Raw genomic sequence first — 115,343 nt, 5'->3', positions numbered from 1 at the left:
GACTCCGTGCCGCATATCGGCCGGCTCGACGACCGCACGCTGGTCGCGCTGGGCTACAACGGCGCCGGCGTTGCGATGTCGAGCCTGATGGGCCGCTATCTCGCCGCCTTCGTGCGCGGCGAGTCGCCCGACGTCGGACTGCTCGATATCAGGCGCATGAAGGCTATCCCGTTCTACCCGCTGCGCGAGCCCGCCGTGCGCATGGTCGCCGGCTGGTACCAGTTTCTCGATGCGATCGGTCGGTGAGATCATTTGGCGATGGAGGAGGCGAGGATGACGATGAAGCGGAATTTTGGATTGGGCTGCGCGCTCTTGGGCGCAATCGGACTGACCAGCGCGGCTGATGCCGCCGAGCAGATCACCTTCGTCTCGCAGGGCGGCGCCTACCAGCAGGCACAGACGGTGGCGATCCTCGATCCCTCCGCCAAGAAGCTCGGCATCACCATCAACCAGGACTCCATTCCCGACGCCTGGCCGGCGATCAAGACGCAGGTCGGTAGCGGCAAGCCGATCTGGGACGTCGTGGACACCCCGACCGGCAATTGTCTGCGTGGCGGGGAGCAGGGGCTGATCGAGAAGCTCGACTTCTCGAAGATTCCAAACGGCGCGGCGATGCCGGAGTCCTATCGCAGTCCTTATTCGGTCTCTTACGAGTTCTATTCCAGCGTACTGTCCTACAGCCAGAAGACCTTCCCGAAGGATGCGCCGAACAGCTGGGCCGATTTCTGGGACGTCAAGAAATTCCCTGGCCGCCGCGCGCTGCGCAACCATCCGTTTGCAACGTTGGAGGCGGCGCTGATGGCCGACGGCGTCGCGCCGGACAAGCTCTATCCGCTCGACGTCGATCGCGCCTTCAAGAAGCTGGAGGAGATCAAGCCGCACATCACGGTGTGGTGGACCTCTGGCGCGCAGTCGGCGCAGCTGCTCAATGACGGCGAGGTCGACATGGAGATGGCCTGGAACGGCCGCGTCAGCGCCGTCGCCAAGGAAGGCGCGAAAGTTGCTTTCACCTACAACCAGGGCATCCTGCAGAGCACCTCGCTCTGCATCCTCAAGGGTGCGCCGAATCTCGACACGGCGATCAAGTTCATCAACGAGGCGGTCGATCCCGTGCACCAGGCCAATCTGCCGCTGCACATCGACTATGGTCCGGGCAATCCCAAGGCGTTCGAGACCAGCGTGATCAAGCCCGAGCGCGCCGCGCAACTGCCGAGCGAGCCGGCCAATGCGGCGAAGCAAGCGCTGATGTCCTACGCCTGGTGGTCCTCGCCGGCCGGCGAGGCCGCCGAGAAGCGCTGGGCGTCGTTCATGCAGAAGTAAGCCAGCCGGTTCGGCGGCCGCCGAACCGGACCCCTCAACCAGCCGAGGCAGCGTTGACGACATCAGTGCCAGATCCATCGCAAAAGCATCAGCGCCGTGAGCACGGCCTGATGCTGGCATTGGTGTCGCCGGCGCTGCTAGTGATCTTGGCCCTGATCGTGCTGCCCGTCGGCTGGCTCGCATGGCAGTCGATCTATCATGACGGCTTCACGCTGGAGAATTATCGCCGGGTCTTCACCGAGGACGTCTACTGGCGCAGCTTTGCGCTGACTTTCGAGATCAGTCTCGCGGTCACCTTGATCGCGCTGCTGCTCGGCTATCCCGTCGCGTATCTTGCCAATTCCGTGCCGAAAGGGTGGAGCATCCTCATCCTGTCGCTGGTCGTGTTGCCGTTTTGGACCAGCGTTCTGGTCCGCGCCTATGCCTGGCTGGCGCTGCTCCAGCGCACCGGCGTGATCAACCAGTTTTTGCGCTATCTCGATGTCATCGCCGAACCGCTCGCGCTGGTCCACAACACCTTCGGCACGGTGGTTGCGACCGTGCACATCCTGCTGCCCTTCATGGTGCTGCCGCTCTATGCTACCATGCAGAAGATCCCAAACGATCTGATGCAGGCCGGCGCCAGCCTTGGTGCGAGCCCGTCGCTCACCTTCATGCGCGTGTTCCTGCCGTTGTCGCTGCCGGGTGTGCTCGCCGGCTGCACCATGGTGTTCGTGCTCTGCCTCGGCTTCTACATCACGCCCGAGCTGCTCGGCGGCGGCCGCACCGTGATGGTGTCGATGCTGGTGAGCCGCAATGTGGAGCTCTACAACCAGTTCGGCGCGGCAAGCGCGGTCGCCGTCGTGCTGCTCCTGAGCGTGCTTGCGATCTTCTTCGTCGTCAGCCGCTTCATCTCTCTCGATCGCGTGTTGGGGCAAAAATGATGCGCGCCTCGCCCGCACGGATTGTCTTGTATGTGATCTGCGCGCTGGTACTCGTCTACCTGATCCTGCCGGTCCTGATCATTGCGCCGATCTCGTTCTCCAGCGCACGCTTCCTGACCTTCCCGCCGCCATCCTTCTCGCTGCGCTGGTACCAGCAATATTTCTCAAATCCCGCCTGGATGCAGGCGACGCGGGTGACGCTGACGGTCGCGCTTCTCACCGTGGTGATCGCGACGCCGCTCGGCGTTGCTGCCGCCTACGCCATCAGCCAGTCGAAGCTGCGGATCATGCGCCTCATCCACATGGCGCTGCTGCTGCCGCTGGTGGTGCCGATCATCATCACCGCTGTCGGTATCTTCTTCGTCTATGCCAAGGTCGGGCTGGTCGCGACCATGCCCGGCCTCGTGCTGGCGAATGTGATGCTGGGCCTGCCCTATGTCATCATCTCCGTGCTCGCGGGCCTGCAGAGCTTCGACCCCGCTCAGGAGATGGTGGCGCGCAGCCTCGGCATGAACCGCCTGCGCAGCTTCTTCGCGGTGACGTTGCCGCAGATCAAGTCCAGCGTGATCGCGGGCGGCATCTTCGCCTTCATCTCGGCGATGGACGAGACCATCGTCGCGCTGTTCATCTCCGGCGGCCAATACCAGCCGCTGACCAAGCGCATGTTCACCGCACTCCGCGACGAGATCGATCCCACGATCGCCGCGATCTCGACGCTGATGACGGCGGCGTCCTTCATGCTGGTGCTGCTGGCGAGCACGCGGCAGAAGAGGAGCGGGTGAGGGGGCTGGCGCTAGCGCTAGTCCGTCCCCGTCAGCCTGGGGTGCGCGCCCTGGGGCGCAACGCGCCGCAGGGGAAGCCTCGAAGGGCGGGGGCCCCGCTGCGTCAGCTCGGCCGCGCATCCTTTGACGCTCGCGGCGCGATGCTGTGCGCATCGCGCCACTCGCACCTCCAGCGACAGCGGCTCCGCCGCTGCGCTGGGATCACGGAGCTGCTGATTGTGTCATTGCGCCTGGCTGGCTCCCAGCCACGCCAGGATCATCTCAACGATCTGCGTCCGACTCTTCACCAGCACTTTGGGCTCGCTGAGGTCGCGGTCGAACAGGCGCCGAAGGTGTGGCGGTTGGCGACGCGGAAGAAGCAGTAGGAAGAGATGGCGAGGTGCAGGTCGATGGCGTCGACGTCGTTGCGGAAGACGCCTTCGGCGTGGCCGCGTGCGAGAATGCCGTCGAGGGTCGCGATCACGCTGGCATTGAGCTGGCGCAATTGCAGATTCTGCTTCAGGTGCTTGCCGTGATGGATGTTCTCGATTGAGACGAGGCGGATGAAGTTCGGGTTGCGCTCGTCATGGTCGAAGGTCGCCTCGATCAGCCGGCGCAATCCCTCGCGCGCGTCGCAGCTCTCGATGTCGAGCTGATCCTCCAGCGCGCGGATGCTGCGATAGGCCTCTTCCAGCACCGCGAGATAGAGCTGCTCCTTGCCGCCGAAATAGTAATAGATCATCCGCTTCGACGTGCGCGTGCGCGCCGCGATGGCGTCGACGCGGGCGCCTGAATAGCCCTCCGAGGCGAATTCGGCCATCGCCACTTCGAGGATATCGCGCTTGGTGCGTTCGGGGTCGTTGGTGCGCTTCGATGGGGGCGGCATGCGCTCGAGCATTGCTGTTTCTCCCGCCAGTTTCCACGGATCACCTTGAAGGTGAAGGCAAATTTCACCTGCCGGGGCACTGGTCCAACGCATATTGCATAAACGTACTAGTTCGTACATTATGCGTCGAAACCAAAGCTGCGGCAACAACAACGAGAAAAGCGCGCGAGGCGGACGGCCTGACGCGCACCGCACCGGACATACGGGGAGGAATTTCATGACCTTGACGTCAACCGCACCACTGCACGCGCCATCAGCAGCGGAAGCCACGCAAAACAAGCTGCCCAAGCGCGCCGCGCTCGTCAGCTTCGTCGGTAGCATGCTCGAATACTACGACTTCTTCATCTACGGCACCGCGGCAGCGCTGATCTTTCCAAAAGTGTTTTTTGCCAATGTCGATCCCTCGACCGCGACGCTGCTTGCGCTGCTGTCGTTCGGCATCGGCTATATCGCCCGTCCCGTCGGCGCGGTCATCCTCGGTCATTTCGGCGACCGCATCGGCCGCAAGACGGTGCTGCTGTTCACGCTGGTTTTGATGGGTGGCTCGACGCTGGCGATCGGCCTGTTGCCGGATGCCAAATCGATCGGCAATGCCGCGCCTGTTATCCTGACGTTGCTGCGCTTGTTGCAGGGCCTCTCGGCCGCCGGCGAACAGAGCGGGGCGAACTCGCTGACGCTGGAACATTCCGCCAATTCCAACCGTGCCTTCTTCACCAGCTGGACGTTGAGCGGCACGCAGGCCGGCGCGATCCTGGCGACGCTGGTGTTCATTCCGGTCTCGAGCCTGCCGGAAGATCAGCTGCTGAGCTGGGGTTGGCGGATTCCGTTCCTGCTCTCGTTCTTCGTGCTGGTCGTCGCCTATCTGGTGCGGCGGACCATGCCGGAAACGCCCGTGTTCGAGGACATCAAGGACAAGGCGCAAGTCGCGCGCTTCCCGCTGATCGCGCTGCTGCGCGACTACTGGCCCGACGTGCTGCGCGTCATCGTCTGCGCGCTGATCGCCACCGTCAGCACCATGACCGCCGTGTTCGCGCTCGGCTATGCGACGTCCAAGTTCGGTGTCGCGCGTCCGACCATGCTCTGGGCCGGCGTGCTCGGCAACGTCACCGCGCTGATCACCCAGCCGCTGTGGGCGCTGCTCGCCGACAAGATCGGCCGCAAGCCGGTGTTCATCGGCGGCGTGCTCGGCTGCGCGGTGCTGCTGTTCCCGTACTTCATGCTGGTGACATCAGGCAACACGATCGGGATCTTCGCCGCCGCGATGATCCTCTCCGGGATCGTCTACGCCGCGCCGAACGCGATCTGGCCGTCGTTCTATGCCGAGATGTTCGAGGCGCGCGTGCGCTATTCCGGCACGGCGATCGGCACCCAGCTCGGCTTCCTCGCCGCCGGCTTCACGCCGCTTGTGAGCGCGAGCCTGGTGGGTGAGGGGCCGAACGGCTGGATTCCCGTCGCGATCTTCGTAGCCTGCTGCTGCGTGATCTCGGCCGCCGCGGCGGCGACCGCGCGCGAAACCCACACGGTCGACATCGCCGATCTCGGCAAGCGGCGCAGTTGAGTGAGAGGGGATAGGGATCGCATGCTGACCAACGCAGTCTCGACCACGAGCGGGCCGATCGTCGGCGCCGAGCGGAACGGCATGCGCGCTTTCAAGGGCGTGCCGTTCGCGACCGCGCGGCGTTTTGCCAAGGCGATAGCACCGCGCGCCTGGACGGAGCCGCGCCATTGCATGGACTATGGCGCCTATGCGCCGCAGCCCGGCCATCTCGAGCAGGCCGATGAGGCGTCCTGTCTCAGCCTGAACATCTGGACGCCGGCAGGGGTGGATCGGCCGCTGCCGGTGATGTTCTTCATCCATGGTGGTGCCTTTGTCACCGGCGGCGGCGCCGATTATGACGGCAGCTTCCTCGCCGCGCGCGGTCCTGCGGTGGTCGTGACCATCAACTATCGGCTCGGCCCGCTCGGCTTCCTGCAACTGCATCGCCACGGCCTCGATGCAGCCAACAACCTCGCCATCACGGATGCGCTCGCCGCGCTCGACTGGGTGCATGCCAACATCGCAAATTTCGGCGGCGATCCCGACGTCATCACGCTGTCCGGTCAGTCCGCCGGCGCCTCCATGGTGATCGCGCTCGCGACCCTGCCGGAAGCCAGAGGCAAGTTCATTCGGGCGCTCGCACTGAGCGCTCCCGGACGGACCATCATGACCTCGGATCATGCCGACGAGGTCGCGCAGCGTGTGCTCGACGAGCTCGAGCCGGCGCGCGATCCCGGCGCGATCGCTTCCGCGCCACTGCCAAAACTGTTCGCGGCCGTGGAGCGTGTCGGCCGCATGATCGCGGATGAGACCGCATCAGGCACCGTGTTTGGCCCGGTGCTCGACGGCACCGTGATCCCGCGCGAGCCGCGCGACGTCTTGGCGGGCGGCAGCTTGCGCGACATCCCGCTCTGGCTCGGCTCCTGCCGCGACGAGATGGTGATGTTCCTGAAGAGCACCCCGCCGGCCGCGATGATCCGCACCACCGAGCGTCAGGTGCGTGCCGCCTTTGGCGATGCCGGCTGGGGGCGACTGCTGTCCTACTATCGCGCCACCGCGTGCGCCGACGAGGATCCGTACGAGGCGCTGCTGTCGGATGCGTTCTGGCATCGTCCGATGGCCGATCTCGCGCGACTGCATGCCGCGGCAGGCGGTGCGGTGTGGTTGAGCCGGTTCGACCATCGTCCGGCGCTGGAACCGTTCCTGTCGCAGGGGCCGACCCACGGTGCCGATAATGCCTGCCTCTGGGCGCATCTGCCCAATTTCATCGACCGTCCCATCCTGAAGCGGAAGGGTGGACCGATGACGCCCGCCGATATCGATGTCGCCGCGCGGTTTCAGACAAGCTTGCTGCGCTTCGTCACATCAGGTGTACCCGATGTTGCGGAAGCCTGGCCGCGGTTCGAGTTGCCCCAGGAGCCGCTCGCCATCTTCGGCCAGCCGTTCCATATTGCGCCGCTCAACGAAGGTGTGCGCTCCCGCCTGTGGGCGGAGCTGAGCGCGAGCGACAACGACAAGAGGAAAATCAGGGAGGCAGGATGAGCCTCTCGAACAAGAATGCCGGGCGGCGTGACTTAGCTCCGCCGGCTGGGAGCCGGCTTTCACCAAGCCCGCGCCGTTATTTCCGTTCGTTAGTGCACGACCAACACCGGCACGCTTCCGTCGGCCAAGACCTCCGATGTTTGACTCCCCAGGAATAGCTTCTTGAGACCGCGGCGCCCATGAGAGCCCATGACGATCAGGTCGCAGCCTCCTGACTTTGCTGTTTCGATAATCGCGGTGGCCGGGTGCGCATTCGGAACGTGCAAGAGTTCTGCGGATATCCCGGCTTGCTCTGCCAAAGCTCGCGCGTCGTCGAGGACTTTGCCCGCACGTTCCTTGCAGGCCGCGTCGAAGCTATCAAATTCCTGCTGCGAGGGTATCCATCCCGAGGCGTGTCCGCTCCCGTAGTCGATTGGCAATGATTCCGTCACGGCGATGACTGTCACCTTGGCCTTCAGGGCCTTTGCCAAAGCAATCCCATGCTTAATGCCGTTTCTCGCGACGTCCGATCCGTCCGTGCTTAAGAGGATCCGGGTGTACATCTGGAGGCTCCTTTTCTGGACGACCCTGTCGCCATCTTCCGGTGCGGTGGTTTGACTTCAACAGGGGGCTCACATTCATGGACAGACCAGGACAGGGGTCCGTGCGTGCGTCAGCACCTTGTTTGTCACGCTCCCGATGACAAGCGCGGCAAGTCCGCTGCGCCCATGCGACGACATGACGATGAGATCGCAGTCTTTGTCCGTGGCGGCTGCGATGATGGCCTGATGGGGTTGCCCGCTCTCCGCTTGAATCGTCTCGCAGGAAATGCCGGCCGTCCTGGCCGCATTTGCCGCGCCGTCCAATACGCTCGCGGCCTGTTCCTTGCGCAACTCGGCATATGTTGCGATTGCTTCGAGGAACCGGCCTGACACTTCGGAAAATGGTTCCACAACGAAGATGAAGGATACGGTGGCCCCAAGGGATTTCGCCAGCGCCAATCCGTGCGCGACCCCACGCTCCGCTAGCTCAGACCCATCTGTCGGAATGAGAATGTGCCGGTACATGCTCTACCTCCCGATTGTCCGGACGTATCGCTGCCTTGCGAAGATAAGCTAGCTCGCGTTCCGAATGCAGTCTTGAGATAAATCAACCTATCGGCTCATCGTACCGCGATCCGGATGTCCGCAATTGGCACAACCTCGACGTCTGTCGGGGCGGACGTCACGCCCCGACGCCGCGCGGGTGTCAGGGGATTAGTGCGCAATGAGATTGGTTTTGATGCTGCAAACGAAGGAGGTGCGCTCCCTCTCCTGCTTGCGGGAGAGGGTAGGGAGCCCGCGGCTGGTCGATTCAGCTTAAAGCCAAATCCGCCCTTGCCGGCCGTTCTAGAACTGCACTTCGCTCGGGATGTCCTCGGCGCCGAGGCCGACGGTTTCATAGGCCTTCAAGAGCCATTCGCGGGTCTGGCCCAGCGAACGGTTGTAGTCGGCCCAGGCGCTGAGGAAATCCTTGTAGCGACGATCGGATTCGGCGCGGATGCCGAGATTGGTCGGCAGCGTCAGGAGCGGACGCGGGATGGCGAGGTCGCCAAGCGTCGGATTTTTCTTCAGCGTGAAGATGGACAGCACGGCCAGCGAGACGTTGCAGTCGGCGCGGCCCGTCGACACCGCGAGGATTGCCTCGTCGCGCGTCTTGAAGCCGAGGATGTTCGCCTTCGGGCAGTAGCGACGCGCGATCGTCTCGTGCGTTGAGCCGATGTCGATGGCGATCTTGACCTCGGGCTTGTTGAGTTCGGCCCAGGTCTGCGGCTTGGCAAAACCCTTCTTGGTGATGACGGTGAAGGAGTGCACCAGGATCGGCGTGGAGAAGTCGATCACCAGCGAGCGCTCCGGCGTCGGATTCACGGCGAAGGCGAGGTCGATCTTGTCGGCCTGCAGATCCAGGATCTGGTTGCCCCAGGTCGATTCCAGCGTCTCGACCTTGGCCCCTAACTTGCCGGCGATGTCGTTCGCCATGTCGATGCAGGCGCCCGACCATTGATTGGTGGTGAGGTCCTTGTGGAAGTAGGGGTCCTGGCCGGCGATGACGGCGATACGCAGCACGCCGCTCTTCTTGATCCGTTCGAGCGTCGAGCCGGGCGCGGTGTCGGCCCTGGCCGAACCGGTTGCGGCGATCGCGGCGCCGGCGAGGGCAACGGTGGTGAGTGCGTCCCTGCGATTCATGGCAGTCTCCTGGGCAATCGCTTCTGCTGAACGTTCAAACCCGGCGTCTGGACTATTTCTGTATTCAGTTTAAAATGCAAGTCGGTATTTTGAATTGAATGGGATAGCCAAGCACGTGCGTGCCCTCTTCGTCGACGCCAACGACACCCTTGCCGCGGTGACCGAAAAGCTGCTGCGCGCAGACAATCTTCCGGTCGCCATCAACCGCAATCCCGCGATCTCGCCCGACGACCTGCCGCGCCTGCTCGATGGCGCCGAGATCATGATCGTCGATCATACCGCGGTGCCGACGGCGGTTGCCGCGAAATGTGCCGGGCTGAAGCACGTCGTCTTTCTCGGCACCGGCGCGCGCAGCTACATGAATCCGGAAGAGCTGGCCGGACGCGGCATCTCGGTTCACACCATCAAAGGCTATGGCGATACCGCGGTCGCCGAATGCGCGATCGCGCTGATGTGGGCCTCGGCGAAGAGCTTTGGCGAGATGGATCGCGGCATGCGCGAGGGTAACTGGCTGCGCCGCGATGCGGTCCAGCTCACCGGCAAGACGCTCGGCCTGATCGGCTTTGGCGGCATCGCCGCGGAAGCCGCGCGGATGGCGGCGGGCTGCGGCATGAAGGTGATCGCCTGGAACAGGTCGCCGAAGACCCATCCGGGCGTCGAATTCGTTGCGCTGGAGAAGCTGCTCGCCGAAAGCCATGTCGTCTCGCTGCATCTGCTGCTCAACGACGAGACCAAGGGGTTCCTGTCGCGCGAGCGCATCGCGATGATGCGCCAGGGGAGCATCCTGATCAACACCGCACGCGGCGCCGTGGTCGACGAGGACGCGATGCTGGATGGCTTGCGCTCCGGCCACATCGCCCATGCCGGCCTCGACGTCTTCACCGTCGAGCCGCTGCCGCCGGGCCATCCGCTGACGAAGCTGCCGAACGTGACGCTGTCGGCGCATTCGGCGTTCCGCACCCCCGAGGCGAGCGACAATCTGATCGGCGCGGCGCTCGATCACTGCCGCCGCATCATTGCAGGCGGCCGGTAGTGCAACCATCGAAGCCGGGCATGATGCCTGCGCAGGAGAGGAGAGACCTTTCGATCTTGCGCGCTCTGCCCGCCTGTCCTACCCACCTCCGAACGAGATTTGCGCGCGGCGTCGAGCGCACCGCCAGAGCCAGCAGGGAGCCGTTATGACCATTCGCAACACCCGCACCGGGGGCCAGATCCTGATCGATCAGCTGGTCGCGCAGGGCGTCGGGCGCGTCACCTGCGTGCCGGGCGAGAGCTATCTGGCGGCGCTGGACGCGCTGCATGACAGCCCGATCGACGTCGTGATCTGCCGCGCCGAAGGCGGCGCGGCGATGATGGCGGAGGCCTATGGCAAGCTCACGGGACGGCCCGGCATCTGCTTCGTCACCCGCGGCCCCGGCGCGACCAACGCCAGCCATGGCGTCCACATCGCGATGCAGGATTCGACGCCGATGATCCTGTTCGTCGGCCAGGTCGATACCGGCATGCGCGAGCGCGAGGCGTTCCAGGAGCTCGATTACAAGGCGGTGTTCGGCCCCATGGCGAAATGGGCGGTCGAGATCGATCGGCCCGATCGCATTCCCGAGCTGGTCGCGCGCGCCTTCCGCGTCGCCATGCAGGGCCGTCCCGGTCCCGTCGTGATCGCGCTGCCGGAGAACATGCTGACCGAGACCGCCGCCGTTGCCGACGCCATGCGGATCGAGCCGGCGGTGAGCTGGCCGGCGCCGGATGATATCGAGCGCGTCGGCGCGATGCTCGCCAGCGCCAAGGCGCCGCTCGTCATCCTCGGCGGCTCGCGCTGGACCGATGACGCCACCAAGAGCATCGCGCGCTTTGCCGAGCGGTTCGACCTGCCGGTCGCGACCTCGTTCCGCCGCGCATCGCTGATCGACGCCGATCATTCGCACTATGCCGGCGATCTCGGCATCGGGCCGAGCCCGGGGCTGAAGGCGCGCATCGACAACGCCGACGTCATCCTGCTGATCGGCGGCCGCATGTCGGAGATGCCGTCCTCATCCTACACGCTGCTCGACATTCCCTCGCCGAAGCAAAAGCTGATCCACGTGCATCCGGGCTCGGAAGAGCTCGGCCGCGTCTATCAGCCGGCGCTGGCGATTCAGGCGTCACCGGCCGCATTCGCCGCCGCCGTCGAGACGCTGAAGCCCACTGGGACGGTTGCCTGGAAGGGCGAAGCCGCCAAGGCGCATGCCGATTATCTCGCCTGGACCGACAAGGCGCGCGAGCTGCCGGGCACGTTCCAGTATGGTCAGGTCATGACCTGGCTGCGCGACCGGCTGCCGAAGGACACGATCGTCTGCAACGGCGCCGGCAATTATGCCGGCTGGATCCATCGCCACCACCGCTTCCACAGCTTCGCGGCGCAGCTCGCGCCGACCTCGGGCTCGATGGGCTATGGTGTGCCGGCGGGCGTGCTCGCCAAGCGGCAATATCCTGACCGTGTCGTCGTCGCATTCGCCGGCGACGGCTGCTTCCTGATGAACGGCCAGGAATTCGCGACCGCCGTGCAGTACGACGCGCCGCTGATCGTGATCGTCGTCGACAACTCGCAATACGGCACCATCCGCATGCACCAGGAGCGCGACTATCCCGGCCGCGTCGTCGGCACGCAGTTGAAGAACCCTGATTTTGCGATGTATGCAAAGGCGTTCGGCGGCCATGGCGAGCGCGTCGAGCGCACCGAAGAATTCGCGCCTGCGTTCGAGCGTGCGCTGGCCTCGGGCAAGCCGTCGATCCTTCACTGCATTATCGATCCGCGCGCGATTTCAGTCGGCAAGGATTTTGTGCCGCAGGTGAAGGCGTAGGCGATGCCGGAGGGCCGCCACGTCGCGATTATCGGCGCCGGCGCAGTCGGCGTGATCAGTGCGATCGAGGCGCTGCGCGAGGGCCATCGCGTCACGCTGATCGATCCGGGAGAGCCGGGCGGAGAGCAGGCGGCGAGCTACGGCAATGCCGGCTGGCTGTCCTCGCATTCGGTGATCCCGCCGGCCGAGCCGGGCGTCTGGAAGAAGGTGCCGGGCTATCTGATGGATCCGCTCGGCCCGCTCGCGATCCGCTGGTCGTACTTGCCGAAGGCGCTACCCTGGCTGATCAAATATCTTCTCTCGGGCTGGACCGAGGCGCGGGTCGAGAAGACGGCGTTCGCGCTGCGCGATCTCCTCAAGGACGCGCCGCTGCTGCACCGGAAGCTTGCGGAAGAAGCGGGCGTGCCGGAACTGGTCGAGCGCAACGGCGTGATGCACGTCTTCCCCTCGCGCGGTAATTTCGACAACGACCTCGGCTGGCGCCTGCGCAAGAAGGTCGGCGTCGAATGGCTGGAGCTCAATGCCGACGAGATGCGTCAGCGCGAGCCGGACCTGCATCCGCGATACACCTTTGGCGTGGTGGTGGAGGAAGCCGGCCGCTGTCGCGATCCCGGCGCTTATGTTGCGGCTCTTGCCAATCATGCGATCGCCAGCGGCGCGAAGCACGTGCGGGCCAAGGCGACCGGTCTGAAGCTCTCCGGCAACAAGCTCGTTGCCGTGCTCACCGGGACCGGCGAGATAGCTTGTGACGCTGTCGTCGTCGCCGCCGGTGCGCGGTCAAAACAGCTCACCGCATCGGTCGGCGATCCCTTGCCGCTCGAGACCGAGCGCGGCTATCACGTCATGATCGAGAATCCGGAATCCGGCCCGCGCAGCTCGATGATGGCGTCCGACGCCAAGATGGTCGTGAACTGGACCAACAAGGGCCTGCGCGCCGCCGGTACGGTCGAGATCGCAGGTCTTGAGGCCGCGCCGAACTGGAAGCGTGCCGAGATCTTGCGCGACAACCTCTTCAGCATGTTCCCAAAGCTGCCGAAGGATATTCCGCCCTCGCGCATCAAGACCTGGTTCGGCCATCGCCCGAGCATGCCAGATGGACTGCCGTGCATCGGCCACGCGCGCGCCTCACGCGACATCGTCTACGCTTTCGGCCACGGCCATGTCGGCCTGGTCGGCTCGGCCCGTACGGGGCGTCTCGTCGCCCAGCTCCTGAGCGGCAAGACGCCTGAGATTCCGCTGGCGCCGTTCGCGCCCACTCGCTTCCTCTGAGGTCGCATCATGACCAGTCCAGCCAACGCATCCTCCAGCATCGCCCGTGGCGGCAAGGCGATCTACGGCGCGCCGCTCGGCATTTTGATGCTGGAGGCGCGCTTTCCCCGCATTCCCGGCGACATGGGCAATGGCACGACCTGGCCATTCCCGGTGCTCTATCGCGTGGTGAGCGGGGCGTCGCCTGAGAAGGTGGTGCTGAAGGGCGCTGCGGGCCTGTTGCCTGACTTCATCGATGCTGCGAAGGACCTGGTGCGGCTCGGGGCCGAGGCCATCACCACCAATTGCGGCTTCCTCTCGCTGTTCCAGAAGGAGATCGCGGCGGCCGTCGGCGTGCCGGTCGCGACCTCGTCGCTGATGCAGGTGCCCTGGGTGCAGGCGACCTTGCCGCCGGGCAAGCGCGTCGGCCTCGTCACTGTGTCGGGCTCGACCCTGACGCCGGCCCATCTCGAAGGCGCCGGCGTGCCGCTCGACACGCCGCTGGTCGGCACCGAGCACGGCAAGGAATTCTTCCGCGTCCTGATCAAGGCCGAGAAGGACGACATGGACGTCGCGCAAGCCGAGCGCGACGTGGTCGAGGCGGGCAAGGAGCTCGTCGCCAAAAACCCGATGTCGGCGCGATCGTGCTCGAATGCACCAACATGCCGCCCTATGCGGCCGCGTTGCAGGCCGAGGTCGGGCTGCCGGTCTACGACATCTATTCCATGATCACCTGGTTTCATGCTGGACTGCGCCCGCGCGCCTTTGCCTGATTCCATCCGTCGCAAAGCCTTGAACAGTCTCTGCCAGCTCTGCCGTGTGCATTGCCATTGTCCACAAGGCCCCGGTATATTGTGTTGTGTTCGGTCATGAATGCAGTTGATGATGAGCAACGTGGAACTGGCTTCCGATAGTATCGTCGATCGCGTCTATGAGCAGCTCAAGGCGATGGCCGTGAGCTATGAGTTCAAGCCGGGCGAGCGGCTCAACGAGGGCGAGCTGGCCAAGCGGCTTGGTGTCAGCCGCACGCCACTGCGCGAAGCGCTCAACCGTCTCAACACCGAAGGCTTCCTGCGCTTCACGCCGGGCAAGGGGTTTTTCTGCCGCGAGCTCGATGCGCACGAGATCTTCGATCTCTACGAGCTGCGCAAGTCGATCGAGGTCGCTGCGGTCCGCCTCGCCGTCAAGCGCGCCAAGGACGAGGACATCGACGCGCTGTTGAAATTCCTCGAAGCCACCGGTCCCGATCCCGGCGAGCGCACATCGGTGGAGCTGGTCGAGCTGGACGAGACCTTCCACGAACGGCTGATGGCGATGTCGAACAATGCCGAGATGCTGCGCGTCCTGCGCAACGTCAACGCCCGCATCCGCTTCGTGCGCTGGATCGACATGGACCGCGTCAACCGCTCGAACACCCAGGCCGAGCACCGCGCGGTGGTCGAAGGTTTGAAGGCGCGAAATGAGGAGGCTTGCGTGTCAGTGCTGGAGAAGCACATCGATCGCCGCCTCGACCGCATCACGGCCGCGATCAAGGAAGGCTACGCGCAGATCTATATGCCGACCACGGCAAGAGCTGCGACGAATTGAGGCTCTTCTTTTCACCTCGCCCCGCTTGCGGGGAGAGGTCGGATTGCATCGAAGATGCAATCCGGGTGAGGGGGTACAGGTCTATCGGTGGACTCTTCGTATGGAGGGAGCCCCTCACCCCAACCCTCTCCCCGTAAGAACGGGGCGAGGGAGGAGAGGCGCGGATGCCGCGGCCAACGCCAGCTATACAATCTTTCAATACCTGATCGTGCCAGACGGTCAGAGCCGTCGCGCGCGAACATCGCTAGCGTGCCGCTCGAAAGTCACGGAGACACGCGGTGCACAGCCCCAAGCCCAATCCCGAAACCGACTGGCCGTCCGAGCTCTATCGCATCCTGAAGGCCGCCGACGTCAGGCAGATGTCCTACGTCCCCGACGCCGGCCACAGCCAGCTCATCCGCATGTTCTCGGCCGACCACGACGTCACCACCAATGTGCTGACGACGGAGGAGGAGGGCATCGCCATTGCCGCGGGCGCCTGGCTTGGCGGCCAGCGCAGCGTGCTGCTGATGCAGTCGAGCGGCGTCGGCAATTGCATCAACATGCTGTCGCTGTCGGCGATCGGCCGCTTTCCGCTTCTGATGCTGGTGACGATGCGCGGCGAATGGGCCGAGTTCAATCCCTGGCAAGTGCCGATGAGCCGGGCGACGCAGCCCTCGCTCGAAGCCATCGGCCTGAAGGTGATGCGCGCGGAGACGGCGGAAGACCTGGTCGAGACTGTCGAATCCGCGGCCGCGCTCGCCTATGAATCCGACCAGCAGATCGCGGTCCTGATCGGGCAGCGCTTGATCGGCAAGAAGAAGTGGTGATGTCGATGTCCAATCCTTCCCAACTCGATCGCCGCGTTGCCGTCGCGGCACTCCTGAGGAACCGCAAGGACATGCTGGTTGTCTCTGGCCTGGGCTCGCCGACCTACGATCTGCATGCGACCGGCGACCGTGACGACAATTTTTATCTCTGGGGCGCCATGGGCGGCGCCGCGCTGATCGGGCTTGGGCTCGCGCAGGCGCAGCCGGGAAAGCGCGTTCTCGCCTTGACCGGTGACGGCGAGCAGTTGATGGGCCTCGGCGGCATCGCCACCATCGGCGTCGCGCGCCCGCGCAATCTCGACATCGTCGTGATCGACAACCAGCATTTTGGCGAGACCGGGATGCAGGCGAGCCACACCGGCCGCGGTGTCGATCTCACCGCCATCGCCACGGCCTGCGGCTTTGCCGCGACCGGAACCGTGCGGACGCTTGAGGAAGTGCAACGCCTCGCCGCGCAAATGGCCGAACCGGTCGGTGGCCCGCGGCTTTTTGTCATCAAGGTTCTGGCCGAAAATCCGCCGCGCTCGCTGCCCTCGCGCGATGCCGTCTTTATCAAGAACCGGTTCCGTGCTCATCTCGGGTTTGCGGCGGCCTAGCCCTCGGTCCTCATCCGGCTTAGGCCTGCCGCAAGCAGCTATTCTGGAGTGAGACCATGAAACTATCCGGCAAGGTCGCCGCCATCACCGGTGCGGCGCGCGGCATCGGCAAGGCCTGCGCAAAGAGATTCCTCGACGACGGCGTCAAGGTCGTCATCTCCGACGTCGATGCCGAGGGTCTGGCTGCAACGGCCGCCGAGCTCGGGCGGCCGGACGCATTGCGCACTGTCGTCGGCAATGTCGCCAAGCGCACCGACGTGGATCAGCTCGTCGCAACCGCCGTGAAAGAATTCGGCCGGCTCGACATCATGGTCAACAATGCCGGCGTCGCCCGCAACCGGGACCTCCTTGAGATCTCCGAAGTGGAATTCGACGAGATCATCGGCATCAACCTGAAGGGCGCATTCTTCGGCGTGCAGGCAGCAGCAAGACAGATGATCGCGCAAGGCGGCGGTGGCGTCATCATCAACATGTCCTCGGTGAACGCGCTGCTCGCGATCCCGGCGCTTGCGACCTACGCGATGTCCAAGGGCGGCATGAAGCAGCTGACGTCAGTCGCTGCCGTTGCGCTCGCCCCGCACAACATCCGCGTCGTCGCGGTGGGGCCGGGCACGATTTTGACCGACATGGTGGCGTCATCGATCTACACGTCCGAGGATGCGCGGAAGACCGTGATGTCGCGTACGCCTGCGGGACGCGGCGGCGAGCCGAGCGAGGTGGCATCGGTGGTCGCGTTTCTCGCAAGCGATGATGCGTCGTATATCACCGGGCAGACCATCTATCCCGACGGCGGGCGGCTGATCCTGAACTACACGGTACCGGTGAAGGAGAAGTAGGACGGCTCCATTCTCGGTGTCATCGCCCGGCTTGACCGGGCGATCCAGTATTCCAGAGGCGGGCGTAAGAGCTCGCTCTCGCCACATCCGCCGCGGCGTACTGGATGTCCCGCCTTCGCGGGGCATGACAGCCGTGTTTGTGCTGGGCTGCGAAGCCTCACTCCGCCGCAACCGTCATCCCATAGCCCAGCCGCTTCGAGATCCCGCCAGCGCAATCTCGCAGCGCGTGCGCGATCGGGCTGTCCCAGAGCGCGTCAAACGTGCCTTCCGGGCCCATCGCGGTGATGACCAATGCGACATGGCCGGAATGATCGAACACGGGTGCGGAGAACGCATTGACGCCGGGCAGCGGATCGCCCAGCGCGCGGGCGAGGCCGTGCTTGCGGACCTCGGCCAGCATCTCCGTGACCTTGGCGCCTTTCACGGCGCGCTTCGGATTGTAGCCGACACCGTGGCGATCGAGCCCGCTTTCGAGTGCGGCATTGATGGTCTTCTCCGGCAGGAACGCCGCAAAGGCGCGCCCAGTCGCGGTCTCCAGCAGCGCCATCACCGAGCCCGCGCGCATCACGATGTGCACGGGTTGGCCGGGCTCTTCCAGCTGCACCACCGTCGGGCCGTGCGTGCCCCAGACTGCCAGCGACACCGCGTGGCCGATCTGGCTCGCGAGTGCTGCAATCTTCGGCCGCGCGATGCGCACGCCGGAGAGACGACGCAGGCTGATCAGGCCAAGCTCCAGCGCCAGCGCGCCGATCTCGTAGCGGCCGGTGGTCTCGTCCTGCTCGATCAGGCCGATGCGGGAGAAGCTGGCGAGGTAGGGATGCGCCTTGGCCGGCGTCATGCCGGCTTCGCGGGCGAGATCGCGCAGCATCATCGGCTCGCCGCTCCTGGCGAGCGCGCGGAGCAATTCTCCGCCGACCTCGATCGACTGGATGCCGCGGCTTTCTCTCTTCATGCGCCTCCGATGCGCTTGAGTTCTTGTTTGAGCATGATCTCTTCGGAAAACCGCTGCACACTTTTCCGGATCATGCTCTACGCCGCGTCGCGCTTGGCGGCGCTGTCGGCGAGATGACGGCCGGCAATGTAGCCGAAGGTCAGCGCCGGCCCAAGCGTGATGCCGGCGCCGGGATAATTGCCGCCCATGATGCTCGCCATATCGTTGCCGGCGGCATAGAGGCCGGGAATCACCCGGCCCTCGGCGTCGAGCGCCTGCGCGTTCTCGTCGGTGACGATGCCGGCATAGGTGCCGAGATCGCCGATCACCATCTTGATGGCATAGAACGGGCCGTTCTCGATCGGCGCGATGCAGGGATTGGGACCATGCATGGCGTCGCCCTGGTAGCGGTTATAGGCTTTTGAGCCCTTGCCGAAGGCGGCGTCGTGGCCCAGCGGCGCGGTCGCATTGAACTGCCTGACGGTCTCGGCGAACGCCTCGGCATCGATGCCGGCCTTTGCGGCCAGCGCTTCGAGCGTGTCGCCGCGCATGAGATAACCGGTATCGAGGTGATGACCCAGCGGCATCGGGAACGGCGGCACGCAGCCGAGGCCGTATTTGCGCAGCGTCTGGTGATCGCACACGAGATAGGCTGCGATCTCCTCGCCGGGCTTGGCAGCCTTGATCATGGCTTGGACGAAGTCGTGATAGGAATTGCCTTCGTTGGCGAAGCGCTTGCCGTCGCGCATCACCGCGATCACGCCGGGTTTGGCGCGGTCGATGAAATGCGGCATCACGCCCTTGGATCCGTCCTTGCGCGTGGTCAGCGACACCGGCACCCACGCCGCCGCGTTCGGCAGGCGATCCTCGACATGTCCGCCAGCGCTTTCAGCAAGGCGGAGGCCGTCGCCGGTATTTCCGGTCGGTCCCGGCGAAAAATGCTCAACGCCGGTCGGCGCATGCGGAAACATCTTTTTGCGACGTTCGACGTCATGCGGAAAACCGCCGCAGGCGAGCACGACGCCCTGCCGCGCGCGGACGCGCACGTTGCGGCCCTCACGCGACACGATCGCGCCTGTGACAGCGCCGTTCTCGACCGTCAGCTCGCGCACCGGCGAGGACAGCCACATCGGAATCTTCAAATCCTGCGCCGACTTCGCGAGACGCCCGGCGAGCGCATTGCCGTTGGTCAGCGTCATGCCGCGGCCGTAGCGCATCACGTCCATGAGATGCCGCGAAAGCCGCTTGGCGACATAGACCGCCGACGTCAGCGACTTCGTCACGCGCATGAAGTGGATGATCTCCTTGCCGCTTCCCAGCATCATGCCGAACACGGTGAGCTCGGGTAGGGGCATGCCGAGCGACTTGATCTGGTCGCCGAGCTCGCGGCCGTCGAACGGTCGCGCCACCATGGAGCGGCCGCCCTGCGCGCCGCCGGGCGCTTCGGCGTGATAGTCGGGGAAGACCAGCGGCATGTCGAAACGGAGCGCCGTCTTGCTCGTGAAGAAGTCGACTGCCTCGGGGCCGGCGCTCAGGAACGCATCGACACGCGCCGCGTCGTAATTGTTGCCGGCCTCGTGGCGCAAGTAGGTGCGCGCCTGGTCCGGCGTCTCCGTGATGCCATAAGCCTTTGCCAGCGATGTGCCGGGGATCCACAGCCAGCCGCCGGAGCGGGCGGTGGTGCCGCCGAAGCGCGGCTCTTTCTCGACGATCAGCACGTCGAGGCCACGGTAGCGCGCGGTTATCGCGGCCGACATGCCGGAGCAGCCCGATCCGGCCACGAGCACATCGCACTCGTATGTTTCGCTTGCGTTGCGCTCGTTGCCGGCCATGTCTCACCTCACTTCTTCAGCAGCGGGCATTTGGATTCGGAGACCGGGCGGAAGGCGTCCTCGCCCTTCACGGTCTTGACGATCTCCAGATAGTCCCAGGGCTCCTTGGACTGCTCGGGCGTTTTCACCTTGGCGAGATACATATCGCGGATGACGCGGCCGTCCTCGCGCAACTTGCCGCCATGCACGAAAGTATCCTCGATCGGCAGCTCGCGCATCTTGGCCATGACCTTGGCCGGATCGTCGGTGCCGGCCGCCTTGATGGCCTTGAGATAATGTAGCACCGAGCCATAGACGCCGGTCTGGATCATGGTCGGCATGACATTGGTGCGCTCGTAGAACTTCTTGGACCAGGCACGGGTCGCCTCGTCCATGTTCCAGTAGGAGGCCGTGGTCATGTAGGTGCCCTGTGCGGCCTTCAACCCGATCGCATGCACGTCGGTGTCGAACATGAGCAAGCCCACGAGCTTCTGACCGCCCTGGACGAGGCCGAACTCGCCGGACTGCTTGATCGCGTTGTCGGTATCCTGGCCGGCATTGGCGAAGGCGACGACATCGGATTTCGAGCTCTGCGCCTGCAACGCGAAGGACGAAAAATCCGCGGTGTTGGTCGGATGCTTGACGCCGCCGAGCACCTTGCCGCCCATCTCGTTGATGAAGCGCGTCGCGTCCTTCTCGAGCTGCTGGCCGAAGGCGTAGTCGGCGGTGATGAAGTACCAGGACTTTCCGCCTTCCTTGATCACGGCGGACGCCGTCACCTTCGACAGCGCGTAGGTGTCGTAGGTAAAGTGCACCGTGTTCGGGCTGCACAGCTCGTCGGTCAGCGAGCTCGCGCCGGGGCCGGAAAGCAGGGCGATCTTGTTGCGCTCGCGCACCATATTGTGCACGGCGATGGCGATGCCGGAATTGGGGATGTCGACAACGGCATCGACCTTGCCGTTGTCGAACCAGCCGCGCACGATCTGCACGCCGACGTCGGTCTTCATCTGGTGGTCGGCGCTGATGATCTCGATCGGCTTGCCGAGCACGGTCGGACCGAACTCCTCCACCGCCATTTTTGCGGCCTCGACCGAGCCCGGCCCAGAGTTGTCGCGGCCCCAGCTCGACAGATCCGTCAGTACGCCGATGCGCACGGCGTCGTCGGAGACTTGCGCGGTTGCAGCTGTGATCATGGCAGAAGAAGTCATGGCTGCGAGCATGGCGCAGGCCAAAAGCCCTCTCATCGTCGTTCCCTCTCTTTTATCGGCCGCCTGGCGCGACCAGTTGTTCTGGAGATAAGTTAGATATTGGCGAACGAGTTTGTCAATGGCGAATAACGGCTGGACTGGGTTCCATGGCCACCGGGACGATGGTGCGGAGATGCGTACAAATGTCGCCACGCCCGTCATTGCGAGCCACCGGGTCCGCGCGAAGCGCGGCCCGATGACAGGCTCCGCGAAGCAATCCAGACTTTCTCCGCGGCGGCAGTCTGGATTGCTTCGTCCTCGCAATGACGCTGCGCAGCGTCGGCGGCACGAGAGCGAACAATTGCTCCCGCAGGTTGCAACCATCATCGCGATTGGCCATGATGCTCCCCGGAATCTGTGGGGCGTGGCAATGACGGCAGCAGCGGGGGTCTCTGCTTCGGCGGAGAAATCGACGACGGCGCATGTGGTATGGGCGAGCGCGCTCGGCACCGCGATCGAGTGGTACGACTTCCTGATCTACGGCACGGCGGCCGCGTTGGTGCTCAACAAGCTGTTCTTCCCGAGCTTCGATCCCTTTGTCGGCACGCTCGCGGCATTCTCGACCTACGCGGTCGGTTTCGTGGCGCGGCCGATCGGCGGCGCGATCATCGGGCATTACGGCGACCGGCTCGGGCGCAAGAAGATGCTGGTCGCGACCATGATCGCGATGGGGCTCGGCACCTTCCTGATCGGCTGCCTGCCGACCTATAGCCAGATTGGTGTGTGGGCGCCGATCCTGCTCATCATCCTGCGCTTCATCCAGGGCATCGGGCTCGGGGGTGAATGGAGCGGCGCGGTGGTGATGGTGATCGAGCATGCCGGCAATCGCCGCGGCTTCTATGGCAGCCTGGTCCAGATCGGCTTTCCCGTCGGTGTCGCCGCCTCCACCGGCATCTTCGGCCTGATGACGCAGCTGCCCGAGGCGGACTTTTTGAGCTGGGGCTGGCGCGTGCCGTTCTGGATCAGCATCTTGCTGGTCGGCGTCGGCTTCATCGTGCGGCTCAAGCTCGCGGAGACGCCGCACTTCAAGGAGGTCGTGGAGCGCAAGGAAGTGCTGGCGCAGCCGGTGTGGGAAGTGCTCCGCCGCGACTGGCGCAGCTTTCTGCTCGCGATCGGCATCACGGTGTCGGAGGTGGGCCTTGCCTATCTCCTCACCGTCTTCACAGTCGTTTATGCCACCACGAAGCTCGGCCTGCCGCGGCAGGTGATCCTGAACGCGGTGGTCTATGCCGCGATCGTCGAGTTTGCGACGCTGCCGCTGGCCGGCTGGCTCTCCGACATTTTTGGCCGCAAGGCGCTCTATCTCGCCGGCGGCGTGTTCTCGGTGGCGCTGGCGTTTCCGCTGTTCTGGTTCCTCGACACCAAGGAGCCGGCGCTGATCACGCTCGCACTCGTGGTCACGATGACGCTGACGCATGCGCTGCTTTTCGGGCCGAAGGCCGCCTTCATGCCGGAATTGTTCCGCACCCAGGTTCGCTACAGCGGCGCATCGCTCGGAGCCAATGTGGCAGCCGCCATCAGCGGCGGCTTCTCGCCGCTGATCGCAACGGCGCTGCTGGCATGGGCCGGCTCGTACTGGGCCGTGTCTGTCTACATCATCGCGCTGTCGATCATCACGATCATCGCGACCTTGATGGCGCCGGAGACGGCGCGCGATGCGCTGAAATCCTGAAATCACTCAGCGGCAGGCGGCGGCGTCCCGCATCACCAGAAAGGTGATGCTGGCGGGCGGCAGGCGGATCCGGCCCGCGGGTACAGCTCGCGGCGTAAGGCGGGGCAGATCGTCGCCGTCGGTCAAGGCGAGCGTCGTGCCGTTCAACTGCACGCTCGCGCTCTGGAGGCGGCGCGCCCGAAGCATATAGCGCTCGGCCTGCGCGGCCAGCGTTGCGGCGTGCGGTTCATGTTGCGACGTGTTGATGAGGAGGACGGACGCCGCACCTTTCACCGTGGGATGACAATGCGCATAGGCGTGAACGGTGCGCGTCGAGGTCATGCCTGCGTCGAGTACGGTTGTGCCCATCAGGCGATGCCATAGCAGTGCGGCCCAGTAGTTCGGCCGTGGCCGAAACGTCTTTTCGTCGAGCAAGCCGTAGTCGCTCGCCGCAAGCGTGTTGTGCATCACCACCTGCACGCCGGCTCTGGCCAGGCGACCGAGCTGGTCGAGATAGCGAAAGCCGTCGAGAAAGGTCGCGTCCCACAGATTGCCGCCGCAGGCGGCATCCGCGGTCTCCGTCAGCCAGATCGGTTTGCCCGGCTCGAACTGGTCGCGCAGGCCGCGGTAGACGGCGAGCGCGACGTCGGTTCGCGACAACCAGTCCTCGGATAGCGTCTGGGCCGGATCGTCGTACACGCCGCAGCGGGGCGAGAGCGTGTTGTAATGGTGATAGGAGACGCGATCGAGCCCCGGGCCCGATGCGGCGAGCAGATCGCGCGTGTTGATGCCGGTGGCGGAAGAGGAGGCGGAGTCGCCGACGGAGCCAGGCCCAGCGATCAACGTCTCGGGCGATGCGCGCTTCATCCATGTGTGAAAGATCTTGAAGTCGCGGCCATAGGCATTGGCGTCATATCCCGCCGGCGGGCCATTGTTCGCCGCGAGCGTCGGCTCGTTCATGAACTCGGCGGCAGCAATGCGGCTGCCCAGCGACCGCGTGAAATCGACGAGGCGCTGTGCCTGATCCGGCGTCCAGGCGCCGTCAGTGTCGCGGCTGCCGGGACTGACGCCGAAAGACGTCACGATCTCCGCATCGGCGACGCGCGCGAAGTCGACGACGCCGCGCCATTGCGTGCGGCTGAGCACGGTGTCGAAGCCGGCGGGCGGTGCGACCGGAGGATCGTCGGTGTCGGCGAAAAAGGTCGCATTCGCCCAGGTGCCGCTCACGCGCAAATAGGCCGGCCCGAGTGCTGCGGCGAGCTTGCGCAATCGCGTATTGGCGAGATCGATCGGCGGTCGATAAGCGTAGCGATCGCTGCGACCGCCTCCTTGCGCATAGGGCTTCCAGAACCGTCCGCCGGTCACCTCCACCATCTCGATGTTGTAGGACTGGAAGCGTACGTCGATCTTGCTGATCGCTTTTAGCTCTGCGGGCGCGATCGATATCTCGGCGTGGACCGTGCCCGTCATTGCGGCGAGGAAGCCGACCTGCAGCATTCGCTGCCGAAACAGCTTAACAGTCGACTTGATTAGAGGCGCCGTCACCTTGTCCGCGGCGCGGCCGAGATGGATTTCCCGCCGGGCCGGCCCTTGCGCACCGCGCTCCAGAAGTTCTCGGCCGCCCGGGTCATGCGGGCCCGCGTGCGGAACAGCGAGACGCTGATCGGAATGTCCCATTCAGCGCCGCCGGCGCGCAATAGGCGGCCGCTGTCGAGATCGGCGCGGACGAGGCTCATCGGCGCCCACGTCACGCCGCGTCCTTCGCGTGCCATGTCGACCAGCAGCATCACCGGCGCGGCGAAGCCCGGGACGAGCCAGGCCGCCGGATCCTTCGTCGCCAGGAACGAGGTGACGAGCCGGCCCACGCCCGAGCCGGGGTGGTAGGCGAGATAGGGCAGCGGCGCGCCGGATGCGCCGGGCAGGGCGTAGCGGGCTTGGGCCTTCTTGCCGCTGCGTCCGTTACGGCCAGACTTGGTGGTTCCAGATTTGGCGGCCGGCGCGCTGATCGGGATCAGAATGTCGGTGGTGAGATCGATGCGCTGGAAGCGGTCCATGTCGAGCCGGCTCACCAACGAGGGATGGTAGTGCGCCAGCATGAAATGCGCCTGCGCATCCAGCAGCAGTTTTTCGCAGCCGGCAAAATTGGAAGCGACGAGCTGCACGGCCGAGCCGGCCCGAGCGCCGTCGGAGTTGCGGATCCATTCCGGAAAGAAGGCCTGCGACAGCGAATGCGTGGCCGCGAAGGTGATGGTCTCGGCTTTCAGCCGCGCCACCTCGAGCGCCTCCTCGCGTCCGACCAGAATCCGGCGCAGCACATCCTCCGCGACGGGACGAAAACTCTCGCCGGCGGCGGTGAGCGTGATCGTGTGGGTCGAGCGCTCGAACAGCGGCGTGCCCAGCCACTCCTCGAGCGACCTGATGCGGCGGCTCAGCGCCGGCTGGGTCACATGCCGTCGCTCGGCGGCGCGGGAGAACCCGCCCTCCTCGGCGATGGCAAGGAAGTCCTCCAGCCAGATCAGGTCCATAATAACGTTTTGTCCTCAAATCATACCGATACGGCATTAGCGCCTGCCACGCCGCTGGTCCAATGTAAACGGCATAGCAAGACAAGAACAAAGCGCCATCCCTGCATGGCGCGAAGATGCCGTTGGAGGAAACGAAATTGCAGATTGCCGCAACGCCGCTGTCTGAGCCGCTGTCGACCCCGGTTTCCGAACGCCGCCGCAAGCCGCTCTGGCGCGAGCCATATGTCCTGGTGGTCGCCGGCGCCGCGCTCGGCGCGCTGTTCGGCTTCCTGGCTCCGAGCGTTGCCGTCGACTTCAAGCCGCTCGGCGATGCCTTCATCTCGCTGATCAAGATGACGATCGCGCCGTTGATCTTCCTGGTCGTGGTCACCGGCATCGCGCAGGTCGGCGACATGAAGGCGGTGGGCCGCATCGGGCTCAAGGCCTTCGTCTATTTCGAAGCCGTGACGACCCTGTGCCTGCTGATCAGCTTCGTCGTGGTGCGCTGGGTGCAGCCCGGCGCGGGCGTCGCGCACGCCACCGCGCAGCAGGCCGAGACCGTTGCGCGCTATCAGCAGGCCCATGTTGGATCGCTGTCCGCCTACATCCAGCACATGATCCCGGAAAGCTTCGTCGGCGCGTTCACGGCCGGCGATGTGCTCCAGGTTCTCGTGCTCGCGCTTCTGTGCGGCATCGGCCTCCTGCTGCTCGGCGACAAGGCCGCGCCGCTGCGCACCGGCCTGGAACGCGTGACCGAGCTGGTCTTCAGCGTCGTTCATGTCGTGGTGGCGCTGGCCCCGATCGGCGCGTTCGGCGCCATGGCGTTCACGGTCGCAAAATTCGGCGCCGCCACCCTCTATGCGCTCGCACTGCTGGTCGGCACCGCCTGGGCGATGATGGCGTTCTTCATCTTCGTCATCCTCGGCACCATCTGCCGCCTCGCCGGCATTCGCCTGATGGACCTGCTGCGCCTGCTCCGCACCGAGCTGCTGGTCGTGCTGGGCACCTCGTCGTCAGAAACCGCCATCCCCGGCATGATGGAGAAGCTGCCGAAGGCCGGCGTCGGGCGCGCTGTGGCGGGCCTCGTCATTCCCTCCGGCTATTCCTTCAATCTCGACGGCGTCGCGCTGACGCTGCCGCTCTCGACCATCTTCGTCGCCCAGGTCTACGGCATCGAGCTGACGGCCGCGCAGCAGCTCAGCCTGTTCGTTGTGATGCTGTTCACCAGCAAGGGCGCGGCCGGCGTCACCGGCGGTGCGTTCGCAGCGCTCGCGGCGACCGTGGTCGCGGCTGCTGCTCGGCATCGACCGTTTCATGTCGCTGGCCCGCGCCATCACCAACACGATCGGCAATGCCGTCGCCGCCATCGTGGTCGCGAAATGGGATGGCGAATTCAACCGCGACGACTGGGCTCAGTCCGCCGCTCAAATCCAAACAGTGAAGTAAGGATCCAAGGTCTTCAGTATGGCTACCAACACCAATCAACTGCCCGTCATCGCGCTGACGCCGGGCGACTGCACCGGCATTGGCCCCGAACAGGTCGCGCGCATCCTCTCCGATGACAGGCTTGCGGACGCCGCGCGCCTCGTCGTAGTCGGCGATGCCCGCGTGCTCGAGATGGGCATGGAGCATGCCGGCGTGAAGCTGAAGATCGAGCGGATCTCATCGCCCAAAGCCGCCAATTGGGGCCGCGGCACGGTGCAGCTCGTCGACTTGGGCAATACCGATCCCGCAAAGTTCCTGATCGGCAAGGCCAGCGCCGAATCCGGCCGGCTGACGGGCGAGACGCTGTCGCGCGCGATCGATTTCTCCAAGGACGGCGAGGTCGATGCCATCACCTTTGCGCCGCTCAACAAGCGCGCGATGTTCGACGGCGGCTGGAAGTTCCCCGACGAGCACAAGATGTTCGCGAGCCTGCTCGGTCACACCAGTTACTTCTCCGAGATGAACGTGCTGGACGGCCAGTGGATGTCGCGCGTCACCGGGCATCAGTCCTTGCGCGAGGCGCTCGACGGCATCAACCCGGCCAGCATCACAGATGCGATCGAGCTGGTCGATCGCATGATGAAGAGGGCTGGCGTCGCCAAGCCGCGCATCGCGGTCGCGGCGCTCAATCCGCATGCCGGCGAGAACGGCCTGTTCGGCCGCGACGAGATCGAGATGATCCGTCCCACGGTCGAGGCCGCCGCCAAGACCGGCATCGCCTGCACCGGGCCTTATCCCGCCGACACCGTCTATATCCGCGCCTTCGCCGGTGAGTTCGACAGCGTGGTCGCGATGTATCACGACCAGGGCCAGATCGCGACCAAGCTGCGCGGCTTCAACCGCGGCGTCACCGTCACCGCGGGGCTGGAGACCGTGTTCACCACCCCGTCGCACGGCACCGCGTTCGACATCGTCGGCACGGGTATCGCCAAGACCGGCGCGCTCGAAAGCGCTGTTCGCCTCGCGGCGCAGCTGGTCTCGATCAAGGTCAAGGAGGCTGCCTATGCACACTGATCGCAGGACGCTGCTCCAGGCGGCAGCCGCGCTGCCGCTCGCCGCCGCCGGCACCAATGTCGCTTTCGCTCAGGCTCCGGCCGCTGCGCCCGCGGCCTCCCCGCCCAAGGAGGTGACGCGCGCATTGGCGCATTATCTCGTTACCGCAAGCTATGACGACCTGCCGGCCAATGTTCGAAAAGAAGGCGTGCGCACGCTGCTCAACTGGGTCGGCGTCGCCATCGGCGGCTCGCACCATGAGACGGTCGATATCGCGGTGTCCGCGCTCGGCCCGTTCTCGGGGCCGCAGCAGGCCTCACTGTTCGGCCGGCGGGAGCGGTTCGACATCATGAACGCGGCTTTCATCAACGGCGTGTCGAGCCACATCTTCGACTATGACGACACCCATCTGAAGACGATCATCCATCCCGCAGGCCCCGTGGCGTCGGCCATCCTCGCGCTGTCGGAACTGCAGCCGGTCTCCGGCAGGGAGTTTTTGAACGCGCTGGTGCTCGGCGTCGAGACCGAATGCCGGATCGGCAACTCGGTCTACCCGAACCATTATGACGTCGGCTGGCACATCACCGGCACGGCCGGCGTGTTCGGCTCGGCCGCGGCCGTCGGCAAGCTGCTCAAGCTGAACGAGCAGCAAATGACCTGGGCGCTCGGTCTTGCCGCATCCCAGCCGGTGGGCCTGCGCGAATCCTTCGGCTCGATGAACAAGAGCTTCAATCCGGGCCGCGCCGCCTCCAGCGGCATCTTTGCGGCCATCCTGGCCTCGAAGAACTTTACCTCCTCCGACGCCATGATCGAGGCCAAGCGCGGCTGGGCCAACACCATCAGCACCAAGCAGGACTACAACGAGATTTTGGGCGACCTCGGCAAGCGCTACGAGGCCGCGCTCAACACCTATAAGCCGTTCGCCTGCGGCATCGTCATGCATCCGGCGATCGATGCGGCGATCCAGCTCCGCAACGAGAGCAAGCTGACCGCGGACCAGATCGAGCGCGTCGACCTCAAGGTCCATCCGCTGGTGCTGGAGCTCACCGGCAAGAAGACGCCGAAGCAGGGTCTCGAAGGCAAGTTCAGCATCTATCACGCGGTCGCGGTGGCGATCGTCGAGGGCGCCGGCGGCGAGAAGCAGTTCAGCGACCGTGCGGTGACCGATCCGACCGTCGTCGCGCTGCGGGCTAAGGTCAATCCGGTCATCACACCGGGCATCAAGCCGGAGCAGGTCGATCTCACCATCGTGCTCAAGGACGGCCGCAAGCTGAACCGCTACATTGAGCACGCGATCGGCAGCGTCGAGGTGCCGATGACCGACAAGCAGCTCGAGACCAAGTTCTCCGACCTCGCCGACGGCGTCATTCCCGCTGCCGCGATCCGGCGCGTGATGGACGCATGCTGGAATGTCGAGAACCTGCCGAGCGCGGCGGAGATCGCCAAGATGTCGGTCGCGGTCTGATCGAGGAGAAGCCAATGCCGTCACGCCGTCGTTTCCTGCAATCCGCCGGCTCGGTCGCCGCTCTGGCCGCCGCCGGCGGCCGTGCGGCCTTCGCGGCCGGTCCCGGCGTGACGGAGCAGCTCGCCCGCTACATGGTCGCCGCGCGTGACCAGGAGCTGCCCGAACAGGTGCTGCGCGAATGCAAGCACCGCATTCTCGATACGCTCGGCGCGATGGTGTCGGGCTCGCGGATGAAGCCGGGCGAGATGGCGCTGAAATATGTCCGCACGCTCGGCGGCGACGCGCAGGCTTCCGTGGTCGGCTCGGATTTCCGCACCACGGCGGTCAACGCGGCGCTGGCGAACGCGATGTGCGCCCATGCCGACGAGACCGACGATTTCGAGCCGGTGACCAAGGCGCATCCGGGATGCTCGGTGGTGCCCGCCGCGCTCGCATTCGGCGAGCGGGAGCATCGCAGCGGGCAGGACGTCATTCGTGCGGTCGCGCTCGGCTACGACCTGACATGCCGCCTGCTGATGGCGCTGGGGCCCGATCTCGTGCGCGGCTCGCACCGGAGCGCGGAAGGGACATCCTCGACCTTCGGCGCACTCGGTGCGGCGGCGGCGCTGGCGCAGCTCGACGAGAAGGGAATGCGCTATGCGATCTCCTATTCGTCGCAGCAGGTCTCCGGCCTGTGGAGCTGGGTGAAGGATCACGACCACATCGAGAAGGCGTTCGACTTCGCCGGCATGGGCGCCCGCAACGGTGTGATGGCCGTCGACATGGTCAAGAATGGCCTGACCGGGGTCGACGACGTCCTCGACGGCACCCACAATCTCTTCATCGCGCTCTCGACCGATCCGAAGCCGGAGGAGATGGTGAAGGATCTCGGCAAGCGCTTCTATGTCACGGAGACCGCGATCAAGACCTTCTCGGTCGGCTATCCCATCCAGTCGCCGCTGGATGCGACGCTGACCTTGCGCAAGCAGCACAGCCTCACGCCAGACAACGTCCGTAGCATCCTGGTCAAGCTGCCGACCGATGCGATGGGGATCGTGGGCGACAGCGCGATGCCTGACGTCAATTGCCAGCACCTCGTCGCGGTCGCGCTGGTCAAGGGCGCGGTGTCGTTCAACGACAGCCATGACGTCGCGCTGATGCGTGATGCAAAAATCCTGGAGCAGCGCGCCAAGGTGACGCTGGCCGGCGACAAGGCGCTGATGGATCCTGCCGCCCCGCGCGGCGCTGTCGTCGAGGTGACATTGACCGATGGCAGGAAGGTGGAGCACTTCACGAAATATCCGCCCGGCACCAAGGAGAATCCGCTGAGCACCGAAGCCGTCGCGGTGAAGACGCGGGACCTGATGACGCCGGTGCTGGGCGCCGAGAAGTCCGAGAAGCTGATCGAGCAGATCGGCAGTCTCGAACGGCTTGACGACGTCGCAAAGTTGAGGCCATTGCTGACGGCGTGACGAGACAATCAACAACAAGACAACAATCGAGGAAATGCCCATGCGCGGGGTCATGCGACGCACCTTTCTGGCCGCCTGCGCGGCCGTCCTAGTCTCCGGCCTTGCGGCTGCGCAGGATTATCCCTCCCGCCCCGTCAAGATCATCGTGCCGTTCCCGGCCGGCGGCTCCAACGACATCATCGCCCGCATCGTCGCGCAGAAGCTGACCGAGCGGAACGGCCAGACTTTCCTAGTGGAGAATCGCGGCGGCGCCGGCGGCAATATCGGTGCCGAGGCGGTCGCGAGCGCCGAGCCCGACGGCTACACCCTGCTGCTGACCGCGCCGCCGCCGCTGACGATCAACGGCTCGCTCTACAAGAAGCTGCCGTTCGATCCCGCCAGAGCCTTTGCGCCGGTGGCGCTGATCGCCTCCGTGCCGATCGTGCTGGTGGTCAATCCCTCGGTGCCCGCCAAGAATGTCGGCGAGCTGATCGCATTGGCCAAGGCCAAGCCCGGCGCGCTGAATTTCGGCTCGTCGGGCATCGGCTCGACCAACCATCTCGCCGGCGAGCTGCTCAAGAGCATGGCCGGCATCGACATCGTCCACGTGCCCTATCGTGGCGCGGCGCCGGCGATGAACGATCTGCTCGCAGGGCAGATCCCGTTCATGTTCGACAACATGCCGGCCGTGCTGCCACAGGTTCAGGGCAAGGCCATCAACGCGATCGCGGTCGCAGGTGCCAAGCGGGCGGAAGCGTTGCCCGACGTGCCCACGGTCGCCGATACCGTTCCGGGCTTCGAGGCTTCGTCCTGGTTCGGATTGGTGGCGCCGGCGAAGACGCCTGAGCCTGCGCTCGCCAAGCTGAGCGGCGAGCTCGAGATGATTCTGAAGATGCCTGACGTCAAGAAGCGCCTGGCCGAGCTCGGGGCCGAGCCCGGCACCGTCTTCGGTCCCGCCTTCGGGCAGTTCATGACGGACGAAACCGCGAAATGGGGCAAGCTCGTCAAGGCCTCCGGCGCCACGGTGGATTAGGGTAGCGTCATGGATCTCAATCTGGGCGGCAAGGTTGCCGTCGTGACCGGCGGCAGCATCGGCATCGGCCGTGCCATTGCCGCCGAGCTTTCGCGCGAGCAGGCGCACGTCGTGATCGTCGCGCGCGATGCGGAGCGGCTTGCCGCATCGGCGCAGGGGATATCGCGCGACACCGGCAAGCGTGTCATCGCCTGCGCCGGCGACATGACCAAGCCCGACGATATCGCCCGCGCGATGGACATCGCGCGCGAGGCCTTCGGCCGTATCGACATCCTCGTCAACAATGCCGGCGCCTCTCCGATGGGCCGGATCGCGGAGACGCCGGATGCGACCTGGGCCAAGTCGATCGAGCTGAAACTGCTCGGTTATATGCGTTGCGCGCGTAACGTCCTGCCGGAAATGCGGGACCGGCGCTGGGGCCGGGTGATCAACATCATCGGCCGCAGCGGGCATCAACCCCGCGCGGCCTATATGGCGGGCGGCGCGGTCAACGCGGCGCTGCTCAACTTCACACTGGCGCTCGCCGAGGAATGCGCGCCCGACAATGTGCTGGTCACCGGCGTCAATCCCGGACCGGTGCAGACCGATCGCTGGGACAGCCTGATCTCGCAGGGAGCCGCGATCTCGGGGCAGGATCAGGGCGCGACCAATGCCGCTGCGATCGCCTCGGTGCCGCTCGGCCGAGTCGGGCAGCCGCATGAAGTATCCGGCATCGTCGCGTTCCTCTGTTCAGACCGCGCGTCCTTCATTACTGGTACCTGCATCAATGTCGATGGCGGTGGAACGAGGTGTATCTGATGGCTAGCGAACTCAGGAAGATCGGTGTCGGCGAGGATTGCGAGCTTGCAGTTCGCATCGACGATTATCTGCTGCCCTGGGACACCAAGCCGCCGGTCGTGATGCTGCACGGGCTCGCCGAAAGCGGCGAGGCGTTCCGCCGCTGGGTACCGTACTTCGCGACGCATCATCTGGTGGTGCGGCCTGATCTGCGCGGCTATGGCGATTCGACGCCGATGCAGGGCGATTACGTCTATCGCTTCGCAGGCCTCGGCGACGACATCATCCGGATGCTGGACGCGCTGAAGCTCGATCGCGTCTTCCTGGTGGGGGGCAAGATCGGCGGCACGCTGGCGATGCATCTCACCGCAAAGCACCCGGATCGCGTGATTGCGGTTGCCGCGGTCGGTGCGCCGGCCTCGCTGACTTCGTTCAACGAGCGCGCGCCGACCTGGCGCAAGCAGATCCGCGAGCAGGGCGTGGAGGCCTGGGTGCGCGAGACGACGGCCGGCCGGCTCGGCTCGTCGCTGCCGCCCGCAGCGCTCGACTGGTGGATCAATCTGATGTCGAAGACCAAGGCCTCGACGCTAGAGGCGTTCCTCCAGATGGTGCCGACGGTCGACGTCACCGGCGAGCTTCCGTCGATCACGCGTCCGGCGCTGGTGATCACCACCACCGGCTCGGGTCTGGGCGACGTTGCCTCGGTGAAGGCGTGGCAGGAGACGATTCCGGGCTCGAAGCTGGAAGTGCTGCCCGGCGATTCCTATCACGTCGCGGCCACCGATCCGGACGTCTGCGCGCGAAAAGTTCGGGAGTTCTTCGATCGACTTAAGACGTGAGAAACTGGTCCGAACAGGCCCGCCAAGAGGCCCGGACGAGAATGAGAACGAAAGGGAGGAACGATGAGCTTGAGGCGAACACTTGCCGGCTGCGTCAGTGCGATCGCGCTGCTGCACGCTGGCGCCGCCATGGCGGCAAATGTCGAGATCTCCGCAAATGACATCGGCGGCCAGGTGATGGGCGACAAAGGCGCCGAGGCCGGCGTCTGGGTGATTGCCGAGACAAGAGACCTGCCGACCAAATACGCCAAGGTGGTGGTCACCGACGATCAGGGCCGGTTCGTCATTCCCGATCTTCCCGCCGCCAACTACAAGGTCTGGGTCCGCGGCTACGGCTTGCAGGACACGGCCCAGCAGGAGACCCGGCCGGGCAAGGTGCTGGACTTCAAGGCCGCTGCGGCTTCGCCGAAGCAGGACGCGCAGAACTATCCGGGCATGTATTGGTATTCGATGCTGGACATCCCCAAGCCGGAGGAATTTCCCGGCACCGGCGACAAGGGCAACAAGATGCCGGAGACCATGAAGTCGCAGGCCCAGTGGGTCGATACGGTCAAGAACATGTGTCAGTCCTGCCACGCGCTCGGCACGCGCGGCATCCGCGAAATCCCGAAAATGTTCACCGATGGCTACGATTCCCATACTGCGTGGGCGGTCCGCACCCAGGCCGGCCAGGCCCAGGAATACATGGCGACGGTGCTCGCCAGCATGGGTCCGGAAAAGGTCTATGATCTCTTCTCGAAATGGACCGACCGCATCGCGGCCGGCGAATTGCCGTTCGCCAAGCCCGAGCGACCCAAGGGCATCGAGCGCAACGTCGTGTTCACGATGTGGGACTGGGCCGCGCCGACGCGCTATCAGCACGATGCGATCTCGACCGACAAGCGCGACCCGCGCGTGAACGCAAATGGCCTGATCTACGGATCGTCGGAGGAGAGCTCCGATCTCGTGCCGACGCTAGATCCGGTGAAGAACGTCGCGGGCACCATCAAGCATCCCTATCTCGATCCGAACACGCCGTCCTCGACTGACGCGCCGCGCGGACCGTCCGCCTATTGGGGCGACGAACCGATCTGGGACGGGCACACCAGCATCCATAATGTGATGATGGACGAGCAGGGTAAGGTCTGGTTTACGGCGCGCCTGCGCCCGCCCGCCAATCCCGATTACTGCAAACAGGGCTCGGATTTGCCGTCGGCGAAAGTCGCGCCGCAGACAACCTCGTTGCGCCAGTTGTCACGGTTCGATCCAGCGACTGGCAAATGGGACCTGATCAACACCTGCTTCACCACCCATCATCTTTATTTCGACGATGATGCCAACCAAACGCTGTGGACCAGCTCCGGCGGCCCCGGCCTCGGAGGGGGACTCGTCGGGTGGCTCAACACCAGGCTGTACCGCGAGACTCTCGATGACGTAAAATCGCAGGGCTGGACGCCGCTGATCATCGACACCAACGGCAATGGCAAGCGCGATGCCTATGTCGAGCACAAGGACCCGGTCGATCCGGCCAAGGACAAGCGCATCGCGGCTTCCTTCTACGGCATCATGCCGAGCCCGGTCGACGACGCGATCTGGGGCCAGGCGATGGATCGCGGCTTCTCCCGCATCGACCAGCCCGGCTACATCGTGCGCGTCACGCCCGGGCCGGATCCCGCTAACACCGCATTGTCCGAAGTGTACCAGCCGCCGGAGGGCACGTTCGGTCCGCGCGGTCTCGACATCGGCATCGACGGTGTGGTTTGGACAGTATTGTCCAGCGGACATCTCGCGAGCTTTGATCGCAAGCTCTGCAAGGGTCCGTTGAACGGACCGACGACCGCGGACGGCAAGCAATGTCCGGAAGGTTGGAAGACGTGGCGCATGCCCGGGCCGCAGTTCAAGGGTCTCGATAGCAGCGGCAGCGCCAATCATGCCTATTACGTCTGGGTGGATCGCTACAACACGTTCGGCCTCGGCGCCAACGTGCCGATCGCAAGCGCCAACGGCAGCGAGTCGCTGCTGGCACTGGTCAACGGCGAGCTGGTGAACCTGCGCAATCCCTATCCGCTCGGCTTCTTCACCAAGAACGTCGACGGCCGGATCGATGACCCCAATACCGGCTGGAAGGGCCGCGGCCTCTGGAGCACGACCGGAACGCGCGCGAGCTTCCACGGGGAGGGCGGCAAGGAGTCCTCGCCAAAAGTCTACAAGGTGCAGATGCGGCCCGATCCATTGGCCCATTGAGTGTTTCGCCCTATGAATAGCCACGCAGGAAACGAATGCCCAAGCCAGGAAATATGACGATGACCAAGACCTCACGACGTAACGTGCTCACGGCCGCAGCCGCGATGACCGCGGCGGGCCTCGCTGAGACCGCGCCTGCCGCGGCGCAGGCCGGACCGAAGCCGATGTTCGCGGTGCCGATGGTGACGATCCCGATCGTCGGCGAAACCCAGGTGTTCCAGGTCCGCCGCATCTATTGCATCGGCCGCAACTATGCCGCGCACGCGATCGAGCGCGGCTCCGATCCGAACCGCGAGCCGCCGTTCTTCTTCCAGAAGCCGACCGATGCGATCCAGAACGTCGCGATCGGCGAGGTCGCCGACCACCCCTATCCCTCGCTGACCAAGAACTATCATCACGAGGTCGAGCTGGTCGCCGCGCTGAAATCCGGCGGCACCAACATCCCGGCCGACAAGGCGCTCGAGCATGTCTACGGCTACGCGCTCGGCCTCGACATGACCCGGCGCGATCTCCAGAACGGCATGGCCGCCGAGAAGAAGCCCTGGGAGATCGGCAAGAGCTTCGACCACGCCGCGGTGATCGGCCCGATCCATCCCGCCAGCAAGACCGGCCATTTCGAGAAGGGCGCGATCTCGCTCGCGATCAACGGCACGGTGAAACAGAGCTCGGATCTCAGCAAGATGATCTGGAGCGTCGCCGAGCAGATCGCGAAGCTGTCGGAAGCGTTCGAGCTCAAGGCCGGCGACATCATCTATTCCGGCACGCCGGAGAATGTCGGCCCGGTGGTGAAGGGCGACGTGCTGCTGTGCAAGCTCGAGGGCTTGCCTGATATGTCGATCAAGATCGTCTAATCGATTTAGTCGATCTTTTGCGCCCGGAGGTGCACATGTTGCGACATGCCGTGATCGCCACGTTGAGCCTCGCCTTTGCTGTCGCGATTGCAAAGGCCGAAGGTCCCAGCGACGTCGCACCCACAGGAATGCTGCGCGTGGCGGTGGCCGTCGGTCCCGCCGCCTCTGCGTTCTGGACGACGCGCGATCCTTCGACGGGCAAGCCGCGCGGCGTCACCGTCGAGCTCGCCAAGGCCGCCGCCGACAAGCTGCACGTTCCGCTGCAGCTCGTCGAATACCAAAGCTCCGACGAGATTGCCGCCGCGAGCAGCAAGGACGTCTGGGATCTCTCCTTCATGCCCGCGGACGTCAAGCGCGAGCAGTTCGTGGATCAGGGCCCTGCCTACGTCGCCTATATGAGCGGCTATCTCATTCGCGCCGGATCGGACATCCGCTCCGTCGCGGATGTCGATCGCGCCGGCATGCGGGTCGGCTGCGTCGAGGGGACCTCGACGTCACGCACGGTCGAGAAGTCGCTCAAGCAGGCCAAGCTGACCAAGTTCGTGAAGCCGGAAGAGGCGGCTGAGCTGATCGGCAAGGGCGAGCTCGATGCGCTGGCGATGGGTATGGGCGCGTTGGAGGATCTGTCGCGAAAGCTGCCCGGTACCAAAGTACTGGACGAGGTGATTCAGTCGACCGGTGTTGTCGTCGTTGTTCCCAAGGGCAAGGCCGCAGCAAAAGTCTGGGCCGCGCATTTCCTGGATGAGGCCAAGGCGGATGGCACGGTCCGTCGCGCGCTCGACGGCAACGGATTTACTGGCGACAAGGTAGCGCCCTAGCGTGTGCAGCCTCTGAATTGCCGGAGTTCCATCCGCGATTGCCCCGTATTGGGCCACGGACAAACCTGCTGAGGCCATATTTGCATAAGAGTGATCTCCCGTGAGGGAGGCGCTCCGATGAACAAAGCTTTGATCACTGCCATCGTGCTGCTGGCCGGCGTGCCGGCAAGCGCCGTTGCGCAGGAGCGCGCGGGGTCTGCGGCGATAGGCGCCGTGTCCGGCGCCGTCGTGCTCGGCCCGGTCGGTGCCGTCGCGGGCGCGGTGATCGGCTATACCGCAGGACCTTCGATCGCGCGGTCATGGGGCGTGAAAGGTTCGCGGTCAGCAAGACATCGGCCGCCGTCACGACGCGAGGCGACCCCGGTGGCTGCGACCACCGCTCCGCCGCGCACGCGCCAGGCGATGGAAGCCAGCGGTCAGATGAGAGCTGCAAGCAATCCGCCGGTGCAAGCCGCTCCGGCGGTGCAGCCGGCTCAAGCTGCGCCTGCGGCGCCGGCAGAGACCACGACGCCGCCCGTTCAGGGCTTCGATTAAGGCTGGCGCGGCTTCACCTCTCCCCGCCTGCGGGGAGAGGTCGAATTCGATCGCAGATCGAATTCGGGTGAGGGGGTACAGGTCTTTCGACGATTTCTCGTGTGGAGAGAGGCCCCTGACCCCAAACCTCTCAGCGCGAGCGAAGCTCGTCGCGCCCCCGTAAGAACGGGGCGAGGGGGCGCACTGCCGATGCGGTCGCAGTTTGATTCAATTCAAAAAAAATCTAAGCCGCGGTGGTCTTCGGCCGCAGCCGGTCGACCGTCCGCGCGATCAGCGCGGCAACCTCCGGCACCTTCGGCCCAATCCGAAACTCCGGTCCCGCAACGACGACCGAAAGCCTGCGATCGCCGATCGGCAGCGGGATCGCCGCGCCGGCGAGGTCGCGGCTGTAGTCCGCAAAACTCTGGCAGTAACCGCGCGAGATCGAGTTGCGCAGCTCGGTCTCGACGGCCTCGATGCTGATCGGCGTCGAGGGGCCGTACTGCTTGAACTCGATCTTGCGATAGACGGAGTCGCGCTCTTCCTGCGAATATTGCAGCAGCAGCGCGCGGCCGCTCGCGGTGGCGTGGATCGGCACGCGGTGGCCGATGGTCGCGAAATAGCGGATCGCGGCCTTGGACTCGACGACGTCGATGAACACCGCCATCACGCCAGCCGGCGCCACGATCGAGGCGGTCTCGCCGGTCTCGGCAGAGAGATCGGCAATCAGCTGATGCGTCCACGGCGGCAGCGGCTCGACCTCCGAGATCATCCGCGCCATCGCCAGCCACCGCGGCGTCGGATAGAAGCCGGCGCGCGGCCGCGGCTCGTAGAGATAGCCTTTCTCCGACAGCGTCGCGAGCAGGTTGAAGGTCGACGAGCGCGGCCAGCCGAAATGATCGGCGATCTCGGCAAGCGTCGCCGGCTTCCTCGTTTGCGCGAAGAATTCCATGATCTCCAGGACGTTTGCGGCTTGGCGAACGATCATGGTGGCGCTGCGTCCTGCTAGGGCTGGCCGAGGATCTTCTTCGCGGCGCGAAGATGCGGCTTGTCGATCATCTGGCCGTCGAGCCGCAGCGTGCCGGAGTTGGGATTGCTGGCGAATGCCGCGATCACCTTCTCCGCCCAGCTGCGCTCGGCCTCGGTTGGTTCGAACGCCGCGTTGACGACGTCGACATGCTTGGGATGGATCAGCGCCTTCGCCGAAAACCCGTCGCGCCGCGCCGCGCGCGTTTCCTGCTCGAGGCCCGCGAGGTTGTCGATGTCGGTGTAGACGGTGTCGATCGGTGCGACCTCGGCCGCGGCGGCCGCCATCAGGCAAAGATCGCGCGCGAGGCGATAGGGGCTATGGAACACGCCGCCCGAGGCCTTTTCGGTCGCACCGAGCGAAGCGGAGAGATCTTCCGCGCCCCACATCAAGCCGGCGAGGCGAGAGGAGCAGCCCTTGTAGCTGCCGAGCCCGAAGATCGAACTCGCGGTCTCGGTCGCAACGCAGACGATGCGCGTCGCGCCGACCGTGATGCCGGATGCCGCTTCCAAAGCTTCGAGCCAGGTCGCGATCTGCCGCACGTCGTCGCCGCCTTGCGATTTCGGCAGCACGATGCCGTCGGGTCTGCCCGGCATCACCGCGGCGAGATCGGCAAGCGTCATGCCGGTGTCGAGCGCGTTGACACGGACATAGAGCTGATGCGGGCCGGGACGGCTCTTCAGCATCGCCAGCGTGAGCCCGCGCGCCTCCGGCTTCTTCTCGGTGACGACGGAATCCTCGAGATCGATGATCAGCGCGTCGGCCTTGCCTTCGCTCGCCTTCTCGAATTTGCGCGGGGAATCGCCCGGCACGAACAGCATCGAACGCATCAGACCGGCCTCTTGTGCATCAGCGCCATGCGGCGGCATCTGCCAACGATGTCATCGTTCTGGTTCAGAGCATGGTGCTCGAACTCGACGATGCCGGCCTTGGGCCGCGATTTGGATTCCCGCACCGAGAGCACCTTTGTCGTCGCCCGCAACGTGTCGCCATGGAAGACCGGTTTCGGAAAGGTGACGTCGGTCATGCCGAGATTGGCGACGGTGGTACCCAAGGTCGTATCATAGACCGTCATGCCGATCATGATGCCGAGGGTGTAAAGGCTGTTGAAAATGCGCTGGCCGAATTCGGTCTTTTCGGAGAAATGCGCGTCGATATGCAGCGGCTGCGGGTTGAGCGTCAGCAGGCTGAACATGGTGTTGTCCATCTCCGTGACGGTCCGGGTCAGCGGATGCCTGAACTCCTGGCCCACCGAAAAGTCTTCGAAATAAAGTCCGGCCATCGCGGTTTCCTCCCTGCGTCTTGCGATTTGGCCCGCGCTGCCTTTAGGGCGGCGCGGCCAGGTGAACTGCTTTTTGCTCTGCGAGCTGCTCGATCTCCTCAGTCGAGAAGCCGGCCTCGCGCAAAATGTCGCGGCCGTGCTGGCCGAGCGTCGGCGCGGGACCGGCGGCTTCCGGCTGGGTCACGCTCCAGGTCGAGGGCACCCGCATCTGGCGGATGCGCCCCTCAACGGGGTGATCGACGGTCCTGAAGAAGCCGGTCGCCTTGAGGTGCGGATCGTCCAGGATGGTTTCCAGCGTATGCATCGGCATCACCGGGATATCGGCGCGCTCGAGCAGCTCGCGCCATTCCGCCGTCGTGCGCGTCAAGAAGATCTGGCCGATCTCCTCGTAGATCTCGTCGATATGCTTGGTGCGCGCCGCGTGGTTGGCGAAGCGCGGCTGCTCCAGGAAATGCGGCTGCCCGATCGCCTCGAAGAAGCTGCGCCAGTGCTTGTCGTTGTAGATCAGCACGCAGAGATAGCCGTCGCTGGTCTTGTAGGGGCGGCGATAGCGCGAGAGCAGGCGGGCGTAGCCGCCATGGTCGAGTGGCGGATTGTAGGTGAGACCGCCGAGGTGATCGACCAGCACGAATTCCGCCATGGATTCGAACATCGGCACGTCGATGCGCTGGCCCTGGCCGGTGCGCTGCTGGTGCATCAGCCCGCCCATGATCGCATTGACCATCATCAGCCCGACGATGCGGTCGGCGATGGTGACCGGGACATAGCGCGGCGTGCCGTCGCCGGCGGCAGCTAACAGCGTCGGAATGGTGGCGGCGCCCTGGATCAGATCGTCATAGGCAGGCTTGGCCGCATAGGGGCCGGACTGGCCGTAGCCGAATGCGCCGACATAGACGAGGGCGGGATTGATCGCGGCCAGCGTCTCATAGTCGAGACCGAGCCGCGCCATCGCCTGCGGACGTACATTGTAGACGAGCGCGTTGGCGCTCCTCGCCAGCCGCAGCAGCGTGTCGCGGCCTTTCGCCTTCTTGAGGTCGAGCACGATGCTGCGCTTGCCGCGATTGGCGTTGTGGAACATCCCGCCCATGCCGGGCGTGCGGCCCGGCCCGATCTGGCGAACGATGTCGCCCTCGGGGCTTTCGACCTTGATGACATCAGCGCCCATGTCCGCCAGCACCTGGGTGCCGTAGGGGCCCATCAGCACCGAGGTCAGGTCGAGAATGGTGAAGCCGGCGAGCGGTCCCATAGGTCCCCGTTGAATGAATTCACATATGTGGAGTTAGAATTCATAAATCGTCGGTGTCAATTCGCCGCCGTCCCCGTGCGGCGCATAGCTCTATGCGTAGTTCATATACTTGACAGATAAATTCACGTATATGTACATTTTCCCCAAGCAAGAAATGGAGTGAGGGCCGGACGGTGCCGCAGCAGACCGCTGCCGCCTTCGGCGTGGGGACGCGTCAAGGAGAACCAAATGAAGAAGAACCTGGTCTGGGCTGCAGCCGCGCTCGCGCTTTCGCTGCCGGTCTCGACGATGTCGGCGCAGGCGATCGAGCTGAAGGTCGCCGACTCTTTCCCCGCCGGTCATTACCTCGTTCGCCTGCTGCTCAAGCCCTGGATGGACGACGTCACCAAGCGCACCAATGGCGCGGTGACCTTCACCTATTATCCGAACCAGCAGATCGGCAAGGCCGCCGACATGCTGCGCCTGACACAGTCCGGCGTGGTCGACATCGGCTACATCGGGCCGTCCTATGTTTCCGACAAGATGCCGCTGTCGGAAGTCGCGCAATTGCCAGGCGCGTTCGCGACCAGCTGCCAGGGCACGCTCGCTTACTGGAAGACCGCGCGCGAAGGCATCTTGGCCAAACAGGAATACGCGCCGAACAAGATCAAGCTGCTGATGGCCGTGGTGCTGCCGCCCTATCAGGTGTGGACCGTCAAGTCGAAGGTGGATACCACCAAGGATATGCAGGGCCTGAAGCTGCGCACCACGGGCGGCGCGCAGGATCTGACGCTGCGTGCACTCAATGCCGTGCCGGTGCGCATGGCCGCGCCCGATGCCTATGAGTCGCTGTCGCGCGGCACCATGGATGGTCTCTTGTTCCCGCTCGACAGCGTCGTGTCCTACGGCCTCGACAAGCTGGTCAAGCACGCCACCGAAGGCGTCAGCTTCGGCAGCTTCATCGTCGCTTACTCGATCAACCAGTCGGTCTGGGACAAGCTGCCCGACGACGTGAAGAAGGCGATGAACGAGGCCTCGGAGGCGATCACGCCAAAAGCCTGTGCCGACGTCGACAAGGAAGGCGAAGTCACCAAGAAGCACATGCAGGACGAAGGTGTCAGCTTCGATCCGCTGCCGGAGGCGACGCGCGCCGAGATCAAGGACAAGCTCAAGGGTGTCGGCAAGGAGTGGGCGAGCGGGCTCGACAGCCGCGGCAAGCAGGCTTCTGCCGCGTTGAAGGAGTTCGACGACTTGCTCGCCGCGGGCAGCAAGTAATCCCAAAACGAAGAGGGAGGCGCGAAGTGATCGAACGGGCGGGGCAAGTGCTCGGCGCGCTGGAGCGCGCGCTGACGGTGATCGCGGTGGTGTTCCTGTTCGTGATCATGCTGCTGGTGGTGACCGACGTGTTCATGCGCTATGCGCTGAACAGCCCGTTTGCCTTCACCTACGACCTGATCGGGCTCTATCTGCTCGCCGGCGTGTTCTTCTTCACGCTCTCTGACGGCCTGCGCGAGCATGCCCATGTCGGCGTCGACATCCTGCTGTCGAGGTTCTCGCCGACGGGGCGGCGGCTGTCCGAGATCGTCACGGCGCTCGCCGGCCTGTTCGTGTTCATCCTGATCTGCAAGGTCGGCTTCGAGCGTGCTCTGGAGAATTACGAGCAGCACGACGTGCTCTCGGGTGCGATCCCCTGGCCGACCTGGATCTCGGCGGCGCTGGTGCCGTTCGGCTGCGGCGTGCTGGTGCTGCGGCTGGTGCTTCAGCTCGTCGGCAATGTGCTGAGCCTCGTCAGCGGCCGCGATCTCTATCCGCTGCCGCCGGTGACCGGCGTCGGCGAAGCACGCAGCTTCGAGTAACGGCAGGCCTCCATGACACCTTTCATCGTTCTCGCCCTGCTGTTCGGCCTGCTCGCGCTCGGCACCCCCGTCGGCTTCGCCATGGCCTTTTCCGGCTCGGTCGGCCTCGTCATGGTCGGCGGCTGGTCCACGCTGTTCGGCATCTTGCAGACCGCACCGCTCTCGACCGTCTCGTCCTATGAGCTGATCACCATCCCGATGTTCCTCCTGATGGCGGACCTCGTGCTGCTGTCGGGCGTCGCGGATGATCTGTTCAAGACCGCATCAGCCTGGGTCGGCCGCATCCCCGGCGGCCTCGGCATGGCGACCGCGCTCGCCGGCGCCGGTTTCGGCGCGATCTGCGGCACCTCGACGGCTTCGGCGGCGACGCTGTCCTCGACCAGCCTGCCCGCAATGATCCGCCAGGGCTATGAGCCCAAGATGGCCGCCGGCGTAGTCGCGATCTCGGGCACGCTGTCGATGCTGCTGCCGACCAGCGTCGCGCTCGTCATCTTCGGCCTGCTCGCCGAGGTCAACATCGGCAAGCTGCTGATCAGCGGCATCATCCCGGCGATCCTCGTCACCATCACCATCATGGCCACGATCTATTTCCTGGTCTGGCAGGATCCTTCGCGCGCACCCGCCGCGAAGTCGGTGCCGTGGCGCGAAAAGTTCGCGCTGCTGTGGCAAGTCTCGCCGATGGTGGTGTTGTTCTCGATCGTCACAGGCACGATCTATCTCGGCGTCGCGACGCCGACCGAGGCCTCGGCCTTCGGTGCGTTCGGCGCCTTCCTGCTCGCGATCGTCAAGGGCAAGATCACGCCGACCTCGCTCTACAAGACGCTGCTGCGCGCCTGCCACGGCACCTGCATGATCATCATGATCCTCGTCGGTGCCTCGATCTTCGGCTACTTCTTCACGCTCACCCATGTAACGCAGGATCTCGTCGCCTGGATCGGCAGCTTGCCGACCTCGCGCTGGGTGATCATCACGCTGATCCTGTGCGGCTATATCGTGCTCGGCTCCTTCATGGATCAGATCGCGATCCTGGTGCTGACCGTGCCGATCGTGCTGCCGCTGATCAAGACGCTCGGCTTCGATCCGATCTGGTTCGGCGTCATCAAGATCGTCACCGCCGAGGTCGGCATGATCACGCCGCCGGTCGGGCTGAACTGCTTCATCGTCGCCCGCTACGCCAAGCGGCCGGTGGCCGAGGTGTTCCACGGCACCTTCCCGCATTTCATCGCGCACCTGATTGCAATCGCGATCCTGGTGGCGTTCCCGTCCATCATCCTCTGGCTGCCCTCGCAGATGGGGCGCTAGGATCGGAGCTCGCGGCTCCCAAGAAGGAGATCAAGAACATGGATTTCGCGCTCACCGATCAGCAGGAAGCCATTCGCGATGCCATCGCAAAGATCTGCGAAGGCTTTCCCGATGCCTACTGGCTGAAGAAGGACCACGACGGCGGCTTCCCGCACGATTTTCACAAGGCGCTGGCGGACGCCGGCTGGCTCGGCATCTGCGTGCCGGAGGAATATGGCGGCTCCGGGCTCGGCATCACCGAAGCAGCGATCATGATGCGCACCATCGCGGAGTCAGGCGCCGGCATGTCCGGCGCCTCCGCGGTGCATATCAACGTGTTCGGTCTCAACCCCGTCGTCGTGTTCGGCACCGAGGAGCAGCGCAAGCGCATGCTGCCGCCGATGGTCGAGGGCCGCGAGAAGGCGTGTTTCGCCGTCACCGAGCCCAACACCGGCCTCAACACCACCCAGCTCAAGACGCGTGCCGTCGCCAAGAACGACCGCTACATCGTCAACGGCCAGAAGGTGTGGATCTCGACCGCGCAGGTTGCGCACAAGATCCTGCTGCTGGCACGCACCACGCCGCTGGAGGATGTGCGTTCGCCGACTCACGGGCTCAGCCTGTTCTATACCGATTTCGACCGCAGCAGGATCAAGGTCCATGAGATCGAGAAGATGGGCCGCAAGATCGTCGATTCCAACGAGCTCTTCTTCGAGGACTTTGAAATTCCGATGGAGGACCGCATCGGCGAGGAGGGCAAGGGTTTCCAGTACATCCTCGAAGGCATGAACCCCGAGCGCATCCTGATCGCCGCGGAAGCCGTCGGCCTCGGCAAGCTGGCGCTGTCGCGCGCGACCGAATACGCCAAGACGCGCACGGTGTTCAATCGTCCGATCGGCAAGAACCAGGGCATCCAGCATCCGCTCGCGGTGAACTGGGTCGAGCTGGAGGCAGCCTGGCTGATGGTGATGCAGGCGGCCTGGCAATACGACAAGGGCTTGCCTTGCGGCGCCGGCGCGAACGCCGCGAAATATTTCGCAGGCGAAGCCGGGTATCATGCCTGCGAGCAGGCGGTGATGACTCATGGCGGTTTTGGTTACGCCAAGGAATTCCACGTCGAACGCTATTTGCGCGAGGTGCTGATCCCGCGCATCGCGCCGGTCAGCCCGCAGCTCGCGCTCAGCTTCATCGCGGAAAAGGTGCTGGGGTTGGCGAAGTCGTACTAGGCTGAGGGGCTGGAGGATCGCCATGAACCTCGCTCACCATCTCCTGCGCGCCGCCAGGGCCGACGCATCCGCACCGGCGTTGCTCAAAGGGCTGACGCCGGTCGCCGACTACGGCCGGCTCGCGACGACGGTGGCCTCGCTGGCTGCATCGCTGCAGCAACGCTTTAGCCTCGCCAGAGGCGATCGCGTCGCGCTCTTGATGAAGAACGTGCCTGACTATGTCGCCTGTCTCTATGCCTGCTGGCACGCTGGGCTGGTCGCCGTTCCCATCAACGCAAAGCTGCATCCGCGCGAGGTCGCGTTCATTCTCGACAATTCGGGCGCTGCCGTCGTCTTCGTCACCGAGGACATGGCGAGTGTCGCGTCGGAAGCCCTGGCGCTCGGCGCGGCCAAGCCGCGCATCGTCGAGATCGGCTCGGCGGAGCATCGCGCGCTGGAGAAGGCCGACGGCATTGCCATTGCTGACGTTGCGATCACCGATCCCGCCTGGATCTTCTACACGAGCGGAACTACCGGCCGGCCCAAGGGCGCGGTGCTGAGCCATCGCAATCTGCTGGCGATGTCGCTGAACTATCTCGCCGAGATCAATCCGGTGGTCCCGGGCGAGGCGCTGCTGCATGCCGCGCCGATGTCGCACGGCTCGGGCCTCTACATGGTGCCGCACGTGTTCGGCATGGGCGCGCAGATCATTCCGGAGAGCGGCCGCTTCGAGCCCGACGAGATCCTGGGGCTGACGGCGAAGCGCGAGAACATCTCCTTCTTCGCCGCGCCGACCATGGTGCGGCGCCTGACGGTCGCAGCGGAAGCTGCAGGTGCGACCGCGCCAGGGCTGAAGACCATCATCTACGGCGGTGGCCCCATGTATGTCGCCGATTGCAAGGCGGCACTCGCGGTGTTCGGGCCGAAGCTGGCGCAGATCTACGGTCAGGGCGAGACGCCGATGACCATCACCTATTTGCCGAAGTCCATGCATGTTGGTGCCGGGCATCCGCGCCATGAGGAGCGCCTCGCTTCGGTCGGCATCGCGCAAGGCGTCGTGCAGGTTCGCACCGTGGACGAAGCCGGGCGCGACGTCGCGCCTGACGAGATCGGCGAGATCATCGTGCGCGGCGATACCGTGATGTCTGGCTACTGGCAGAACCCGGATGCGACCGCGAACACGCTGCGCGACGGCTGGCTCTATACCGGCGACATGGGCGCCTTCGACGCCGACGGCTTTCTCACGCTGAAGGACCGCTCCAAGGACGTCATCATTTCCGGCGGCACCAACATCTATCCGCGCGAGGTCGAGGAGGTGCTGTTGCGGCACGAGGCGGTTGCCGAAGTCTCCGTGATCGGCCGACCGCATCCGGAATGGGGCGAGGAGGTCGTGGCCATTGTAGTTCCGGCCGAAGGCAGCGCAGTGACACGGGACGAACTCGATCAGATGTGCAACGCCTGGATCGCGCGCTTCAAGCGGCCGAAGCATTATTACCTCGCCGGTGAGCTACCGAAGAACAGCTACGGCAAGATCGTGAAGACGGAGCTGCGCACGCTGCTGGCCCAGTCCTCCGCGCGCCTCACCCCGATGGACTGAGCAGGGAATGCCTGAGCTCTCCGCGCCGATCGACTTCTCCGGCCTGATCCGTGAGGACGATCTCGTCGCGTGCGGGCAGGCGACGGCCGAGCCCACTACCCTCACCGAAGCGCTGATGGCGCAGGCGGCGGATCTGCCGCCCTTTCGGATGATGGTCGGGCCGGTATTCTCGGAAACGTTTTTCGCGGCAAGCGCGAATGTGTCGTTCCAGAGCTATGGCGTGATAGGCAATGCGCGGCGGCTTGCCAAGGCTGGGCGGCTCGACGTGATCCCGAGCAATTACAGCGCCTTCTGTGCCGACTTCGCCGCGCGCCGCCACAAGGCCGATGTCGTGCTGGTGCAGCTTGCGGAGTCCGTGGGACGGCTCAGTGCCAGCCTCTCCAACGACTATGTCATTGATGCCGCGCGCGGCGCGCGCCTCGTCATCGCCGAGATCAATCCGGATGCGCCCTTCACGCTTGGCGCGGAATGGCCGGCCGACGTGCCGATCCATGTGCGCGTAGCGGCGCGCCGCCCGCCGGTTGAGTTGGCTTCACCGCCTCTGGATGATGTCTCGCGGCGCATCGCCGCCCATGCCGCGAGCCTGATCGCCGACGGCAGCACGCTCCAGTTCGGCGTTGGACGCATCCCGGACGCGATCCTCTCCTCGCTGTCGCATGCGCGCAACATCGGCATCCATTCCGGCCTGATCAACGACGCGGTCGTCGACCTGATCGAGCGCGGCGCGGTGACGAATGCGGAGAAGGGGATCGATCTCGGGATCACGGTCACCAATCAGGTGATTGGTACAAAGCGCCTCTACGGCTTCGTGCACGAGAACAAGGCGGTTTCGGTGCGGCCGACATCCTATACGCACGGCCAGAATGTGCTGGCGCGGATCAACCGGCTGGTCGCGATCAACTCGGCGCTGCAAGTCGGGTTGGATGGCAGCGTCAATTCCGAGACGCTGAACCGCGTTGCGGTCGGCGCAATCGGCGGGCAGCTCGATTTCGTGCGCGGCGCCAATGCGTCGCCCGGAGGCAGGGCGATCATCGCGCTGCCGGCGACGGCCTCGGACGGAAGCAGCCGCATCGTCGCCAATGTCGAGACGGTGACGACGCCGCGCGCCGATGTCGACGCCATCGTCACCGAATGGGGCATCGCGGAGCTGCGCGGCTGCGGGCTTGCCGAGCGCACGCGCCGCATGATTGCGATCGCGGCGCCAGAGCACCGCGATGCGCTGTCGGCGCAGCTCCGTAAGTCTGCGCGCTAGCTCAGTTCATCATCGCGAGCGTCGGACGCGCGCTCTCGCCGGACCCGATGATGGCAGGGAGATCCGTCGCTTCGCCGGCGATCATGTGCGACATTTGCCAGAACAGATGCGCAAGGCGGGAGAACACCAGCCGCTCGCGCTCGGCTGGAACGGTGCCATCAGGAATCGTCACGGTCTCCAGGCCAACCACCTTCTTGAAATCCGGCCAGATCGTCATCGACTGCGCGATCACCGAGTAGCAGCGCGGATCGTCCTCGCTCTCGTCGTGCGCGGTCGGCAGGCCCGGATATTGCGTCGGCGCGGCGTAGAACTTGTAGGCGCCATAGCCGAGCTGGAGCAGGAATTTTTCGGACACCGCGACGTCCGCGGCGAAGGAGACCAGGCGCGCCTCGCTCAGCACGTCCGGATCGATCGCGCTGAGGTCCGATGCGCGCAGCGCCGAGCAGAAGGCGAGGTCGCGATTGTGCTCGCGGAGCAGATTGGCGAGAGGCTGCTGCTGTTGCACGGTATCGGTGAGCAGGATGATGGTCTTGAGCATCGTGTGATGTCCGTCAGGGAAAGAGATGGCGTGCGGTCATGACCGCCTCATTGGCGGCATGGGATGCGAAGAAGTCGTTGGCGATGCGCTGTCCCGGCGCGATCTCCAGGATGCGGTAGCGCGCAAGGGCAGCGGCTTCGCGCGCGGCGCCGACGTCGTCCTGCCAGGCGCAGAGCGACAGCTCCAGGCGGCCATAGCCGCCGCAATCGGCGGCATAGGCACAGGTCACGGCCTCCACCGTTGCGGCGACCGCGCCGGCGTCGCTGGCGGCGACATCGCGCAGGATCACGGCGATACCGGTGCCGGGTCTCGGCCTTCGAGGTCATCACCATGAAGGCGTCGCGGGGACCGGTGCGTCCGGCGCGGCGGGCCGCGCGGGCGATGCCGGCGAAGCCGGGATCGGGGCCGAGGTCCAGCGTCGTGGTCTGCTCGCCGTGCAGGATCGTGGCGCGCGTCGCGCCGAGGTCGCCCTTCAGCGCGTGATAGGATCGCGGCAGCCATACGGTGTCGAGCGGAACCTGCGAGGAGGTCAGGCTCCAGGCCTGATCGAGCAGATAGCCTTCCCAGATCGCAGGGTACGACGCGGCGAGCTGCTGCCAGCTGCGCAGCAGCGTATCGGCACGGTCGGTACGGCCGAGATAGAGCGTGCGCGCCGACATCTCCCAGCGATTCCATTTATGGAGCGCGACGTCGCAGCCGAGGAAGGACGGCAGCAGGGGCGCCTCGCGCAGCACGGCGCCGGCTTCGACGAACAGCAGCGGCTCGCGGTACTTGTTCCACATCCGCACCATGAACTCGGCCTTCTCGAAGCAGAGCACCCGGTCGCCGAACTCGGTCTCGATCGGCTCGATATGGCAGGCGAGGTCGAAGCGCTCGAGCGAGTGCCGCAAGGCGAAGGCCGCGGTCGCGTCGCCGCCGCGTGGATAGCAGGAGACGATCCGCGGACGGACCGTGGACGCATCCGCAGCGGTGAGAAATTTCGACCAGCCGATACCGCCCCACCACAGCTCGTGCGGGCCTTCGGCGCCGCAGGGCCGACGGTGCCGAACTCGGTCAGCTTGGACTTGAGGAAATCGAAACCCGGGTTTTCGCTGGTGGGAATGACGACGGCGCAGCCGGGCGTCAGCGAGCGGTAGAACAACTCGGCCGCGGCGCCGCTCGGCGGTTCCTTCAGGATGATGACGCCGCTGCGCCTGGCCTCGCCGGCGCCGTCGAGCGTCGGGGCGCCGTACTGGTCGACCAGCCAGTCGAGGCGATCGCGCTGGGCCCGGCCGAGCTTGATGCCGCCCGATTGCAGCAGCCGATCAAGGTTTTCGTGCGTCCCGTCCGTCAAGTCCAAGCCCCCTGGTGCCAGCCCTTGGACTTCAACGGTCGGGACGGTGTGATCAGGCGCGCTTTTTGAGGCTGGCGCCGAGCGGAGTGATCGCCACGGAATAGATCGCGACATCCTCGGCCATCGGGGCGACGGGGATCAGCAGGCAGCCGTCTTCGCTTTCGGCGCGATAATGATCGCCGCGCCGCTCGATCCCGGCATAGACTAGGCTGTCGGCCGCGACGCCGATCACGTCCTGGCTCTTGGCGGCGTCGCGGATGTCGTCGGCGGTCTGGATGGTCACGCCGTGCAGCAGGCCTTCGGCGGCGAATTTCGGCAGCGGCAGCGCGATCATGGCAATGCCCATCGCGCGCGAGACCGGAATACGTATGCGCAATTCGCCGAGCCCGGTGCGATGGACGGTCACCGTCTCCAGCGACGCCTCGCCGCCGCCGCGGAACAATCCGACCTGAACCGAGCCGCCGGGGCTCTCTTCAAAGACGTCGGCCGGCAGGCGGTTGGCGCCAAACAGCGTATAGAGATAGGCGTGAGACGGCGACATCAATGCAAAGCTGCCGGCCAGCCACATCGGCGGCGCGGCCGACGTGCAGGCGGCAGAGAGGCCGCGCGCGGTGATCTGCCGGCGAATGAAATCGCCGTCCAGCATCGGCGCCAGCGCATGCGTGCCGAGATTGACGTCGTGCTTCAATCCGCCGAGCAGCGCCAGCTCGTCCTCGTCGGGTAACAGCAACAGGCGCGCCAGCGTCGCCGCGCACCAGCGCGCGGCGATGTCGGGCGTGGCATAGGGGCTGAGACGAAACTCGCGCGCCACCTTTCCGGCGCTGCCGGCGAAGGCGAGGGCGCCGGACTGGATCTCGCCGGCCAGTGCGATCTGGCTCGCGGGCCGCGGATTGATCTCGCGCAGCACCCGGTCGCCGTCATAGTCGCGCACCGAACCGTCGGCCGAGCAGCAGATCTGCTCCAGCAGCGCGACATTGCGGATCAGCATGCGCTTGACGTGAGGGGTGACCACGAGGTCGGAGATGAATCCTGCCGCGCTGTCGTCCTCGGCGATGTCGTCGAAGGCGTCGTCGAGCGACATCAGATAGGCGCCGTGAACGCGGATGCCGAGGCCTTCGATGTCGAAGATACGGCGCAGCGCCTTCTGCACGCTGCCGGAATAGCCGAGATCGGCGAGCACGAGATCGGTACAGTCGTCGAAGCCGGGAATGGCATGGCGGAGATAGGCGAGCAGCCGGGCGCGCAAGCCAGCGGCGAGTTCGACGATCTCCGCCGGATCGATCAGCTCCGGCAGCGCCTCGGCCAGCGCTTCGCCTGTGGCAATTCCATCGGGGAAGCCGGCGAAGAAGAGGGCGACCTTCGGCGGCATCATCTTCATCATGTCCTGGAAGGTCGGTGCGTCGATCTTGAGGACTTTGCTAAGGAGATTGACCAGCGGCTGGATCGTGTCGGCGGAGGCGATCAGGCTGACGCGGCGGTTGATCTCGAGATAGGCCGAACGCGTGTCGTGCAGCTCCTGCCAGATCCGGTGCGGCAGAAAGCCGTCGCGGCCGAGGAAGCCGAGCGCGACCTTGCGGCCCGGACCGGAGACCTCTTCGCAGCGCCTCGCGATGAAGGCGTCGAAGGCCGCCATGACCGGGCCGAGCACGGTCAATCCGAGGCGGAAAGCGGGGGATTTCTCGGCGCTGCGGGCCGCGACCATGCGGCGCAGCGTTCGCGCGCCGTGATCGAGCCGCGACGGTGCGCTAGCGCATAACAGCTCGAACAGCGCGCCCTCGCGCTGAAACCTGGAAGCCAGTTGCGCGGTCGCTTGCGGATAGTAGCGGGGGCGGATGCCGTGGCGCTTCGCGCCCCTGATGTCGGCCTTCTCGTTGTCGCCGACGTGAAAGGAGGAGCCAGCGTCGACACCTTGCTCCGACAGATATGTCGCGAACAGCGTCTCGCTCTTGCTGCTGCCATGATCGCAGGACGCGTAGAGGAAGTCCCATGTCAATCCGGGATGGCAGGCCCGCAGCAAGCGCGCCAGCCGACCGGAATCCCAATAGGTGTCGGAGATGAATCCGACGCAGTGTCCGGCGCGCTTCATGTCCAGATATTGCCGAAGCATGTCCGGATTGGCGCGGCAGAGCTCGAGCTCGGCGGCGAACTCCGATTCGACGAGGTCGTTCAGATCGCTGCGCGCGAGACCGAACAGCCTGAACGGAAAGAAGGAATAGATCTCGCCGATATGGACTTCGCCGCTGCCGCGCTTCTCCCTCGCAGTTCTGCGTGCGCGCGATTCGGCCTGGATTCGGTGCTGAACGAAACTCGCGGAAACATTCGGACAAATTCTTGAAATGCCGGATAGCTCGTAAGTCCTTTCAAATACGCCATCCGGCGTCGCGCAGGCGCGCAATAGAAATGTATCGAAAACATCGAACGACCAAGCAGAAACAATTTTCGCGCGGCGCTCCGCACCGGCCGTTGCGATCGTCATGCCGAAAATCCCCGTCCACCAGGACGATTAACGCGCGCATGTGGGGATTCAGGCGCTCTCGATGCGAAAAAAGTTCACGCGCGATTCAAAATCGCGCTCGTCGCAACTGACAGATTCAAAAAAATCGCTAGGTTCGAAAAAGGTGATTCGGAAAAAATTGCCGGGTGCGGAAGTCGTCTCGCGTTCATTCACACTCGGAAACAATCGCTGCTTCACGCGCTTCGCGCATGCCGCGTTCGATCACCTAGTGCCGCGTAATGTCAGCGTTTTCTCTCCACTGCATCTGTTCAGGATGGATGATCCGCCATGGCGCGAGACGATGTGATGATTGCAGGTGTGACGCGCGAGGTGATCGCGCGCTCGGCAATTATTGCCCGATACTCGGCAAAAACGACCGACTAACATCTTGAAAAATAACAAAAATTCTCCGCCTGGATTGTTTTGTCGCCGCGTTCAACGCCTGGAAGCCGTGTGGCATGTGCGCCGCCGGCATTGCGGGTTGGAGGTTGCGGGATGAGTTACGCTGCTGATGTCTGGGCTCCCGCCGAGGCCGAGATCACGGCGACGGTGCCGGCCGATGCGATCGTGCCGGTGATGCCGTCGGTGCCGCTCGCACCCGACAGCGCGCCCGTGACCGCCGAGATCGTCTTCGATGAAGACAGCGAACTCCTCGACAGGCTCGCTGCCGACGACGAAGCGGCGTTTCGCATGCTGGTCGAGCGTCACATCGACCGTGCCTATGCGATCGCGCTGCGCATCGTCGGCAATGCGGCCGATGCCGAAGACGTGGTGCAGGACACCATGCTCAAGATCTGGAGCCATCGCGGCCGCTGGCAGCACGGCCGCGCCAAATTCTCGACCTGGCTCTACCGCGTCATCTCCAATCGCTGCATCGACCTGCGCCGCAAGCCGCGCAACGAGAATGTCGAGACCGTGCCCGAAGTCGCCGACGGCCAGCCGGGCGCCGTCGAGATCATCGAGCGCAACGAGCTGAACGACATGCTGGAAGTCGCGATGCAGCGCCTGCCCGAGCAGCAGCGCCTCGCCGTCATCTTCTCGTACCACGAGAACATGAGCAACGGCGAGATCGCGCAGGTGATGGACACCACGGTGGCCGCAGTCGAGTCGCTGCTCAAGCGCGGCCGCCAGCAGCTGCGCCAATTGCTGCGCAAGCACGAGCGCGACATCCGCACCGCGTTTACCGACTGCTAACCATAAAATTTGGCCCCGCGAAAATTTTCGCGCCTGATCTCTTTGCGCTCCGCCGTTTGAGCGAACGGACGGGGCTGCGGTCTGCGTCGTCAATCGTCTTCAACGATGCGGCACGCCATGCCCATCAGCACAGGAGCTTGCAATGCCTGCAATCAACACCAACACCGCCGCGAACTCCGCGGTCCGCTACCTCAACATCAACTCCGCACAGGAGAGCAGCTCGCTCTCGAAGCTGTCGAGCGGTTCGCGTATCACGTCGGCCTCCGACGACGCCGCCGGCCTTGCGATTTCCACCCGCATCTCTTCGGACGTCACCACGCTGCAGCAGGCTGCGACCAACGCCTCGCAGGCGACCGCGATCCTCCAGACCGCCGACGGCGGCGCCTCCAACATCTCCGACATCCTGGCGCGCATGAAGTCGCTGGCCTCGGAGTCCGCGTCGGGCACCACGACCGATTCGAGCCGCGCCTACATCAACTCGGAATTCACGCAGCTCACCAGCGAAATCGATTCGATCGCGAGCGGCACGCGTTATTCCAGCCAGAGTCTCCTGGATGGCACGAGCGTGTTCTCCTCGGGCGTCTCCGTGCTGGTCGGCTCGTCCGGCTCCGACACCATCACCATCACCCTGACGAGCCTGACCGCGTCCTCGCTCGGCGTCTCCTCGCTCGACGTCAGCTCGCTGTCGGACGCGACCTCGGCGCTGACCGCGCTCGATACTGCGATCGACACGGTCTCCGCCGCCCGCGCCAGCATCGGTGCGCAGGAATCGCGCTTCAACTTCTCGTCCGACTCGATCTCGACCCAGACCCAGAACCTGCAGGCCGCCAATTCGGCCATCAAGGACGTCGACATCGCGGCCGAGCAGGCCAAGCTGTCGTCCGCCGAGGTGAAGACCCAGGCTGCGGTGTCGGCCGAATCCGCGGCGAACCAGATGCCGCAGTACCTGCTCAAGCTCCTCGGCTGAGGCGTGAGGCGCAAACGACCGTCATGCCGGGCCGGCTTGATGCCGGCCCGGTTCTCCCTGGGATGGAGCGGCCAGCAAAGTGACCAGCGTCAGTTCGAGCACCAGCAGCACGTCGACCACGAGCTCGAGCACGTCGAGCGCGTCCTCGGTGACCACGACCGGCACCAGCACATCGACCAGCATCGACTGGAGCGCGCTGATCACCGCGGCGGTGAATGCCAAGCTCACCCAGGCGACCACGATCTCGACGACGATCACCAACAACGAAGCCAAGATCTCGGCCTATCAGACGCTTCAGACCGATCTCTCGACGCTGTCGAGCGGACTGTCCTCGCTCGCGACCGCCGTCGTCAACTCACTGGCCACCAACGTCTTCGCCACCCGCGCGGCCACGCTGAGCTCCACCGGCGACGTGAGCGCGTCATCCGCGCTGTCCATGTCGGTCAGCAATGGCGCGGCAACCGGCGACCATACATTGACGATCAGCCAGGTCGCGACTGCGCAGAAGGTGGTCGGCACCTCGCAGTCGAGCCAGACGGACGAGCTCGGCTATTCCGGCACGTTCTCGATCGGGCTCGAGGGCGGGACGACAGCCGACATCACCGTCGACAGCACGATGTCGCTTCAGGACATCGTCGACAGCATCAACGCGCAGACCTCCACCACCAACGTCCAGGCGTCGATCGTCCAGGTCTCGAGCGGGTCGTATGAGATGGTGCTGACGGGCACCGAGGATGCCGCCGACATCACCTATTCCAGCACGTCGGGCGACGACATTCTGAACAAACTGGGTGTCACCGACAGCACGGGCGCCTTCGCCGACGTGCTCCAGACCTCGCAGGCGGCCGAATTCACGCTCGACGGGATCTCGATGACCCGCGACACCAACGACATCACCGACGTGCTCACCGGCGTGACGTTCAACCTGCTCCAGGCTACGCCTGATGGTGCCACGGTGAACATCAGCATCGAGCCTGACACCAGCCAGATCGAGTCCGCGGTCGAGACCTTCGTCACCAATTACAACACCTTTCGCGATGCGGTGATCGCGCAACAGGCGACCAGCTCGGACGGCACTGCGGATTCGAGCGCGGTGCTGTTCGGCGACGGCACCATGCGCGACATCATGGATGCGCTCCAGAACGCCCTCAACAGCACGGTGGGCGGCCTCACCATGGCCGATGTCGGCCTGTCCTTCAACGAGAAGAACGAGCTCGAGCTCGACACCTCGACGCTGTCGGAGATCCTCAGCACGAACTTGAGCGGCGTCACGACGCTATTGTCGGCGCAGACCAAGACGTCGTCGAGCCAGCTCACCGTCGTCAACACCGGAACCTCGCCGCAATCCTTCACGCTCGACGTCACGGTTGATGCCGACGGCAATCTGTCCTCGGCATCGGTCGGCGGCGATTCCTCGCTGTTCACGGTCAGCGGCACGACGATCATCGGCGCGGCCGGAACGGCTTATGCCGGCATGGCCTTCACCTATTCGGGATCGACCTCGCAGTCGATCACGGTAACCTCGACCTCGGGCATCGCCACCCAGCTCTATCAGATCTCCAAGAACTACTCGTCGAGCTCGGGCGCATTGCAGACAATGATCACCAACCTGACGGATCGCGACAACGAGCTCCAGCAGAAGGTGGACGACATCGAGAGCGCGGCGTCCGCCTACCAGACGCAGCTCCAGACCCAATATGCAAGCTATCAGGCCGCGATCGAGAGCGCGAACAACACGCTCAACTATCTCAAGGCCCTGCTCAACTCCAGCTCGAGTGATTGATGATGCATAATCCGATGGCGTACATGGCCAACCAGGCCTATCGGGGAGCCGCGACCAGCGTGCCGCCGCTCAAGGCGATCTCGATGCTGCTCGGTGGCGCCGTTACCTTCCTCCAGAAGTCGCTGGCCGCGCAGGAAGCGCGTCGCTTCGAGGAGGGGCATGAGTATCTGATGAAGGCGACCGCGATTTTGCGCGGGCTCAGCCACAATCTGGATTTCACCAGGGGCGGCGCCGTGGCGGAACGGCTGTTCCAGACCTACAATGCAATGATCCTGGCGAGCCTCAAGGCGTTCGGCCGGCCGCATGCGCGCGAGAGCTTTCGGCGCATCATCGCTGGGCTGACCGAGCTGAAGGAGGCCTGGGAGCACGTCGACGCGACGGTGCGGGGCGGCAAGGCCGCGCCGGCCGATTCGGCCCACAAGGGCTGACGAGGCCCGGCTCGCCGATCCCGCATGCGTCCCCGCGATCGACACGACCGCCGTTTTGGCCGCTTTCCGTAGCGCCGCGGGCGTTTTGGCGCGGAAGACCGCTGAAATCCGGTTTCCGCCGCGCCTACAATGCTTTATGACGGGCCTGACCGAGGCGGGATCGGCGGGCGATGGACGTCACCGAGTTTGAGGAACTGATCGATCGGCTGGGCGAGGATCTCGCGCTCTGGCCGGATGATCGACGCCTGCCCGCCCAGGAGCTGCTGGCGCGATCGTCCGCCGCGCAAGCCCTGCTCGAAGAGGCGCGCACCTTGCGCCAGGCGCTCGCTGCGCCCCCGGTCCGCGCGCCCAAGGGCCTCGCCGACCGCATCGTCGCCGCTGCTGCAAAAATGAAGAGCGACCCCGCCGAGCCGCGCAAGGAAGGCGAGACGGCGGAGAGCTGAACGGCTTCCGCTGAATTCTCTTTTGACAACTTCGCGGTTGCGGCAGCAAATAGCTTACTGATCACGAGAGGTCGTCATGCCCGGGCTTGTCCCGGGCATCCACGTTCTTCGTGCCGTGCGGCAAGTCGTGGATGGCCGGGTCAAGCCCGGCCATGACGCTTGTGGAAGGTCAACGTCTCCAACACGCAGCTCAGATCCGGTTGCTTTGCTCTGACCGAGGCGAGAACGTGCGGCTCGATCGCTACAACACATCAAACTGACTTCCCTCGCACGCGGCAGATTTTGCCGTGTCGAAAGCGGCTTTTCGCGCGCGCGAATCCTCGCCTGAAACCGCGCGCCCACGCGTTTCATCAGCACACAGATTTCAAGCGCAGCCAAGCGACACCTGATCGCCGGCGGCGCGAGAAAGTGGAGTTTTCTGATGACCGTTTCCGCCACGAGTTCAGCAACGACCGCGACCACGACGTCGTCGTCATCGAGCACGTCGTCGAGTTCGTCACTCACCTCGAGCGATTTCCTCAGCCTGCTCGTCAGCGAGCTTCAGAACCAGGATCCGTTGAACGCGACGTCGACCACGGACTTCATCAATCAGCTCACCTCCTATGCGAATTTCACCCAGCAGCAGTCGATCAACTCCAACATGTCGTCGCTGGCGAGCTCGTTCTCGAGCCTCGTGACGCTCAACTCGGTGAACTATATCGGCCACACCGTCGAGGCGAAGGGCGACACGTCGACCTTGAGCAACGGCTCGGCGACCTACGGCTACTCGCTGTCCTCGGCCGCCTCCAACGTCTCGATCAGCATCTCGGACTCCTCCGGCAATGTCGTCTACACCGGCACCGGCACGGGCAATTCCGGCTCCAACAGCTTCACCTGGGACGGCAAGGACTCCAGCGGCAATCAGCTCGCGGACGGCGGCCAGTACACCATCTCGGTGACCGCGACGAACTCCGCTGGCACCTCGGTCCTCAACTACACGACCGTCAGCGGAACGGTGACCGGCATCGACACCTCGACTTCCACGCCCTCGCTCACGGTGAGCGGTGTCGCGATCAGCGCCGCCAACATCCTCGGCGTCACGTCCTGATCTCACGTTCTGATTTTCTCGGAGTTTCACCATGAGTCTCACCGGTGCATTGTCCTCGGCGATCTCGGCGCTCAGCGCCCAGAGCCAGTCCCTGTCGATGATCAGCGACAACATCGCCAACTCCGATACGACCGGCTACAAGACGACGTCGGCGATGTTCGACGCACTCGTGACGGCTTCGAGCAACACCACCTCCTACGCATCGGGCGGCGTCACCGTCTCGGGCCGCTCCAACATCACCCAGCAGGGCCTGCTCGCCGCGACCTCCAATGCCACCGACGTCGCGATCCAGGGCTCGGGCTTCTTCGTGGTGACCAGCGCCACGACCGGCGGCATCACGTCCTACACCCGCAACGGCGCCTTCACGATCAACAATGCCGGTTATCTCGAGAACAACGGCAGTTACCTCGAGGGTTGGCGCACCGATGCGGACGGCAATGTCGTCGGCAGCGAGTCCGCCAGCAACCTGGAGGCCATCAACACCCAGGTCGCCTCGACCAGCGGCAGCGCCACGACCAAGACCACGATCGCGGCCAATCTGCCGTCCGATGCCGCCACCGGCGACACCTATACCAGCTCGATGACGGTCTACGATTCGCTGGGCGCCGCGAATACGATGCAGATCACCTGGACCAAGACCGGCACCAACGCCTGGAGCGCGAGCTTCGCCAATCCGACCTCGACCTCGGACACCACGACCGCGACCGGCACGGCCTCGGGCACGATCGACATCACCTTCAACAGCGACGGCTCGCTTGCGAGCACCAGTCCCGATCCGGCGACGGTCTCGATCACGGGCTGGACCGATGGTGCTGCCGACAGCACCGTCACCATGGACCTCGGCACCGCCGGAGGCACCGACGGCCTGACGCAATATGCCTCGGGCGAGACCACGCCCTCCGTCAACGTCACCAGCATCGACTCCGACGGCCTGTCCTACGGCAAGTTGTCCAGTATCTCGATCGGCAAGAACGGCGTGGTCGACGCCACCTATTCCAACGGCGAAACGATCGCGATCTACAAGATCGCCGTAGCGACATTTGCCGATCCCAACGGACTTGCGGCCGCGAGCGACGGTCTTTACTCGGCGACCGTGGCATCGGGCAACGCCGCATTGCAGGCCTCCGGCGAGAACGGTGCGGGCACCATCTACGGCAGCGAGCTGGAATCCTCGACCACCGACACCTCGAGCCAGTTCTCGAGCATGATCTCGGCGCAGCAGGCCTATTCCGCCGCGTCCCAGGTCATCTCCACCGTCAACAAGATGTACGACACCCTGATCTCGGCGATGAGGTGAGCGATGCGCGGCGAAGAAGCCAAGGCTGCGGGAGAGGCGCTGTTGCGCCGACTGCGGCGGCTGTTGGTTCGAGCAGCCAGCGCCAAGGGCAGCGACCGCAAGCAATTGCTCGCGCTGATCGACGACATCGAGACGACCCGTCGCGGCCTGTTGGAAAGGCGCGCCGAAGTCGAAGGCGAGATGCGGCAGGCGACCGTCAGGACCACCGCGATCGGCGCTTATCTGCGCAACTCGCAAGTCCAGCGCGGCAAACGGCACAACTAGAAGAAGGCGACGACCATGAGTGCAGCTCAAGCCAAGATGACGAACGCCGCGAATGGCGATATCAGGATCAAGTCGCTGATCACGCTGATCGAGACGCTCACCGCGCTGGTCGCGGAGGAGAACGCCGAGCTCGCCAAGGGCCTGCCGGCCTCGCGCCTGAAACAGGTCGACGAGAAGAACCGGCTGGCGGAGATCTTTGAGCGGACCGTTGCCGAGTGTGCGGCGGGGACGACCAGCCTGACCGTCAGGGATCGTGTCTTGCGCGAGCAACTGATGGAGCGGATCCTGAAGCTGCGCATGGCAATGGACGAGAATCTGGTGCGGCTGCGCGCGGCGATCGAGGCCAGCAACCGCCGGATCGAGGCCGTCATGCAGGCGATCCGCGAGCAGATCGCGGCGGTGTCGCCCTATGGTGCGTCCGGTCGCGTTGCCGCCGCCCGCGCCGTCTCCAGCGGCACCAGCCGCAGCGCCTGACGGTTCGAGGGGCCCGCCATGTCGCTCGATATCGCACGATCGATCGCCTTCAGCGGGCTGTCGGCAGCGTCCGTGCAGATCAGCGTGACGTCGTCGAACATCTCGAACGCCGACACGACGGGTTACACCAAGAAGACCGCGAGCCAGTCGAGCAGCGTCACCAACGGTGTCGGCACCGGCGTCACGGTGACGGGCATCACCTCGACGGTCGACAAGCTGCTGCTCAAGTCGCTGGTCTCCGCCGATTCCGCTCTCGGCTCGGCTGACACCACCAACACCTATCTGACCTCGCTCGAGAAGCTCTATGGCTCGGTCAGCAGCAGCGACGATTCGTCGTCCGGAACGTCGCTGGCCAACAGCATCGCCTCGCTGGAATCGGCGCTGTCCTCGCTGGCGAGCACGCCGAGCAGTGCCTCGCTGCAATCCAACGTCATCAGCGCGCTCGACGACGTCGCAAGCCAGCTGCGGGAGACCTCGAGCGGGATCCAGAAGCTCCGTTCCGACGCCGACCAGGACATCGCTTCCTCGATCGACGACGTCAACACGGATCTGCAGCAGATCGCGGACCTCAACGCCCAGATCAAGCAGACCGCGGCGACCGGCCAGTCGACCGCGGACCTGGAGGACCAGCGCAACACGGCGCTGCAGGACCTCGCCTCCAAGATGAACATCAACTATTTCACGGCGTCCAACGGCGATCTCCAGATCTACACCACGTCCGGCCAAGCCCTGGTCGACTCGTCCGCGCACACCATCAGCTATACTGCGGCGTCGAACGTGACCGCGTCGACGACCTACACCGCCGGTTCGTCATCGAGCGGTTTCAGCGCGATCACGGTGAACGGGGTCGATATCACGTCGCAGATATCAGGCGGCGACATCGGCGCGCTCATCACGCTCCGCGACGACACGCTGCCGGACGCGCAGTCGCAGCTGGATCAGCTCGCGCAGCAACTGTCCTCCGCGGTGAATAGCGTCTCGAACGGCGCGTCCTCCGTGCCGGCGCCGACCAGCCTGACCGGAACCACCAGCGTCACCAGCAGCACCGCGCTCTCCGCCACCGGAACGGTACGCATCGCCGTCACCGACCAGAGCGGCAATCTGGTCTCCTATGGTGATCTCGACCTGTCGTCCTATTCCACGGTCGGCGATCTCGTCAGCGCCATCAACGGCATCTCCGGCCTATCCGCATCGGTCGACGCCGACGGCCATCTCGCGATCACGGCAACCGGCTCGGGCAATGGCGTCGCCATCAACGAGATGACGAGCTCGGTGGGAAGTGCGAGCGAAGGATTTTCCGAGTATTTCGGCCTCAACGACCTCGTCACCGGAACCAGCGCGTCCGATATCGCGGTCAACAGCAAGATCCTGTCCGGCATCAACGAGCTCCAGCTTGCGACGCTGGACTCCTCGTCGAGCCTCACGGTCGGCAGCTCGGTGCTGTCGTCGGGCTCGGCGACGGTGGTCAACGCTTTCTATGACGCGTTGACGGCGTCCCGGACGTTTTCCGCCACCGGCGGTCTTGCTGCCAGCACTGGCTCTCTTGCCGATTACGCCTCGGCAGTCGTCGCCGACGTCTCGAGCAAGGCCTCGCAGGCATCCACCGACTACACCGCCAAGGAGACCGCGCAGTCGACCTATGCGAACTCGCTGTCGTCGCAGTCCGGCGTCAACCTCGACGAGGAATCGGCCAATCTGAGCACGCTTCAGAACAAATATTCGGCGGCCTCGGCGCTGATCCAGGCCATCAACTCCATGTACTCGGCGCTGCTCACCGCCGTGCAATCGACCTAAGAGGGCACGCCTATGGTCGCGATGCGGGTGGCTACCTTCGCGCAGTCGAACAGGATGATCGCCGACGCGATGCGCGTCGAGTCGGTCATGGCGAGCAAGCAGATACAGGAATCCTCGGGCGTCGTCTCGACCGATTTCGGCGGCTATGGCTCGGATTCGCAGCATGTCGTCAACCTCCAGGTCTCGGTGACGCGCGCGCAGTCCTATATCGATGCCGCGACGCTCGCCGACAGCAAGGTGCAGGTGATGTATTCGGCCGTCGGCTCGGTGACCGACATCCTCACCCAGCTGCGTTCTCAGCTCAGCGCCGCATCGACGGGAAGCTCGACCGAGGTGAATTCGGTGATTAGCTCGGCCCAGCAGATGCTGGAGCAGATGGGCTCGCTGATGAACACGCAATATGACGGCCAGTACGTCTTTGCCGGCGGCAAGACGGAGACGGCGCCGGTCGATCTCACAAGCTTTTCGTCCGGCAGCGGCTCGCTAACCACGACCGATACCAGCTACTACGATGGCGACGACGAGATCGCCTCGGTGCGGGTCGGCTCCGACGAAACCGTGTCATACGGCGTCACGGCCGATAATTCGGCGTTCGAGGAGGTGATGCGCGTGCTGAAATTCGTGGCGAACAGCACCACGCTGTCGTCCTCGGATATCACCAGCGCGCTGGATCTCGCCAGCACGGCGCTCGACGACACCGCTGCTGTGCAGGCCAAGCTGTCGAGCTCGGCGTCCTCGATCGAGACCGCGAGCTCGCGCCAGGCCGACTACAAGAGCTATGCCGAGACGCTGTCGAACGACCTCACCGGCGTCGACGTCGCCGCACTCACGGCGCAACTGTCGACTTACCAGACCCAGCTCACGGCTTCCTATTCCGCACTCGGCAAGATCCTGAGCATCAATCTTGCGAACTATCTGAAGTAGGCCAATACACTCAGTGTCATTCCCCGCGAAGGCGGGGAATCCAGTACGCCGCGGCCTCCTGGTCCTATCAACACTGTCTCTGGAATACTGGATGCCCCGCTTACGCGGGGCATGACAGCGCGTTGTGTGGAGGCTTCTCGCCGGCCTATTCGGCCGCGATCCGCTCCATCGCCATGGCACGAAGCCGCGCACGCTGGATCTTCACGCCATTGGCGCTGTCGGTGACCGGGAAGGCGTCGACAAGATAGATCCGCGCCGGCACCTTGTAGCCGGCGAGCCGCTCGCGCAGGCGCGCCGTCAACGCCTCCTGCTGCGGCGGCTCCGCAGCCGCAATCACGAAGGCGACGCAGCGCGCCTGGCCCTTCAGGTCGACCGCGACCACCTGGGCATCCGCCACGCCTGGACAGGATTTGAGCTCGTCCTCGATCTCGCCGGGGGCAACGAGAAAGCCGCCGAGCCGCATCGCGTCGCCCGCGCGGGTCTCGTAGACGAAGGCGCCATCGCCGCGCAGCCGGCCGATATCGCCGGTGCGGAAGAAGCCGTCGGTGGTGATCGCATCGCCCGTAGCCTCGGGATTGTTGAAATAGCCGAGGAAGCGCGAGGGCGCGCTGATCTCAATCTCGCCGGAGACGCCGTGGGCGGCAAGCTCGCCGGTCTCGGTGTCGCGGACGCGCACTTTTGCGGCAGGCGACATCGGCCAGCCGCCGCCTTCGATGCGGTCGGCGAAGGCGTCGCTGACGCGGGCGATCGAGAACAGCGCCTGCACCTCGCTCGAGCCGTAGAGGCCGAACAGCTTCATGCCGCGCGCCTCGGCCTCCGCGGCCAGCTCGCGCCAGCCGGGCTGGAACGCGGCGAAGCCGCAGATTTCGAGATGCGGGAACGGCTGCGGCGCATCGGTCAGCGCGAGGATGCGGCGGAACATTTCGTCGGACCCGAACGAGTGCGTGATCCGGTGCTCGCTGAGAATCTTCAGCGCCGGTGCCGCTTCGAAGGCATCGAGCACATGGATGGTCGCGCCCGCGGCGATGAAGCCGAGCAGGCTCGTCATGCCAAACGTGCCGCAGAACGGCAGCATGGCCAGCAGCGAATGACGCTGCGGCGAAAGCTGGAGCGCATTGGCAACGGAGACGGCGTGGCTCGTTAGTGTCCGCTGCGAATGCGCAACGAGCTTTGGTCCCTTGGTCGTGCCCGATGTGGTGTAGAGCAGGACCGGCAGATCGACGTCGTCTTGAGCCGGCGGGGTGGGCGGATGGACGGTGTCGAAGGCATCGAAGGGCACGCACGGCCACTGCGCGGGAATCCTGTCTGCGCCGACCACGGCAAGCTGTTGCAGCGCGGGGACATCGTCCTTGGCAATGTCGGCAAGGATGGCGGCGAAATCGATCGAGCGGAACGCGGCCTCGACCACCATCAGCTTCGCGCCGGAGACCTTGAGCAGATGCGCGACCTCCGCGCTGCGGTAGCGCGTATTGACGGCGGCGACGATTGCGCCGAGGCGGGCGGCCGCGAACAGCAGCGCGATCCATTCGACCCGGTTGACCAGCCAGACCGCAACGACATCGCCTTTGCCGATGCCTTGCGCGGCAAGCCAGGCGGCGGCCTGCTCCACCCTCGCAGAGAATTCCGCGTGCGAGACCGGTGTGCCGTGAACACGAAGGCGGGCTCGGCAGCCTCAGGGCGGATCAGCGATCGCAGCGAAAAATCGTTGGCGCTCATGGCAACCGGAGTAACCCGGCAGCGCGCGGCTGTCTACTTGGTGCCGAACATCCGGTCGCCGGCGTCGCCCAGGCCCGGCACGATGTAGCCGTGGTCGTTGAGCCGCTCGTCGATCGCGGCGGTCCAGACCGGCACGTCGGGATGCTCGCTCTGGAATTGCGCGACGCCCTCGGGCGCGGCCAGAAGGCAGACGAAGCGGATGTCGCGGGCGCCGCGCGCCTTGAGCAGGGAGGCGCCGGCGCAGGCCGAGTTGCCTGTCGCCAGCATCGGGTCCATCAGGATCACGGTACGGTCGGACAGGTCCTGCGGCGCCTTGAAGTAATATTCCACGGCCTGCAATGTCTCGGGGTCGCGATAGAGTCCGATATGGGCGATGCGCGCCGAGGGCATCAGCGCCAGCATGCCGTCGAGGAAGCCGACGCCGGCGCGCAGGATCGGCGCCAGCGTGAGCTTCTTGCCGGCGATCTTCGGCGCCTGCATCGGCGCGATCGGCGTCTCGATCTCGACCAGCTCCAGCGGCAGATCCCGCGTCACCTCGTAGCAGAGCAGCATCCCGATCTCGTTCAGGATCTCGCGAAAGCTCTTGGTCGAGCGGTCCTTCTCCCGCATCAGGGAGAGCTTGTGCTGGACCAGGGGGTGGGCGACGACGTGGACGTTGGTGCTGCTCATGAAACCGCTCTACACGGTTCCGTGAAATTGCGCCAGATCGGCCGGGTTTTTTCCGCGGGATACGCGGCCTCAGGCGGGCATCGCAACCGCCGTGCGGGCCCGGCTGCTTGCCTCGTAGGCAGCCATGGTCAATTCACGGTCGATCGCCGCGCGCATGGCGTCCATGGCGGCCTGGCGCAGCCGCTTCTTCGCGATCGCATGCGACGGCTTGTGGATCGCGCGCAGGGCCGCGATGATCTGCTCGAGGGTGCCCTCGATGGCCTCGGGCGCAACCACGCGGTCGAGGAAACCTGCCGCGAGCGCGTCCTCGGGCTCGTACATTTCGCCCAGCGTCGCCGTGCGGCTGAGCCAGGCCGGGTGCACGCGGCTGCGCGCCAGCTCGATCGCAAAGCTGGGCGGCGCAATGCCGATCGCGACCTCGTTGAGCCCCATGCGGTGCGGCCCGTGCGCGCCGAGCCTGACGTCGCAGGCGAGCAGCAGGAACGTTCCCATTGGATAGGCATGGCCCTCCATCAAGCCGATGATCGGATGCGGAAACGACATCAGCCGCAGCGCAAGCTCCGCGCCGGCCCGGACCATCTCGAGGCTTTTGGCGGCATCGCCCGAGGCGAACACCTTCAGATCGAAGCCGGCGGAGAAGATGCCGGGCCGCGCCGAGCGCAACACCACCATCTCCGCCTCTGTCTCGGCCCGGTCGAAGGCGGCGCCGATCTCCGCCAGCATCGCAGTCGACATCACGTTGACCTTGCCGTCGTCGAGCCCGATCCGGGCCACGCCGTCGTTCAGCTCGTAGCTCACTGCCTTGGGCATCTGCCTCTCCTTGTCGTTGGTCGTGCCTTGACTGTCGGAAGCTGATGTAGACCAATCAATATAATTTCCGACCGGAGGAGCGCGCCATGCCGGCCGTGCCGAAACACCGCCAGCCCATCATCAATGCCGCCGTGACGTTATTCCGTCGCCAGGGATTTGCCCGCACCGGCCTTAACGACATCGTCGATGTCAGCGGCGCGCCGAAGGGCTCGCTCTATCATTACTTTCCGGACGGAAAATCCTCGATCGCGGTGGCCGCAGTCGAGGAGGCGGGCCGCCGGGTCGCGGACACCGTGGCCAAGCTCGCGGCCGAGTGTGGCTCGACCGGCGAACTCTTGCGGGCGCATGCGAGATTGCTGGCGGGCTGGATGCAAAGCTCTGGCTTTCGTAACGGCTGCCCGATCACGACCGTGCTGCTGGAGCTGGCGCCGCGCGAGCGTGCTGTATCGGAGGCCGGCCGCAAGGCCTATGCAGCGCGGCTATCGATCCTGCGCGAGAAGCTGAGCGCCGATGGATTTGCCCGGCCGCGCGCGGAGGCGCTCGCCGTGCTCTGCACCTCGGCGCTCCAGGGCGCACTGATCCAGGCACGCGTCGAGCGCAGCGGCCGGCCGATCGAGACCACGGCGGCAGAGCTGGCGCGGCTGATCGAGGCGGAGGCGGAGAGGGGCTAGACCCCGAGCCCGCGGGCCAGAAGCGTGATCACGAGCGTCAGGACCGCGCCCCAGATCAGGCTCAGCGTCATGGTCAGGATCGTCGTCGTGACCGCGTGCTCGAGATTTCCCTTGAGGAGCTGCATGCTAGCGGTCCGGCGCCGCGGTGAGGCGCAGGCCGAGCAGCAACGCACCCATCAGCGCAACCAGGATGGCGATCTTGAGCTCGATCATGTCGGCCGCCTCGTGGTCATGCGCGCCAGGAGCCGCATGGCGCCCTGCGCCAGCACGATCAGCGGATTGCCGCGGTTCTCGACGTCGAGCTCGATCGTCTCGGTGGGAAACACCAGCGCGCAGCGCGCCGGCGCGCTCTGACGGTTGGCGAAGTCCATCGCCGAGCTCTTGAACAGGAACAGACCGCCGATGCGGCCGTTCGCCTCGCGCGCGACCCAGAGGCCGGCGCTGTTGCGCCCGATGAAGAAGGCCGGAATGGCGGCGCTGACGACATCCGGGTCGATCGGTCCAAGCATCGCCTGCACCTGCCGGGGCTCCGGCCGGTGATGGGCGGTTTGAAGAGCGATTGCGGCCATCGCGGCCTCTTCACACATTTGCAAGGTCATGGGGACCTCCTTGCGGCTCAGGCGTGCAGGTGCCAGACATAGATTGCGGTCTTTAGCGCGATCAGCGCGGTGAGCACGCTGCCCATCGAGAGCAGGGTCAGCGCGCCGAGTGCGAGGCGCTTGAGCCGGGCCTTGCGTGCCGTTGACAGCCGCACCGGGCGTTCGACGGGGAAGGGCCGGTCAAGGCCATGCGTCAGGATCGACATGTTGGAAGTCCTTGTCCTTGGTGCGGCGAGACGGCCGCTCCAATCTGCTTGGTAATGATGTCCATCGCTGCGTAGGATTGCGAGATGACCGCCGGGCTGCCGGCATAGGAATCTCATAAAGACGCCGACCGTCGCGCCGGCAGCCCTCTGAAGAGATCGGGGTTCCGCTTCGGCCGCAGCTGCGACGGCGCAGGATCCGAATGCGTCATCCCGATCGCCGCCGCAAAGGCAAGCCGCAGCCGCGGCTCCTCGATCTGCTTGCAGAAGCCGTCCAGGATCGCATCGGCATTCTGGTGCTGCCCGCCGATGGCCGCGCAGAGCTGCGAGCTGGTGCGCCGGAAGAAGTGTAGCGAGTCGTCGGCGTGACGCCGCCCGCCGAGGTGATCGAGCTCGGCCGCGAGCGCCGCGACGTTGAGCCTGTCGGGCTCATCACGTGTCACGGCAAAGCGCAGCAGCGCCAATTGCCAGGCGTGGAGCAGCCTCTGAGTTCCTTCGACCAATGTCGGCATGCGATGCCCGCCCGCGACGCCTCAGGCCCCGACGCCGTCGATCAGTTCCTCGTCGGCGATCGCGGCGAAGGCGCGGATCACCTCCCGCTGCCTGGTCGCCTCCAGCGGCACGATCGGCAGCCGTGTGGCTTCCGACATCAGGCCGAGCACGCTGAGCGCATATTTGAGTGCCGCCGGGCTCTCCTTCGACAGGCAGGCGATCAGGGGAATGAGGCGCTTGTGCAGGTAGCGCGCCGATTGCAGGCGCCCCTGCCTGACATGCGAGAAGATCGTGCGGCAGAGATCCGGCGCGATATTGGCGACCTCCGAGATCGCGCCATCGCCGCCGTCCGTGATGAAGCCGAACGCGGTGGCGTCGTCGCCGGACAGGAAGCGAAACCCCGCCGGCAGATGCCGCGACAGGCGCATGGGGCGGGTGATGTCACCGCTTCCATCGCGCAGGCCCACAAATCGCCGGGATTCGACGAGACGCAGCAGCGTCTCGTCGGCCAGTGGGCGCAGCGTGCGGGAGGGAATGTCGTGCAGGATCACCGGCAGGCCGATCGAACCTGCAAGGCTGCGGAAGTGCGCGAGCATGCCCTCCTGCATCGGTTTGTTGTAGGCCGGAACGACCGACATGATGGCGTCGGCGCCGGCCGCCTCCGCGCGCCGCGCGAGCTCGATGGCATGGCTCGTTGAATTCGAGACGGCGCCGGCAATGACCCGGACGCGGCCGCGGGCGACATCGACCGCAGTGCGGATGACCAGCTCCTGCTCGGCCGGCGAGAGTGTCGATGCCTCGCCGGCCGTCTCGCAGACCACGATCGCGGGAGCACTCGCGGCGATCTGGCGCTCGCAGAGCGCGGCGAACGCGTTGATGTCAACCGCGTCCGCCGTGTCGAACGGTGTCGGCAGGTCCGGAATGAAGCCGGTGAACCAGGCTGAGGGAGGGATGAACATGGTGCCTCGCGGCAAACGCGCTCAGGCGGCGCGCTGTGAGAGGATGCTGTTGGGATTCTTGCCCATGTCGAGCTCGAGCTCGCGTGGCAGCTCGACGATGGTTTCAGGGTGCTGCCCGTTCTCGAACAGCGCATATTTGATGGCCTGGGCGCGGCTGACGAACAGGCCGCCATAGAGGCCGCTCTGCTCCTGCGCGACCCATTGTCCCCTGTGGTTGCGGCCGACGAAGACGATAGTCGAGGGGGAGCTGCACGAGGGCGGTTCGACGAGCTTCATGGACGTAGTCCTTTCCGATTGACAGAGGCGGCGGACGCAAGCCCGCAACCGTCCGATCAATATCTTTTCAAGCGAATATGATTTCGAGTGAGGCGGTGCGGCGATCTCATAGGAAGCGCATAAAGCCGCGTGATCAGCCCAGCTCGCTGGCGAGATGAACCAGCGCGAACAGCGCGCCGAACGCGGCGCATTCGTCCCAGTGATTGAGGACGGCACCGAACAGCGGCTCACGCCTGAGAAGGCCGACGGCCGCACACAGGATGATCGACATCCAGAGCAGGGCGGCCAGGCTGCGTCCGAAGCCGATGCTGCCGAATGCGGCAACGCCGGCGAGGAGAACGACGCGCACGGCAAAGCGCGCGGTCACCCGCGCCGGGCTCAGGGCCCGCGATATGTCTGAGGATTGCGGCAAGGCACGAACGCTGGCTTAGCTGAAGTTCTCGCAGGCAACCGGCTCGTAGAGCGAATCCATGGCGAGCCTCACCGTGGGAACGCTTGGCCGCGACGCCTCCACGGCGAGCGCCTGCACCTCGATGAACGCAGACAAGAGTGCGATCGCAAGATCGGCGTGATGTGCCTCGACTGCCGCGTCCAGCCAGTCAGGCAATTCACGTTCGCGGGAGAGAGCGCAATGCCATTCGCCTTCGTCATAGGCGATGCGGCGGACCTGCCAAAGCGGCAGCTCGATCTCTATCAGCGCCAGCGCGGCATCGGTCCAGGCCTCCGCGTCGATCAGGCGCATGAGGCGGGCCGTGCGCGCGCTCTGGCCGAGCGAGGGAAATCGCCGGCAGGCGTGATCGATGATGTCGAGCATCAACGGTTGCGTCAGTGCATGCGCATTGGCCAAACGCTTGCCGAGCGACGGCGGGTCGTAGTGGCGGAGAGCGGCGGTCATATCAGGCCTCCTGGAATGGGCGTCGGTCAGTCGGCCGGCCTCTCCAAGATGGCGGGAACGGCATTTGAAAACGAGATGAGGAGGAGGCGAGAGAAATAGGGATTTCATAAAGGCACGGGCGCCGCCGGGCAGGGCGCGCGGCTAGCGCCCATGTCCGACCGTCGTTTTTGCGAAACGCCCGCAGCAATTTGTGGCAGGCGTTTATGGAAGACCAGGGCGAGGGTCCGCTATAATTATCGGCAGTGAAGGTGATGCCTGATCGGCATCCCTGCCGTCTCGGGCCAATATCGGGAGTGCCTTGCCGGTGTCATTTCGGCCGCCCTCAACGACGGTCGGTCTTTATGGGATTCCTATAAGGTCGCCATAGGGCTCATCTCGAAAACCTATGCGCGTGATGGCATCTCGGTGCGGTGAAAGCTCCGGCCGTTCGCCGGAGACATGCATTGCATTGGCGCGGAGCCGGGATCCGGAGACAGGCCGGATATTCGTCGCGCAACGAGGAGCAATCCGATGATGGACATTCTGATGCTGGCGCTGGGCTTCGTCTTCTTCGCCCTTGCGATCGGCTACACCTATGCCTGCGAACGGCTGTGAGGGAGCGGGCCATGATCTTCGACTATGCCCTCGCCGGCGCCGTCTCGTTCGGCCTCCTGGTCTATCTCACCTATGCGCTGCTGCGGCCGGAACGGTTCTGAGCCGTGTTGCTGCTTGTCGAATTGCTGCTGGCGGACGTCCTGCTCGTCGCCGGCCTGCTTGTGCTGCTCCTGCCGCTGCTGCGCAGGACGGAAAGCCTGAAAGGTTGATTCCATGACCATGATCGGTTGGCTCCAGATCATACTCTTCTGCCTTATCATCGTCGCGCTTACGAAACCGCTGGGCGGGTACATGACGCGCGTTTTCAACGGCGAGCGGACCTTCCTGTCGCCGGTGCTGCGCCCGATCGAGGCCGGCATCTACTGGATCTCCGGCGTCGACGAGAGGCGCGAGCAGCATTGGCTGACCTACACGGTCGCCATGCTGCTGTTCCATGTCGGCGGCTTCCTCATCATCTACGGCGTGATGCGGCTTCAGGCCATGCTCCCGTTCAATCCGGCAGGGCAGGGCGCGGTCGCGGAGGATCTCTCCTTCAACACCGCGATCTCCTTCATCACCAACACCAACTGGCAGAACTACGGCGGCGAGAGCACGGTGTCCTATCTCGTGCAGATGCTCGGCCTGACGCACCAGAACTTCCTGTCCGCCGCAACCGGCATCGCGCTCGCTGTCGCCCTGATCCGCGGCTTCTCGCGCGCCTCGATGCGCACGGTCGGCAATTTCTGGGTCGACGTCACCCGCACCACGCTCTACGTGCTGCTGCCGATCTGCGTGGTTTACTGCCTGTTCCTGGTCTGGCAGGGCATGCCGCAGACGCTCGGACCGTATGTCGAGGCGACGACGCTCGAAGGCGCCAAGCAGACCATCGCGGTCGGCCCGGTCGCCTCGCAGGTCGCGATCAAGATGCTCGGCACCAATGGCGGCGGCTTCTTCAACGCCAACGCGGCGCATCCTTTCGAGAACCCGACCGCGCTGTCGAACTTGGTGCAGATGCTGTCGATCTTCCTGATCGGCGCCGCCATGACCAACGTGTTCGGCCGCATGGTCGGCAACCAGCGCCAGGGCTGGGCGATTTTGGCCGTGATGGGCGTGCTGTTCATCGCCGGCGTCACCGTCACCTATTGGGCGGAAGCGCACGGCACCGAGACCATGCAGGCGCTGGGTCTGACCGGCGGCAACATGGAGGGCAAGGAGGTCCGCTTCGGCATCGTCGCGTCCTCGCTGTTTGCCGTGGTCACCACAGCCGCCTCCTGTGGCGCAGTCAACGCCATGCATGACAGCTTCACCGCGCTCGGCGGCATGATCCCGCTGATCAACATGCAGCTCGGTGAGATCATCATCGGCGGCGTCGGCGCCGGCCTCTACGGCATGCTGCTGTTCGTCGTGCTCGCAATCTTCGTCGCCGGCCTGATGGTCGGCCGCACGCCGGAATATGTCGGCAAGAAGATCGAGGCGCGCGAGGTCAAGATGGCGATGCTCGCGATCCTGGTGCTGCCGCTGATGTATCTCGGCTGGACCGCGGTCGGCGTGGTCTATCCGGCGGCGGTGGCCTCGATGGCCAATGCCGGCCCGCACGGCTTCACCGAGGTGCTCTACGCCTTCACCTCGGCGACCGGCAACAACGGCTCGGCCTTCGCGGGCCTCACCGGCAACACCCTCTTCTACAACCTCACGCTCGCATCCGCGATGTTCGTCGGCCGCTTCTTCATGATCGTGCCGGCGATGGCGATCGCAGGTTCGCTCGCGGCCAAGAAATCGATCCCGCCCTCGGCAGGCACGTTCCCGACCACCGGCGGACTGTTCGTCGGCCTCGTCGTCGGCGTGATCCTGATCATCGGCGGCCTGACCTTCTTCCCGGCGCTCGCGCTCGGTCCGATCGTCGAGCATCTCGCGATGAACGCCGGCCAAGTGTTCTGAGCCAAATGTTCTGAACCAAGTGTTCTGACAGACTTCTGATTGTTGGAGTGACCTCCATGGAAACGATGAAACTGCAAAAGCGCGCTCCGATGTCGGCCATGCTCGATCCCAAGATCGTGCTGCCCGCGATCAGCGCGTCCTTCACCAAGCTGAACCCGCGGCTGATGGTGAAGAACCCCGTGATGTTCGTGGTCGAGATCGTCGCCGCGCTCACCACCGTGATCTTCCTGCGCGACCTCGTCACGGGCGGCGCCGGCCTCGGCTTCACCTTCCAGATCATCCTCTGGCTCTGGTTCACGGTGCTGTTCGCCAACTTCGCCGAAGCGGTCGCCGAAGGCCGCGGCAAGGCGCAGGCCGACTCCTTGCGCAAGACCCGCACCGAGAGCCAGGCCAAGCTGCTGACCGGTGCAGGCCAGGCCTTCAAGCTGGTGCCGGGCACCAGCCTGAAGGTCGGCGACATCGTGCTGGTCGAAGCCGGCGATACCATCCCCTCGGACGGCGAGGTGATCGAGGGCGTCGCCTCCGTCAACGAGGCCGCCATCACCGGCGAATCCGCACCCGTCATCCGCGAATCCGGTGGCGACCGCTCGGCGGTCACCGGCGGCACTCAGGTGCTGTCCGACTGGATCCGCGTGCGCATCACCGCGGCGCAAGGCTCGACCTTCATCGATCGCATGATCAAGCTGGTCGAAGGCGCCGAGAGGGCGAAGACGCCGAACGAGATCGCGCTCAATATCTTGCTCGCGGGCCTCACCATCATCTTCGTGTTCGCCACCGTCACCATTCCGAGCTATGCCGCCTATGCCGGCGGCTCGATCTCGGTGATCGTGCTGGTCGCATTGTTCGTGACGCTGATCCCGACCACGATCGGCGCGCTGCTCTCGGCGATCGGCATCGCCGGCATGGATCGTCTGGTGCGCTTCAATGTGCTGGCGATGTCGGGCCGTGCGGTCGAGGCCGCCGGTGACGTCGACACGCTGCTGCTCGACAAGACCGGCACCATCACCCTCGGCAACCGCCAGGCCACTGCGTTCCGTCCCGTGCGCGGCGTCACCGAGCAGGAACTCGCCGACGCAGCCCAGCTCGCCTCGCTTGCCGACGAGACGCCGGAAGGCCGTTCAATCGTCGTGCTCGCCAAGGAGAAATACGGCATCCGCGGCCGCGACATGGCCGAGTTAGGGGCCACCTTCATCCCGTTCACGGCACAGACCCGCATGAGCGGCGTCGATGCCGGCGGCTCGTCGGTGCGCAAGGGCGCGGTCGAGGCCATGCTGAATTATGTCGGTGGCGGCACGCCGCTGGCCGTCGCGTCGGGCAATGCCGCGCGGGTCATTCAGCCCGCGCCGCTGTCGGACGTCGGCCGCGAGATCCAGGCCATTGCCGACGAGATATCGAAAGCCGGCGGCACGCCGCTGGCGGTCGCCAAGGACGGCAAGCTGCTCGGCGTCATCCAGCTCAAGGACATCGTCAAGGGCGGCATCCGCGAACGCTTTGCCGAGCTGCGCCGCATGGGCATCCGCACCATCATGATCACCGGCGACAACCCGATGACGGCGGCTGCGATCGCGGCGGAGGCGGGTGTCGACGATTTCCTCGCGCAGGCAACGCCCGAGGACAAGCTCAAGCTGATCCGCGACGAGCAGGCCAAGGGCAAGCTGGTCGCCATGTGCGGCGACGGCACCAACGACGCACCGGCGCTGGCGCAGGCCGACGTCGGGGTCGCCATGAACACCGGCACGCAAGCGGCCCGCGAGGCCGGCAACATGGTCGACCTCGACTCCAACCCGACCAAGCTGATCGAGGTGGTCGAGATCGGCAAGCAGCTCTTGATGACGCGCGGTGCGCTGACGACCTTCTCGATCGCCAACGACGTCGCAAAATACTTTGCGATCATCCCGGCGATGTTCCTGGCGTTCTACCCGCAGCTCAACGTGCTCAACATCATGAACCTGTCGAGCCCGCAGAGCGCCATCCTGTCGGCGATCATCTTCAACGCGCTGATCATCATCGCGCTGATCCCGCTGGCGCTGAAGGGCGTCGCCTATCGCGCCGTCGGTGCCGGCGCGCTGCTCCGCCGCAATCTCCTGATCTACGGCCTCGGCGGCATCGTCATTCCCTTCATCGGCATCAAGGCGATCGATCTCGTCGTGGTCGCCTTGCACCTGGCATAACGCCGTCATGCGAACAGCAAATCTCCCCGTCATTCCGGGGCGCCTCGAAGAGGCGAACCCGGAATCTCGAGGTTCCGGGTTCGATGCTTCGCATCGCCCCGGAACGACGGCAGGGATGCTTCGCTCGCAATGACGGGAGAACTGGAGAAACCACATGCTCAGAGAAATACGCCCCGCCATCGTCCTGTTGCTGGTGCTCACCGCCATCACCGGCCTCGCCTATCCGCTAGCGATGACGGCCATCGCCGGCACGCTTTTCCCGACGCAGGCGCAGGGCAGCCTGATCGAGAAGGACGGCAAGGTGATCGGCTCCGCCCTGATCGGGCAGGAGTTCAAGGACGACAAATATTTCCACGGCCGCCCCTCGGCGACGCTGGCGCCGGACCCCAATGATTCGACCAAGACGGTTTCGGCGCCCTACAACGCCGCCAACTCCGGCGGCTCCAATCTCGGCCCGACCAGCAAGGCGCTGGCCGACCGGATGAAGGAGGATGTCGACAAGCTCAAGGCTGAGAATCCGAACGCCGCCGTGCCGGTCGATCTGGTCACCGCCTCGGCCAGCGGCCTCGATCCCGACATCTCGCCGGAAGCCGCGCAATTCCAGGTGCCGCGCGTGGCCAAGGCGCGGAATATGGCGGAAGACCAGCTCAAGCAGCTCGTGGTCGCCAACACCCAGGGCCGTCTGCTCGGCCTGCTCGGCGAACCCCGGGTTAACGTTCTCGCGCTGAACCTTGCGCTCGATCGCGCGTCGGCAAAGTAGCAGTCTATGCCCGTGGCATCAGGATGATTATATTGCCCTGATGGTCCGAGAGCGCCGCGATCCCGAACAACGTCCGTCGCCCGAGGCGCTGCTGGAAGCAGCGCGGCGGGAGGAGAGCGCGAGCGGCAAGCTGAAGATCTTCGTCGGCGCCGCTCCCGGCGTTGGCAAGACCTATGAGATGCTGCAAAGCGCCCATGCCCGGCGCAAGGCCGGCATCGACGTCGTGGTCGGCTTCGTCGAGACCCATGGCCGCGCCGAGACCGAGGCGCTGGTCCGCGGGCTCGAAGTGGTCCCGCGCAAGCGGCTCGACTATCGCGGCCAGATGGTCGAGGAGATGGACCTCGACGCCGTGATCGCGCGCCGGCCGCAAATCGCGCTGGTCGACGAGCTCGCCCACACCAACGCTGCAGGCAGCCGCCATCCCAAGCGCTATCTCGACGTCGAGGAGCTGCTCTCCCGCGGCATCGACGTCTACACCGCCGTCAACATCCAGCACATCGAGAGCCTGAACGACGTCGTCGCCCAGATCACCCATGTGCGGGTGCGCGAGACCGTGCCGGATTCGATCTTCGACCGCGCCGATGCGATCGAGCTGATCGACCTCACGCCGGACGACCTGATCCAGCGGCTGAAGGAGGGCAAGGTCTACGTCCCCAAGCAGGCCGAGCGGGCGCTGGAGCATTATTTCTCGCCGGGCAACCTGACCGCGCTCCGCGAGCTCGCGTTGCGGCGCACGGCCGAGCGGGTCGACGAGCAGCTGCTCACCCACATGCAGGCCAATGCCATCGCCGGCCCCTGGGCCGCGGGCGAGCGCATCCTCGTCTGCGTCAGCGAGGATCCGCGCGCGGCCGGCCTCGTCCGCTACACCAAGCGGCTGGCCGACCGGCTGCACGCGCCGTTCACCGCGGTCTCCATCGAGACGCGGCGATCCCTGCAATTGTCCGACGAGGAGCGCGATCGGCTCGCCGATACGCTGAGGCTGGCGGAATCGCTCGGCGGCGAGGCGCTGACCATTCCCGCCGTCGGCCGCCGCATCGCCGACGACGTCGTCAATTTCGCGCAAGCCAACAACGTCACCCAGATTGTGATCGGCAAATCCACGCGCTCGCGCTGGTTCGAGATCACGCGCGGCTCCGTCGTGCATGACCTGGTGCGCCGGGCCGGCAACATCAGCGTTCACGTCATTCCCGGCGATGAGCTCGCGAGCGAGCCGCCGCCGAAGACCGCGGTGCAGACCGCTGCGCGGTCGGAGCCGTTCGACGCACGTCCCTATCTGAAGGCGCTCGGGATTACCGCGCTTGGCCTTGCGGCAGCGGTGCTCATCAAGCCGTATTTCGGTGTCGAGAACGTCGACCTGATGTTCCTCACCGCGGTGGTGGCTGTTGCCGTGCGCTACGGGCTGTGGCCGTCGCTGCTTGCGAGCATCGCGGCGTCGCTGGCCTACAATTTCTTTTTCCTGCCGCCGGTCTACACGTTCACTATCACCGATCCGACCAATGTCGCGGCGTTCTTCTTCTTCATGCTGATTGCGTTCGTGGTCTCGAACGTCGCGGGACGCGTGCGTACGCAGGCCGACACCGCGATCGGCCGCATCAGGACCACCGAGCAGCTCTATGCGTTCAGCCGCAAGCTCGCCGGCACAGGCACGCTCGACGACGTGCTGTGGGCGACGGCCTACCAGATCGCGCTGATGCTGAAGGTGCGCGTCGTGCTGTTGCTGCCGGAGGACGGCCTGCTCACGGTGAAATCAGGCTATCCGCCCGAGGACCAGCTCGACCAGGCCGATCTCGCCGCCGCCAACTGGGCCTGGAGCAATGACCGTCCCGCAGGCCGCGGTTCGGATACGCTGCCGGGCGCCAAGCGGCTGTTCCTGCCGATGCGCACCGGACGCGGGCCGATCGGCGTCATCGGCATCGACAACGACCGCACCGGGCCGCTGTTGACGCCGGACCAGCGCCGGCTGCTCGATGCGCTGGTCGACCAGGGCGCGCTCGCGATCGAGCGCGTGCTGCTGGTCGAGGACATGGACCGCGTCCGGCGCACCGTGGAATCCGAGCGCTTACGCTCCGCGCTGCTGACCTCGATCTCGCACGACCTCAAGACGCCGCTCGCCTCCGTGCTGGGCGCGGCCTCGACCATGCGCGATCTCGCCGGCGCGCTGTCGGACACCGAGAAGCGCGACCTGCTCGCCACCGTGATCGACGAATCCGAGCGGCTCAACCGCTTCATCGCCAACCTGCTCGACATGACCAAATTGGAGTCCGGCGCCATCGTGCCGAACACGGCGCTGCACGATCTCGGCGAGATCGTCGGCAGCGCGCTCAGGCGCGCGAGCAAGATCCTCACGGCGCACAAGGTGGAGCTGGTGCTGGCCGCCGATCTCCCGATGCTCCAGCTCGATGCCGTGCTGTTCGAGCAGGTGCTGTTCAATTTGCTCGACAATGCCGCCAAATATTCCCCGCCGGAGACCACAATCTCGATCAAGAGCCGCCGCGAGCGTGATCAAGTGGTGCTTGCTATCGCCGACGAGGGCGGCGGCATTCCGCCCGGCGAGCTCGAGAGCGTGTTCGACAAGTTCTATCGCGTGCAGAAGGGCGACCATGTCCGGCCCGGCACCGGGCTCGGTCTCGCCATCTCGCGCGGCTTCGTCGAGGCGATGCGCGGCACGATCTCGGCCGCCAATCGCAGCGATCGCAGCGGCGCTGTGCTCACCATCCGTCTGCCCGTCCCGGCACAGACCCCAGCATTGGATACCGCCGCATGAGTGCCGCCCCGATCAAGGTCCTTGTCATCGACGACGAGCCGCCGATCCGCAAATTGCTGCGGATGGGGCTCTCGACGCAGGGCTACGAGATCCTGGAGGCGTCGAACGGCAAGATCGCGCTGGAGAAGCTCACTGAGGAGCCTGCGCTGATCATTCTCGATCTCGGCCTGCCCGACATCCAGGGCCATGAGCTCTTGCGCACCATCCGCGCCCGCAACGAGGCCGTGCCGATCGTGGTGCTGTCGAGCCGCGGCGACGAGGCCGGCAAGGTGCAGGCGCTCGATCTCGGTGCCGACGACTATCTGACAAAACCCTTTGGCATGGACGAGCTGCTGGCGCGCCTGCGCGCCGCGCTGCGGCACCAGCTTCAGGTGCAGGGCGAGCGCCCGATCTTCCGCACCGGCGATCTCTCGGTCGATCTCGTCCGCCGCATCGTCAAGGTCGGCGAGCGCGACGTGAAGCTGTCGCCGAAGGAATATGATCTCCTGCGCGTGCTGGTGCAGCACGCCGGCAAGGTGCTGACCCATCGTTTCCTGCTCAAGGAGCTCTGGGACGAGCTCACCGATGCGCAATACTTACGCGTCTATGTCCGCCAGCTCCGCCAGAAGATCGAAGCCGATCCGGAGCGCCCGCAATATGTGCTGACCGAGACCGGGATCGGGTACCGGCTGAAGGCGGGGGATTGATTGGCGGTCGTTCCGGGGCGATGCGAAGCATCGAACTATGGTGCGCACTTGCGCACCTGAGAACCTCGAGATTCCGGGTTCGCCTCTTCGAGGCGCCCCGGAATGACGGTGGGGTTGCTACCCAGCCTTCCGATGCCGTGCGGTCGTCCGATGCGTCTTCCGCGCGCTGCGCTGCCGCCCCGTCGCCCGCCGGGCGTGCGACTTCGCCGCCGTCTTCTTGCCGCCGCGTCCTTTCAGGCTCTGCTTCAGCGCATCCATCAGGCTGACGACGTTGCTCGGGCGCTCTTCGGGCTCCGGCAGCTCGATCTTCTTGCCGCTGGCCTTGCGCTTCACCAGCGCCTTGAGCGCGTTCTCGTACTCGTCCTTGAACTTGCTGGGATCGAAATGCGCTGCCTTGGTGTGGAGGATGTGACCTGCGAGCTCGACCATGTCCTTGGTGATCTTCGGGCTCTTGATGTCAGCGAAATACTCGCCCTCGTCGCGCAGCTCGTAGGGAAAGCGCAGCGTGGTGCCGAGCAGGCCCTTGCCGAGCGGCTCGATGGCGATGATGTGCTCGCGGTTCGTCAGCACGATCTTGGCGAGCGCGACGCGATCCTGGTCCTTCATGGCGTCGCGGATCACGGCAAAGGCGTCGACCGCCGCCTTGCCGTCGGGCGCGATGTAATAGGGGTGGTTGAGATATCGCTGGTCGATTTCCTCGCTCGGCACGAAACTCTCGATATCGATGGTGTGGTTGCTCTCGATCTGGACGGCTTCGAGCTCCTCCGGTTCGATCTCGACATATTTGCCCTTGCGCAGCTCGTAGCCGCGGCCCTTCTGGTCGCTCTCGACGACGTCGCCGGTCTCGGCGTCGATCATCTGCTGCTTGAGCCGGTTCCCGGTCTCGCGGTTGATCAGGTGAAACCGCGTCTTCTCGGCTGCCGTCGTCGCCGGGTAGAGCACGACCGGGCAACTGACCAGCGACAGCTTCAACGTTCCCTTCCAATAGGCGCGCGGAGCCATTCCATTCTCCAGTGATTTCAAGGCGTTTTGGAACCCCAACCACGCCATCGGGTTTTGGTTCCGGGCGGGACTTTTGCCGTGATAGGCTTTGACTCTGACAAGATAAGCGGGACCGGTCGTGCTGCAAAAACTCTCCACTTACCGAAAAAAGCGTGATTTCGGAAAGACGCCGGAGCCGTCGGGCAAGACGGCGGTGACGCCGTCGGAACAGCGACGTTTCGTGATCCAGAAACATGACGCGACGCGGCTGCACTACGACCTCAGGCTCGAATTCGACGGCATCTTCAAGTCTTGGGCGGTGACCAAGGGACCCTCGCTCGATCCCCACGACAAGCGGCTGGCGGTCGAGGTCGAGGACCATCCGCTCGACTATGGCGATTTCGAAGGCACGATTCCGGAAGGCCAGTATGGCGGCGGCACGGTGATGCTATGGGACCGCGGCACCTGGGAATCGGACGATCCGGACGCCGGCTTCAAAAAGGGCGACCTCAAGTTCACCCTGCATGGCGACAAGCTGCACGGCAGCTGGGTGCTGGTGCGCATGCGTAACCGCGGCGGCGAAAAGCGCACCAACTGGCTCCTGATCAAACACCGCGACGACTACGCCAGCGAGAGCGAGGATATCCTCAGCGAGGACAAGTCGGTCGCCTCTGGTCGTGCGATGGACCAGATTGCCGAGGGCAAGGGCCGCGCGCCAAAACCGTTCATGCTGGCGAAGGGCGCCAAGGCCAAAGCGGATGCGGTCTGGCAATCCAACCGTGCCGAGGAGGCGAAGGGGAAGACGGTCAAGCCGGCGCCGCGCACCGCGTTGAAGGCGGGCAAGACTGCAAAGACCGCGAAAAAAAAAGCCACGACCGCGACGAACGCCAAGGAGGTCGCGGAGATGCCGGATTTCGTGGCGCCGCAGCTCTGCACCTCGGTCGAGCGTCCGCCGGCCGGCGATGGCTGGTGCCATGAGATCAAGTTCGACGGCTATCGCGTCCAGCTCCGGGTCGAGGACGGCACGGCGACGCTGAAGACGCGCAAGGGCCTCGACTGGACCGACAAGTTCGCTTCGATCGCGAAGGAGGCAGGCGCGCTGCCGGACGTGATGATCGACGGCGAAATCGTCGCCCTCGATCACAACGGCGCACCGAATTTCTCGTCGCTCCAGGCCGCGTTGTCGGACGGCAAGACCGAAGACCTGATCTTCTTTGCCTTCGACCTCTTGTTCGCCGAAGGCCTCGACTATCGCCGCCTGCCGCTCGGCGAGCGCAAGGCGCGGCTGAAGGAGCTGCTGGAAGCGCGCGAGCGAAAGTCGACGCAGATCCGCTATGTCGAGCATTTCGAGAGCGGCGGCGACGCCGTGCTGCAATCGGCCTGCAAGCTTGAGCTGGAGGGGGTGGTGTCGAAGAAGCTTGACGCGCCCTATCGCTCCGGCCGCACCGAGAGCTGGACCAAGGCCAAATGCCGCGCCGGCCATGAGGTCGTGATCGGCGGCTACAAGACAACTAATGGCAAATTCCGCTCGCTGATGGCGGGCGTGCATCGTGGCGATCATCTCGTCTTCGTCGGCATGGTCGGCACCGGGTTCGGTGCCGACAAGGTCAAGCGCATCATGCCATCGCTGAAGGCGATGGAGGCCAAGGAGAGTCCGTTCGGCGGCAAGAACGCGCCGAAGAAGACGCGGGATGTGCACTGGCTGAAACCCGAGCTCGTCGCCGAGATCGAGTTCGCCGGCTTCACCGCCGACGGCAACATCCGTCAGGCTGCGTTCAAGGGCCTGCGCCAGGACAAACCGGCCGAGGAGGTCGAGGCGGAAACGCCCGTCGATACCGAGCTCGCAAAGCCTTCGACGAGAAAGCGCGCCGTGCCGAAGACAGGCAAGAAGGACGCCAGCGCGGCCGAGGTGATGGGCGTCGTCATCTCAAAGCCGGACAAGGAGCTGTGGCCGGATGTCGGCGACGGCGAGGGTGTCACAAAGCTCGATCTCGCGCGCTATTTCGAGGCGGTCGGCAGCTGGATGATCGAGCATATCAAGGGCCGCCCCTGCTCGATCCTGCGTGCGCCTGACGGCATCGGCGGCGAAAAATTCTTCCAGCGTCATGCCATGCAGGGGACGTCGAACCTGCTCGAGCTCGCAAAGGTCTCCGGTGATCGCAAGCCGTATTTGCAGATCGACCGCGTCGAAGGGCTTGCCGCCGTCGCGCAGATCGGCGGCGTCGAGCTGCATCCCTGGAATTGCGCGCCGGATGCCTATGATACGCCCGGCCGGCTGGTGTTCGATCTCGATCCCGCGCCGGACGTCGAGTTCGCCGATGTCGTGGACGCCGCGAAGGAGATGCGGCAGCGCCTCACTGACGTCGGCATGGAAAGCTTCTGCAAGACCACCGGTGGCAAGGGCCTGCATGTCGTGGTGCCGCTGCTCCACGGTGCGCGCGACAAGGTGAGCTGGAAAGAAGCCAAGGCGTTCGCGCAAGGCGTTTGCCAATGGATGGCCGATGATGATCCCGAGCGCTATCTGCTCAACATGTCCAAGAAGCTGCGCAATGGAAAGATCTTCCTCGATTATCTGCGCAACGATCGGCTGTCCACGGCGGTGGCGCCGCTGTCGCCGCGCGCGCGAGATGGGGCGACGGTGTCGATGCCGGTGACCTGGGCGCAGGTGAAGGGTGATCTCGATCCGAAGCGGTATACGGTGCGGACCGTGCCGGGCCTGCTGGCACGCTCGAAGGCCTGGGATGGCTATGATGATGCGGCCGCCTCGATCAAGGCGGCGATGAAGAAGCTCGCGGGGAAGGTGAAGTAAGTCGGCGCTAGGGGCGCAATTCCCGTAGGGTGGGCAAAGCGTAAGCGTGCCCACGATTTCTCTCGTTAAGATAAAGAAGGTGGGCACGGCGCAAGAGCGCCTCTGCCCACCCTACGAGATCGTACGTGCGGCTAGATCCGCCCCATCAGGAGCAGGATCAGCAGGATGACGATGACGAGCCCGAGGCCGCCGCCGCCGTAATAGCCGGTGCCGTAGAACGGCCCGCCGCCGATGCCGCTGAAGCCGCCGAGCAGGGCGATGACAAGAATGATCAGAATGATCGTACCGATAGACATGCGAGTCTCCTCCAGCCCTTTATTGAAAGGGTCGTTTGCAACCTGTCCCGTTGTGCGAATGGCAACTTGCCGCAGGTTTTATAGTTCCCACATTGAAACACGGCCGGACCATCATCTTGCATGGAACCTTTGGTGGTTCGGCGGCATGACTAAGTGAGATCAGTCAGCACAGGGCAGGGCCATGTCAGCACCGCTTGTCGTTTCCATTCCGCATCGTCTCGGCCGCGAGGAGGCGGTGCGCCGGCTCAAGAGCGGCCTTGGACGTGCGGCCGCGAGCATTCCCGTGATGCAGGTCGAGGAGGAGCGCTGGAGCGGCGACACTATGAATTTCCGCATCCGCGCGCTCGGGCAGATCGCGAGCGGGCAGGTCGACGTCGCCGACGATCATGTGAAGGTCGAGGTGGTGTTGCCGTGGCTGCTGCAGCGCTTCGCCGAGATGGCGCAGACGGCGATCAAGAAGCGCGGGCAGCTGCTGCTGACCAAGGACGGCGGGAACTGAGCTTCAGGCGCGCATGCGCTGCCGCGCCGGCCTGATGGCGCTCGCTGCGCTGGCCACGATGACAGATGCGGGAAAATCGCGGAAAGCCTGCGCGAGTGGCAATTCATTGCCGGCAAGGCCGGGCACTGTGTAGCTGTCAATGTCCACGATTGCGTCAAGCGTTTCGAATGCGGGCCACTCCCGGCCGACCCGCGTGAAGGCAGCGAACTGACGGCCGACCACGACGATCACCGCGGCGCGGCCGTATCGCCGGGCAAACGCGATGACATGATCTGCGTGCGTACCGCGCACCTCCAGCGGCTGATAGTCGCCCTGCGCGAAGACCTCGCCGAACTCGCTGCGCAGCTTGAGCAGGTGCCGCGTCCAGGCCAGCTTGAGCCGACCGTCCGGCCAGCTCTTGATCAGGCCGCGCCAGTCCGGAGTGTCGAGCCCGCCCAGCGCGGCGTGCCGCGCGGAAAAATCCACGGGACGGCGGTTGTCGGGATCGACCAGCGAGAGGTCCCAGAATTCGGTGCCCTGATAGAAGTCGGGCACGCCCGGCAACGTCGCCTTGAGCGTGAGCTGGCTCAGCCCGTTGAGCGCGCCAAGCAGCGCGACGCGGCGGGCGAGGGTTTGCAGCGCCTCCAAAAATTCGCCTGACAGCTCGGGATCGAGGATTTTTGCGATGAAGCTTTGAATGCCGTTCTCATAGGCCTCATGCGGATTGAGCCAGCTGGTCTCCTCCTTGCCCTCGCGCGCGGCCTTCAGCGCGTAGGCCTGGATGCGCTCGATCAAGCCGGCATCGGCCGGTCCTTCGAGCGGCCAGGCGCCGAGCAGGGTCTGGTAGAGCATGTATTCGAACGTCGCCGACGGCGCGCGCAGATTGCCGTGGAGTGCAAGGTGCGGCGCGTTGAGCACCTTCCAGCGCGACACCGCGCTGGTCCATTCGCCCGGGATCTCGCTGAGCGCCGCGATTCGCGCGCGGGCATCCTCGCCGCGCTTGGTATCGTGGGTCGCCGTCGCCGTCATCCCCTGCGGCCACTCCTTGGCTCGGGCCCGCATGGCCTCGTGGAAGGTGGCAATGGTAAGGCCGTGGCTGGCGGGATCGCCGCCAACCTCGTTCAGCGCGAGCAGACGGTGGAACTGGTAGAACGCGGTGTCCTCCAGGGATTTTGCCATCATCGGCCCGGTGAACTGCTGCACCTTCAGCGCGAAGCGGCGCACGCGCGGGGCGCTGTGCGGCGGCCGGCCGGGCTTGAGCAGGTCCATGGTCAGCGCGTCGCGCAGGAAGTCGAAGATGCCCTCGTCGGCGGCGAACCATTCGGCGCGCGCGCGCTCGATGGTGTCGTCGATCAGTTTGCGGTCGAGCGCGGTCGGGCCGCTATGGGTGAGATAGGTGCGGTACACCGGGAAGTGCAGCACATAGAGCTCGAGCGCCTGCCGCAGGCTGTCGGCGGAGAAATCGCGAGTCGAGTAGTGGCCGTTGGCGATGCGCGCGAGCAGGCGCGTCAGCACCGTGAATTCGGAGGTGAGCAACGTCTCCAGCACGCGCCGCTTGGCGTCCTTGACGTAAGGTGCAAGCCGCGGCGGCCGGTTGCTGATCTGCCGCCAGGTCTCGTCCAGCGCCTCCAGCCCCTTGGCATCGACCAGGACATGAGTGATCGCGTTCATCCACTCATAGCCGGTCGTGCCCTGCACGCCGGCGAAGTGCGGCAGCTTCTCGTGCTCGCACAGGATCTTCTCGATCACGGTGTAGAACGGCTTGGTGTTGCCTTGCGCATCGCGCACCAGCCGGCGCAGCCGCTGGCAATATTGCGCGGGATCGCGCAGGCCGTCGATGTGATCGAGGCGGATGCCTTGCAGCTTGCCCTCGGCAACGAGCTGCTTCACCAGCCGGTGCGTGGCGGCGAAGGTGCCGGGATCCTCGACGCGCAGGCCCGCGAGCCCGTTGACGTCGAAGAAGCGGCGATAGTTGATGTCGCTGGAGGCGAGCCGCCAGTGCCCGAGCTTGTAATGCTGGCGCTCCAAAAGGTGGTGCAGCGCCAGCGTCTGCGCAGGACGATCCTTGGCGGCACGATAGGCGGCAAGCCCGCGATGGATGATGTCGCCCGCGCCATCGATCTCCTTCAGCTCCGCCTTGAAGGCCGGCGCTTCCTTGCGGCTCGGCCGGCGCAGCCCGGTGTAGCGCGCGGCGAGCGACAGCAGGCGCGTGCCGGCCTCCGTCTCGGCGGCGTCCGCCTCCTTCACGATGACGCGCAGCATCTCGCCATAGCGCTCCGGCGCGATCGGCAGACGATGCTCGAAATACCAGGCGGAAAAGCTGCCCTCGTCGGGATCGTAGCGCAGCTCGATCTCGCCGCGCTCCAGCGCCTCGCCATAGGACGCGCCGAGGATTGGCAGCAGCACGCCGCCGCGGGCGCGGTAGGCCAATTGATCCCAGTCGATGTCGAAGGACACCGCGTGCGGCGAGGCCTGGCCCCATTCCAGCACGTCCAGCCACCAGGGATTGTCGGCAAAATGCACGCCGACATGGTTGGGCACGAAATCGATGATGAGGCCGAGGTCGTGCTGCTTCAGCGCCTCGCTCAGCCGCGCAAAACCGGCTTCGCCGCCAAGCTCGGGATTGAACTGGCTGTGGTCGACGGTGTCGTAGCCATGGGTGGAGCCCTTGCGTGCCTTCATCACCGGCGAAGCGTAGAGATGCGTGATCCCCAGCGCTTTCAGGTAAGGCACGACAGCGGCGGCCTTGTCGAAGTCGAAATCCGCGGTGAGCTGAAGCCGGTAGGTCGCAAGCGGAATGGCGGGAGGCATGTCAACCTCCGAGGCGCCAGACCACCGACCAGGGCGGGAGCCGGTCGCCGGCAGCATTGCCCCAGATCGGCGTGCCAGCATTGCTATCCGAGTGCGTGATGTCCCGGTCCGACAGATTGGCGACGAGACGCAACGTGGTGCCGTCGCCCATGCGCCAATGCGCGGTGAGCAGGCCGTTGTCGGTCGCTTCGGCGTCGCCAAACGCGGCACCCTTCAGCCGCGGCGCGATCTCCTTGCGGCGTAGGATGAGCAGCTCCCTGACCAGCACGAGCCGCTTGTCCTGCTCCGGGGTGCGGCCGGTCCAGTCAAGCACCGCCGATTGCAGCGTGGCCGGATCGAGCGGGTCCGGCACCTCGTCGCCGTATTTCTCGTAGGCCCAGGCATATTCCTGCCTGCGCCCCTTGCGCACGGCGTCGGCAAGGCCGCCCTTGAATTCGCAGAAGAATGGGAACGGCACGGTCGAGCCCCATTCCTCGCCCTGAAACAGCATCGGCACCATCGGCGCCAGCAAGGTCACCGCGAGCGCGGCTTCGATCTGCTGCGGCGAGGCCAGACTCTCAAGCCGGTCGCCGAACGGACGGTTGCCAATCTGGTCGTGGTTTTGAAGGAAGTTGACGAAGGTTGCGGGCGGCAGTTCGCCGCTCGGCTCGCCGCGCGGCTTCTTGCCCCAGAATTCCGAGATCTCGCCCTGATAGACGAAGCCCGACGCCAGCGCGCGCGCAAGGTCCATGCGCGGGGTCTGGTAGTCGCCATAATAGCCGTTGAGCTCACCGGTCAGCATCACGTGCCAGACGTGGTGATAATCGTCGTTCCACTGCCCGCGATATTTGCCGTTCGGCGGCTCCTGCGCGGCGTCGAGCAGGCTGGCGCGATTGTCGCCGTTCTCCAGCACGAGGTGGATGTGCCGCCCCGTCGCCTTGGCGAGCTCGCCGGCGGCGGCGCTGAGGTCTTGCAGCATCGACTGTTCGCCGGGCACCGCCATGATGTGATTGGCGGCATCCAGCCGCAAGCCGTCAAAACGGTAGTCGCTGAGCCAGGACAGCGCGTTCTCGACCGCGAATGCGCGCACCTGCGGCACGCGATAGTCGATCGCGCTGCCCCAGGGCGTATGCGCGTCGGTGAAGAAGCTAGGTGCATAGCGGCCGAGGTAATTCCCCTCGGGACCGAAATGATTGTAGACGACGTCGAGGAACACCATCAGCCCGCGCAGATGCGCCTCGTCGATCAGCGCCTTCAGATCCTCGGGCCGGCCATAGGCGCTGTCGGGCGCATACCAGAGCACGCCGTCATAGCCCCAGCCGCGGCGGCCGGCGAAATCGGCGAGCGGCATCAGCTCCAGCGCGGTGATGCCGGTGGCGACGAGATGATCGAGCTTGTCGATCATGGCGCGGTAGGTGCCTTCCGCGGTGAAGGTGCCGACATGGGTCTCGATCAGCACCGTCTCTTCCCAGGGACGGCCGCGCCAGTCGCGCGCGCGCCATGTGAAGGCGTCGTGGTCGATCACCTCGCTCGGGCCGAACACATCCTCGGGCTGGAAGGCCGAGGCCGGATCGGGCACGTCGATCTCGTCGTCGATCCTGAACTTGTAGGGAGTGCCGACGGCAAGACCGTCAATGTCCGCGACATACCAGCCGTCCTGCCGTCGCTGCATCGCGTGCCGTCGCTCGAGCAGCAGATCGACCCGGCGCGCACCGGGCGCCCACAGGCGGAACGACACGCCGTCTTTCGTCGGCCTCGCCCCGAAAGATGGCCTCATGGCGCCCCCGCGAAGGCGAGCACGGAGCGCGGCGGCGCCTTGCTGTCGCTACCGGGTAGGAAATCAATGCTGTTCAGCTTGGCATCCGTCGTGTTCAGGATCTGCTGCCAGCTCTTGTATTCGTCGATCTCGGGCAATTTGAATACGATCTCTTCGGGGGCGGCGTTCAGAACGATAAAGATCGCGGCCGCGCCCGGTTCCACGGGGCCCATCACATAAGAGAGGAACCGCCCTTCCGGGAATTTCCAGTCGCTTTCCGTCATCTCGTCGCCGGCGGGCGTCAGCCACAGCGCGCCATAGGAGGCGCCGTCGGCGAGGCGGCCGTCGAGCCAGCGATGGCTGCGAAGCTGCGAGAACCTCTGGCGAATGCCGGCGAGGTGGCCGACGAAATCGACCATGTCCTCGCCGTCCTTGCCGAGATTGTCCCAGCCGACCCAGCCGACCTCATTGTCCTGGCAATAGGCGTTGTTGTTGCCAGATTGCGAATTACCGACCTCGTCGCCGGCCAGCAGCAGCGGAATGCCCTGCGCCAGCATCAGGCAGGCCAGCACGTTCTTGCGCAGCTGCCGCCGCAGGCCGAGGATTTGCGGATCGTCGGTCGGGCCCTCGACACCGCAATTGTTGCTGTGGTTGTCGTTGGAGCCGTCGCGATTGTCCTCGCCATTGGCCTCGTTGTGCTTCTCGTTGTAGCTGAAGAGGTCGGCGAGCGTGAAACCGTCATGCACGGTGATGTGATTGATGCTGGCGCGCGGCCGCCGTCCGTCATGGTTGAACAGGTCGGATGATGCTGTCATGCGGCTGGAGATATCGCCGATCAGGCTGCCTTCGCCGCTCCAGTAGCGGCGCATGGCGCTGCGGTAGCGATCATTCCACTCCGACCATTGCGACGGGAACGCGCCGACCTGATAGCCGCCGAGGCCGAGGTCCCAGGGCTCGGCGACCAGCTTCACGTTCGCCAGCACCGGATCCTGCCGGATCGCGGTCAGGAACGAGCTGCCGCGGTCATAACCGTTCGGCCCGCGCGCGAGCGTGGTGGCGAGGTCGAAGCGGAAGCCGTCGACATGGCAGACCTCGACCCAGTAGCGCAGCGAATCCATCACCATCTGCAGCACGCGCGGATGGGTGAGGTTCACCGACGAGCCGCAGCCGGTGAAGTCGTCGTAATAGCGCGGGTTCTCGCGGTTCAGCCAGTAATAGGAGGCGTTGTCGATGCCGCGATAGCACAGCGTCGGGCCGAGATGATTGCCTTCGGCGGTGTGGTTGTAGACGACGTCGAGCATCACCTCGATGCCGGCATCGTGCAGCCGCGCCACCGTGGTGCGGAAGGAATCGAGCGCGTTGTCCTGAGCGTAGCGCGGTTCCGGCGCGAAGAACGACAGCGTGTTGTAACCCCAGTAATTGGCGAGCTTCTTCTCCACCAAAATGCGGTCGTCGACGAAGCTGTGGATCGGCAAAAGCTCGATCGTGGTGACGCCGAGCTTCTTCAGATGCTCGATCATGGCGGGCGACGACAGCCCGCCATAGGTGCCGCGCAGATTTGGCGGGACGTCGTCGCGCTTCTGCGTCAGGCCCTTGACGTGGGCCTCGTAGATGATGGTGTCTTCCCAGGGGATGTGGGGCCGGATCTCGCGGCGGCCCCAGTTGAAGGTCTCGTCGACCACGACCGCCTTGGGCATGCCGCGCGCATTGTCGCGCCGGTCGAACGAAAGGTCCTCGCGCGGCGAGCCGGTGCGATAGGCGAAATGCGCATCGCTCCAGACCAGCCGCCCCGAGAGCCGCTTGGCATAGGGATCGAGCAGCAGCTTGTTGGCGTTGAATCTGTGGCCGTGCTCGGGCTCATAGGGTCCGTGCACGCGGTAGCCGTAGAGCTGCCCCGGCGAGACGTCGTTGAGATAGGCGTGCCAGACGTCCTCGGTGCGTTCAGGCAATTCGATGCGCTCGAGCTCACGCCGTCCTTGCGTGTCGAACAGGCAGAGCTCGACCTTCTGTGCGTTGGCGGAGAACAGCGCGAAATTGGTGCCACGCCCGTCCCAGCTTGCGCCGAGGCGTGCGGGCGATCCGGCGGTGAGGCGCATGGGTCAGCTTTCCGGAACGAGGAAGATCGCGCCCAATGGCGGAACGGTGAGGCGAAGCTCGCCGTCAACGGCCTGGACCTCGCCGATGTTCCCAACGTCGCCGCCGCCATAATGGGCGGAGTCCGAATTGAACACTTCCTTCCACCTGCCGGCAAAGGGCACGCGCACGCGATAGTTGCGATAGACGTTGGGGGAGAAGTTGACGATGACGAGACAGCGCGCCTGCTCGTCAAAGCCCTTGCGCAGCCAGGCGAACACGTTGCGGTTGGCGTCGTCGGTGATCAGCCATTCGAAGCCGGCCTGGTCGCAATCCATCTGGTGCAGCGCCGGCACGGCGCGATAGAGCCGGTTGAGGTCGCGGATCAGGGCCTGGATGCCGGAATGGTATTTGTATTCGAGCAGGTGCCAGTCGAGCGACTGGTCGTGATTCCATTCGCGGCTCTGCGCGATCTCGGCGCCCATGAACAGCAGCTTCTTGCCGGGATGGCCGAACATGAAGCTGTAATAGGCGCGCAAATTTGCAAAGCGCTGCCATTCGTCGCCGGGCATGCGGCCGAGGATCGAGCGCTTGCCGTGCACGACCTCGTCATGCGACAGCGGCAGGATGAAGTTCTCCGAGAAGGCGTAGTGCAGGCCGAACAGGATCTCGCCGTGATGATGCTTGCGATGGATCGGATCCTTGCTGATGTAGTTCAGCGTGTCGTGCATCCAGCCCATGTTCCACTTGTAGCCGAAGCCGAGCCCGCCGAATTCGACCGGGCGCGAGACCTGCGGCCATGCGGTCGACTCTTCGGCCGCGGTGGTGGCCTGCGGGAAGCGTGCGAACAGCTCGGTGTTGAAGCGGCGCAGGAAGTTGATCGCCTCGATGTTCTCCCGGCCGCCATACTGGTTGGGAATCCAGGCGCCGGGCGGGCGGCTATAGTCGAGATAGAGCATGGAGGCGACGGCGTCGACGCGCAGGCCGTCGATCGCGTAGCGTTCCAGCCAGAACAGCGCGTTCGACACCAGGAAGTTCGTCACTTCGGTGCGGCCGTAATTGTAGATCAGCGTGCCCCAGTCCAAATGGCGGCCCTGGAGCGGATTGGCGTGCTCGTAGAGTGCGGTGCCGTCGAAGCTGCCGAGACCGTGAGGATCATCGGGGAAATGCCCGGGCACCCAGTCGAGCAGCACGCCGATGCCTTCACGGTGGCAGGCATCGACGAGAGCGGCGAAATCGTCCGGCGAGCCGAAGCGGCTGGTCGGCGCATAAAGTCCGGTCGGCTGATAGCCCCACGAGCCGTCGAACGGGTGCTCGCTCACGGGAAGGAATTCGAGATGGGTGAAGCCCATGTCGCGGGCATAGGCCGGCAGCTGCTCGGCGAGCTCGCGATAGGTCAGCCATTCATTGCCGTTCTTGCGCCGCCACGAGCCGAGATGGACCTCGTAGATCGACATCGGCGCCGACAGCGCGTTGATGCCGTCGGGTGCCGGGCGCGGCCGAGGCAGATGCGCCTCGTCGAACACGATCGAGGCCGTCTTTGGCCGCACCTCGCTCGCAAACGCCATCGGATCGGATTTCAGCGGCAGCAGATGGCCGTGGGGGCCGATGATCTCGAACTTGTAGTGATCGCCACTCTTGGCGTGCGGAATGAACAATTCCCAATAGCCGGCGCCGCGCACCCGCATCGGATGGCGACGCCCGTCCCAGAAATTGAAATCGCCGACCACGGACACGCGCCGCGCATTCGGCGCCAGCACGACGAAGCCGATGCCGTCGATGCCTTCGAGCCGCATCGGATGTGCGCCGAGCTTGTCGTAGAGGCGCTGATGGGTGCCTTCGCCGAGCAAATAGAGATCGAAGTCGGTCAGGATCGGCGGAAAGCGGTAAGCGTCCTCGAACTCGACGACGCTGTCGCCGAATTTTGCGCGCAGCTGATAGCGCTTCGAGCCATTGGGCAGCGCGCCGATGAACAGGCCGGCATCGTGGACACGATCGAGGGCTGCGATCTCGCCATGCTCGCCGACCGCCTCGACATTGGAGGCTTCGGGCAGGAACGCGCGCACCACGCTTTTGCCACCCTCGGGATGCAGCCCGAGATAGTGGAAGGGATCGGAGTGACGGCCCTCGATGATGGCGTAGGCTTCGGCAGGCAGCTTAGGCATGGGCTTCGCTCTCGGTACTGGACAGAATGCGAAGCAGTCCGGTCAGCGGCGCATGGAGCCCCTCGGGCCGGTGGGACAGCTCGTACTCTACTTCGTCGAACGCTTCATCAAGCAGGAAAAACCTTAACAGGCCTTCCGAGGCTTGCGCATCGTCTGGCCAGAGCCGGCGATCCGTCATGGCTTCGTCATAGGCAGTGAGGAACGTCGCGGTCGCACGCTCGCGCCATTCGTCGAGCGCAGCGGCGAGCCGGTCCTGCTCGTCGGACGGGCCCGTGCGCGCGCGGCCAAGGGCTGCGTTAACCGAAAGATCGATCGAGCGGATCAGGCCGGCGACGTCGCGCGCGGCAGGCAGCTTGCGCCACTTGTCGGCCAGCGGCAGACGCGGATCGCCGTCGAAATCGATGATGAAGATGTCATCCTTCACGATCAGAATTTGCCCGAGGCGGAAGTCGCCATGATGACGGATGTTCAACCCGCCGATCCCGGAACGCAATAGCGCATTGAGCCGGTCGGGCAGGGTGTTGCGTGCCGCGATGATCCGGTCGATCAGCGGCCGGTCCGCCTCCCGCAGGCCGTCACGGCTCTCAGTGAGGCGCTCGAACACCTGCTCGGCACGCGCCTTGAGATCGGAGACCCAGCGCTTGATCTGTGCGGAGCCGATCGGCTCCGGGGCGAGATCGGGCGGGGTAGCCGCGGCCAGCGCGACATGCAGCTCGCCGAGCCGCCGGCCGATCTGGGCCATGAAGTGCAGATAGGGCGCCTGCTCCTGGGTCTCACGCTGCGTTTCCCCTGGCGGCAGCACGCGCTGCTCGTCGATATAGCGGTCGAGATAGCCCGTGGTCACCGTCCAGCCGTCGCCCTGGTTCTCGACATAAGCATGCAGCACCCCGAGCGCGCTGCGGTGATCGCCCTCGATCAGCTCGACGCTGCCGAGCAGTGCCGGCGCATTGGCGAAGCGAGCCACTTCCGTGAGGTAGTGGCCGATCTCGATCTCGGGACTGGTCCCGCTTTGGAGCCGGCGGTAGATCTTGGCGACATATTGGTTGTCGACCAGCGCAGTGCTGTTCGACTGCTCGATCGTGCGGATGCGCTGGGGTTCCTTGATGGTGTAATCGGCGAACCGGCTGGTGGCCTTGAACTCCAGCCGCAGATTGTTCTCATCCACCACCAGGTTTTGCGACAGACCGCGCAGGAAAAGCCCGATGAAGATCTGCTCAGTCGCAACGTCAAGCAGCGTGCCTTCGCGCGCGCCCTGGCGCACGGCGGCGAGCGCCTTCGGGTTGAAGCGTTCGCGGTCGAAGCGCACCCACTCGATCTGCATCGGCATCACGTAGCGCGTGGTGACGTCGTCCCGCGTCGTCTCGAAGAACGCGATCCAGGGTCTGTTGTCGCCGATGTCGCTGAACGGCACCGCCGAGGTGAGCGTGGCCTTGATCTGCTTGGGATTGTGATCGGGATACCAGCGTGTCCGCGACAGGAAGCCCGGCAGCACGTCGCGCTCGAACACGCCGCGCTCGCGCGCCAGCGACACCCAGTTCGAATTGACCGGCACCACCAGCGTCTCGAACTCCGGCACCGCGCGCGGCGTCACCGGCTCGGACTTGTCACGCTCCTGAAGCTGGAACCAGTAGAAGCCGTACGGCCCCAGCGTGATCATGTAGGGTAATTCGCCGATCGGGGGGAAGCGCGTGCGTCCCAGCATCTCCTGCGGGATGCGGTCCTTCCACGGCGACAGGTCGAGCTCGGTCGCCTGCGCTGCGCGCGACAGATTGGCGACGCAGAGGATCACCTCGTCGCGATATTGCCGGACATAGGCCAGCACCGCGCGGTTGGCCGGGCGGATGAAGGTCATGGTGCCGCGGCCGAAGGCAAGCGTCGACTTGCGCACGGAGATCAGGCGCTTGGTGGCGCTGAGCAGCGAGGACAGGCTGCGCGACTGCGCCTCCACGTTCACCGATTCATAGCCGTATACGGGGTCCATGATCAGCGGGGCGTAGAGCCGGGCGGGATCGCAGCGCGAGAAGCCGCCATTTCGATCCGGGCTCCATTGCATCGGCGTACGCACGCCGTTGCGGTCGCCGAGATAGATGTTGTCGCCCATCCCGATCTCGTCGCCGTAATAGATGATCGGCGTGCCCGGGAAGGACAGCAGCAGTGAGTTCATCAGCTCGATCTTGCGGCGGTCGTTGTCCATCAGCGGCGCAAGGCGGCGGCGGATGCCGACATTGATGCGCGCGCGGGGATCGTTGGCATAGGTGGTCCAGAGATAGTCGCGCTCGACGTCGGTGACCATCTCCAGCGTCAGCTCGTCATGATTGCGCAGGAACAGCGCCCATTGGCAGCTCGCCGGGATATCAGGCGTCTGGCGCAGGATGTCGGTGATCGGGAAGCGGTCCTCCTGCGCGATGGCCATGTAGATGCGCGGCATCAGCGGGAAGTGATAGGCCATGTGGCACTCGTCGCCACGGCCGAAATATTCCTGCACGTCCTCCGGCCATTGATTGGCCTCGGCCAGCAGCAGCTTGCCCTTGGAGTACGCGTCGAGCTCCTGGCGCAGGCGCTTGATGATCTCATGCGTCTCCGGGAGGTTCTCGTTCGAGGTGCCCTCGCGCTCGCAGAGATAGGGAATGGCGTCGAGCCGGAAGCCGTCGACACCGGCGTCCAGCCAGCGCTTCATCACCTGGATGATGGCGCTGACGACGCGCGGATTGTCGAAATTGAGGTCGGGCTGGTGCGAGAAGAAGCGGTGCCAATAGAACGCGCCGGCCTCCGGATCCCAGGTCCAGTTCGACTTCTCGGTGTCGGTGAAGATGATGCGCGTGCCCTGGTATTTCTGGTCGGTATCGCTCCAGACATACCAGTTGCGGGCGCTGGAGCCCGGATGGCTGCGGCGCGCGCGCTTGAACCATTTGTGCTGGTCGGAGGTGTGGTTGACGACGAGCTCGGTGATGACGCGTAGGCCGCGCTTCTGCGCCTCCTGGATGAAGCGCTTGAAATCCTTCATCGTCCCGAAATCGGGATTGACCGAGCCGTAGTCGCCGATGTCGTAGCCGTCGTCGCGGCCGGGCGAGGGGTAGAACGGCAGCAGCCACAGCGCGGTGACGCCGAGGTCCTGCAGATAAGGCAGCTTCTCGGTCAGCCCGGCGAAGTCGCCGATGCCGTCATTGTTGCTGTCGGCAAAGGCCTTGACGTGGAGCTGGTAGATGATGGCGTCCTTGTACCAGAGCTCGTCCACGATCTCGGCAGACTCGGCCTTCTTGGTGTCGACGGAAGACAATACGTTCATGGCGTGACCCCTTACGCCAGGCAGCGGAACAAGAGTGCCGGATCGCGGTCGGGATCGATACGCAATTTGAGCCCACCCCATTCGATGCGGCATTGTTCGCCGGTGAGGAGATTTTCGAGTGCGGTGACGTGGCGGCGTTCGCCGCCGACATCGATGGTGAGGTCGCCGAGCGGCAACCAGAATTCGCGCGCATGGCGCGAGAGAGCGATGACCGCGATCACCGTGTTGGCCGGGTTAGTCGCCTCCTTGGCGAAGGCGATGGTCTCGCCGTCCTCGGCGCCGAGGAAGCGCAGGCTTGCTGTCTGCTGAAGCGCCGCGTTCTCGTTGCGGATGCGGTTGAGCGCGGTGATGTACGGCTTGATGTTGCCCGGCTTGTCCCAGTCGCGCTGCCTGATCTGGTATTTCTCGGAATCCTGATACTCTTCGCGGCCGGGCACGGCCTCGTGCTCGAGCAGCTCGAAACCGCTGTAGATGCCGAAGCTGCCCGACAGCGTCGCTGCCAGCGCGACGCGCGATTTGAAGGCCCAGGTCTCGCCGCTCTGCAGATGATAGGGCAAGAGGTCAGGCGTGTTCACGAACAGGTTCGGGCGATAGAAGTCTCGCTCGGGATAGCGCGTCAGCTCGCCAAGATATTGCTCCAGCTCCCACCTCAAAGTGCGCCACGGGAAATAGGTGAAGGACTGCGCGAAGCCGAGCTTGGCAAGGCCCTTCATCAGCTTCGGCTTCGTATACGTCTTGGAGAACAGGATCACCTCGGGGTGCCGGCGGCGGATGTCGCCGATCAGCCAGTCCCAGAATGGCAGCGGCGCGGTGTCGTGGTTGTCGATGGCGAAGATGGTGACGCCATGGTCGATCCAGAACAGCATGGCGTCGCGGAACGCGTTCCACAGCCCGACCCGATCGACCGAGGCGAAATCGGGGATGACGATGTCCGAATAGGGACCATCGGCCGTCCGCACCGAGCGGTCCGGCCGCCATTTGAACCATTCCGGATGCCGCGTCAGCCAGGGATGGTCCGGCGAGCATTGCACGGCGAAGTCGAGCGCGAGCTCGAGGCCGTATTCGAGGCAAGTGGCGACCAGCGCGCGGAAATCCTCGATGGTGCCGAGCTCGGGATGCAGCGCATCGTGCCCGCCTTCGGCTGAGCCGATCGCATAGGGCGAGCCCGGCTCGCCTTCGGTCGCCACCGGCGAATTGTTGCGGCCCTTGCGGCTTGTGCGCCCGATCGGGTGGATCGGCGTGAGATAGAGCACGTCGAAGCCCATCGCGGCGATATCGGGTACGCGCGAGATGCAGTCGCGCAGCGTGCCGTGCCGGCCGGGGATCTGGCTCTGGCTGCGCGGCATCATCTGGTACCAGGCGCCAAAGCGCGCTCTGTCGCGGTCGATGACAAGCGGGAAGGGCGGCGAGCGGGTCAGGTCGGGTCGCGACTGGCTTTCGGCCATGGCCTTGCCGAGCTCGGCCGCAAGCAGCGGGGCGACGTTGCCGGTCTCAAGATAGTCCTCGCACTGCCTGATGATGACCGCTGCGGCGTCCTGCCCTGCGCCATGCGCCTTGGTCAGCAGGCCAGCGCCCTCGACCGCATCGAGGCTGACATCGGCGCCGGTGCGCTGTTTTCGTGTGACACCGTTTGACCAGGTCGCGAACTCGTCGGTCCAGGTTTCGATCGCATAGGCATATTGACCGGGCTCCAGGGGCGTGAACGCGCCGGACCAGCGGTCATTGCCGTGATGGATCATCGGCTCGCTCCGCCATTCGCGGTCCTGCTCTCCTCGCCAGATCAGCGCGGCTGATATCACGGCATCGCCACCGCGATAGATGTCGGCCCAGACCTCGACGCGCTCGCGCGCAATCCGCTTCACGGCGGAGCGGCCGCCGTCGATCAAGGGGTAGACGTTTTCGATGAGGAAAGCGCTGCCGGCAGCGGCACTCTCGACAGTTTGAATTGTCTTGTTCACGGTGATGCCATTGACAAGAAAGCAGGAGCCCGTTTCCCTTGTCGGGAACCTACGCTTGGTACCACTATAGAAAGCCGCTTGTGTGTCATTGGTTCCCTCGGGAACGGCAAGCGCAGTTTGCGAGTTACCCGTGACTAACCTCTTCCGCGACCTCGTTAAAATCGATGCCACCGGCCAGACGATGGCCTGCAAGCTGCGTGCCGAATGGATCTTTTAGCTCAAGCCCGGATCAAGGGCGTTCAATCTGAATTTATCGATGCCCTCGGCAAGCTGCGGGTCACAGATCCCGTGGCCCTCAAATCCATCCTCGACGCCTTGCCGGAGAAGCGGGTCTACCGCTTCGTCGCCGGGCCGGTCGTGGTCCGTGCCCTGGGCAATCCCCGCACCGAATTGGCGACATCAGGCGCGGCGCCGCTCAGATGGAAAATCACCGGCAAGGACAAAATCATCGCGCAAGGCGAGACGCGCGAGCCCGTGATCGCCTGGCCCGCGGGCCTGCCGCTCGGCTATCACCGGCTGACGCTCACCGATGCCGAAGGCGTGAGCGAAGACGTGCCGATGATCGTGGCGCCCGAGCGCGCCTTCGGCGGCGATTTCGACCGCGGCTGGCTGCTGGCCGTGCAGCTCTACAGTGTCCGCTCGGACCGCAATTGGGGCATCGGCGACTTCACCGATCTGGCCGGGCTCCTCCGGCTGGCAAAGCAGCTCGGAGCCGACGGCGTCGGGCTCAATCCGCTGCACGTGCTGTTTGACGATCATCCCTCAGATTGCAGCCCCTATTCGCCGAACAGCCGGCTGTTCCTCAATCCGCTCTATATCGACGTCGAGGCGATCCCGGAATTTTCCGCCGATCTCGTGCCAGATGCGGCTGCGACCGCTGCGCGGCTCCGCCAGGGCGATCGCGTGCCCTACGCCGATATGGCGGCATTGAAATGGCTGGCCTTGCGCGCCGCGTTCAACAGCTTCGTGACCAGCGCGAGCGAGCCGCGCCGGAAGGCGTTCGACACCTTCCGCGCCGAACGCGCGCCGCTATTGTCGCGCTTTGCCTGTTTCGAGGTGCTGCGCCATCGCTTCACGGGGCCGTGGTGGGAATGGCCGGTGGAATGGCAGCAGCCGGATGAGACGAAGTGCGCGGGCTTGCGCACAGGACCCGACAAACGCGAGGTCGAGTTCGTCGAATTCGTGCAATGGACCGCCGATAGCCAATTGCGTGCCGCAAGGGAGCTGGCGAACCAGCTTGGCATGCGCGTCGGGCTCTATCTCGACGTCGCCGTCGGCGTGCAGTCCAACGGCTTCGATGCCTGGAACGAGCAGATGGCGATCTCGCGCCATCTGGCCGTCGGCGCGCCGCCCGACGTGCTCAACACCGTCGGCCAGGACTGGGGCCTTGCCGGCTTCAACGCCGGCGGCCTGGAGGCCCAATCCTTTGTGCCGTTTGCCGACATGCTGGCGGCGTCGATGCGCCATGCCGGTGCTATCAGGCTCGATCACGTGCTCGGTTTGAAGCGGCTGTATCTCGTGCCGCGCGGCTTCAAGCCCGACAACGGCGCCTATGTGCAGATGCCGTTCGAGGCGCTGCTCGGCGCGGTGGTGCGCGAGAGCGCAGCCCACAAATGCATCGTGATCGGCGAGGATCTCGGCACGGTGCCGGAAGGTTTCCGCGAGACCATGCAGGATTTCGGCATCGGGTCCTACCTCGTCATGATGTTCGAGCGCGACGATTCGGGCCATTTCCGCAACATCGACCACTACCGGCCGAACGCCCTGGTGACGCTGAACACGCATGACCTCTGCACCTATGCGGGCTGGCGCTCGTTCAGCGACCTCAAGATGAAGCGCTCGCTCGGGCTCGATCCCGGCGAGGACGACCAGGCGCGCTGGGACGCGCTCGGCGCGCTCGACGAGATCTTGCGGCAGAACGGCATCAACGCCAACGACCTCTATTCGGTGCTCGCCTTCCTGTCGCGCACGCCGTCGCGGCTGCTCGCGGTGTCCATGGAGGATCTGCTCGGCGTGATCGACCAGCCCAACATTCCGGGCACGATCGACGAGCATCCGAACTGGCGCCAGCGCTTACCCGTTGCGCTCGACGAGATCGCCGCTAAGGTTGATCTCGCGGCTTTGAAGGCCGCAACGCGGGAACGTTCATTGGCCGGCGGGCGTTAACCCGCCGGGATTTCCAGGCTCGAACGACATTGTCTCAGAGGATCGAGGACTATGCGCTGATCGGCGATTGCGAGACCGCTGCGCTGGTTGGGCGCAACGGCTCGATCGACTGGCTGTGCTGGCCGGCCTTCGATTCCGACGCCTGCTTCGCCGCGATCCTCGGGACAAACAAGAACGGCCGCTGGCTGATCACGCCAGCCGATGACGTCGTCAAGACCTCGCGCCGCTATCTCGGCGACACCCTCATCCTCGAGACGCGCTTTGAGACCAAGTCTGGCACCGTCGCGCTGGTCGACTTCATGCCGCCGCGCGGCAAGGCCTCCGACATCGTCCGGCTGGTGCGTGGCATCAGCGGCACGGTGAAGATGCGGATGGAGCTCGTGATCCGCTTCGGCTTCGGTGTCGACATTCCCTGGGTGCGGCGGATCGACCACTCGCTGCTCGCGATCTGCGGCCAGGACATGACGGTGCTGCGCACCCCAGTCGAGACCCGCGGCGAGGATCTCACCACGGTCTCCGATTTCGAGGTGAGGGAAGGCGAGACCGTACCTTTTGTGCTGACCTACGGTCCCTCGCATCTCGAGCCGCCCGGGCCGATCGACCCTGAGCAAGCGCTCGAAGAGACCGAAGCGTTCTGGAAGGACTGGTGCAGCCATTGCACCCGCGACGGGCCCTATCACGACCTCATCTTGCGCTCGCTGATCACGCTGAAGGCGCTGACCTTCGCTCCCACCGGAGGCATCGTCGCCGCGCCGACGACGTCGCTGCCAGAGAAGCTCGGCGGCAGTAGGAACTGGGATTACCGCTTCTGCTGGCTGCGCGATGCCACCTTCACGCTGCTGGCGTTGATGAACTCGGGCTACACCGAGGAAGCCTCGGCCTGGCACAACTGGCTGCTGCGCGCCGCCGCCGGCGCGCCGGCGAACATGCAGATCATGTACGGCATCTGGGGTCAGCGGCGCCTCTTGGAATGGGAGGCGGGCTGGCTCGCCGGCTACGAGGGCGCGCAGCCGGTGCGCGTCGGCAATGCCGCGCATGCACAGCTGCAGCTCGACGTCTATGGCGAGCTGATCGACGCCTTCCACCAGTCGCGCATGGCCAAGCTGAAGCTCGACGACGAGAGCTGGGCATTGGAATGCAACGTGCTCAATCACCTCGCCGAGGTCTGGGACAAGCCCGATCACGGCATCTGGGAGCGGCGCGGCCAGCCGAGGCATTACGTCTTCTCCAAGGTGATGACCTGGGTCGCGTTCGACCGCGGCATTAAGAGCGCCGAGACTTTTGGCTTCAAGGCGCCGCTGCTGCATTGGCGCGCCTTGCGCGAGGCCATTCATCGCGACGTCTGCAACAGGGGTTTCGACGCGGGGGAGAATGCCTTTGTCGAGTCCTATGGCTCGAAGCTGCTCGATGCCAGCGTGCTGCTGCTGCCCGGCGTCGGCTTCCTGCCGGCCGACGACCCGCGCATCCGCGGCACCATCGCCGCGGTCGAACAGCACCTGATGCACGACGGCTTCGTGCTGCGCCACGATCCGCGCGAAGTCTCCGACGAGCATCAGCCGATCGAGGGCGCGTTCCTGGCCTGCAGCCTGTGGCTCGCCGACGCCTATGTGCTGTCGGGCGATCTCGACAAGGCGCAGGTCTTGTTCGATCGCGTCGCCGGGCTCGCGAACGACGTCGGGCTATTGGCCGAGGAATACGATTCCGTCGCGCGCCGCCAGACCGGAAATTTCCCGCAGGCCCTGACCCACATCGCGCTGATCAACACCGCGCACAATCTGTCGGCGGCAAGGCAAAAGAGCGAGAAGCCGGCGATGCAGCGGTCGAAGTAGTGACCGTGCTTTAGTCTTGATTGGTACCAGAGCGGAGGTGCGCTCCCTCCCCCGCTCGCGGGGGAGGGTTGGGGAGAGGGGGTTTCCGCTGGGCGAGAACCCCCAAGAGGAGAGAACCCTCACCCGCCGCTACGCCATAGCCGAGGCTGCGCCTCGGCGTTAAGTGGACGGCCGCCGAAGGCGGCCTATGCCTCTCCCGCAAGCGGGAGAGGTGAACAAGCCGGCAGCCCGCCTCACCCCACCCCGTTCCACTTCAAGACCATCTCCATCGCCTCGGCAAAACCATCCTGCTCATTGGTCGCTGTGACGTGGGTAGCCTGGTCCTTGACGTTGTCGGTGGCGTTGCCCATGGCGATCGAGGTGCCGCTGACGCGGAACATCGCGAGGTCGTTCTGCATGTCGCCGATTGTGGCGACCGCTTCGGTCGAGATGCCGAGGCGCTTGGCCATGGCCTGCACGAACGTGCCCTTGTTGAAGCCGGGCGGGGTGATGTCGAGATAGTAGGTCTGCGAGCGCACCGCGGTCGCCTCGGCTCCGAGCGCCTCCTGCATCGCCTTCTCGCACCGCTCGAGGCCGGCGGCATCGGTGCTGGCGCCGACGATCTTGCAGGCGCTGGCGAGGTACGGCGAGAATTCCGTCACAATAGTGGGATCGGAGCGGATCGTGTGCTGCTCATGCGCGACGTATTTGCCGCCGGGGTTGTCGATCAGCCATTTGTCGTAGGTGAACAGCCAGATGTCGGCGCCGAACTCCCGGAGAATCTGCAAGGCCCGCTCGGCCGCGCTTGCGGGAATCAGGTGCTGCTCGACCGGCCTCATCTCGGGATCGATGATCGAGGAGCCGTTGAACGGGCCGACCGGCAGCCACAGCGCCAGCGGCTCGATCAGGAAGCGCATGCCGATCGCGGGACGGCTGGAGGTGATGGTGAAGCCGATGCCGGCCCGGTGCAGCCGCTGCACCGCGCTCTTTGCGCGCTCGGTCAGCGTCTTGTCCTTGGTCAGCAGCGTGCCGTCGACGTCGGAGACCACGAGTGAGATTTTCGTCATGGCATGACCTTGGGTTATGGCCGCAGCGTCGCGCCGCCCAGTTTCAATTGTCGCACGATGCCGTCCACGATCGCCTCGACGGTCTCGTCGATCGAGACAGTGACGACGTGCTCGCCAGCCTCCGGAGGCTCCAGCGTATCGAACTGGCTGGTCAGCAATCCAGGCGGCATGAAATGGCCCTTGCGCTGCGCGAGCCGCTCAGCGATCAGCTCTTTCGTGCCCCTCAGGAACACGAAGCGGACGTCATCGCGACCGCGCAGCAGCACGTCGCGGTAAGTGTGCTTCAGCGCCGAGCAGGCGATGATGACGTGCCCGCCCTTGCCGCACACCCGCGCGATCTCGTCGGCGATGGCGTTGAGCCAGGGCCAGCGGTCCTCGTCGGTGAGGGGATGGCCGGCCCGCATCTTCTCGACATTGCGGGCGGGGTGAAAGCTGTCGCCGTCCTCGAAGCGCCAGCCGAGCCGCTCGCCGAGCGCCTCCGCCACCGTGCTCTTGCCCGAACCAGACACGCCCATCACGATCAACGCACAAGGTGCTTCAACGCGGCCCACGAATTCCCTCCGGAAGCGCGGCCCTGTCGACCAGCCAGACGGTCTCACGATTCGAGCACGCGCGTACAGCCGGCAAATTCTCGCCATTGAGGAGGCGCGTCAAGATCGGCTGCTTGTCGTGCCCGGCAATCTCGAACAGCATCTCGCGGCAGGATGCCAGCACGGGGAGAGTGAGCGAGACCCGCGGCACGAACGGCGCGACATTGGCCTTGGGCACGCCGACGACCCAGCGTGCGGTCTCCTCGATCTCGGGATAACCGGGAAACAGCGAGGCGGTGTGGCCGTCCGGCCCTGCGCCCATCAGGACCATGTCAAACAGCGGCCGCGCCGGATCGAGCTGGTCCGAGCCGTAGAAGGCCTGCAGCTCGCGCGCATAGGCCGCGGCGCTCGCATCGGGATTTTCCGCGGTGGTCGGGATCGGATGAACATGGCCAGCGGGCGCGTTGCGATCGAGAAAGGTGGCGCGCGCGACCGCCATGTTGTTGAGCGGATCGCTCTCGGGGACAAAACGCTCGTCGCCGATGAACCAGTGCACGCGATCCCACGGAATCCTGCCGCGCCATTCGTCGCTGCCGAGCAGTTGATAGAGCTTCTTCGGGCTGGAGCCGCCGGTGAGGCAGATCGCGATGCGCGAGGGATTGGCTGATATCCGCGCCATCACCCGCTCGGCTGCGGCTTGCGCCAGCGCCTCGGCGTCTAGCGCGACGATCAGCTCCGGCTGGCCGGCCGCCATCACGAATATTTCCGCCAGCTGCGCCCGTCGCGGCGAAGCAGCTCGTCGGCGCATTTCGGGCCGTCGCTGCCAGCCTGATAGGTCTCGATGCCGTTGGTGCCGGCATTTTTCCAGGCATCCAGGAACGGCTGCACCGCCTGCCATCCGGCCTCGACGCCGTCGGCGCGCTGGAACAGGATGTTGTCGCCGATCATGCAGTCGTAGATCAGCGTCTCGTAGCCGGTCGAGGGATCGGCGCGGAAATAGTCGCCGTACTTGAACTTCATCTCGACGCCGTCGATGGTGATGCTCGGTCCCGGAATCTTGGCGTTGAACTGAAGTTCGATGGTTTCGGTCGGCGCGATGCCGATGGTGAGGAAGTTCTGCGACAGGCGGTCGACGTCCGTGCCTGAGAACATCGACAGCGGCGCCTGCTTGAACTTGATCGCGACTTCCGTGCGCTTGTGGCCCAGCGCCTTGCCGGTGCGTAAGTAGAACGGCACGCCGGCCCAGCGCCAATTGTCGATCATCAGTTTCAGCGCGACAAAGGTCTCGGTGGTGCTGCCAGGCTTGACGTCCTCGGTCTTGCGATAGTCCGGAATCTCGTCCTCGCCGATGCGTCCCGCGAGATATTGCGCGCGCACCGAGCTTCTCAGGGCCTCTTCCTCGTCCGGCTGTTGGATCGCGGTGAGCACATCGGCCTTCTCCGAGCGCACGGAATGCGCGTCGAAACGTGCCGGCGGCTCCATCGCGACCAGCGACATCAGCTGGAACAGATGGTTCGGCACCATGTCGCGCAGCGCGCCGGTGGCGTCGTAGAAGCCGCCGCGATGGCCGACGCCGAGCTTCTCCTCCACCGTGATCTGGACGTGGTCGATATGATTGCGATTCCAGATCGGCTCGAACATGCCGTTGGCGAAGCGCAGCACCAGGATGTTCTGCACCGTCTCCTTGCCGAGATAATGATCGATCCGGTAGATCTGGTGTTCGTCCATGATCTTCAGCAGCTCGCCGTTCAGCGCGCGTGCCGAGGCGAGGTCGGTGCCGAACGGCTTTTCGATGACGAGCCGCCGCCAGGCGCCGTTCTCTTTCATCATGCCGGTGCGGCCAAGCTCGCGCGCGGTCGGCGCGAACGCGGCCGGCGGGGTCGCGAGGTAGAACAGCCGGTTGCCGCCGGTGTCCTGCGCGCATTCCAGCGAATCCAGATGCTCGCGCAAACGGTCGAACGAGGGCGGGTCCTTCGGGTCGGCCTCGACGAAGGTCACGCATTCCAGCAGCTTCCGGGCGATGTCGTCGTCCACGGGCCGCGTCGCGAACTTGTGCAGGCCCTGCATCAGGCTGTCGCGCAGCTCGTCATCGGACTGACCCTTGCGGGCGACGCCGACGACACAGAACTTTTCCGGCAGCAGGTGCTCGGCGGCGAGATTGTAGAGCGACGGCATCACCAGGCGATGGGTGAGGTCTCCGGTGACGCCGAAGATGACGAAGGCGCAATTTTCCGGCTTGCGCTTGGCTTTCGGGTCTTTTGTCACGAATTGTTGGCCTTCGCTTTGTTGCTTCTGACCTGAGCTCTTATTTGGGCTTCACGGCGCCCGGCGGCTTCGGCTCCTTGTGGCCGCCGAAACCGGCACGCATCGCGGAGAGAATTTTCTCCGCGAAGGTGTGTTCCTTGCGGGAACGGAAACGTGTGTAGAGCGCCGCAGTCAGTACCTCTGCCGGCACGGCCTCGTCGATCGCCGCATTCACGGTCCAGCGGCCTTCGCCGGAATCTTCCACGAAGCCGGAATATTCCGAGAGCTGCGGGCTGTCGGCGAGCGCGGTGGAGGTGAGGTCGAGCAGCCAGGACGGGATGACGCTGCCGCGCCGCCACACCTCGGCGATGTCGGCGAGATCGAAATCGTAGCGATGATCCGCCGGCAGCGCGTCGATGTTGGCGTTCTTGAGGATGTCGAACCCTTCGGCATAGGCCTGCATCAGGCCGTATTCGATGCCGTTGTGGATCATCTTGACGAAATGGCCCGCGCCGACGGGACCCGCATGGATGTAGCCCTGCTCGATGCGGGGATCGCGACCCTCGCGTCCTTCGGTGCGCGGAATGTCGCCGGCGCCGGGCGCGAGCGCGGCGAAGATCGGATCGAGCCGGTCCACCACGGCCTTCTCGCCGCCGATCATCATGCAATAGCCACGGTCGAGGCCCCAGACTCCGCCGGAGGTCCCGACGTCGACATAATGGATGCCGCGCGCCTTCAGCGCCTTGCCGCGGCGGACGTCGTCCTGCCAGAAGGTGTTGCCACCGTCGATGATGACGTCGCCGTCCTGCATCACGCCGGCGATCGTCTCGATCGTCGTCTCGGTGATGTGGCCGGCCGGCAGCATCACCCAGGCCGTGCGCGGCCGCTCGAGTTTCGAGATGAACTCTTCGAGCGTGGCCGAGCCGACCGCGCCGTCTGCGGCAAGGCCGGCGACGGCCTTGGCGTCCTTGTCATAGACCACGGTCGTATGGCCGTGGCGCATCAGCGGCGAACGATGTTGCCGCCCATCCGGCCGAGGCCGATCATGCCGAGTTGCATGTGAGAGATCTCCTTAATTCAGCGCATCATTGAGCGCCGCATTGAGCGTCGCGAGACCTTTCTTGAGCGGGCCCTTCAGGTGCACCCGAAGCGCGCGCCGGCCGCGCTCGGTGAGCACGTCGAAGTCGCCGCGCGCCTGCGCCGCCTTGATCACGCCGAAGCTCGCCTTCTGGCCTGGCACCGCCAGGTCCTTGGCGTCGTCGGCGGTGATCTGGAGGAACACGCCGCTGTCGGGGCCGCCCTTGTAGGCCTGCCCGGTCGAGTGCAGGAAGCGCGGGCCGAATTCGGCGCAGGTTGCGACATGCCGCTTGTCGCGCACCTCGAGCCGCATGGCCTGGAGCGCGTCGATCGTCGCCTTGTCGCGCGCGATGTAGCCGAGCAGGGCGACATAATCGCCGTCGCCCGAGCGCGACAGATGCGCCTTCAGCCATGAGGTGAGGTCGCCATTGGCACCGGCTGCGCGCAGCGCCGTGGCGTTGGCCTCGTCGGTGTAGAGATCGGCCTCATCCGTGCTGACCACCGGCTCCTCGGCCGGCAGCGACCCGGTCTTCTCGAACGACGCGGTGAGCTCGCGGGTCTTGATCTTGGCCGCTTCCACGTCCGGCTGGTCGAACGGGTTGATGCCGAGGATCGAGCCCGCGACCGCGGTCGCCATCTCGAAGCGGAAGAATTCCTGGCCGAGATGGTCGATCGACTTCATGACGATGCGCACCACGGGATGGCCGGCCGCCTCGATCGCGGCAAGCTTGGAGTCATGGGCGGCATCCGCCTCGCCCTCGGTGCGGATGTCGATGAAGAAGCGGTCGTTGCCGTAAGAAGCGGACTCGCCCAGCGGCTCGCCCTCGATCGGGATCAGGCCCTTGCCTTCCTTGCCGGTCGATTCCGCGATCAGCTGCTCGGCCCAGGCGCCGAAATCGGCGATCTTCTTCGACGCCAGGATCGTCACCTTGTCGCGGCCCTCGAGGCCGGCGAGGCCCATGGCAAGGCCGAGCTGCACGCCCGGATTCTCGCTCGGCGGCACGTCCGGCCCGCAGGAGCGGGCCATCGCCTGCGCATGCTTGATGAAGGTCTTGACGTCGATGCCGGCGGTCGCCGCCGGCACCAGGCCGAACGGCGAGAGCACCGAATAGCGTCCGCCGATCGACGGTTCGCCATGGAAGATGCGGGCGTAGTTCAGCTTCTTCGCCGCCTTCTCCAGCGAGGAGCCGGGATCGGTCACCGCGATGAAGCGGTGGCCGGTCTTCACCTTCGGCCCGACCGCTTGCGCGACGCGCTCATGGAAGTAATCCTTCATCGCGTTCGGCTCGGTGGTGCCGCCGGACTTGCTCGACACGATGAACACGGTGTTGGCGATGTCGATCTTGTCTTCCATCGCCCGCACCTGCGCCGGATCGGTGGAGTCCAACACGTGCAGCTTCGGGAAGCCGGGCTTCTTGCCAAAGGTCTCGGCGAGCACCTCGGGGCCGAGGCTCGATCCGCCCATGCCAAGGACGACGGCATCGGAGAAGTTCTGGCCCTTCACGCGGCCCGCGTAATCCTCGTAATCGGCGACGTTGGCCTTGGCCGCGCTGTCGAGCCAGCCGAGCCATTTGTTCTCGTCCGTGCCGGTCCAGACCGACTTGTCGCGCTGCCACAGCCTGCGGATTTTGGCGGCTGCGCGCCATTCCTCGGTGCTCTTGGCCACTGCCTTGCCGAGCCCGTCGCCGAGCGAAAGCTGCTGACGGTCGATCGCGGGTCCGAGCACGGTGGCGCGCTTGTGGGCGACCGCGCCGTAGAGCTTGTCGGCGGCGTCCGCAAACTGCTTGACGCCGTCCTTGACCAGCTCCTCGGTGATGGCGTCGAGCGACACGCCGGAGCGCTCCAGCTCCTCCAGCACGCGCCTAGCGTCGTCGATGTTTTCTTCCAGGCTGTCGCGCGGCTTGCCGTGATCGCGGAACGCATCCAGCGTCGCCGGCGGCACGGTGTTGATGGTGTCGGGGCCGATCAGCTCCTCGACGTAGAGGACGTCGCTGTAGTCCTTGTTCTTGGTGCCGGTGGAGGCCCACAGCATGCGCTGCGGCTTGGCGCCCTTGGCCGCGAGCTTCTCCCAGCGCGGACCGGAGAACAGGCGCTTGTAATCCTGATAGGCGATCTTGGCGTTGGCGATCGCGACCTTGCCCTTGAGCGCGGCGAGCCGCTCCTTCTCGGATGGGTCGTTGGCGCGGGCGATCTTCTCGTCGAGCTGCTTGTCGACCATGGTGTCGATGCGGCTGACGAAGAAGCTTGCAACGCTCGCTACATGCGAGGGGTCGCCGCCGCCGGCGACGTATTTCTCCAGGCCCGCGAGATAGGCCTCGGCCACCTCGAGATAGACCGCCTTGGAGAACAGCAGCGTGATGTTGATGCTGATGCCTTCGCCGATCAGCGTCTCGATCGCCGGCAGGCCCTCCGGCGTCGCCGGCACCTTCACCATCAGGTTCTTGCGGCTGACGTCCTTCCACAGCCGCCGCGCCTCAGTGACCGTGCCGGCGGTGTCCATCGCCAGATAGGGCGAGACCTCCAGGCTGACATAGCCGTCGCCGCCCTTGAGGCGGTCATAGACCGGGCGCAGCACGTCGGCGGCGTTCTGGATGTCCTCGACGGCGACTGCCTCGAACAGGTCGGCCACGGTGCGGTCGCCGCGCTTCAGCGCCTTGCCGATCGGGGCGTCATACTCGTCCGAGCTGCCGATCGCCTTCTCGAAGATGGAGGGATTGGAGGTGACGCCCTTGACGCCGTCGGTGTCGATCAGCCGCTTCAGGTCGCCGTTGGCGATGAAGCCACGGGCGAGGAAGTCCAGCCAGACGGCTTGTCCGTGCTTTTCCAGTTCTTTGACGGGATTCATGGTGCTTATTTATCTCCAAGCCTGGGGGGCGAGGGGTTTCCGCGCCGATCCTGACGCGCTATCCTCTAGCTTACATGCTCCCGGGAGGGAACCAATCAAGGGTATTTGCGTCATACTCTCAGTGTAACTCCGTCGCGATCATGGCGATCCAGGCGGCAGTGGCTGTGTTGCGTAAAAAATCGTTGGCCGAAAGGTTCGGCCGAGATCTCGTTGCGTAACGCCGGCCACGTCGCCGTAGGCCCGTCGCGAATGGTCATGCTGGGGGACTGCATGCACGCACATACTGACGGTGTTACGTTCGCCGTTGCCAATAGCCCGCAATCGATCGCGCCGGCCGCAAGCGCCGAGGCGTGCGATCTCGAAATCGGTCAATGCGCGACACGCCTGCGACTGCTGGTCGCGGCGGGCTTTGCGCTGACCCTGCTCAGTGCAAGCCTCGCCTTCGACATGTGGGACGGGCTCGGCGACTACGATACGACGGTCGGCTATGCCGGCGTCGCCTTGTTTGGCCTGGTGACCAGCTGGCTGATCTGGCTGCTCCCCGCCGAGCGTGGACCGGTGGTGATCGCCACTCCTTTCGGCATTCGCGATCTGCGCATCGGTAGTGAATTCCTGCTTTGGGACTCCATTGCGGAGATTTCGGCTGAGGAAAGCCGCGGGCACAAGATGATCGTGCTGACGCCGACGCCGGCCTTGCGGCGGCAGCTCAGCACCATCCGCGGCTCGGGCCGCCGGGCGCAGAGCGATCGGATTGTCATCCATTCGGACGGTTTGGCGACCGATTTTGATACACTGCTGCGTGCTTGTCGCGACTATCATGCTGCCGCCGGTCCGCGCACTGCATTGCAGCAGGAAGATGAACGAGCGACGCAAGCGGTGCTCAAGGCTTCGCCGTAGAAGCGTCATAAGATCGCCGCCCGCAGCTCGCTATGCTGCGGCGCCGGATGGACTCATCCCCGGTAATGCCCGGATGTTGCGACCAAGTGACATTTTCTGGAAATGAGCCAATATAGACATAGATTCGCACAAATTACAGGCATGTGCCTGTTCGTAACTCACGGAGTGCCTACGTTGTGCGTTGCGTCGAGTTGGCCCCAGGGTGTCCAATGATCGTCATGTGCTCACGCTGATTCGAAATGGCCTGAGGAACGGTCCGGTAACTGCTTTCGTTTCAGCTTGTAGCGGAACTCACGCGGAGAGGGATCATGTACAACGATTCTCTATTCAACGCTTTCGCTCGGTCGTTCGAGGCGAGAAGCCAGCACGACATGTCGATGGCGGAATATCTGGAATCGTGTCGAAGCGATCCCATGAAATACGCAAATGCGGCCGAGCGACTGCTAGCAGCGATCGGCGATCCGCAGACGATTGACACGGCCAAGGACCCACGCCTTGGCCGTATTTTTTTTGAACCGCACGATCCGCACCTATCCGGCCTTCGCCGGCTTCTACGGTATGGAAGAAACCATCGAGCGCATCGTCGGTTTCTTCCGTCACGCGGCGCAGGGCCTCGAAGAGCGCAAGCAGATCCTCTATCTGCTCGGTCCGGTCGGTGGCGGCAAGTCCTCGCTCGCCGAGCGGCTCAAGTCGCTGATGGAAGTGCAGCCGATCTACGTGCTCAAGGCCGGCGATGAGCTCTCGCCGGTGTTCGAAAGCCCGCTCAGCCTCTTCGATCCCGATCATCTCGGGCCGATGCTGGAGGAGAAATACGGCATTCCGCGCCGGCGTCTCACCGGTCTGATGAGCCCGTGGTGCTACAAGCGGCTGGAAGCCTTCGGCGGCGACATTTCTCAGTTCAGAGTCGCAAAAATCCAGCCGTCGCGGCTGCGCCAGATCGCGGTCTCCAAGACCGAGCCTGGTGACGAGAACAACCAGGACATCTCCTCGCTGGTCGGCAAGGTCGATATCCGCAAGCTCGAGACCTTCGCGCAGAACGATCCTGATGCGTACAGCTATTCCGGCGGCCTCAACCGCGCCAACCAGGGCATCCTTGAATTCGTCGAGATGTTCAAGGCGCCGATCAAGATGCTGCACCCGCTGCTGACCGCGACGCAGGAGGGCAACTACATCGGCACCGAGAACATCGGCGCGATCCCGTTCACCGGCGTCATTCTCGCGCACTCGAACGAAGCGGAGTGGGCGAGCTTCAAGGCCAACAAGAACAACGAGGCCTTCATCGACCGCATCTGCGTGATCAAGGTGCCGTACGTGCTGCGGGTCACCGAAGAGCAGAAGATCTACGAGAAGCTGATCCAGGGTTCGGAGCTGGCGTCTGCGCCGTGCGCGCCGTCGACACTGGAAACGATGGCTCGGTTCTCGGTCATGTCGCGCCTGCGCAAGCACGAGAATTCGACGCTGTTCGGCAAGATGCGGGTCTATGATGGCGAAAGCCTGAAGGAATCCGATCCCAAGGCACGAAGCGTCCAGGAATACCGGGATGCCGCCGGTGTCGACGAAGGCATGGACGGCGTGTCCACGCGCTTTGCCTTCAAGATCCTGGCGGCGACCTTCAACCATGACCCGCAGGAGGTCGCCGCCGATGCCGTGCACTTGATGTATGCGCTGGAGCAGTCGATCCGCCGGGAGCAGCTGCCCGAGGAAACCGAGAAACGTTACTTGGAGTTCATCAAGGCGGAGCTGGCACCGCGCTATGCTGAGTTCATCGGCAACGAGATCCAGAAGGCTTACCTCGAATCCTATTCGGATTACGGCCAGAATCTGTTCGACCGCTACGTGGATTACGCCGATGCCTGGATCGAGGACCAGGATTTCAAGGATCCGGACACCGGCCAGTTGCTCGATCGCGAACTGTTGAACCAGGAGTTGACCAAGATCGAAAAGCCGGCCGGCATTGCCAATCCGAAGGATTTCCGCAACGAGGTGGTCAAGTTCTCGTTACGGGCCAGAGCACAGAATGCCGGCAAGAATCCAACCTGGACCTCCTACGAGAAGATTCGCGACGTGATCGAAAAGCGGATATTCTCCCAGGTCGAGGATCTGCTTCCAGTCATCTCCTTCGGGTCGAAGAAGGACGGCGAGACGGAGAAGAAGCACGGCGAGTTCGTCGCACGCATGGTGGAGCGCGGCTACACCGAGCGTCAGGTTCGCCGGCTCGTCGAATGGTACATGCGCGTGAAGCAGGCCGGTTGAGGCGGATGGGAAAGTGGCCATTCATATTATTGACAGGCGCCTGAATCCAGGCGGCAAGAGCCTTGAGAACCGGCAGCGGTTCTTGCGTCGGGCAAAATCCCTGGTGCAGGGCGCCGTCAAGAAGACCTCGCAGGAACGCGACATCAAGGACGTCCTGGAGGGTGGCGAGGTCACGATCCCGCTCGACGGCATGCACGAGCCGCGTTTCCGCCGCGAAGGCGGAACGCGCGACATGGTGCTGCCCGGCAACAAGAAGTTCATCGAGGGCGACTACCTCCAGCGCTCCGGCCAGGGCAGCGCCAAGGATTCGGGTCCGGGTGAGGGCGACAGCGAGGACGCTTTCCGCTTCGTGCTCTCCCGCGACGAGTTCGTCGATCTCTTCCTCGACGATCTCGAGCTGCCGGATCTGGCCAAGCGCAAGATCGCGCAGACCGAGAGCGAGGGCATCCAGCGCGCCGGCTACACCACGTCGGGCTCGCCCGCCAACATCTCGGTGAGCCGCACCGTGCAGCTCGCGCTCGCCCGCCGCATCGCGCTCCGCCGTCCGCGCAAGGGCGAGATCGAGGAGCTGGAGGCCGAGATCGCCGCCTGCACCGACGAGGATCTGCGCGCCGAGCTGATCGAGAAGCTCGAAAAGCTGAAGGCGAAATCCAAGCGCATTCCCTTCATCGATCCGCTCGACATCCGCTACCGCCGCTACGAGAAGGTGCCGCGCCCGGTCGCGCAGGCGGTGATGTTCTGCCTGATGGACGTGTCGGGCTCGATGTCCGAGCACATGAAGGATCTGGCCAAGCGCTTCTACATGCTGCTCTACGTGTTCCTGAAGCGGCGCTACAAGCATGTCGAGATCGTCTTCATCCGCCACACCGATCGCGCCGAGCAGGTCGACGAGCAGACCTTCTTCTACGGCCCGGCCTCCGGCGGCACGCTGGTCTCCAGCGCGCTGCAGGCGATGCACGAGATCGTGCGCGAGCGTTTCAATCCGGCGGACTGGAACATCTACGCAGCCCAGGCCTCCGACGGCGACAATTCCTATTCCGACGGCGAGCTCACCGGCATGCTGCTGACCGACAAGATTCTGCCGGTCTGCCAGTTCTTCGCCTATCTCGAGGTCGGGGAATCCGGCGGCAGCGCCTTCGATCTCTCCGACTCCTCGCTCTGGACCCTCTATGACCGCCTGCGCAACAGCGGTGCACCGCTCTCGATGCGCAAGGTCTCGGAGCGCAGCGAGATCTTCCCGGTGTTCCACGATCTGTTCCAGCGCCGCGATACTGCACAGGAGAAAGCCGCTCCATGACGGAACGCTTGTTCGAAGGCGCGGATTGGGACTTCCGCACCTTGCAGCGCATCACCGATGCTTGTGAGGAGGTGGCGTTGAAGGATCTCGGTCTCGACGTCTATCCGAACCAGATCGAGGTCATCACCGCCGAGCAGATGCTGGATGCCTATTCGTCGGTCGGCATGCCGCTGTTCTACAAGCACTGGTCGTTCGGCAAGCATTTCGCGTTTCACGAGGCGTCCTACCGCAAGGGCCTGATGGGGCTCGCCTATGAGATCGTGATCAACTCCTCGCCCTGCATCTCCTACCTCATGGAGGAGAACACGGCGACGATGCAGACGCTGGTGATCGCGCACGCCGCCTTCGGCCACAACCACTTCTTCAAGAACAATTATCTGTTCAAGCAGTGGACTGATGCGGAAGGCATCCTCGACTATCTCGACTTCGCCAAGAACTATGTCGCGACCTGCGAGGAGCGCTACGGCCGCATCGAGGTCGAGCGCACGCTGGACGCAGCGCATGCGCTGATGTCGCACGGCATCGACCGCTATCCCGGCAAGAAGAAGCTGGATCTGCGCGCCGAGGAGAAGCGGGCAGGGCGCCGCCGCCAGCACGAGGAAGAGGTCTTCAACGATCTCTGGCGCACCGTGCCCAAGGGCGCCGCCAAGAGCCGCTCGGCGCTCAGCATCGAGCGCCGCCGCAAGCTGCTCGGCCTGCCGCAGGAGAACCTGCTCTATTTCCTGGAGAAGAGCGCGCCGCGGCTCGCCCCCTGGCAGCGCGAGCTGCTGCGCATCGTCCGCCACATCGCGCAATATTTCTATCCGCAGAGCCAGACCAAGGTGATGAACGAGGGGACGGCGACCTACGTCCACTATCGCATCATGACCAAGCTGCACGAGCAGGGCCGCATCACCGACGGCAACTTCCTCGAATTCCTGGGATCGCACACCAACGTGGTGTTCCAGCCCGAATTCGACGACCCGCGCTTCTCCGGCTTC

The 115,343-nt window shown here is 64.9% G+C and carries 96 protein-coding genes and 6 pseudogenes (2 of these 102 only partly in view); 60 read left to right on the top strand and 42 right to left on the bottom strand.

The window, feature by feature from the left end:
• The 4 genes from FOM02_RS07025 to FOM02_RS07010 all read left to right on the top strand — a co-directional run.
• Positions 1-246, top strand: the 3' end of a protein-coding gene (locus tag FOM02_RS07025; RefSeq protein WP_027560883.1) for an NAD(P)/FAD-dependent oxidoreductase. It extends 1,062 nt beyond the left edge of the window; only the last 246 of its 1,308 coding nucleotides appear in the window; the start codon falls outside the window, past its left edge; the stop codon is at positions 244-246.
• 27 nt (positions 247-273) lie between these two features.
• Positions 274-1,320, top strand: a complete 1,047-nt coding sequence (locus FOM02_RS07020; protein WP_027560882.1) for an ABC transporter substrate-binding protein — start codon at positions 274-276, stop codon at positions 1,318-1,320.
• A gap of 110 nt (positions 1,321-1,430) precedes the next feature.
• On the top strand, positions 1,431-2,243 hold the full coding sequence (locus FOM02_RS07015; protein WP_035729261.1) for an ABC transporter permease: 813 nt from the start codon (positions 1,431-1,433) through the stop codon (positions 2,241-2,243).
• A complete protein-coding gene (locus FOM02_RS07010) occupies positions 2,240-3,025 on the top strand; it encodes an ABC transporter permease (RefSeq protein WP_027560880.1) in 786 nt (261 codons plus the stop codon). The genes FOM02_RS07015 and FOM02_RS07010 overlap by 4 nt, the downstream gene beginning before the upstream one ends.
• Positions 3,026-3,246: 221 nt before the next feature.
• Here the strand turns inward: FOM02_RS07010 and FOM02_RS07005 are convergent.
• Positions 3,247-3,902: pseudogene (locus FOM02_RS07005) on the bottom strand (TetR family transcriptional regulator).
• A gap of 205 nt (positions 3,903-4,107) precedes the next feature.
• Here FOM02_RS07005 and FOM02_RS07000 point away from each other — a divergent pair.
• The gene (locus FOM02_RS07000) at positions 4,108-5,448 is read left to right on the top strand and encodes an MFS transporter (RefSeq protein ID WP_027560878.1); all 1,341 of its coding nucleotides are present in this window, start codon (positions 4,108-4,110) and stop codon (positions 5,446-5,448) included.
• A 21-nt stretch (positions 5,449-5,469) separates the two neighbouring features.
• Entirely contained in the window at positions 5,470-6,969 is a 1,500-nt protein-coding gene (locus tag FOM02_RS06995) for a carboxylesterase/lipase family protein (protein WP_027560877.1), read from the top strand.
• Between the two features lie 89 nt (positions 6,970-7,058).
• On the opposite strand, the gene FOM02_RS06990 is transcribed toward FOM02_RS06995, so the two are convergent.
• From FOM02_RS06990 to FOM02_RS06980, 3 genes are all read right to left on the bottom strand, one after another.
• Positions 7,059-7,511: a universal stress protein gene (locus tag FOM02_RS06990; RefSeq protein WP_027560876.1), complete on the bottom strand. Its 453-nt coding sequence runs from the start codon at positions 7,509-7,511 to the stop codon at positions 7,059-7,061.
• Between the two features lie 75 nt (positions 7,512-7,586).
• Positions 7,587-8,015 carry a universal stress protein gene (locus FOM02_RS06985; protein ID WP_027560875.1) on the bottom strand — a complete coding sequence of 143 codons (429 nt, stop codon included), beginning with the start codon at positions 8,013-8,015 and terminating at the stop codon, positions 7,587-7,589.
• A gap of 321 nt (positions 8,016-8,336) precedes the next feature.
• Positions 8,337-9,173, bottom strand: a complete 837-nt coding sequence (locus tag FOM02_RS06980) for a transporter substrate-binding domain-containing protein (protein ID WP_027560874.1) — start codon at positions 9,171-9,173, stop codon at positions 8,337-8,339.
• A 115-nt stretch (positions 9,174-9,288) separates the two neighbouring features.
• Between FOM02_RS06980 and FOM02_RS06975 the strand changes: the two genes are divergently transcribed.
• From FOM02_RS06975 to FOM02_RS06940, 8 genes and pseudogenes are all read left to right on the top strand, one after another.
• Positions 9,289-10,206, top strand: coding sequence for an NAD(P)-dependent oxidoreductase (locus FOM02_RS06975; RefSeq protein ID WP_027560873.1), 918 nt, complete (start codon positions 9,289-9,291; stop codon positions 10,204-10,206).
• Between the two features lie 145 nt (positions 10,207-10,351).
• Positions 10,352-12,013: a thiamine pyrophosphate-binding protein gene (locus tag FOM02_RS06970; protein ID WP_027560872.1), complete on the top strand. Its 1,662-nt coding sequence runs from the start codon at positions 10,352-10,354 to the stop codon at positions 12,011-12,013.
• Positions 12,014-12,016: 3 nt separating this feature from the next.
• A complete protein-coding gene (locus FOM02_RS06965) occupies positions 12,017-13,282 on the top strand; it encodes an NAD(P)/FAD-dependent oxidoreductase (RefSeq protein WP_027560871.1) in 1,266 nt (421 codons plus the stop codon).
• A 9-nt stretch (positions 13,283-13,291) separates the two neighbouring features.
• Positions 13,292-14,034: pseudogene (locus FOM02_RS06960) on the top strand (aspartate/glutamate racemase family protein).
• A gap of 112 nt (positions 14,035-14,146) precedes the next feature.
• Positions 14,147-14,848 carry a GntR family transcriptional regulator gene (locus FOM02_RS06955; RefSeq protein WP_231164109.1) on the top strand — a complete coding sequence of 234 codons (702 nt, stop codon included), beginning with the start codon at positions 14,147-14,149 and terminating at the stop codon, positions 14,846-14,848.
• Between the two features lie 278 nt (positions 14,849-15,126).
• Positions 15,127-15,657, top strand: coding sequence for a thiamine pyrophosphate-binding protein (locus FOM02_RS06950; RefSeq protein WP_027560868.1), 531 nt, complete (start codon positions 15,127-15,129; stop codon positions 15,655-15,657).
• Positions 15,658-15,662: 5 nt separating this feature from the next.
• Positions 15,663-16,253, top strand: a complete 591-nt coding sequence (locus FOM02_RS06945; RefSeq protein ID WP_027560867.1) for a thiamine pyrophosphate-dependent enzyme — start codon at positions 15,663-15,665, stop codon at positions 16,251-16,253.
• 56 nt (positions 16,254-16,309) lie between these two features.
• Entirely contained in the window at positions 16,310-17,089 is a 780-nt protein-coding gene (locus FOM02_RS06940) for an SDR family NAD(P)-dependent oxidoreductase (protein WP_027560866.1), read from the top strand.
• Between the two features lie 157 nt (positions 17,090-17,246).
• Here the strand turns inward: FOM02_RS06940 and FOM02_RS06935 are convergent, their stop codons facing one another.
• The 3 genes from FOM02_RS06935 to FOM02_RS06925 all read right to left on the bottom strand — a co-directional run bounded on the left by FOM02_RS06935 (position 17,247) and on the right by FOM02_RS06925 (position 21,075).
• Entirely contained in the window at positions 17,247-18,041 is a 795-nt protein-coding gene (locus tag FOM02_RS06935) for an IclR family transcriptional regulator (protein ID WP_027560865.1), read from the bottom strand.
• Positions 18,042-18,118: 77 nt separating this feature from the next.
• On the bottom strand, positions 18,119-19,852 hold the full coding sequence (locus FOM02_RS06930; RefSeq protein WP_027560864.1) for an FAD-dependent oxidoreductase: 1,734 nt from the start codon (positions 19,850-19,852) through the stop codon (positions 18,119-18,121).
• An 8-nt stretch (positions 19,853-19,860) separates the two neighbouring features.
• Positions 19,861-21,075 carry an ABC transporter substrate-binding protein gene (locus FOM02_RS06925; RefSeq protein WP_027560863.1) on the bottom strand — a complete coding sequence of 405 codons (1,215 nt, stop codon included), beginning with the start codon at positions 21,073-21,075 and terminating at the stop codon, positions 19,861-19,863.
• A gap of 373 nt (positions 21,076-21,448) precedes the next feature.
• On the opposite strand from FOM02_RS06925, the gene FOM02_RS06920 reads away from it, so the two are divergent.
• Positions 21,449-22,750: an MFS transporter gene (locus FOM02_RS06920; protein ID WP_027560862.1), complete on the top strand. Its 1,302-nt coding sequence runs from the start codon at positions 21,449-21,451 to the stop codon at positions 22,748-22,750.
• Between the two features lie 6 nt (positions 22,751-22,756).
• On the opposite strand, the gene FOM02_RS06915 is transcribed toward FOM02_RS06920, so the two are convergent.
• Entirely contained in the window at positions 22,757-24,226 is a 1,470-nt protein-coding gene (locus FOM02_RS06915) for a hypothetical protein (RefSeq protein WP_035729267.1), read from the bottom strand.
• Positions 24,227-24,270: 44 nt separating this feature from the next.
• Positions 24,271-25,254, bottom strand: a complete 984-nt coding sequence (locus tag FOM02_RS06910; protein WP_027560860.1) for a LysR family transcriptional regulator — start codon at positions 25,252-25,254, stop codon at positions 24,271-24,273.
• A gap of 137 nt (positions 25,255-25,391) precedes the next feature.
• Between FOM02_RS06910 and FOM02_RS06905 the strand changes: the two genes are divergently transcribed.
• The 11 genes from FOM02_RS06905 (at position 25,392) to FOM02_RS06855 (ending at position 37,681) form a co-directional block, all read left to right on the top strand.
• Entirely contained in the window at positions 25,392-26,795 is a 1,404-nt protein-coding gene (locus tag FOM02_RS06905; RefSeq protein WP_265441512.1) for a cation:dicarboxylate symporter family transporter, read from the top strand.
• Positions 26,698-27,732 carry a PdxA family dehydrogenase gene (locus FOM02_RS06900; protein ID WP_027560858.1) on the top strand — a complete coding sequence of 345 codons (1,035 nt, stop codon included), beginning with the start codon at positions 26,698-26,700 and terminating at the stop codon, positions 27,730-27,732. The genes FOM02_RS06905 and FOM02_RS06900 overlap by 98 nt, the downstream gene beginning before the upstream one ends.
• A complete protein-coding gene (locus FOM02_RS06895; protein WP_265441511.1) occupies positions 27,722-29,176 on the top strand; it encodes an MmgE/PrpD family protein in 1,455 nt (484 codons plus the stop codon). The genes FOM02_RS06900 and FOM02_RS06895 overlap by 11 nt, the downstream gene beginning before the upstream one ends.
• 14 nt (positions 29,177-29,190) lie before the next feature.
• Positions 29,191-30,627: an MmgE/PrpD family protein gene (locus tag FOM02_RS06890; RefSeq protein WP_027560856.1), complete on the top strand. Its 1,437-nt coding sequence runs from the start codon at positions 29,191-29,193 to the stop codon at positions 30,625-30,627.
• A 40-nt stretch (positions 30,628-30,667) separates the two neighbouring features.
• The gene (locus FOM02_RS06885; RefSeq protein WP_027560855.1) at positions 30,668-31,639 is read left to right on the top strand and encodes a Bug family tripartite tricarboxylate transporter substrate binding protein; all 972 of its coding nucleotides are present in this window, start codon (positions 30,668-30,670) and stop codon (positions 31,637-31,639) included.
• Positions 31,640-31,648: 9 nt separating this feature from the next.
• Positions 31,649-32,437, top strand: a complete 789-nt coding sequence (locus FOM02_RS06880) for an SDR family NAD(P)-dependent oxidoreductase (RefSeq protein ID WP_027560854.1) — start codon at positions 31,649-31,651, stop codon at positions 32,435-32,437.
• Positions 32,437-33,255, top strand: a complete 819-nt coding sequence (locus tag FOM02_RS06875) for an alpha/beta fold hydrolase (protein WP_027560853.1) — start codon at positions 32,437-32,439, stop codon at positions 33,253-33,255. The genes FOM02_RS06880 and FOM02_RS06875 overlap by 1 nt, the downstream gene beginning before the upstream one ends.
• A 63-nt stretch (positions 33,256-33,318) precedes the next feature.
• Positions 33,319-35,478, top strand: a complete 2,160-nt coding sequence (locus FOM02_RS06870) for a carboxypeptidase-like regulatory domain-containing protein (RefSeq protein WP_027560852.1) — start codon at positions 33,319-33,321, stop codon at positions 35,476-35,478.
• Between the two features lie 59 nt (positions 35,479-35,537).
• The gene (locus FOM02_RS06865) at positions 35,538-36,329 is read left to right on the top strand and encodes a fumarylacetoacetate hydrolase family protein (RefSeq protein ID WP_027560851.1); all 792 of its coding nucleotides are present in this window, start codon (positions 35,538-35,540) and stop codon (positions 36,327-36,329) included.
• 35 nt (positions 36,330-36,364) lie between these two features.
• Positions 36,365-37,147 carry a transporter substrate-binding domain-containing protein gene (locus tag FOM02_RS06860; RefSeq protein ID WP_027560850.1) on the top strand — a complete coding sequence of 261 codons (783 nt, stop codon included), beginning with the start codon at positions 36,365-36,367 and terminating at the stop codon, positions 37,145-37,147.
• Positions 37,148-37,264: 117 nt separating this feature from the next.
• Positions 37,265-37,681: a hypothetical protein gene (locus tag FOM02_RS06855; RefSeq protein WP_035729270.1), complete on the top strand. Its 417-nt coding sequence runs from the start codon at positions 37,265-37,267 to the stop codon at positions 37,679-37,681.
• Positions 37,682-37,904: 223 nt separating this feature from the next.
• Here FOM02_RS06855 and FOM02_RS06850 read toward each other — a convergent pair whose 3' ends face one another.
• Genes FOM02_RS06850 through FOM02_RS06835 form a run of 4 tightly spaced genes read right to left on the bottom strand, consistent with a single transcriptional unit; the run spans position 37,905 to position 41,215 of the window.
• The gene (locus FOM02_RS06850; protein ID WP_027560848.1) at positions 37,905-38,648 is read right to left on the bottom strand and encodes an IclR family transcriptional regulator; all 744 of its coding nucleotides are present in this window, start codon (positions 38,646-38,648) and stop codon (positions 37,905-37,907) included.
• Between the two features lie 17 nt (positions 38,649-38,665).
• Entirely contained in the window at positions 38,666-39,517 is an 852-nt protein-coding gene (locus FOM02_RS06845; protein WP_027560847.1) for an HpcH/HpaI aldolase/citrate lyase family protein, read from the bottom strand.
• Entirely contained in the window at positions 39,517-39,996 is a 480-nt protein-coding gene (locus FOM02_RS06840; RefSeq protein WP_347336527.1) for a MaoC family dehydratase, read from the bottom strand. The genes FOM02_RS06845 and FOM02_RS06840 overlap by 1 nt, the downstream gene beginning before the upstream one ends.
• A gap of 16 nt (positions 39,997-40,012) precedes the next feature.
• On the bottom strand, positions 40,013-41,215 hold the full coding sequence (locus FOM02_RS06835; RefSeq protein WP_027560845.1) for a CaiB/BaiF CoA transferase family protein: 1,203 nt from the start codon (positions 41,213-41,215) through the stop codon (positions 40,013-40,015).
• 228 nt (positions 41,216-41,443) lie between these two features.
• Here FOM02_RS06835 and dctP point away from each other — a divergent pair, with 228 nt between their 5' ends.
• From dctP to FOM02_RS06805, 6 genes are read left to right on the top strand one after another with little or no spacing between them, the layout of a single operon-like run.
• Positions 41,444-42,469, top strand: a complete 1,026-nt coding sequence (dctP, locus tag FOM02_RS06830) for a TRAP transporter substrate-binding protein DctP (protein WP_027560844.1) — start codon at positions 41,444-41,446, stop codon at positions 42,467-42,469.
• A 26-nt stretch (positions 42,470-42,495) separates the two neighbouring features.
• On the top strand, positions 42,496-43,050 hold the full coding sequence (locus FOM02_RS06825; protein WP_027560843.1) for a TRAP transporter small permease: 555 nt from the start codon (positions 42,496-42,498) through the stop codon (positions 43,048-43,050).
• A gap of 12 nt (positions 43,051-43,062) precedes the next feature.
• On the top strand, positions 43,063-44,352 hold the full coding sequence (locus tag FOM02_RS06820; RefSeq protein ID WP_027560842.1) for a TRAP transporter large permease: 1,290 nt from the start codon (positions 43,063-43,065) through the stop codon (positions 44,350-44,352).
• Positions 44,353-44,390: 38 nt separating this feature from the next.
• Entirely contained in the window at positions 44,391-45,557 is a 1,167-nt protein-coding gene (locus FOM02_RS06815) for an acyl-CoA dehydrogenase family protein (RefSeq protein ID WP_027560841.1), read from the top strand.
• Between the two features lie 22 nt (positions 45,558-45,579).
• A complete protein-coding gene (locus tag FOM02_RS06810) occupies positions 45,580-47,133 on the top strand; it encodes an AMP-binding protein (protein WP_027560840.1) in 1,554 nt (517 codons plus the stop codon).
• Positions 47,134-47,140: 7 nt separating this feature from the next.
• Entirely contained in the window at positions 47,141-48,385 is a 1,245-nt protein-coding gene (locus tag FOM02_RS06805; RefSeq protein WP_027560839.1) for an acetyl-CoA hydrolase/transferase family protein, read from the top strand.
• Between the two features lies 1 nt (position 48,386).
• Here the strand turns inward: FOM02_RS06805 and FOM02_RS06800 are convergent, their stop codons facing one another.
• From FOM02_RS06800 to FOM02_RS06790, 3 genes and pseudogenes are all read right to left on the bottom strand, one after another.
• A complete protein-coding gene (locus tag FOM02_RS06800) occupies positions 48,387-48,923 on the bottom strand; it encodes a hypothetical protein (RefSeq protein ID WP_027560838.1) in 537 nt (178 codons plus the stop codon).
• A gap of 13 nt (positions 48,924-48,936) precedes the next feature.
• Positions 48,937-50,256 (bottom strand): annotated as a pseudogene (locus FOM02_RS06795) (hypothetical protein).
• 52 nt (positions 50,257-50,308) lie between these two features.
• Complete coding sequence (locus FOM02_RS06790) at positions 50,309-52,732, bottom strand: HAD family hydrolase (protein ID WP_265441510.1); 2,424 nt, start codon at positions 52,730-52,732, stop codon at positions 50,309-50,311.
• A gap of 61 nt (positions 52,733-52,793) precedes the next feature.
• On the opposite strand from FOM02_RS06790, the gene FOM02_RS06785 reads away from it, so the two are divergent.
• The 3 genes from FOM02_RS06785 to FOM02_RS06775 all read left to right on the top strand — a co-directional run bounded on the left by FOM02_RS06785 (position 52,794) and on the right by FOM02_RS06775 (position 54,911).
• A complete protein-coding gene (locus FOM02_RS06785) occupies positions 52,794-53,057 on the top strand; it encodes a hypothetical protein (RefSeq protein ID WP_156950829.1) in 264 nt (87 codons plus the stop codon).
• A gap of 188 nt (positions 53,058-53,245) precedes the next feature.
• Positions 53,246-53,944 (top strand): RNA polymerase sigma factor, encoded by a 699-nt coding sequence (locus FOM02_RS06780; protein ID WP_027560835.1) that lies wholly within the window; start codon positions 53,246-53,248, stop codon positions 53,942-53,944.
• A gap of 142 nt (positions 53,945-54,086) precedes the next feature.
• Positions 54,087-54,911: a flagellin gene (locus tag FOM02_RS06775; RefSeq protein WP_027560834.1), complete on the top strand. Its 825-nt coding sequence runs from the start codon at positions 54,087-54,089 to the stop codon at positions 54,909-54,911.
• 21 nt (positions 54,912-54,932) lie between these two features.
• Here FOM02_RS06775 and FOM02_RS06770 read toward each other — a convergent pair whose 3' ends face one another.
• A complete protein-coding gene (locus FOM02_RS06770; RefSeq protein WP_231164439.1) occupies positions 54,933-55,139 on the bottom strand; it encodes a hypothetical protein in 207 nt (68 codons plus the stop codon).
• On the opposite strand from FOM02_RS06770, the gene fliD reads away from it, so the two are divergent.
• The 9 genes from fliD to FOM02_RS06725 all read left to right on the top strand — a co-directional run bounded on the left by fliD (position 55,060) and on the right by FOM02_RS06725 (position 63,405).
• Entirely contained in the window at positions 55,060-56,694 is a 1,635-nt protein-coding gene (gene fliD, locus FOM02_RS06765) for a flagellar filament capping protein FliD (RefSeq protein ID WP_231164108.1), read from the top strand. The genes FOM02_RS06770 and fliD overlap by 80 nt on opposite strands.
• Positions 56,694-57,122, top strand: coding sequence for a flagellar export chaperone FliS (fliS, locus tag FOM02_RS06760; RefSeq protein WP_027560832.1), 429 nt, complete (start codon positions 56,694-56,696; stop codon positions 57,120-57,122). The genes fliD and fliS overlap by 1 nt, the downstream gene beginning before the upstream one ends.
• A 170-nt stretch (positions 57,123-57,292) precedes the next feature.
• The gene (locus FOM02_RS06755) at positions 57,293-57,565 is read left to right on the top strand and encodes a hypothetical protein (protein WP_027560831.1); all 273 of its coding nucleotides are present in this window, start codon (positions 57,293-57,295) and stop codon (positions 57,563-57,565) included.
• Positions 57,566-57,986: 421 nt separating this feature from the next.
• Positions 57,987-58,652, top strand: coding sequence for a flagellar hook assembly protein FlgD (locus FOM02_RS06750; RefSeq protein WP_027560830.1), 666 nt, complete (start codon positions 57,987-57,989; stop codon positions 58,650-58,652).
• A gap of 31 nt (positions 58,653-58,683) precedes the next feature.
• On the top strand, positions 58,684-59,949 hold the full coding sequence (flgE, locus tag FOM02_RS06745; protein WP_027560829.1) for a flagellar hook protein FlgE: 1,266 nt from the start codon (positions 58,684-58,686) through the stop codon (positions 59,947-59,949).
• A gap of 3 nt (positions 59,950-59,952) precedes the next feature.
• Positions 59,953-60,213 (top strand): hypothetical protein, encoded by a 261-nt coding sequence (locus tag FOM02_RS06740; RefSeq protein ID WP_027560828.1) that lies wholly within the window; start codon positions 59,953-59,955, stop codon positions 60,211-60,213.
• A gap of 15 nt (positions 60,214-60,228) precedes the next feature.
• Complete coding sequence (locus tag FOM02_RS06735) at positions 60,229-60,687, top strand: hypothetical protein (RefSeq protein WP_035729275.1); 459 nt, start codon at positions 60,229-60,231, stop codon at positions 60,685-60,687.
• A gap of 18 nt (positions 60,688-60,705) precedes the next feature.
• Positions 60,706-62,481, top strand: a complete 1,776-nt coding sequence (flgK, locus tag FOM02_RS06730) for a flagellar hook-associated protein FlgK (protein WP_027560826.1) — start codon at positions 60,706-60,708, stop codon at positions 62,479-62,481.
• Between the two features lie 12 nt (positions 62,482-62,493).
• Complete coding sequence (locus tag FOM02_RS06725; RefSeq protein ID WP_027560825.1) at positions 62,494-63,405, top strand: flagellin; 912 nt, start codon at positions 62,494-62,496, stop codon at positions 63,403-63,405.
• Positions 63,406-63,550: 145 nt separating this feature from the next.
• On the opposite strand, the pseudogene FOM02_RS06720 reads toward FOM02_RS06725, so the two are convergent.
• The 3 genes and pseudogenes from FOM02_RS06720 to FOM02_RS06710 all read right to left on the bottom strand — a co-directional run bounded on the left by FOM02_RS06720 (position 63,551) and on the right by FOM02_RS06710 (position 66,600).
• Positions 63,551-65,121: pseudogene (locus FOM02_RS06720) on the bottom strand (AMP-binding protein).
• 33 nt (positions 65,122-65,154) lie between these two features.
• On the bottom strand, positions 65,155-65,790 hold the full coding sequence (upp, locus tag FOM02_RS06715) for a uracil phosphoribosyltransferase (protein ID WP_027560823.1): 636 nt from the start codon (positions 65,788-65,790) through the stop codon (positions 65,155-65,157).
• A 69-nt stretch (positions 65,791-65,859) separates the two neighbouring features.
• On the bottom strand, positions 65,860-66,600 hold the full coding sequence (locus tag FOM02_RS06710) for a crotonase/enoyl-CoA hydratase family protein (RefSeq protein WP_027560822.1): 741 nt from the start codon (positions 66,598-66,600) through the stop codon (positions 65,860-65,862).
• A gap of 86 nt (positions 66,601-66,686) precedes the next feature.
• Here FOM02_RS06710 and FOM02_RS06705 point away from each other — a divergent pair, with 86 nt between their 5' ends.
• Complete coding sequence (locus FOM02_RS06705) at positions 66,687-67,271, top strand: TetR/AcrR family transcriptional regulator (RefSeq protein WP_027560821.1); 585 nt, start codon at positions 66,687-66,689, stop codon at positions 67,269-67,271.
• Here the strand turns inward: FOM02_RS06705 and FOM02_RS06700 are convergent.
• The 8 genes from FOM02_RS06700 to FOM02_RS06665 form a co-directional block, all read right to left on the bottom strand.
• Positions 67,268-67,396, bottom strand: coding sequence for a hypothetical protein (locus tag FOM02_RS06700; RefSeq protein WP_265441509.1), 129 nt, complete (start codon positions 67,394-67,396; stop codon positions 67,268-67,270). The genes FOM02_RS06705 and FOM02_RS06700 overlap by 4 nt on opposite strands.
• Positions 67,397-67,480: 84 nt before the next feature.
• Positions 67,481-67,870 carry a hypothetical protein gene (locus tag FOM02_RS06695; protein WP_027560820.1) on the bottom strand — a complete coding sequence of 130 codons (390 nt, stop codon included), beginning with the start codon at positions 67,868-67,870 and terminating at the stop codon, positions 67,481-67,483.
• A gap of 17 nt (positions 67,871-67,887) precedes the next feature.
• Positions 67,888-68,076 (bottom strand): hypothetical protein, encoded by a 189-nt coding sequence (locus FOM02_RS06690; RefSeq protein WP_027560819.1) that lies wholly within the window; start codon positions 68,074-68,076, stop codon positions 67,888-67,890.
• A 113-nt stretch (positions 68,077-68,189) separates the two neighbouring features.
• Entirely contained in the window at positions 68,190-68,537 is a 348-nt protein-coding gene (locus FOM02_RS06685; protein ID WP_231164107.1) for a hypothetical protein, read from the bottom strand.
• Positions 68,538-68,606: 69 nt separating this feature from the next.
• A complete protein-coding gene (gene dapA / locus FOM02_RS06680; RefSeq protein ID WP_027560817.1) occupies positions 68,607-69,524 on the bottom strand; it encodes a 4-hydroxy-tetrahydrodipicolinate synthase in 918 nt (305 codons plus the stop codon).
• Between the two features lie 21 nt (positions 69,525-69,545).
• Positions 69,546-69,800, bottom strand: a complete 255-nt coding sequence (locus tag FOM02_RS06675; protein ID WP_027560816.1) for a hypothetical protein — start codon at positions 69,798-69,800, stop codon at positions 69,546-69,548.
• Positions 69,801-69,933: 133 nt separating this feature from the next.
• Positions 69,934-70,212 (bottom strand): hypothetical protein, encoded by a 279-nt coding sequence (locus FOM02_RS06670; RefSeq protein ID WP_027560815.1) that lies wholly within the window; start codon positions 70,210-70,212, stop codon positions 69,934-69,936.
• Positions 70,213-70,227: 15 nt separating this feature from the next.
• On the bottom strand, positions 70,228-70,695 hold the full coding sequence (locus tag FOM02_RS06665) for a hypothetical protein (protein ID WP_027560814.1): 468 nt from the start codon (positions 70,693-70,695) through the stop codon (positions 70,228-70,230).
• 438 nt (positions 70,696-71,133) lie between these two features.
• On the opposite strand from FOM02_RS06665, the gene FOM02_RS06660 reads away from it, so the two are divergent.
• The 7 genes from FOM02_RS06660 to FOM02_RS06630 all read left to right on the top strand — a co-directional run bounded on the left by FOM02_RS06660 (position 71,134) and on the right by FOM02_RS06630 (position 79,587).
• Positions 71,134-71,289 (top strand): hypothetical protein, encoded by a 156-nt coding sequence (locus tag FOM02_RS06660; RefSeq protein WP_167336462.1) that lies wholly within the window; start codon positions 71,134-71,136, stop codon positions 71,287-71,289.
• A gap of 11 nt (positions 71,290-71,300) precedes the next feature.
• Positions 71,301-71,390 (top strand): K(+)-transporting ATPase subunit F, encoded by a 90-nt coding sequence (locus FOM02_RS06655; RefSeq protein ID WP_018641117.1) that lies wholly within the window; start codon positions 71,301-71,303, stop codon positions 71,388-71,390.
• A 112-nt stretch (positions 71,391-71,502) separates the two neighbouring features.
• Positions 71,503-73,206, top strand: coding sequence for a potassium-transporting ATPase subunit KdpA (gene kdpA / locus FOM02_RS06650; protein WP_027560813.1), 1,704 nt, complete (start codon positions 71,503-71,505; stop codon positions 73,204-73,206).
• A 56-nt stretch (positions 73,207-73,262) separates the two neighbouring features.
• Positions 73,263-75,377: a potassium-transporting ATPase subunit KdpB gene (gene kdpB, locus FOM02_RS06645; RefSeq protein ID WP_027560812.1), complete on the top strand. Its 2,115-nt coding sequence runs from the start codon at positions 73,263-73,265 to the stop codon at positions 75,375-75,377.
• A gap of 154 nt (positions 75,378-75,531) precedes the next feature.
• Positions 75,532-76,137, top strand: coding sequence for a K(+)-transporting ATPase subunit C (locus FOM02_RS06640; RefSeq protein WP_027560811.1), 606 nt, complete (start codon positions 75,532-75,534; stop codon positions 76,135-76,137).
• A gap of 40 nt (positions 76,138-76,177) precedes the next feature.
• The gene (locus FOM02_RS06635; RefSeq protein ID WP_027560810.1) at positions 76,178-78,901 is read left to right on the top strand and encodes a sensor histidine kinase; all 2,724 of its coding nucleotides are present in this window, start codon (positions 76,178-76,180) and stop codon (positions 78,899-78,901) included.
• Positions 78,898-79,587, top strand: coding sequence for a response regulator (locus FOM02_RS06630; RefSeq protein WP_027560809.1), 690 nt, complete (start codon positions 78,898-78,900; stop codon positions 79,585-79,587). The genes FOM02_RS06635 and FOM02_RS06630 overlap by 4 nt, the downstream gene beginning before the upstream one ends.
• A 117-nt stretch (positions 79,588-79,704) precedes the next feature.
• Here the strand turns inward: FOM02_RS06630 and FOM02_RS06625 are convergent, their stop codons facing one another.
• Positions 79,705-80,589 (bottom strand): Ku protein, encoded by an 885-nt coding sequence (locus FOM02_RS06625; protein WP_027560808.1) that lies wholly within the window; start codon positions 80,587-80,589, stop codon positions 79,705-79,707.
• 118 nt (positions 80,590-80,707) lie between these two features.
• Here FOM02_RS06625 and ligD point away from each other — a divergent pair, with 118 nt between their 5' ends.
• Positions 80,708-83,377: a DNA ligase D gene (ligD, locus tag FOM02_RS06620; RefSeq protein WP_027560807.1), complete on the top strand. Its 2,670-nt coding sequence runs from the start codon at positions 80,708-80,710 to the stop codon at positions 83,375-83,377.
• Positions 83,378-83,508: 131 nt separating this feature from the next.
• Here ligD and FOM02_RS06615 read toward each other — a convergent pair whose 3' ends face one another.
• The gene (locus FOM02_RS06615; RefSeq protein ID WP_018318514.1) at positions 83,509-83,673 is read right to left on the bottom strand and encodes a DUF3309 family protein; all 165 of its coding nucleotides are present in this window, start codon (positions 83,671-83,673) and stop codon (positions 83,509-83,511) included.
• A 181-nt stretch (positions 83,674-83,854) separates the two neighbouring features.
• On the opposite strand from FOM02_RS06615, the gene FOM02_RS06610 reads away from it, so the two are divergent.
• Positions 83,855-84,172: a polyhydroxyalkanoic acid system family protein gene (locus tag FOM02_RS06610; RefSeq protein ID WP_027560806.1), complete on the top strand. Its 318-nt coding sequence runs from the start codon at positions 83,855-83,857 to the stop codon at positions 84,170-84,172.
• Between the two features lie 3 nt (positions 84,173-84,175).
• On the opposite strand, the gene treY is transcribed toward FOM02_RS06610, so the two are convergent.
• From treY to FOM02_RS06580, 6 genes are read right to left on the bottom strand one after another with little or no spacing between them, the layout of a single operon-like run.
• Positions 84,176-86,962 (bottom strand): malto-oligosyltrehalose synthase, encoded by a 2,787-nt coding sequence (gene treY, locus FOM02_RS06605; RefSeq protein ID WP_265441508.1) that lies wholly within the window; start codon positions 86,960-86,962, stop codon positions 84,176-84,178.
• Position 86,963: 1 nt separating this feature from the next.
• Positions 86,964-88,718: a malto-oligosyltrehalose trehalohydrolase gene (gene treZ / locus FOM02_RS06600; protein ID WP_027560804.1), complete on the bottom strand. Its 1,755-nt coding sequence runs from the start codon at positions 88,716-88,718 to the stop codon at positions 86,964-86,966.
• A complete protein-coding gene (gene glgX / locus FOM02_RS06595; RefSeq protein WP_027560803.1) occupies positions 88,715-90,793 on the bottom strand; it encodes a glycogen debranching protein GlgX in 2,079 nt (692 codons plus the stop codon). Before glgX ends, treZ begins: the two co-directional genes overlap by 4 nt.
• Positions 90,794-90,796: 3 nt before the next feature.
• Positions 90,797-92,935 carry a 1,4-alpha-glucan branching protein GlgB gene (glgB, locus tag FOM02_RS06590; protein WP_027560802.1) on the bottom strand — a complete coding sequence of 713 codons (2,139 nt, stop codon included), beginning with the start codon at positions 92,933-92,935 and terminating at the stop codon, positions 90,797-90,799.
• Complete coding sequence (gene treS, locus FOM02_RS06585) at positions 92,928-96,221, bottom strand: maltose alpha-D-glucosyltransferase (protein ID WP_027560801.1); 3,294 nt, start codon at positions 96,219-96,221, stop codon at positions 92,928-92,930. Before treS ends, glgB begins: the two co-directional genes overlap by 8 nt.
• Positions 96,222-96,232: 11 nt before the next feature.
• The gene (locus tag FOM02_RS06580) at positions 96,233-98,179 is read right to left on the bottom strand and encodes a maltotransferase domain-containing protein (RefSeq protein ID WP_027560800.1); all 1,947 of its coding nucleotides are present in this window, start codon (positions 98,177-98,179) and stop codon (positions 96,233-96,235) included.
• A 204-nt stretch (positions 98,180-98,383) separates the two neighbouring features.
• Between FOM02_RS06580 and malQ the strand changes: the two genes are divergently transcribed.
• Both malQ and FOM02_RS06570 read left to right on the top strand, forming a co-directional pair.
• Positions 98,384-100,345, top strand: a complete 1,962-nt coding sequence (malQ, locus tag FOM02_RS06575; protein WP_265441507.1) for a 4-alpha-glucanotransferase — start codon at positions 98,384-98,386, stop codon at positions 100,343-100,345.
• A gap of 29 nt (positions 100,346-100,374) precedes the next feature.
• Positions 100,375-102,174, top strand: coding sequence for a glycoside hydrolase family 15 protein (locus FOM02_RS06570; protein WP_027560798.1), 1,800 nt, complete (start codon positions 100,375-100,377; stop codon positions 102,172-102,174).
• 233 nt (positions 102,175-102,407) lie between these two features.
• Here FOM02_RS06570 and FOM02_RS06565 read toward each other — a convergent pair whose 3' ends face one another.
• The 6 genes and pseudogenes from FOM02_RS06565 to FOM02_RS06540 form a co-directional block, all read right to left on the bottom strand.
• Complete coding sequence (locus FOM02_RS06565) at positions 102,408-103,220, bottom strand: Cof-type HAD-IIB family hydrolase (protein WP_027560797.1); 813 nt, start codon at positions 103,218-103,220, stop codon at positions 102,408-102,410.
• Positions 103,221-103,234: 14 nt separating this feature from the next.
• Positions 103,235-103,735, bottom strand: a complete 501-nt coding sequence (locus tag FOM02_RS06560; protein ID WP_028146176.1) for a gluconokinase — start codon at positions 103,733-103,735, stop codon at positions 103,235-103,237.
• A 22-nt stretch (positions 103,736-103,757) separates the two neighbouring features.
• Positions 103,758-104,507, bottom strand: a complete 750-nt coding sequence (pgl, locus tag FOM02_RS06555; RefSeq protein ID WP_027560795.1) for a 6-phosphogluconolactonase — start codon at positions 104,505-104,507, stop codon at positions 103,758-103,760.
• Entirely contained in the window at positions 104,504-106,015 is a 1,512-nt protein-coding gene (gene zwf, locus FOM02_RS06550; protein ID WP_027560794.1) for a glucose-6-phosphate dehydrogenase, read from the bottom strand. The genes pgl and zwf overlap by 4 nt, the downstream gene beginning before the upstream one ends.
• 40 nt (positions 106,016-106,055) lie before the next feature.
• Positions 106,056-107,053, bottom strand: a pseudogene (gene gnd, locus FOM02_RS06545) (phosphogluconate dehydrogenase (NAD(+)-dependent, decarboxylating)).
• Positions 107,054-107,066: 13 nt separating this feature from the next.
• A complete protein-coding gene (locus tag FOM02_RS06540) occupies positions 107,067-109,916 on the bottom strand; it encodes a bifunctional transaldolase/phosoglucose isomerase (protein ID WP_027560792.1) in 2,850 nt (949 codons plus the stop codon).
• 210 nt (positions 109,917-110,126) lie between these two features.
• Between FOM02_RS06540 and FOM02_RS06535 the strand changes: the two genes are divergently transcribed.
• The 4 genes and pseudogenes from FOM02_RS06535 to FOM02_RS06520 all read left to right on the top strand — a co-directional run.
• Complete coding sequence (locus FOM02_RS06535) at positions 110,127-110,813, top strand: STM3941 family protein (protein ID WP_231164106.1); 687 nt, start codon at positions 110,127-110,129, stop codon at positions 110,811-110,813.
• Between the two features lie 308 nt (positions 110,814-111,121).
• Positions 111,122-113,066, top strand: a pseudogene (locus FOM02_RS06530) (PrkA family serine protein kinase).
• A gap of 19 nt (positions 113,067-113,085) precedes the next feature.
• A complete protein-coding gene (locus tag FOM02_RS06525; RefSeq protein WP_265442164.1) occupies positions 113,086-114,363 on the top strand; it encodes a YeaH/YhbH family protein in 1,278 nt (425 codons plus the stop codon).
• Positions 114,360-115,343, top strand: partial view of a SpoVR family protein gene (locus FOM02_RS06520; RefSeq protein ID WP_027560789.1) — the 5' portion only. It continues 555 nt past the right edge of the window; the window shows 984 of its 1,539 coding nt (coding positions 1-984); it begins with the start codon at positions 114,360-114,362; the stop codon falls past the right edge of the window. Before FOM02_RS06525 ends, FOM02_RS06520 begins: the two co-directional genes overlap by 4 nt.

The organism is Bradyrhizobium sp. SEMIA, from assembly GCF_014844175.1.
Lineage (GTDB): Bacteria > Pseudomonadota > Alphaproteobacteria > Rhizobiales > Xanthobacteraceae > Bradyrhizobium > Bradyrhizobium arachidis.
Note: the sequence above shows the minus strand (reverse complement) of the source record. Positions and strands in the feature narration are given on the sequence as shown.

Coding starts and splice junctions, on each gene's coding strand:
- FOM02_RS07020 (WP_027560882.1), top strand. CDS start 274: ATGACGATGAAGCGGAATTTTGGATTGGGCTGCGCGCTCTTGGGCGCA.
- FOM02_RS07015 (WP_035729261.1), top strand. CDS start 1,431: ATGCTGGCATTGGTGTCGCCGGCGCTGCTAGTGATCTTGGCCCTGATC.
- FOM02_RS07010 (WP_027560880.1), top strand. CDS start 2,240: ATGATGCGCGCCTCGCCCGCACGGATTGTCTTGTATGTGATCTGCGCG.
- FOM02_RS07000 (WP_027560878.1), top strand. CDS start 4,108: ATGACCTTGACGTCAACCGCACCACTGCACGCGCCATCAGCAGCGGAA.
- FOM02_RS06995 (WP_027560877.1), top strand. CDS start 5,470: ATGCTGACCAACGCAGTCTCGACCACGAGCGGGCCGATCGTCGGCGCC.
- FOM02_RS06990 (WP_027560876.1), bottom strand. CDS start 7,511: ATGTACACCCGGATCCTCTTAAGCACGGACGGATCGGACGTCGCGAGA.
- FOM02_RS06985 (WP_027560875.1), bottom strand. CDS start 8,015: ATGTACCGGCACATTCTCATTCCGACAGATGGGTCTGAGCTAGCGGAG.
- FOM02_RS06980 (WP_027560874.1), bottom strand. CDS start 9,173: ATGAATCGCAGGGACGCACTCACCACCGTTGCCCTCGCCGGCGCCGCG.
- FOM02_RS06970 (WP_027560872.1), top strand. CDS start 10,352: ATGACCATTCGCAACACCCGCACCGGGGGCCAGATCCTGATCGATCAG.
- FOM02_RS06965 (WP_027560871.1), top strand. CDS start 12,017: ATGCCGGAGGGCCGCCACGTCGCGATTATCGGCGCCGGCGCAGTCGGC.
- FOM02_RS06955 (WP_231164109.1), top strand. CDS start 14,147: ATGAGCAACGTGGAACTGGCTTCCGATAGTATCGTCGATCGCGTCTAT.
- FOM02_RS06945 (WP_027560867.1), top strand. CDS start 15,663: ATGTCCAATCCTTCCCAACTCGATCGCCGCGTTGCCGTCGCGGCACTC.
- FOM02_RS06940 (WP_027560866.1), top strand. CDS start 16,310: ATGAAACTATCCGGCAAGGTCGCCGCCATCACCGGTGCGGCGCGCGGC.
- FOM02_RS06935 (WP_027560865.1), bottom strand. CDS start 18,041: ATGAAGAGAGAAAGCCGCGGCATCCAGTCGATCGAGGTCGGCGGAGAA.
- FOM02_RS06930 (WP_027560864.1), bottom strand. CDS start 19,852: ATGGCCGGCAACGAGCGCAACGCAAGCGAAACATACGAGTGCGATGTG.
- FOM02_RS06925 (WP_027560863.1), bottom strand. CDS start 21,075: ATGAGAGGGCTTTTGGCCTGCGCCATGCTCGCAGCCATGACTTCTTCT.
- FOM02_RS06920 (WP_027560862.1), top strand. CDS start 21,449: ATGACGGCAGCAGCGGGGGTCTCTGCTTCGGCGGAGAAATCGACGACG.
- FOM02_RS06915 (WP_035729267.1), bottom strand. CDS start 24,226: ATGCTGCAGGTCGGCTTCCTCGCCGCAATGACGGGCACGGTCCACGCC.
- FOM02_RS06910 (WP_027560860.1), bottom strand. CDS start 25,254: ATGGACCTGATCTGGCTGGAGGACTTCCTTGCCATCGCCGAGGAGGGC.
- FOM02_RS06900 (WP_027560858.1), top strand. CDS start 26,698: ATGGCTACCAACACCAATCAACTGCCCGTCATCGCGCTGACGCCGGGC.
- FOM02_RS06895 (WP_265441511.1), top strand. CDS start 27,722: ATGCACACTGATCGCAGGACGCTGCTCCAGGCGGCAGCCGCGCTGCCG.
- FOM02_RS06890 (WP_027560856.1), top strand. CDS start 29,191: ATGCCGTCACGCCGTCGTTTCCTGCAATCCGCCGGCTCGGTCGCCGCT.
- FOM02_RS06885 (WP_027560855.1), top strand. CDS start 30,668: ATGCGCGGGGTCATGCGACGCACCTTTCTGGCCGCCTGCGCGGCCGTC.
- FOM02_RS06880 (WP_027560854.1), top strand. CDS start 31,649: ATGGATCTCAATCTGGGCGGCAAGGTTGCCGTCGTGACCGGCGGCAGC.
- FOM02_RS06875 (WP_027560853.1), top strand. CDS start 32,437: ATGGCTAGCGAACTCAGGAAGATCGGTGTCGGCGAGGATTGCGAGCTT.
- FOM02_RS06870 (WP_027560852.1), top strand. CDS start 33,319: ATGAGCTTGAGGCGAACACTTGCCGGCTGCGTCAGTGCGATCGCGCTG.
- FOM02_RS06865 (WP_027560851.1), top strand. CDS start 35,538: ATGACCAAGACCTCACGACGTAACGTGCTCACGGCCGCAGCCGCGATG.
- FOM02_RS06860 (WP_027560850.1), top strand. CDS start 36,365: ATGTTGCGACATGCCGTGATCGCCACGTTGAGCCTCGCCTTTGCTGTC.
- FOM02_RS06855 (WP_035729270.1), top strand. CDS start 37,265: ATGAACAAAGCTTTGATCACTGCCATCGTGCTGCTGGCCGGCGTGCCG.
- FOM02_RS06850 (WP_027560848.1), bottom strand. CDS start 38,648: ATGATCGTTCGCCAAGCCGCAAACGTCCTGGAGATCATGGAATTCTTC.
- FOM02_RS06845 (WP_027560847.1), bottom strand. CDS start 39,517: ATGCGTTCGATGCTGTTCGTGCCGGGCGATTCCCCGCGCAAATTCGAG.
- FOM02_RS06835 (WP_027560845.1), bottom strand. CDS start 41,215: ATGGGACCGCTCGCCGGCTTCACCATTCTCGACCTGACCTCGGTGCTG.
- dctP (WP_027560844.1), top strand. CDS start 41,444: ATGAAGAAGAACCTGGTCTGGGCTGCAGCCGCGCTCGCGCTTTCGCTG.
- FOM02_RS06820 (WP_027560842.1), top strand. CDS start 43,063: ATGACACCTTTCATCGTTCTCGCCCTGCTGTTCGGCCTGCTCGCGCTC.
- FOM02_RS06815 (WP_027560841.1), top strand. CDS start 44,391: ATGGATTTCGCGCTCACCGATCAGCAGGAAGCCATTCGCGATGCCATC.
- FOM02_RS06810 (WP_027560840.1), top strand. CDS start 45,580: ATGAACCTCGCTCACCATCTCCTGCGCGCCGCCAGGGCCGACGCATCC.
- FOM02_RS06805 (WP_027560839.1), top strand. CDS start 47,141: ATGCCTGAGCTCTCCGCGCCGATCGACTTCTCCGGCCTGATCCGTGAG.
- FOM02_RS06800 (WP_027560838.1), bottom strand. CDS start 48,923: ATGCTCAAGACCATCATCCTGCTCACCGATACCGTGCAACAGCAGCAG.
- FOM02_RS06790 (WP_265441510.1), bottom strand. CDS start 52,732: ATGACGATCGCAACGGCCGGTGCGGAGCGCCGCGCGAAAATTGTTTCT.
- FOM02_RS06785 (WP_156950829.1), top strand. CDS start 52,794: ATGCGAAAAAAGTTCACGCGCGATTCAAAATCGCGCTCGTCGCAACTG.
- FOM02_RS06780 (WP_027560835.1), top strand. CDS start 53,246: ATGAGTTACGCTGCTGATGTCTGGGCTCCCGCCGAGGCCGAGATCACG.
- FOM02_RS06775 (WP_027560834.1), top strand. CDS start 54,087: ATGCCTGCAATCAACACCAACACCGCCGCGAACTCCGCGGTCCGCTAC.
- fliS (WP_027560832.1), top strand. CDS start 56,694: ATGATGCATAATCCGATGGCGTACATGGCCAACCAGGCCTATCGGGGA.
- FOM02_RS06755 (WP_027560831.1), top strand. CDS start 57,293: ATGGACGTCACCGAGTTTGAGGAACTGATCGATCGGCTGGGCGAGGAT.
- FOM02_RS06750 (WP_027560830.1), top strand. CDS start 57,987: ATGACCGTTTCCGCCACGAGTTCAGCAACGACCGCGACCACGACGTCG.
- flgE (WP_027560829.1), top strand. CDS start 58,684: ATGAGTCTCACCGGTGCATTGTCCTCGGCGATCTCGGCGCTCAGCGCC.
- FOM02_RS06740 (WP_027560828.1), top strand. CDS start 59,953: ATGCGCGGCGAAGAAGCCAAGGCTGCGGGAGAGGCGCTGTTGCGCCGA.
- FOM02_RS06735 (WP_035729275.1), top strand. CDS start 60,229: ATGAGTGCAGCTCAAGCCAAGATGACGAACGCCGCGAATGGCGATATC.
- flgK (WP_027560826.1), top strand. CDS start 60,706: ATGTCGCTCGATATCGCACGATCGATCGCCTTCAGCGGGCTGTCGGCA.
- FOM02_RS06725 (WP_027560825.1), top strand. CDS start 62,494: ATGGTCGCGATGCGGGTGGCTACCTTCGCGCAGTCGAACAGGATGATC.
- upp (WP_027560823.1), bottom strand. CDS start 65,790: ATGAGCAGCACCAACGTCCACGTCGTCGCCCACCCCCTGGTCCAGCAC.
- FOM02_RS06710 (WP_027560822.1), bottom strand. CDS start 66,600: ATGCCCAAGGCAGTGAGCTACGAGCTGAACGACGGCGTGGCCCGGATC.
- FOM02_RS06705 (WP_027560821.1), top strand. CDS start 66,687: ATGCCGGCCGTGCCGAAACACCGCCAGCCCATCATCAATGCCGCCGTG.
- FOM02_RS06700 (WP_265441509.1), bottom strand. CDS start 67,396: ATGCAGCTCCTCAAGGGAAATCTCGAGCACGCGGTCACGACGACGATC.
- FOM02_RS06695 (WP_027560820.1), bottom strand. CDS start 67,870: ATGACCTTGCAAATGTGTGAAGAGGCCGCGATGGCCGCAATCGCTCTT.
- FOM02_RS06690 (WP_027560819.1), bottom strand. CDS start 68,076: ATGTCGATCCTGACGCATGGCCTTGACCGGCCCTTCCCCGTCGAACGC.
- dapA (WP_027560817.1), bottom strand. CDS start 69,524: ATGTTCATCCCTCCCTCAGCCTGGTTCACCGGCTTCATTCCGGACCTG.
- FOM02_RS06675 (WP_027560816.1), bottom strand. CDS start 69,800: ATGAAGCTCGTCGAACCGCCCTCGTGCAGCTCCCCCTCGACTATCGTC.
- FOM02_RS06665 (WP_027560814.1), bottom strand. CDS start 70,695: ATGACCGCCGCTCTCCGCCACTACGACCCGCCGTCGCTCGGCAAGCGT.
- FOM02_RS06660 (WP_167336462.1), top strand. CDS start 71,134: ATGCATTGCATTGGCGCGGAGCCGGGATCCGGAGACAGGCCGGATATT.
- FOM02_RS06655 (WP_018641117.1), top strand. CDS start 71,301: ATGATCTTCGACTATGCCCTCGCCGGCGCCGTCTCGTTCGGCCTCCTG.
- kdpA (WP_027560813.1), top strand. CDS start 71,503: ATGACCATGATCGGTTGGCTCCAGATCATACTCTTCTGCCTTATCATC.
- kdpB (WP_027560812.1), top strand. CDS start 73,263: ATGGAAACGATGAAACTGCAAAAGCGCGCTCCGATGTCGGCCATGCTC.
- FOM02_RS06640 (WP_027560811.1), top strand. CDS start 75,532: ATGCTCAGAGAAATACGCCCCGCCATCGTCCTGTTGCTGGTGCTCACC.
- FOM02_RS06635 (WP_027560810.1), top strand. CDS start 76,178: ATGGTCCGAGAGCGCCGCGATCCCGAACAACGTCCGTCGCCCGAGGCG.
- FOM02_RS06630 (WP_027560809.1), top strand. CDS start 78,898: ATGAGTGCCGCCCCGATCAAGGTCCTTGTCATCGACGACGAGCCGCCG.
- FOM02_RS06625 (WP_027560808.1), bottom strand. CDS start 80,589: ATGGCTCCGCGCGCCTATTGGAAGGGAACGTTGAAGCTGTCGCTGGTC.
- FOM02_RS06615 (WP_018318514.1), bottom strand. CDS start 83,673: ATGTCTATCGGTACGATCATTCTGATCATTCTTGTCATCGCCCTGCTC.
- FOM02_RS06610 (WP_027560806.1), top strand. CDS start 83,855: ATGTCAGCACCGCTTGTCGTTTCCATTCCGCATCGTCTCGGCCGCGAG.
- treY (WP_265441508.1), bottom strand. CDS start 86,962: ATGCCTCCCGCCATTCCGCTTGCGACCTACCGGCTTCAGCTCACCGCG.
- treZ (WP_027560804.1), bottom strand. CDS start 88,718: ATGAGGCCATCTTTCGGGGCGAGGCCGACGAAAGACGGCGTGTCGTTC.
- glgX (WP_027560803.1), bottom strand. CDS start 90,793: ATGCGCCTCACCGCCGGATCGCCCGCACGCCTCGGCGCAAGCTGGGAC.
- glgB (WP_027560802.1), bottom strand. CDS start 92,935: ATGCCTAAGCTGCCTGCCGAAGCCTACGCCATCATCGAGGGCCGTCAC.
- treS (WP_027560801.1), bottom strand. CDS start 96,221: ATGAACGTATTGTCTTCCGTCGACACCAAGAAGGCCGAGTCTGCCGAG.
- malQ (WP_265441507.1), top strand. CDS start 98,384: ATGGATCTTTTAGCTCAAGCCCGGATCAAGGGCGTTCAATCTGAATTT.
- FOM02_RS06565 (WP_027560797.1), bottom strand. CDS start 103,220: ATGACGAAAATCTCACTCGTGGTCTCCGACGTCGACGGCACGCTGCTG.
- FOM02_RS06560 (WP_028146176.1), bottom strand. CDS start 103,735: ATGGGCGTGTCTGGTTCGGGCAAGAGCACGGTGGCGGAGGCGCTCGGC.
- FOM02_RS06540 (WP_027560792.1), bottom strand. CDS start 109,916: ATGAATCCCGTCAAAGAACTGGAAAAGCACGGACAAGCCGTCTGGCTG.